General features: G+C 35.0%; 103 protein-coding genes, 2 tRNA genes and 1 pseudogene (2 of these 106 cut by a window edge). 68 read left to right on the top strand and 38 right to left on the bottom strand.

The window, feature by feature from the left end; genetic code table 11:
• On the bottom strand, positions 1 to 416 hold the 5' portion of the coding sequence (locus I130_RS05320; protein ID WP_034920207.1) for an SDR family NAD(P)-dependent oxidoreductase. Its footprint begins 340 nt before the window's first position; only the first 416 of its 756 coding nucleotides appear in the window; it begins with the start codon at positions 414 to 416; its stop codon lies beyond the left edge, outside the window.
• Between the two features lie 172 nt (positions 417 to 588).
• On the opposite strand from I130_RS05320, the gene I130_RS05315 reads away from it, so the two are divergent.
• From I130_RS05315 to can, 12 genes are all read left to right on the top strand, one after another.
• Positions 589 to 1,416, top strand: coding sequence for a DUF4382 domain-containing protein (locus I130_RS05315; protein WP_051119614.1), 828 nt, complete (start codon positions 589 to 591; stop codon positions 1,414 to 1,416).
• A gap of 154 nt (positions 1,417 to 1,570) precedes the next feature.
• The gene (locus I130_RS05310; protein ID WP_034920202.1) at positions 1,571 to 2,575 is read left to right on the top strand and encodes an AAA family ATPase; all 1,005 of its coding nucleotides are present in this window, start codon (positions 1,571 to 1,573) and stop codon (positions 2,573 to 2,575) included.
• 69 nt (positions 2,576 to 2,644) lie between these two features.
• Positions 2,645 to 3,511, top strand: coding sequence for a DUF58 domain-containing protein (locus I130_RS05305; protein ID WP_034920200.1), 867 nt, complete (start codon positions 2,645 to 2,647; stop codon positions 3,509 to 3,511).
• 9 nt (positions 3,512 to 3,520) lie between these two features.
• Positions 3,521 to 5,215, top strand: coding sequence for a hypothetical protein (locus tag I130_RS05300; protein WP_034920198.1), 1,695 nt, complete (start codon positions 3,521 to 3,523; stop codon positions 5,213 to 5,215).
• Positions 5,215 to 6,219 carry a vWA domain-containing protein gene (locus I130_RS05295; RefSeq protein ID WP_034920196.1) on the top strand — a complete coding sequence of 335 codons (1,005 nt, stop codon included), beginning with the start codon at positions 5,215 to 5,217 and terminating at the stop codon, positions 6,217 to 6,219. Before I130_RS05300 ends, I130_RS05295 begins: the two co-directional genes overlap by 1 nt.
• Before the next feature lie 44 nt (positions 6,220 to 6,263).
• Entirely contained in the window at positions 6,264 to 7,304 is a 1,041-nt protein-coding gene (locus I130_RS05290) for a vWA domain-containing protein (RefSeq protein WP_034920194.1), read from the top strand.
• Between the two features lies 1 nt (position 7,305).
• Positions 7,306 to 8,205 carry a tetratricopeptide repeat protein gene (locus tag I130_RS05285; RefSeq protein ID WP_034920503.1) on the top strand — a complete coding sequence of 300 codons (900 nt, stop codon included), beginning with the start codon at positions 7,306 to 7,308 and terminating at the stop codon, positions 8,203 to 8,205.
• Positions 8,206 to 8,242: 37 nt separating this feature from the next.
• Complete coding sequence (locus I130_RS05280) at positions 8,243 to 10,000, top strand: BatD family protein (RefSeq protein WP_034920192.1); 1,758 nt, start codon at positions 8,243 to 8,245, stop codon at positions 9,998 to 10,000.
• Positions 10,001 to 10,002: 2 nt separating this feature from the next.
• Positions 10,003 to 10,749 (top strand): tetratricopeptide repeat protein, encoded by a 747-nt coding sequence (locus I130_RS05275; protein WP_034920191.1) that lies wholly within the window; start codon positions 10,003 to 10,005, stop codon positions 10,747 to 10,749.
• A gap of 129 nt (positions 10,750 to 10,878) precedes the next feature.
• Positions 10,879 to 11,118, top strand: a complete 240-nt coding sequence (locus tag I130_RS05270; RefSeq protein WP_157480504.1) for a hypothetical protein — start codon at positions 10,879 to 10,881, stop codon at positions 11,116 to 11,118.
• A gap of 273 nt (positions 11,119 to 11,391) precedes the next feature.
• Positions 11,392 to 12,981 (top strand): SulP family inorganic anion transporter, encoded by a 1,590-nt coding sequence (locus I130_RS05265; protein WP_034920184.1) that lies wholly within the window; start codon positions 11,392 to 11,394, stop codon positions 12,979 to 12,981.
• Positions 12,982 to 12,992: 11 nt separating this feature from the next.
• The gene (gene can / locus I130_RS05260; protein WP_034920183.1) at positions 12,993 to 13,628 is read left to right on the top strand and encodes a carbonate dehydratase; all 636 of its coding nucleotides are present in this window, start codon (positions 12,993 to 12,995) and stop codon (positions 13,626 to 13,628) included.
• A 64-nt stretch (positions 13,629 to 13,692) separates the two neighbouring features.
• Here can and I130_RS05255 read toward each other — a convergent pair whose 3' ends face one another.
• Positions 13,693 to 14,220 carry a CvpA family protein gene (locus I130_RS05255; protein ID WP_034920179.1) on the bottom strand — a complete coding sequence of 176 codons (528 nt, stop codon included), beginning with the start codon at positions 14,218 to 14,220 and terminating at the stop codon, positions 13,693 to 13,695.
• 46 nt (positions 14,221 to 14,266) lie between these two features.
• On the opposite strand from I130_RS05255, the gene I130_RS05250 reads away from it, so the two are divergent.
• The 3 genes from I130_RS05250 (at position 14,267) to I130_RS05240 (ending at position 16,279) form a co-directional block, all read left to right on the top strand.
• Positions 14,267 to 14,623 (top strand): hypothetical protein, encoded by a 357-nt coding sequence (locus I130_RS05250; RefSeq protein WP_034920177.1) that lies wholly within the window; start codon positions 14,267 to 14,269, stop codon positions 14,621 to 14,623.
• Between the two features lie 67 nt (positions 14,624 to 14,690).
• Positions 14,691 to 15,713, top strand: coding sequence for a phenylalanine--tRNA ligase subunit alpha (gene pheS, locus I130_RS05245; protein ID WP_034920175.1), 1,023 nt, complete (start codon positions 14,691 to 14,693; stop codon positions 15,711 to 15,713).
• A gap of 170 nt (positions 15,714 to 15,883) precedes the next feature.
• Positions 15,884 to 16,279, top strand: a complete 396-nt coding sequence (locus I130_RS05240) for a hypothetical protein (protein WP_034920173.1) — start codon at positions 15,884 to 15,886, stop codon at positions 16,277 to 16,279.
• 12 nt (positions 16,280 to 16,291) lie between these two features.
• Here the strand turns inward: I130_RS05240 and I130_RS05235 are convergent, their stop codons facing one another.
• Together I130_RS05235 and I130_RS05230 are read right to left on the bottom strand one after the other, a co-directional pair.
• Entirely contained in the window at positions 16,292 to 17,191 is a 900-nt protein-coding gene (locus I130_RS05235) for an EamA family transporter (RefSeq protein WP_034920172.1), read from the bottom strand.
• 43 nt (positions 17,192 to 17,234) lie between these two features.
• On the bottom strand, positions 17,235 to 18,230 hold the full coding sequence (locus I130_RS05230; RefSeq protein ID WP_034920169.1) for an NAD(P)H-dependent glycerol-3-phosphate dehydrogenase: 996 nt from the start codon (positions 18,228 to 18,230) through the stop codon (positions 17,235 to 17,237).
• A gap of 300 nt (positions 18,231 to 18,530) precedes the next feature.
• Here I130_RS05230 and lysM point away from each other — a divergent pair, with 300 nt between their 5' ends.
• Positions 18,531 to 19,031 carry a peptidoglycan-binding protein LysM gene (gene lysM / locus I130_RS05225; protein ID WP_034920166.1) on the top strand — a complete coding sequence of 167 codons (501 nt, stop codon included), beginning with the start codon at positions 18,531 to 18,533 and terminating at the stop codon, positions 19,029 to 19,031.
• A gap of 148 nt (positions 19,032 to 19,179) precedes the next feature.
• Here lysM and nadD read toward each other — a convergent pair whose 3' ends face one another.
• The 4 genes from nadD to I130_RS05205 form a co-directional block, all read right to left on the bottom strand.
• The gene (nadD, locus tag I130_RS05220) at positions 19,180 to 19,764 is read right to left on the bottom strand and encodes a nicotinate (nicotinamide) nucleotide adenylyltransferase (RefSeq protein WP_034920163.1); all 585 of its coding nucleotides are present in this window, start codon (positions 19,762 to 19,764) and stop codon (positions 19,180 to 19,182) included.
• On the bottom strand, positions 19,761 to 20,348 hold the full coding sequence (gmk, locus tag I130_RS05215; protein ID WP_034920162.1) for a guanylate kinase: 588 nt from the start codon (positions 20,346 to 20,348) through the stop codon (positions 19,761 to 19,763). Before gmk ends, nadD begins: the two co-directional genes overlap by 4 nt.
• Positions 20,348 to 21,205 carry a YicC/YloC family endoribonuclease gene (locus tag I130_RS05210; RefSeq protein WP_034920160.1) on the bottom strand — a complete coding sequence of 286 codons (858 nt, stop codon included), beginning with the start codon at positions 21,203 to 21,205 and terminating at the stop codon, positions 20,348 to 20,350. Before I130_RS05210 ends, gmk begins: the two co-directional genes overlap by 1 nt.
• 73 nt (positions 21,206 to 21,278) lie before the next feature.
• On the bottom strand, positions 21,279 to 22,244 hold the full coding sequence (locus I130_RS05205; RefSeq protein WP_034920158.1) for a YheT family hydrolase: 966 nt from the start codon (positions 22,242 to 22,244) through the stop codon (positions 21,279 to 21,281).
• Positions 22,245 to 22,325: 81 nt separating this feature from the next.
• On the opposite strand from I130_RS05205, the pseudogene I130_RS05200 reads away from it, so the two are divergent.
• A pseudogene (locus I130_RS05200) lies at positions 22,326 to 22,829 on the top strand (acyl-CoA thioesterase); the annotation flags it as partial.
• On the opposite strand, the gene I130_RS05195 reads toward I130_RS05200, so the two are convergent.
• From I130_RS05195 to I130_RS05185, 3 genes are all read right to left on the bottom strand, one after another.
• Positions 22,801 to 23,712, bottom strand: a complete 912-nt coding sequence (locus tag I130_RS05195) for a DMT family transporter (RefSeq protein ID WP_034920152.1) — start codon at positions 23,710 to 23,712, stop codon at positions 22,801 to 22,803. The pseudogene I130_RS05200 and the gene I130_RS05195 overlap by 29 nt on opposite strands.
• Positions 23,705 to 24,058, bottom strand: coding sequence for an arsenate reductase family protein (locus tag I130_RS05190; protein WP_034920151.1), 354 nt, complete (start codon positions 24,056 to 24,058; stop codon positions 23,705 to 23,707). The genes I130_RS05195 and I130_RS05190 overlap by 8 nt, the downstream gene beginning before the upstream one ends.
• A 67-nt stretch (positions 24,059 to 24,125) precedes the next feature.
• Complete coding sequence (locus I130_RS05185) at positions 24,126 to 24,878, bottom strand: DUF3298 and DUF4163 domain-containing protein (protein WP_232224028.1); 753 nt, start codon at positions 24,876 to 24,878, stop codon at positions 24,126 to 24,128.
• Positions 24,879 to 24,969: 91 nt separating this feature from the next.
• Here I130_RS05185 and I130_RS05180 point away from each other — a divergent pair, with 91 nt between their 5' ends.
• A complete protein-coding gene (locus tag I130_RS05180) occupies positions 24,970 to 26,112 on the top strand; it encodes a cystathionine gamma-synthase (protein ID WP_034920149.1) in 1,143 nt (380 codons plus the stop codon).
• Positions 26,113 to 26,170: 58 nt separating this feature from the next.
• On the opposite strand, the gene I130_RS05175 is transcribed toward I130_RS05180, so the two are convergent.
• The gene (locus I130_RS05175; RefSeq protein ID WP_034920146.1) at positions 26,171 to 26,947 is read right to left on the bottom strand and encodes a THC0290_0291 family protein; all 777 of its coding nucleotides are present in this window, start codon (positions 26,945 to 26,947) and stop codon (positions 26,171 to 26,173) included.
• Positions 26,948 to 27,143: 196 nt separating this feature from the next.
• Here I130_RS05175 and gdhA point away from each other — a divergent pair, with 196 nt between their 5' ends.
• The 7 genes from gdhA to I130_RS05140 all read left to right on the top strand — a co-directional run bounded on the left by gdhA (position 27,144) and on the right by I130_RS05140 (position 36,973).
• Positions 27,144 to 28,487, top strand: a complete 1,344-nt coding sequence (gene gdhA, locus I130_RS05170) for an NADP-specific glutamate dehydrogenase (RefSeq protein ID WP_034920144.1) — start codon at positions 27,144 to 27,146, stop codon at positions 28,485 to 28,487.
• Between the two features lie 75 nt (positions 28,488 to 28,562).
• A complete protein-coding gene (gene recO / locus I130_RS05165; RefSeq protein WP_034920142.1) occupies positions 28,563 to 29,282 on the top strand; it encodes a DNA repair protein RecO in 720 nt (239 codons plus the stop codon).
• Positions 29,283 to 31,688 carry a TonB-dependent receptor plug domain-containing protein gene (locus tag I130_RS05160; protein ID WP_034920140.1) on the top strand — a complete coding sequence of 802 codons (2,406 nt, stop codon included), beginning with the start codon at positions 29,283 to 29,285 and terminating at the stop codon, positions 31,686 to 31,688.
• 148 nt (positions 31,689 to 31,836) lie between these two features.
• Positions 31,837 to 35,238 (top strand): isoleucine--tRNA ligase, encoded by a 3,402-nt coding sequence (ileS, locus tag I130_RS05155; protein WP_034920139.1) that lies wholly within the window; start codon positions 31,837 to 31,839, stop codon positions 35,236 to 35,238.
• 4 nt (positions 35,239 to 35,242) lie between these two features.
• Positions 35,243 to 35,626, top strand: coding sequence for a TraR/DksA family transcriptional regulator (locus I130_RS05150; RefSeq protein ID WP_034920137.1), 384 nt, complete (start codon positions 35,243 to 35,245; stop codon positions 35,624 to 35,626).
• A 73-nt stretch (positions 35,627 to 35,699) separates the two neighbouring features.
• The gene (locus I130_RS05145; protein WP_034920135.1) at positions 35,700 to 36,320 is read left to right on the top strand and encodes a hypothetical protein; all 621 of its coding nucleotides are present in this window, start codon (positions 35,700 to 35,702) and stop codon (positions 36,318 to 36,320) included.
• A gap of 41 nt (positions 36,321 to 36,361) precedes the next feature.
• Entirely contained in the window at positions 36,362 to 36,973 is a 612-nt protein-coding gene (locus I130_RS05140) for a lipoprotein signal peptidase (RefSeq protein WP_034920134.1), read from the top strand.
• 12 nt (positions 36,974 to 36,985) lie between these two features.
• Here I130_RS05140 and I130_RS05135 read toward each other — a convergent pair whose 3' ends face one another.
• The 6 genes from I130_RS05135 to I130_RS05110 form a co-directional block, all read right to left on the bottom strand.
• Positions 36,986 to 37,405 (bottom strand): response regulator, encoded by a 420-nt coding sequence (locus I130_RS05135; RefSeq protein ID WP_034920132.1) that lies wholly within the window; start codon positions 37,403 to 37,405, stop codon positions 36,986 to 36,988.
• 6 nt (positions 37,406 to 37,411) lie between these two features.
• A complete protein-coding gene (locus I130_RS05130) occupies positions 37,412 to 38,863 on the bottom strand; it encodes a sensor histidine kinase (RefSeq protein ID WP_034920131.1) in 1,452 nt (483 codons plus the stop codon).
• Between the two features lie 68 nt (positions 38,864 to 38,931).
• Positions 38,932 to 39,492, bottom strand: a complete 561-nt coding sequence (locus I130_RS05125; protein WP_034920127.1) for a 5-formyltetrahydrofolate cyclo-ligase — start codon at positions 39,490 to 39,492, stop codon at positions 38,932 to 38,934.
• On the bottom strand, positions 39,482 to 40,471 hold the full coding sequence (locus tag I130_RS05120) for a succinylglutamate desuccinylase/aspartoacylase family protein (protein WP_034920124.1): 990 nt from the start codon (positions 40,469 to 40,471) through the stop codon (positions 39,482 to 39,484). The genes I130_RS05125 and I130_RS05120 overlap by 11 nt, the downstream gene beginning before the upstream one ends.
• Before the next feature lie 2 nt (positions 40,472 to 40,473).
• Positions 40,474 to 41,346, bottom strand: coding sequence for a 30S ribosomal protein S6--L-glutamate ligase (rimK, locus tag I130_RS05115; protein WP_034920122.1), 873 nt, complete (start codon positions 41,344 to 41,346; stop codon positions 40,474 to 40,476).
• On the bottom strand, positions 41,343 to 41,768 hold the full coding sequence (locus I130_RS05110) for an ATP-dependent zinc protease (protein WP_034920119.1): 426 nt from the start codon (positions 41,766 to 41,768) through the stop codon (positions 41,343 to 41,345). Before I130_RS05110 ends, rimK begins: the two co-directional genes overlap by 4 nt.
• A gap of 181 nt (positions 41,769 to 41,949) precedes the next feature.
• Between I130_RS05110 and uvrC the strand changes: the two genes are divergently transcribed.
• The 15 genes from uvrC to I130_RS05035 all read left to right on the top strand — a co-directional run bounded on the left by uvrC (position 41,950) and on the right by I130_RS05035 (position 65,692).
• Positions 41,950 to 43,743, top strand: coding sequence for an excinuclease ABC subunit UvrC (uvrC, locus tag I130_RS05105; RefSeq protein ID WP_034920118.1), 1,794 nt, complete (start codon positions 41,950 to 41,952; stop codon positions 43,741 to 43,743).
• A complete protein-coding gene (locus I130_RS05100) occupies positions 43,744 to 45,969 on the top strand; it encodes a patatin-like phospholipase family protein (protein ID WP_034920116.1) in 2,226 nt (741 codons plus the stop codon). It abuts the gene before it with no gap.
• A gap of 42 nt (positions 45,970 to 46,011) precedes the next feature.
• Positions 46,012 to 46,407, top strand: coding sequence for a hypothetical protein (locus tag I130_RS05095; RefSeq protein WP_034920114.1), 396 nt, complete (start codon positions 46,012 to 46,014; stop codon positions 46,405 to 46,407).
• A 115-nt stretch (positions 46,408 to 46,522) separates the two neighbouring features.
• Positions 46,523 to 50,902 (top strand): CusA/CzcA family heavy metal efflux RND transporter, encoded by a 4,380-nt coding sequence (locus tag I130_RS05090; RefSeq protein WP_034920113.1) that lies wholly within the window; start codon positions 46,523 to 46,525, stop codon positions 50,900 to 50,902.
• Positions 50,903 to 50,912: 10 nt separating this feature from the next.
• Entirely contained in the window at positions 50,913 to 52,112 is a 1,200-nt protein-coding gene (locus I130_RS05085) for an efflux RND transporter periplasmic adaptor subunit (RefSeq protein ID WP_034920112.1), read from the top strand.
• 105 nt (positions 52,113 to 52,217) lie between these two features.
• Positions 52,218 to 52,637, top strand: a complete 420-nt coding sequence (locus I130_RS05080) for a transcriptional repressor (RefSeq protein ID WP_157480503.1) — start codon at positions 52,218 to 52,220, stop codon at positions 52,635 to 52,637.
• A 77-nt stretch (positions 52,638 to 52,714) separates the two neighbouring features.
• Positions 52,715 to 54,676 carry a heavy metal translocating P-type ATPase gene (locus tag I130_RS05075; RefSeq protein ID WP_034920110.1) on the top strand — a complete coding sequence of 654 codons (1,962 nt, stop codon included), beginning with the start codon at positions 52,715 to 52,717 and terminating at the stop codon, positions 54,674 to 54,676.
• Positions 54,677 to 54,873: 197 nt separating this feature from the next.
• Positions 54,874 to 56,034 carry a homogentisate 1,2-dioxygenase gene (locus I130_RS05070; protein WP_034920108.1) on the top strand — a complete coding sequence of 387 codons (1,161 nt, stop codon included), beginning with the start codon at positions 54,874 to 54,876 and terminating at the stop codon, positions 56,032 to 56,034.
• A gap of 105 nt (positions 56,035 to 56,139) precedes the next feature.
• Positions 56,140 to 57,300, top strand: a complete 1,161-nt coding sequence (gene hppD, locus I130_RS05065; RefSeq protein ID WP_034920500.1) for a 4-hydroxyphenylpyruvate dioxygenase — start codon at positions 56,140 to 56,142, stop codon at positions 57,298 to 57,300.
• 315 nt (positions 57,301 to 57,615) lie between these two features.
• Positions 57,616 to 58,392: a DUF3108 domain-containing protein gene (locus tag I130_RS05060; protein ID WP_034920106.1), complete on the top strand. Its 777-nt coding sequence runs from the start codon at positions 57,616 to 57,618 to the stop codon at positions 58,390 to 58,392.
• Positions 58,393 to 58,396: 4 nt separating this feature from the next.
• Entirely contained in the window at positions 58,397 to 59,359 is a 963-nt protein-coding gene (locus I130_RS05055) for a tryptophan 2,3-dioxygenase family protein (RefSeq protein ID WP_034920103.1), read from the top strand.
• A gap of 8 nt (positions 59,360 to 59,367) precedes the next feature.
• Complete coding sequence (locus I130_RS05050; RefSeq protein WP_051119625.1) at positions 59,368 to 60,606, top strand: peptidoglycan DD-metalloendopeptidase family protein; 1,239 nt, start codon at positions 59,368 to 59,370, stop codon at positions 60,604 to 60,606.
• Position 60,607: 1 nt separating this feature from the next.
• Positions 60,608 to 62,242, top strand: coding sequence for a glucose-6-phosphate isomerase (gene pgi / locus I130_RS05045; protein ID WP_034920098.1), 1,635 nt, complete (start codon positions 60,608 to 60,610; stop codon positions 62,240 to 62,242).
• A 186-nt stretch (positions 62,243 to 62,428) separates the two neighbouring features.
• On the top strand, positions 62,429 to 65,167 hold the full coding sequence (locus I130_RS05040) for a TonB-dependent receptor (RefSeq protein ID WP_034920096.1): 2,739 nt from the start codon (positions 62,429 to 62,431) through the stop codon (positions 65,165 to 65,167).
• 87 nt (positions 65,168 to 65,254) lie between these two features.
• Positions 65,255 to 65,692, top strand: a complete 438-nt coding sequence (locus I130_RS05035) for a hypothetical protein (RefSeq protein ID WP_034920094.1) — start codon at positions 65,255 to 65,257, stop codon at positions 65,690 to 65,692.
• Between the two features lie 53 nt (positions 65,693 to 65,745).
• On the opposite strand, the gene I130_RS05030 is transcribed toward I130_RS05035, so the two are convergent.
• The 4 genes from I130_RS05030 to I130_RS05015 form a co-directional block, all read right to left on the bottom strand.
• Positions 65,746 to 66,399 (bottom strand): HD domain-containing protein, encoded by a 654-nt coding sequence (locus I130_RS05030; RefSeq protein WP_034920091.1) that lies wholly within the window; start codon positions 66,397 to 66,399, stop codon positions 65,746 to 65,748.
• Positions 66,400 to 66,434: 35 nt separating this feature from the next.
• Positions 66,435 to 67,166 carry a lysophospholipid acyltransferase family protein gene (locus I130_RS05025; protein ID WP_034920089.1) on the bottom strand — a complete coding sequence of 244 codons (732 nt, stop codon included), beginning with the start codon at positions 67,164 to 67,166 and terminating at the stop codon, positions 66,435 to 66,437.
• A gap of 174 nt (positions 67,167 to 67,340) precedes the next feature.
• A complete protein-coding gene (locus I130_RS05020; RefSeq protein ID WP_034920086.1) occupies positions 67,341 to 67,718 on the bottom strand; it encodes a hypothetical protein in 378 nt (125 codons plus the stop codon).
• A gap of 114 nt (positions 67,719 to 67,832) precedes the next feature.
• Positions 67,833 to 68,243, bottom strand: coding sequence for a BrxA/BrxB family bacilliredoxin (locus I130_RS05015; RefSeq protein WP_034920083.1), 411 nt, complete (start codon positions 68,241 to 68,243; stop codon positions 67,833 to 67,835).
• Positions 68,244 to 68,424: 181 nt separating this feature from the next.
• On the opposite strand from I130_RS05015, the gene I130_RS05010 reads away from it, so the two are divergent.
• Genes I130_RS05010 through I130_RS04990 form a run of 5 tightly spaced genes read left to right on the top strand, consistent with a single transcriptional unit; the run spans position 68,425 to position 71,977 of the window.
• The gene (locus I130_RS05010; protein ID WP_034920079.1) at positions 68,425 to 69,156 is read left to right on the top strand and encodes a TerB family tellurite resistance protein; all 732 of its coding nucleotides are present in this window, start codon (positions 68,425 to 68,427) and stop codon (positions 69,154 to 69,156) included.
• A 53-nt stretch (positions 69,157 to 69,209) separates the two neighbouring features.
• On the top strand, positions 69,210 to 70,022 hold the full coding sequence (locus tag I130_RS05005; RefSeq protein ID WP_232224027.1) for a transporter: 813 nt from the start codon (positions 69,210 to 69,212) through the stop codon (positions 70,020 to 70,022).
• A gap of 9 nt (positions 70,023 to 70,031) precedes the next feature.
• Positions 70,032 to 70,688, top strand: a complete 657-nt coding sequence (locus tag I130_RS05000; protein ID WP_034920072.1) for a metal-dependent transcriptional regulator — start codon at positions 70,032 to 70,034, stop codon at positions 70,686 to 70,688.
• Positions 70,689 to 70,693: 5 nt separating this feature from the next.
• Complete coding sequence (locus I130_RS04995) at positions 70,694 to 71,515, top strand: ZIP family metal transporter (RefSeq protein ID WP_034920499.1); 822 nt, start codon at positions 70,694 to 70,696, stop codon at positions 71,513 to 71,515.
• Positions 71,516 to 71,563: 48 nt separating this feature from the next.
• Positions 71,564 to 71,977: a hypothetical protein gene (locus I130_RS04990; RefSeq protein WP_034920069.1), complete on the top strand. Its 414-nt coding sequence runs from the start codon at positions 71,564 to 71,566 to the stop codon at positions 71,975 to 71,977.
• 4 nt (positions 71,978 to 71,981) lie between these two features.
• Here I130_RS04990 and I130_RS16685 read toward each other — a convergent pair whose 3' ends face one another.
• The 4 genes from I130_RS16685 to I130_RS04975 form a co-directional block, all read right to left on the bottom strand.
• Positions 71,982 to 72,131, bottom strand: a complete 150-nt coding sequence (locus I130_RS16685) for a hypothetical protein (protein ID WP_198012032.1) — start codon at positions 72,129 to 72,131, stop codon at positions 71,982 to 71,984.
• Positions 72,132 to 72,169: 38 nt separating this feature from the next.
• On the bottom strand, positions 72,170 to 74,269 hold the full coding sequence (gene feoB, locus I130_RS04985; protein ID WP_034920067.1) for a ferrous iron transport protein B: 2,100 nt from the start codon (positions 74,267 to 74,269) through the stop codon (positions 72,170 to 72,172).
• Positions 74,270 to 74,273: 4 nt separating this feature from the next.
• Positions 74,274 to 74,501, bottom strand: a complete 228-nt coding sequence (locus I130_RS04980) for a ferrous iron transport protein A (protein ID WP_026837059.1) — start codon at positions 74,499 to 74,501, stop codon at positions 74,274 to 74,276.
• A gap of 82 nt (positions 74,502 to 74,583) precedes the next feature.
• Positions 74,584 to 75,252, bottom strand: a complete 669-nt coding sequence (locus I130_RS04975; RefSeq protein WP_034920066.1) for an SCO family protein — start codon at positions 75,250 to 75,252, stop codon at positions 74,584 to 74,586.
• Between the two features lie 155 nt (positions 75,253 to 75,407).
• On the opposite strand from I130_RS04975, the gene rseP reads away from it, so the two are divergent.
• The 15 genes from rseP (at position 75,408) to I130_RS16190 (ending at position 90,944) form a co-directional block, all read left to right on the top strand.
• Positions 75,408 to 76,724 (top strand): RIP metalloprotease RseP, encoded by a 1,317-nt coding sequence (gene rseP, locus I130_RS04970; protein WP_034920065.1) that lies wholly within the window; start codon positions 75,408 to 75,410, stop codon positions 76,722 to 76,724.
• 198 nt (positions 76,725 to 76,922) lie between these two features.
• Positions 76,923 to 76,996 (top strand) — tRNA-Asn (locus tag I130_RS04965).
• A gap of 133 nt (positions 76,997 to 77,129) precedes the next feature.
• Entirely contained in the window at positions 77,130 to 77,804 is a 675-nt protein-coding gene (locus tag I130_RS04960; RefSeq protein ID WP_034920062.1) for a hypothetical protein, read from the top strand.
• 123 nt (positions 77,805 to 77,927) lie between these two features.
• Complete coding sequence (locus I130_RS04955; RefSeq protein WP_051119612.1) at positions 77,928 to 78,218, top strand: helix-turn-helix transcriptional regulator; 291 nt, start codon at positions 77,928 to 77,930, stop codon at positions 78,216 to 78,218.
• A 32-nt stretch (positions 78,219 to 78,250) separates the two neighbouring features.
• Positions 78,251 to 79,462 (top strand): primase-helicase family protein, encoded by a 1,212-nt coding sequence (locus I130_RS04950; protein ID WP_034920061.1) that lies wholly within the window; start codon positions 78,251 to 78,253, stop codon positions 79,460 to 79,462.
• 254 nt (positions 79,463 to 79,716) lie between these two features.
• A complete protein-coding gene (locus I130_RS04945; protein ID WP_034920060.1) occupies positions 79,717 to 80,580 on the top strand; it encodes a toprim domain-containing protein in 864 nt (287 codons plus the stop codon).
• Positions 80,581 to 80,736: 156 nt separating this feature from the next.
• Positions 80,737 to 81,033, top strand: a complete 297-nt coding sequence (gene mbpA / locus I130_RS04940; protein ID WP_034920058.1) for a mobilization protein MbpA — start codon at positions 80,737 to 80,739, stop codon at positions 81,031 to 81,033.
• A complete protein-coding gene (locus I130_RS04935) occupies positions 81,030 to 81,896 on the top strand; it encodes a relaxase/mobilization nuclease domain-containing protein (protein ID WP_034920057.1) in 867 nt (288 codons plus the stop codon). Before mbpA ends, I130_RS04935 begins: the two co-directional genes overlap by 4 nt.
• 19 nt (positions 81,897 to 81,915) lie before the next feature.
• Positions 81,916 to 82,362 carry a DUF6730 family protein gene (locus tag I130_RS04930; RefSeq protein WP_034920055.1) on the top strand — a complete coding sequence of 149 codons (447 nt, stop codon included), beginning with the start codon at positions 81,916 to 81,918 and terminating at the stop codon, positions 82,360 to 82,362.
• Between the two features lie 701 nt (positions 82,363 to 83,063).
• Entirely contained in the window at positions 83,064 to 84,404 is a 1,341-nt protein-coding gene (locus I130_RS04925; RefSeq protein ID WP_034920053.1) for a TolC family protein, read from the top strand.
• 1 nt (position 84,405) lies between these two features.
• Positions 84,406 to 85,461 carry an efflux RND transporter periplasmic adaptor subunit gene (locus I130_RS04920; RefSeq protein ID WP_034920051.1) on the top strand — a complete coding sequence of 352 codons (1,056 nt, stop codon included), beginning with the start codon at positions 84,406 to 84,408 and terminating at the stop codon, positions 85,459 to 85,461.
• Positions 85,462 to 85,477: 16 nt separating this feature from the next.
• Positions 85,478 to 88,636 (top strand): efflux RND transporter permease subunit, encoded by a 3,159-nt coding sequence (locus I130_RS04915; protein WP_034920048.1) that lies wholly within the window; start codon positions 85,478 to 85,480, stop codon positions 88,634 to 88,636.
• Positions 88,637 to 88,746: 110 nt separating this feature from the next.
• A complete protein-coding gene (locus tag I130_RS04910) occupies positions 88,747 to 89,355 on the top strand; it encodes a TetR/AcrR family transcriptional regulator (protein ID WP_034920044.1) in 609 nt (202 codons plus the stop codon).
• Positions 89,356 to 89,484: 129 nt separating this feature from the next.
• Positions 89,485 to 89,763, top strand: a complete 279-nt coding sequence (locus I130_RS04905; RefSeq protein ID WP_034920041.1) for a hypothetical protein — start codon at positions 89,485 to 89,487, stop codon at positions 89,761 to 89,763.
• Between the two features lie 71 nt (positions 89,764 to 89,834).
• Entirely contained in the window at positions 89,835 to 90,944 is a 1,110-nt protein-coding gene (locus I130_RS16190) for an adenylate/guanylate cyclase domain-containing protein (RefSeq protein ID WP_051119611.1), read from the top strand.
• Between the two features lie 139 nt (positions 90,945 to 91,083).
• Here I130_RS16190 and I130_RS04895 read toward each other — a convergent pair whose 3' ends face one another.
• From I130_RS04895 to I130_RS04875, 5 genes are all read right to left on the bottom strand, one after another.
• A complete protein-coding gene (locus I130_RS04895; RefSeq protein WP_034920038.1) occupies positions 91,084 to 92,292 on the bottom strand; it encodes a site-specific integrase in 1,209 nt (402 codons plus the stop codon).
• Positions 92,293 to 92,671: 379 nt separating this feature from the next.
• The gene (locus tag I130_RS04890) at positions 92,672 to 93,253 is read right to left on the bottom strand and encodes a tRNA-(ms[2]io[6]A)-hydroxylase (protein WP_034920035.1); all 582 of its coding nucleotides are present in this window, start codon (positions 93,251 to 93,253) and stop codon (positions 92,672 to 92,674) included.
• A gap of 319 nt (positions 93,254 to 93,572) precedes the next feature.
• Entirely contained in the window at positions 93,573 to 94,280 is a 708-nt protein-coding gene (locus I130_RS04885) for a VIT family protein (protein ID WP_034920031.1), read from the bottom strand.
• Between the two features lie 82 nt (positions 94,281 to 94,362).
• Positions 94,363 to 95,076: a ZIP family metal transporter gene (locus tag I130_RS04880; protein WP_034920028.1), complete on the bottom strand. Its 714-nt coding sequence runs from the start codon at positions 95,074 to 95,076 to the stop codon at positions 94,363 to 94,365.
• A 190-nt stretch (positions 95,077 to 95,266) separates the two neighbouring features.
• A complete protein-coding gene (locus tag I130_RS04875) occupies positions 95,267 to 96,370 on the bottom strand; it encodes a zinc-dependent alcohol dehydrogenase family protein (RefSeq protein ID WP_232224026.1) in 1,104 nt (367 codons plus the stop codon).
• A gap of 307 nt (positions 96,371 to 96,677) precedes the next feature.
• Here I130_RS04875 and I130_RS04870 point away from each other — a divergent pair, with 307 nt between their 5' ends.
• The gene (locus I130_RS04870) at positions 96,678 to 98,081 is read left to right on the top strand and encodes a nicotinate phosphoribosyltransferase (protein WP_034920026.1); all 1,404 of its coding nucleotides are present in this window, start codon (positions 96,678 to 96,680) and stop codon (positions 98,079 to 98,081) included.
• 2 nt (positions 98,082 to 98,083) lie between these two features.
• On the top strand, positions 98,084 to 98,692 hold the full coding sequence (pncA, locus tag I130_RS04865; protein WP_034920025.1) for a bifunctional nicotinamidase/pyrazinamidase: 609 nt from the start codon (positions 98,084 to 98,086) through the stop codon (positions 98,690 to 98,692).
• Here pncA and I130_RS04860 read toward each other — a convergent pair.
• Positions 98,689 to 99,912, bottom strand: coding sequence for a cysteine desulfurase-like protein (locus I130_RS04860; RefSeq protein ID WP_034920024.1), 1,224 nt, complete (start codon positions 99,910 to 99,912; stop codon positions 98,689 to 98,691). The genes pncA and I130_RS04860 overlap by 4 nt on opposite strands.
• A 144-nt stretch (positions 99,913 to 100,056) precedes the next feature.
• On the opposite strand from I130_RS04860, the gene I130_RS04855 reads away from it, so the two are divergent.
• The gene (locus I130_RS04855; protein WP_034920021.1) at positions 100,057 to 101,604 is read left to right on the top strand and encodes a M20/M25/M40 family metallo-hydrolase; all 1,548 of its coding nucleotides are present in this window, start codon (positions 100,057 to 100,059) and stop codon (positions 101,602 to 101,604) included.
• Between the two features lie 43 nt (positions 101,605 to 101,647).
• Here I130_RS04855 and I130_RS04850 read toward each other — a convergent pair whose 3' ends face one another.
• The 3 genes from I130_RS04850 to I130_RS04840 form a co-directional block, all read right to left on the bottom strand.
• Complete coding sequence (locus I130_RS04850) at positions 101,648 to 102,802, bottom strand: DUF3095 family protein (RefSeq protein ID WP_034920019.1); 1,155 nt, start codon at positions 102,800 to 102,802, stop codon at positions 101,648 to 101,650.
• 98 nt (positions 102,803 to 102,900) lie between these two features.
• Complete coding sequence (locus I130_RS04845) at positions 102,901 to 103,263, bottom strand: hypothetical protein (RefSeq protein WP_034920014.1); 363 nt, start codon at positions 103,261 to 103,263, stop codon at positions 102,901 to 102,903.
• A gap of 42 nt (positions 103,264 to 103,305) precedes the next feature.
• Positions 103,306 to 104,220, bottom strand: coding sequence for a DUF1028 domain-containing protein (locus tag I130_RS04840; RefSeq protein WP_232224025.1), 915 nt, complete (start codon positions 104,218 to 104,220; stop codon positions 103,306 to 103,308).
• 220 nt (positions 104,221 to 104,440) lie between these two features.
• On the opposite strand from I130_RS04840, the gene I130_RS04835 reads away from it, so the two are divergent.
• The 4 genes from I130_RS04835 (at position 104,441) to I130_RS04820 (ending at position 107,248) form a co-directional block, all read left to right on the top strand.
• A tRNA-Arg gene (locus I130_RS04835) sits at positions 104,441 to 104,512 on the top strand.
• Between the two features lie 250 nt (positions 104,513 to 104,762).
• Positions 104,763 to 105,782 (top strand): LacI family DNA-binding transcriptional regulator, encoded by a 1,020-nt coding sequence (locus tag I130_RS04830; protein ID WP_034920009.1) that lies wholly within the window; start codon positions 104,763 to 104,765, stop codon positions 105,780 to 105,782.
• A gap of 154 nt (positions 105,783 to 105,936) precedes the next feature.
• Entirely contained in the window at positions 105,937 to 106,482 is a 546-nt protein-coding gene (locus I130_RS04825) for a YSC84-related protein (RefSeq protein ID WP_034920007.1), read from the top strand.
• Positions 106,483 to 106,573: 91 nt separating this feature from the next.
• The gene (locus tag I130_RS04820; protein WP_034920005.1) at positions 106,574 to 107,248 is read left to right on the top strand and encodes a haloacid dehalogenase type II; all 675 of its coding nucleotides are present in this window, start codon (positions 106,574 to 106,576) and stop codon (positions 107,246 to 107,248) included.
• A 1-nt stretch (position 107,249) separates the two neighbouring features.
• Here the strand turns inward: I130_RS04820 and I130_RS04815 are convergent, their stop codons facing one another.
• The 3 genes from I130_RS04815 to I130_RS04805 form a co-directional block, all read right to left on the bottom strand.
• Positions 107,250 to 108,626, bottom strand: a complete 1,377-nt coding sequence (locus tag I130_RS04815; protein WP_034920004.1) for an FAD-containing oxidoreductase — start codon at positions 108,624 to 108,626, stop codon at positions 107,250 to 107,252.
• 3 nt (positions 108,627 to 108,629) lie between these two features.
• A complete protein-coding gene (locus tag I130_RS04810; protein ID WP_034920003.1) occupies positions 108,630 to 109,190 on the bottom strand; it encodes a peroxidase-related enzyme in 561 nt (186 codons plus the stop codon).
• 160 nt (positions 109,191 to 109,350) lie between these two features.
• Positions 109,351 to 112,956 carry a metallophosphatase gene (locus I130_RS04805; protein WP_034920002.1) on the bottom strand — a complete coding sequence of 1,202 codons (3,606 nt, stop codon included), beginning with the start codon at positions 112,954 to 112,956 and terminating at the stop codon, positions 109,351 to 109,353.
• Between the two features lie 318 nt (positions 112,957 to 113,274).
• Here I130_RS04805 and I130_RS04800 point away from each other — a divergent pair, with 318 nt between their 5' ends.
• Positions 113,275 to 115,343 carry the 5' portion of a triple tyrosine motif-containing protein gene (locus I130_RS04800; RefSeq protein WP_034920001.1) on the top strand. Its footprint extends 709 nt past the window's final position, so the window shows 2,069 of its 2,778 coding nt (coding positions 1-2,069); the start codon lies at positions 113,275 to 113,277; its stop codon lies beyond the right edge, outside the window.

The raw sequence follows: 115,343 nt of genomic DNA, 5'->3' as shown, positions 1-115,343 counted from the left end.
GTAGAACCAATGTTTATAATATGTCCAGATTTTCGCTCGATCATTCCTGGTATTATAGCTTTACTTACATACAGTAATCCCTTTACATTAATATCCAACATGGCATCCCAATCTTCTAGACTTCCATTTTGTATTGGATCCAAACCATGAGCGTTTCCTGCATTATTGATTAAGATATCTATATTCTGAAATGTTTCTGGTAATCCCTTAATTTTTTTTAATACTTCAGTTTTATCCCTTACATCAAAATTTAAAGTAATTACATCAACTTGTTTAGATAGTTCTATATCCAATTCTTTTAATACTTTTGTATTTCTTCCGCATAAGATCAAATTGATGTTGTTTTTAGCTAATGCAAAGGCGGTTGCTTTTCCAATTCCGCTAGTGGCTCCTGTGATTAATGCAATTTTTGTCATATTCAATTTTGAGATTTAAAGATCTTTTTAAGCTATAAAATGTATCCAGAATTAATCTGGTTTTAGTTGTAAACGAATGTTAAGTCTTGTTAAAAATAGTTAATTGTTGGCTTAGCATAAAATCTATTCTAAAATGCGTCGTTATCCTCTCCAAAACCAATTCAATTAATATATGAAAAAGCGATTATCGAGTATGAGAATGAAGAAATTTACAGGATTTTTAATAGCAATTTTAGCTGTTACTGTATTGTTTAGCTGTAGCAATGACGATTCTAATGATGGAGACGGCTCTGCTAGAGTAAAGGTAAGAATGACAGATGCACCAGGGGACTACAAATCAGTTTTTGTGAATGTGATTGATGTAATGATTAAATCTGATGAGTCAGTTTCAGATGAAGAAGATTGGGTTAGTTTATCTGGAGTGCAAACAGGAAAGTATGATCTTTTAACTTTAACAGGTGGTGTAACCCAATTATTGGCAGATGCAGAGGTTGAAGCTGGATACCTTAGCCAAATTAGGTTAGTACTTGGAGGTGACAATTATTTAATTCTTAATGATGGATCAAGACAAGAATTAAGCACATCAAGCGCTCAACAATCTGGATTAAAGATTAAGGTAGACCAAGAATTAGAAGCTGGTGAGGAATATGAGTTCTTATTGGATTTTGATGTTGATAAATCTATCGTTAAAGCTGGTGAATCTGGCTCATATATATTGAAACCAGTTATACGTGCTACTGCAACTTCAGAAACCGGAATAATTATAGGAGCTGTACATCCAACTAATTTCCAGAGTGAGATCACTGCACAAAGTGCAACTAATACAATTTCTGCATATACAAATGCCAATGGAGAGTTTGCATTAAATGGTGTTCCTGCGGGAATTTATAAAGTGACTATCAAACCTTCTTTATTATCAGGTTTCGAGGTAAAAACAATGAATAACATTGAGGTAACCGCTAATGGAACTATAGATTTAGAAACGATCTTTTTGAATTAGAGGTTAGATTTCTTTTTCAGATGGGCTCCCTAAAATTGAAAAATTTTAGGGAGCCCTATTTTTTTATTTTAATTTTAACGTTTATGGTTCAATAATTGTTCTACTTGCACCTTTCGTAATTTGTAAATATCTTCACATATTAAAAGTTATATCCATGATAGAAAATAATGCTCCGGTAGACATTTCAAGTCTTAATGAGAAAATAGAAAGAGAAAGTGCATTTGTAGATATTCTTACAGCCGAGATCAACAAGGTGATTGTTGGGCAAAAAGAAATGGTAGAGCGTTTATTAATTGGTTTATTGGGGCAAGGGCATATCCTTTTAGAAGGAGTTCCTGGGCTTGCAAAAACCTTAGCAATTAATACCCTATCTCAAGCGGTACATGGAAGTTTTAGTAGAATTCAATTTACTCCAGATCTTTTACCTGCAGATGTTGTGGGAACAATGATATATAATATGAAGTTAAATGACTTCAGCATTAAAAAAGGGCCAATCTTCGCCAATTTCGTATTAGCAGATGAGATTAACCGTGCCCCAGCAAAAGTGCAATCGGCATTATTAGAAGCTATGCAAGAAAAGCAGGTTACTATTGGGGACCAAACTTTTATATTAGACCGACCATTTTTGGTTATGGCTACTCAGAATCCTGTAGAGCAAGAAGGAACTTATCCATTGCCAGAAGCTCAAGTAGATAGATTTATGTTGAAGACAGTGATCAAATATCCTGAAATGGCACATGAACAACTTATTATAAGAGCCAATTTAAAAGGAGGATTCGAAAAAGTGAATCAGGTAGTTACTTTAGAACAAATTGCCAGAGCGCAAGCTGCAGTTCGTGAAGTGTATATGGACGAGAAGATCGAAAAATACATATTGGATATTGTATTTGCTACCAGATTTCCTGAAAAATACAATTTAGAAGAATTAAAACCACTTATAAATTTTGGAGCTTCTCCTCGTGGAAGTATCAACTTGGCTATCGCGGCTAAATGTTATGCTTTTATAAAAAGAAGAGGTTATGTAATTCCTGAAGATGTTCGCGCTATTGTTTATGATGTGTTAAGACATAGAATTGGAATTACTTATGAAGCTGAAGCAGAAAATATAACTTCAGAAGATATTATCCAGAAAATCATCAACGAGGTAGAAGTACCTTAGATGGATCAAAAATCTAAATTCATTTCCAAATATTAATTCTATTCTACCTTCATCAGAGCTTTAAGAGCTATGGATACTAAAGAACTACTTAAAAAAGTCAGAAAAATTGAGATCAAGACCAGGCGTTTAAGCAATAACGTTTTTGGGGGCGAGTATCATTCTACCTTTAAAGGTCGAGGAATGACCTTTAGCGAGGTTAGAAGTTACCAATTTGGAGACGATGTACGAAGTATAGATTGGAATGTAACTGCAAGATATAATGAGCCTTTTGTAAAGGTGTTTGAGGAAGAGCGGGAATTAACCATGATGTTGGTGGTAGATATTTCTGGATCTGAATATTTTGGAACTAATCTTCAGTCTAAGAAGGAGATCATTACAGAAATTGCTGCTACCTTGGCATTTTCGGCAACACAGAACAACGATAAAATTGGGTTGTTACTTTTTTCAGATCAGATGGAATTATTTATTCCACCGAAAAAAGGAAGATCACACGTGCTTCGGATTATTCGGGAATTACTAGAATTTAAACCTACAGGTAAAAATACAGATCTAGTTGAAGCGCTAAAATATGCAAGTAGCGTAATGAAGAAGAAAGCGATCATTTTTGTGCTTTCAGATTTTATGACAGATGGCTATCAGCAAACTTTAAAGATTCTTAGTGGGAAACACGATGTTACCGGAATACGAATTTACGACGAGCGGGAAGAAGAAATTCCAAATCTAGGTTTGGTGCAAATGTTAGATGCCGAGACGGGTGAGATGATGATGGTGAATACAGGTGCTAAATCTGTTAGAACCGCTTATGCTAAATATTTTAGAGAGCGAGAAGCTTATTTTAAAGAGAGCTTTAATAAAAGCGGAGCAGGCACAATAAACACACGCGTAGATGAAGGTTATGTAAAGAAATTATTGGGTTATTTTAAAAGAAGAGGCTAAGTATTTATAATGACACAAAAATTTTCAACATTTAGAAATTACGCTTTACAAATAAGTCAACTAGCTTATTTCTTAAATTTTTCCAGCTATTTAAAAGGCTTCGGAAAAATGGCATTTTTCGGACTTATATTATTCTTTTCAATAAGTAGTTTTGCTCAAACTCCACAAATTTCTGCGGGAATAGATTCTACCTCCATAAAAATTGGAGAGCAAATAAAATATCAGATCTCTGTTGAGGCAGATTCCACAGCATTAGTCGTTTTTCCTGAAGGTGCAACATTTAATCCTTTGGAAGTAGTAGAATCTTTATCTACAGACACTTCCAGAATAGAAAATAGATTTAGATTACTTAAAGAATATTATTTAACTCAGTTTGATTCGGGTAGTTATACCATTCCGCAGCAGCGAGTTTTAATAAATGAGCGTGCTTTCTTAACCGATTCTTTTCAGGTTGAGGTTGCAGATGTAGTAGTAGATACTACCAAACAAAAAATGTTTCCTATTAAGCCAGCCATGGAAGTCCCTTCTGGATTTGCAATTGCTAATTGGATATGGTGGATTTTGGGAATCCTCATAATAGCTGGTTTGGCATTCTTTTTTATCAGAAGAAAAAAGAAAAGAGATGCTGCGATCAAGCAATTGCCACCTTATGAAAGAGCCTTATTTGAGCTGGAACAATTGGATAAATCTCATTTATTAGAGAACAGACAAACTAAGGAATACTATTCAAAATTAACTGAAGCGGTTAGGAGATATATAGAAGATGAGGTTCATTTGAGGGCGATGGAAAGCACCACATCAGAACTGATCCATTTTCTGGAACTGAAAAAGCAAACTGGAGAGCTTAAGCTTAGTGATCAAACTATTACAGATCTACAAGTGATCCTTCAAAGAGCAGATCTTGCTAAGTTCGCCAATTCCAGACCAGATATTATTACAGCTAAAGACGACAGGTCTAAAATTGAACATGTTATTATAGATACCAAAGCTGCAATTCCTGAACCTACAGAAGAGGAATTACTTAAGGATGAAGAATATAGACAGCTTCAATTAAAAAAGAAAAGAAAGAAGAAGATAATCACCTTCTCTCTTTCGGGATTAGTTCTACTCATTATTATAGGAACTATTTTAGTGAATACTAATGGTTATACTTATTTGGTAGATCTTTTTGGCGGAAACCCAACAAAGGAATTGTTAGATGGAGAATGGATACAAAGTGAATATGGAGATCCATCAGTTAGCATAGTTACTCCAAGAGTATTAAAAAGAGGAGAAATAGACATGCCTAATGAGGCGAAGGAAATGTTGGTGGGTAACGAAACCTTTATAGACGGGAAACTAGAGGAAGAGCTGTATGTCGTTTTAAGTACGGTAAGATTTCAAAAAGACGTGAAATTTGAATTAAATACAGCTGTAGATGGCGTTTATGCGAATCTGGAAAAGAAAGGCGCAAAAAACATCATCACAAAAGATGAAGAATATAGCACCTTAGAAGGGGTTGAGGGCATTAAAGTTTTTGGAACCCTAGAAATGGAAATCCCTGAAAAGGATAGAAGCATTAATAAGAAATATATCATCCTGAATTTTGCTGTGAGCGGTGGTTTTCAACAAATAACTGTGATCTATAATGAGGAAGATACTTATGCCGATGAGATTGCAAATAGAATAATCAATTCAGTTGAATTTGAAAAATCCACAAATTAATGTTTGACAATTTCACATTTGAGAATCCACAGTTTTTCTGGCTTTTAGTTTTACTACCGGTAGCTGCGGTTTGGTATTTTTGGAAACGAGACAGGCAACAAGCATCTTTAAAGATGTCCAGCATTCAAGGTTTTAAGAAAAACCGTAGCGTTCTTCCATATTTGAAACATGGATTGTTTGTCCTTCGTTTATTGGCTTTAGCCTTGCTTATTATTGCAATGGCAAGACCTAGAACTACAGATATTTCTACCAAAACAACCTCTACAGAAGGAATAGATATTGTACTCGCTATAGATGTTTCTGCAAGTATGTTGGCCCGCGATCTAAAACCAAATAGACTGGAGGCTTTAAAGAAAGTAGCGAGCGAATTTATTAAGGGTAGACCTACAGATAGAATTGGATTAGTGCAGTATGCGGGAGAGAGTTTTACAAAAACGCCCATCACTAGCGACAAAGCAGTTGTCTTGAGCTCTTTAAAAGATATAGATTACAGCCCTGTTTTAGTCAATGGGACGGCTATTGGAATGGGTTTGGCTACTTCTGTTAATAGAATTAAAGACAGCAAAGCCTTAAGTAAGGTGATCATCTTATTAACAGACGGTGTAAATAATGCTGGTTTTATAGACCCTAAAATAGCCAGTGAGTTGGCCGTAGAATACGGTATAAAAGTATATACTATTGGTGTTGGTAGTAACGGAATGGCACTTTCTCCAATGGGGATTTTGCCAAATGGAAACTTTCAATATGGCAATCAGAAAGTAGAAATTGATGAAGCGCTGCTTAAGGAAATTGCAAGTACTACAGGAGGAAAATATTTTAGAGCAACAAACAATGAAAAGTTAGAAGACATCTACAAGGAAATAGATAGTCTTGAAAAAACCGAAGTTGAAGAATTTAAATATTATAATTATCAAGAAAATTTTAGAATGCTGGTATTAATTGCCGGATTAATATTATTGTTAGAATTATTTTTAAGGTTCACGATTTTCAGAAGTTTTATTTAGAAAAGATTACGAGGGAAATCTCACATATATAAAGGAACACACAGATGTATATTTTAGAAGAAGAAAAATTTTTCTGGTTATTGCTCATCATCCCTGTCTTGGTAGTTCTTTTTATAGGCTTATTATTTTGGAGAAAATCCAAGCAAAAGCAGTTTGCATCTGCAGAAATGTTGGAACAACTTACTCCAGATAAATCTGTTTTTAAGCCTTGGTTGAAATTTAGTTTACTGCTGTTGGCATTTGCTTGTTTAATAATTGCTTTGGTAAATCCTAAAATAGGAACCAAAATGGAAACAGTAACCAGAGAAGGGGTAGATATTGTTTTTGCTATAGACGTTTCTAAAAGTATGGAGGCAGAAGATGTAGCTCCAAATAGGTTAGAAAAGTCTAAACAGTTGGTTACGCAGATCATCAACAATTTGGCGAGTGATAGGGTAGGAATCATCGCCTATGCAGGAAGTGCATTTCCACAATTGCCAATTACAACAGATTATGCTTCGGCTAAGATGTTCTTACAGGCTATGAATACAGATATGGTTTCTTCTCAAGGAACTGCCATTAAAGAAGCCATAGAGCTTTCTTCAACTTATTTTAATGAAGAAGACCAAACCAGCAAAGTTCTATTTATTATAAGTGACGGGGAAGATCATGAAGGCGATATTGGAAATGTAGCAAAAGAGGCAGCAGATAAAGGGATACGTATCTTTACTATTGGAGTGGGTTCTTTAAAAGGAGGGCCAATCCCAATTAAGCGAAATGGTATTATTCAGACTTATAAGAAGGATCAGAATGGCGAGACTGTAATCACCAAGCTGAACGAAACTACACTAAAAGATATTGCAAATGATGCGAATGGAGAATATATTCAAGGTAATGTTACTAATTCGGTTTTAGAGAAAGTGACAGAAAGCCTTCAGAATATGGATAAAACAGAGTTTGAAGCAAAACAATTTGCAGACTATCAGTCACAATTTCAGTGGTTTTTGGGATTGGCAATATTGTTGATACTTTTAGATGTCTTTTTACTGGAAAGAAAAACAAGATGGATCAAGAGATTAGATCTTTTTAATGAACATAAAAAATAGGATGAAGAACTTTTTGAAAATTCAATTAACCCCTTCGCGCATCAGTTTATTATTGATGGGTTTTTTCTTATTTGTTTCAGGAATACAAGCACAAACGCTCCAGGAGAACGATAAGAAATTGAATCGTGAAACCAACAAAATTTTAAAAAGTGCAGCAGACGAATTAGGTGAAAACGATTTTTCTTCCGCAGAAGCATCCTACAGAAAAGCGGTTTCTAAAAATGAAACTAGTACCCCAGCTAGATATAATATGGCTAATATGTACTACGGAAAAGAAAAACCAGCACAAGCTACTTCAAGATATAAGCAAGCTGCAAAAGTGGCTGAAACGAAGGAAGATAAGCACGATGTTTTTCATAATATGGGGAACTCCTATATGGATCAGAAAAAATATGCTGAAGCAATTGAGGCTTATAAAAATGCATTGAGAAATAATCCAGCAGATGAGCAAACCAGATATAATTTGGCTTTAGCTAAGAAAATGTTGGAAAAAGAGCAGCAAGAAAACGAAGATAAGGACGACAAAAAAGACGATCAAAAAGATAAGGAGAAGGAAAAAGAAGATCAGAATAAAGATAAGAAGGAAGACGATAAAGGAGAAAAGGATAAAAAAGATCAAGGCGATAATAAGGAAAACGAAGGTGGAGATAAGGAGAAAGAGCCTAAAAAAGAACCTGAAAAGCCAGACGATAAAGGAGAGCCAAAAGATCAGAAAGAGCAAAAAGACGAAAAAGGGGAGCAGGAAAAAGAACAACCACAGCAGCCTCAGCCAGGACAGCTTTCTCCTCAGCAAATAAAGAATTTATTGGAAGCCATGAACAACGAAGAGAAAAAAGTTCAGGATAAAATAAATGCTGAAAAGGCCAAAGGGGCAAAAACAAGAACAGCTAAAGACTGGTAGAAAGGATCAAAGATTCAATAAAAAGAGCATTTAAAGAATGAAATTAAGAATAATCATACTATCGTTTTTTCTAGCGATCTCTACAATTTCTGTTGCTCAGGTAAGGTTTGAAGCCAAGGCGAGCAAAAATAAGTTGGGAGTAAATGAACGCTTGAGGGTAGACTTTGAGATGAATAAGGATGGGGATAATTTTATTCCGCCCTCTTTTAAAGGATTTACCGTTGTTGGTGGGCCTAATCAGGCAGTTAGTAATAGTTGGATCAATGGGAAACGCACCTATTCTAAAACCTACAGTTATTTTCTGGCGCCAACATCACGTGGAAAAGTCACGATAGCACAGGCTGAGATCACAATAGACGGCGATATCTATAAAACTACACCAATACAAGTAGAGATCACTTCAGCAGTGGAAACCCCAACAGATGGGAATAACTCTGATTTTGTTGCTTCAGAAAACTTGCATTTAGTTGCAGAAATCTCTAATGCTAATCCGTTTTTAAACGAAGCTATTACAGTAGTTTATAAATTGTATGTGAGTCCATTGGTGAGTGTAAGCAATTGGAGAGAAATGGATAGTCCTGTTTACAGTGATTTTTGGAGTCAGAATATAGATATAAAGCAGTTAAAAATCGAATCTGGAACCTACGAAGGAGAGCCTTATAGATTTGTAGTCCTTAGAAAAACTATTTTGTATCCTCAAAAAACAGGGGAACTGGAAATACAACCTTTAGCCCTCACAGTATCTGTAGATGTCCCAAGTGAGCGACGGGATATTTTTGGAGGTAGATTGTACACTACAGTAGATAAAACGGTTACTGCAGGAAAAAGAAACATCAATGTAAAACCATTACCACTTGCTAATAAACCATCTAATTTTACGGGAGCTGTCGGTAATTTTGATTTTAAAGTGAACGCCAGTAAGACCAAATTAGCAGCTACAGAATCTTTGACTTTTAAGGTACAAGTTTCTGGAAAAGGGAATTTAAAACTTTTTGACCTTCCTAAGCTGGAAGTGCCAAATTCTATCGAATTATATGAGCCGGAAAGAATTGAGAACGTAAGAACAGATCTTAATGGTACACAAGGAAGCATTGCAGATACTTATACCGTTGTGCCTAACCAGAAGGGAAATTTCCCTATTCCTGCCTTATCATTTTCATACTTTGATCTTAGCAGTAAAAGCTACAAGACGATTAATGCAGAAGAAATTTTGTTGGATGTATCAGGTGCTCCAGCTAATTCCTCATTTTCAGCAGGGAATACTGCAAACAAACTTCCAATTGAAGCTACCGGAAAGCAATTTGAATACATTAAGTTGAGCACCAATTTAAAGCCTATTAATTCGGGTGCTTTTTTAGGCTCCGCTTTATTCTGGACCTTGTTATCACTTCCAATAGCAGTTGTATTTTTAGGAATAGTACTTGGTAAAAAGAGAAGAGAAATCACAAATGATGTTCAGGGTAAAAAGATTAAGAAAGCGAATCGCCTTGCTAAGAAATATCTTTCAGAAGCTAAGAATAATCTGGGAGATCAAAAAGCATTTTATATAGCTTTGGAGCGGGCATTGCACAATTATCTTAAAGCGAAACTGCATATTCAAACAAACGAAATGAGCAAAGAAAAAATAGATTTGCTATTGCAAGACAGGAGTGTAGATCCTGCAACCAATAAAGACTTTATTTCTCTTATAGAAACTTGTGAATTTGCGAGGTATGCACCATCATCTAGTGTTACAATGAATCAGGATTACGAAAAAGCTGCAGCAACTATTTCAGCATTAGATAAACAGTTATAAGCATGAAAAGAATACTTTTCCTTTTACTATTAATTTGCGTTCCTATGATGGGGCAGAATAATGCATTATTTGAAAAAGCTAATGAAGCTTATAATAATGGTAATTACCCTGAGGCTGTAAGTCGATATACGGAAGTTCTCAAAAACGGAGAAGAATCTGCAGAGTTGTATTTTAACCTAGGTAATGCACATTATAAACTCAATTATATAGCTGAAAGTGTTTATAATTTCGAAAAAGCCTTATTGTTGGATCCAACAGACAAAACGATCAAGAACAATTTGGAATTTGCTAGTAATATGGTAATAGATGATATTAAAGTGATTCCGAAATCTGGCTTATCAAATTTTATTACTAATGCTATAAGCATTTTTAGTTTTAATGGCTGGGCATGGATTGCAATATTAGGAGTTGTAATTTTCTCAGTTTTATTCTTACTCTATTATTTTAGTATTGCCAGTAAATGGAAACGCGTATTTTTTACAGTTGCAATTAGCGCAGTAATAATTTCGTTTGTCTCTTTGATATTTGCATTTTATCTAAGCAGTGTCACTCAAAACAAGGAATTCGCCATTGTTTTTGCTGAAGAAGTTTCGGTTAGGAACGAACCTAATTTAAGAGGCAATGAGTTGTTTCTACTTCATGAGGGCACAAAAGTGCAGATTTTAAATACGTTCCAGAATTGGGTGGAGCTAGAACTTGTGAATGGTTCTACGGGTTGGATGGATAAATCTTCTATTAAATTCTTGTAAATAGATTTTGCAAATGCTAAGTATAGGTTAATTTATAAGCATTCTTTTTTCAAATCAAACAATATTGTTATTTTTGCCGAAATGATGAAAACGGCTTACATATTAGTGTTTATTTTCGTGAGTTTTCTCATGGTACCAACTATTGTGGTGCTTATAGATAATAATACCGATATCTCTTTTATTTCAGCTTCTGCTGAAGAGGAACAAGCTAAGAATAATGTTTCATTAGAATATATCCACAACGAAACTAACTCACATCAATTAAGTATTGATTTATTACGCAAAAAATCGTTGATCATTGATAAAGAACGGCACGACGTCCAATCGCTTTATCCTGAAATTATATCACCTCCGCCAGACCTGGCATAATCTCTTTCGATTATTAAATTACAATTAATATAAGTTCGGTTTTCTAAATCCATCTTCAACTGAAGCGTTGGTAAAGAAAATAAATGCACTTATTTTTATGTAGTAATTACCTACTTAATTAATTATAAATAAAGGAATTGTAAAGGATATTGGACAAAATATTAGTTCCAATAGCCCATTTTTCTTATTGCAGGTCTCTTAGAGGTTAGCAGTATAGGATTTCTATTTCTTGGAAGTCTTAAGATTACAATTTCTATTACAAATAGTATTTAGATGTTTAAAAATTTAAAAAGTGATTTACCAGCTAGTTTGGTGGTATTTTTTGTTGCCCTTCCTTTATGTTTGGGAATTGCTCTTGCCAGCGGAGCACCATTATTTTCAGGAGTAATAGCTGGAATTATTGGAGGGATAGTTGTTGGGATTGGTTCTGGTTCTTCCCTTGGTGTTAGTGGCCCTGCAGCAGGTTTAGCAGTTGTAGTTCTTACAGCGATCTCAGATCTCGGAAGTTATGAGTTATTTCTGGTAGCTGTGGTTTTGGCTGGAATTATGCAAATTGTTCTAGGATTATTGAAAGCAGGGGTAATTGGATATTTCTTTCCATCTTCTGTGATTAAGGGAATGCTCTCTGCAATAGGAATTATTATTTTCTTAAAACAAATTCCTTTAGCTATGGGATTTGATGACCAGTCTGAAAGTGTATTTTCATTTTTTGAAACTACAGGACTAGAAACATTTTTGAGTCTTGCACATATGACGGATTATGTTTCTATAGGGGTTATAATTATAACTGCTATTTCCCTAATTATATTATTGGTTTGGGATAATGTTCTTGCCAAAAGGAATAAGTTTTTTAAATTGGTTCCAGGACCTTTAGTTGCTGTTATTGCAGGTATTAGCTATCAATTAATTTTTAGCGAAAGTTCTACACCTTTTGAAATTACAGGAAATAATCTCGTAAATGTGCCAGTGCCAGATAATATTACAGATTTTATTGGCCAATTTACGTTTCCAGATTTTTCTCAATTAGGCAACTCTAAAATATATATCGTAGCAATAACAATCGCTATCGTAGCAAGTTTAGAAACTCTTTTAAGTGTTGAAGCTACAGATAAACTAGATCCTGAAAAACGGGTGACTCCAACGAATAGAGAATTGATTGCACAAGGAATAGGGAACACTTTTTCTGGTTTAGTTGGTGGTTTACCTATTACTCAGGTAATTGTGAGAAGTTCTGCTAATGTAATGAGCGGTGGTAAGACAAAAATTTCAACTATTCTTCATGGTTTTCTATTGTTGTTTAGTGTTTTATTAATTCCGCGTTTTCTTAATTTAATTCCGCTTGGAGTACTAGCAGCAGTATTATTGATAATCGGATATAAATTGGCGAATCCCAAACAATTCTTTCATATGTACAAATGGGGTAAATCTCAGTTTATACCATTTGTTGTTACGGTAGTGGCAATAGTTGCAACAGACCTTTTAGTTGGAATTATGTTAGGGCTTGCAGTTGGAATTATTACCATTTTAATTAACAGCTATAAAAACTCTCATTTTCTGCATATGGAAGATGTTTCTAATGGAGCTACAAAAATCAAAATGGTCTTTGCTGAAGAGGTAACATTTTTGAATAAAGGGGCAATACAGCGAGAATTAAACACTTTACCTCCAAATACATCTCTGGAGATAGATGTTACCAAGACAAGATCTTTGGATTTGGATGTTTTAGAGATCTTGGAAGATTTTGCGGTAACAGCAAAAAGCAAGGATATAAATATTAAATTTATATCGGAAAGAGGGGTTTTTGAAAATCCGGTAAGTTATAGAGAGATTTTTGGAGTAGAGGTATTTAAAGCAGCACATTAAATAAAAAAAAGATGCAAGATTTATATAAAAATTTAATAGAGAACAATAAAAAGTGGGTGGAGAGTAAATTAGAACTTGATCCTCAATTTTTTGAGAAATTAGCTAATGGACAACAACCTCCAATTCTTTGGATTGGATGTGCAGATAGTAGAGTGCCAGCTAATGAAATAATAGGTGCGCAACCTGGTGAAGTATTTGTGCATAGAAATATCGCAAATATGGTAGTGCATACAGATATGAATATGTTGAGTGTGCTAGATTATGCTGTAAATATTTTAAAAGTAAAGCACGTAATTGTATGTGGCCACTATGGTTGTGGAGGTGTTAAAGCAGCAATGGGTCAGCAATCTGTTGGTTTAATAGATAATTGGATACGCCATATTAAGGATGTTTATAGAATGCATAGAGATGAATTAAATGCTATTTCAGATGAAAATGAGCGATTTGATTCATTTGTAGAACTCAATGTGAAGGAACAGGTTTTTGACCTTGCCAAGACCTCTATAATTCAGAATGCATGGAAGAATGAGCAAGAGTTAAGTGTTCACGGCTGGGTATATGGAGTAGGTTCTGGAATTATTAAAGATCTGGATGTAAACTTCAGTAATGATTCTCAACTGGAAAAAGTCTATCAGTTAAATTTCTAGGATAATAATTAAAGATATGATTCGCCAACTAATTCAATTTTATTGAAATAGGTTGGCGGATTTTTTATACTTCAGATTCTTCTTCATCTTTAATAAGATCGAGATCTCTCGCTTCACGCAGAATAGCTGGGATCAAAATTGGAGCTATCGTTCTTATTGGAGCATATAATATTGAATCTTCCAGAGTGTTTTGTTCTACAATTTTTATGTTTTCATTGGTTGACCCAAAGAACATAATAACAACACTCACCACAAACGCCACTTTTATAAAACCAAAACCAGCACCAATAAGTTTATTTAAAATTCCAAGAGCAGCAAACCCAGCTACTTTGGTTAAAAATTGCCCAGCAAGTGAAATTAGGAACACTACTATAATGAAAGTGATTGCAAAGGAGGCAAGATTAACAAACCTCATATTCCACGAGACTCTTTCAACCAAATAATCACTTATGTAATGGGAAAAATAAACAGCTATGTAAATCCCTAGAATAAAACCAACTAGAGAAGCCAATTCAGCAAAAAAACCACGAAAAAACCCTCGTACTAGTCCGTATAATAGGATTACCCCTAGTATGATATCTACAATATTCATCTTTTTTGGATAGTGTTACAAGCCCTAAGATACGTATCTTTGCCAAATGGCAAGAGATGAACAATTAAAAGAGCGTTGGAGTGCTTTACAGCTAAAGATCTCCAATCAATTTGCAGATGGAGACATGTTAGATCTAGATGCGATTATATATTTAGTAGGAGTACAGGAACTTGGACAACCTCATAAAAAATTCAAAAAAGATCATAAATTAGATCTTATGCATATTGCAATATGCAGGCTTTTGGAGCCTTATGGATACTATGAATTTGAATATTTTGATGAAGATAAATGGCCTCATTATAAAACTATAGAAACATTACCAAGCTTAAAAGCCGGGGAGCAATCGGTTTTAATGAAAGAAGCGATTGTGAACTATTTTATAGAAAATGGATATATAGAATAAGCTAATTAGGATAGTAGGCAAAATGCTCAATTTTAGTAAATTTGTCCCTCTTTAAAGAAATGTATTAATGATTGATAAGATAAAGGAGCATATTTCAAAGGTTGAAGGATTTCATTCAGAGAATTCTTCAGAAATAGAAGCTTTCAGAATTGAATATTTAGGAAAGAAAGGTTTTTTAAATCAGTTTTTTGCTGAATTTAAAAATGTGCCTAATGAGGAGAAAAAAGATTTTGGTCAAGCCATTAATACGCTTAAAAATGCTGCAACAATAAAAGTTACTGTCTTAAAGGAATTTTTAGATGGCAAGCAAGAAGAGAATGGTAAGTATGGAGATCTTACTAGACCTGCAGAACCTATACAAATAGGATCCAGACATCCAATTTCTATTGTTAAAAATCAGATTATAGAGATCTTTTCAAATATTGGTTTTAATGTTTCTGAAGGACCAGAAATAGAAGATGATTGGCATAATTTTACAGCCTTGAATCTTCCTGAATATCATCCTGCGAGAGATATGCAGGATACGTTTTTTATACAAACAGATCCCTCAGATATCTTATTGCGTACCCATACTTCATCTGTACAGGTGCGATATATGGAAGAAAATAAGCCGCCTATTAGAACTATTTCCCCAGGAAGAGTATTTAGAAATGAAGCTATTTCGGCAAGATCTCACTGTATCTTCCATCAAGTAGAAGGATTATATATAGATAAAGATGTTTCGTTTGCAGATCTTAAACAAACGCTCCTATACTTTACTAAGCAACTCTTCGGAAAATCGAAAATTCGCTTAAGACCATCTTATTTTCCATTTACAGAACCTAGTGCTGAGGTAGATATTTATTGGGGATTGGAAACAGAAACCGATTACCGTATTACCAAAGGAACTGGTTGGTTAGAAATTATGGGTTGTGGAATGGTAGATCCTAATGTTTTAAAGAACTGCGGAATTGACCCTACAGAATACTCTGGTTTTGCATTTGGAATGGGAATAGAGAGAATCGCTATGCTACTATACCAAATAGGGGACATTAGAATGTTTTACGAAAATGATGTACGCTTTTTGGAACAATTTAAATCTGCATTATAAATGAAAAAAATGGGCTTTTTTTTACTTGCAATAATAATATTTGCGGTAATTATTTACGTTACGTTTATACTCGCTGTTATTAAAATAGCCATTGGTGCAATTCTTTTTATTGCTGCAGTCATTTTACTTTGGATTGCATGGCATAAAATAAAACATACTTTCGACTAGATTTGAGAAAAGATATCAAAATACCAGAAGTTAAGGATGTTTATGTTGCGGCTGTTTATGAACAGCATCCGGAATATAAAACGATGGACTGGAATGCTTATATTATTAATGATAGGAAAGATCCTTTAGAAATGATCCTTATCGTTACTAGCGGCTCTAATGAAAAGCAAATCACTCCTGCTATGAGGCATTCTATTAAGCTGCTTCCGGCTAAATATTTTGCTAAAATCGAGTTCTTACAGGAGAAGCTATTGAAGCTAGATAACAAATTCTCTGTTACTTTTTTTGCTGATGATAAAATGTACGAACGCACTTTTACATTACCACAAAACTCAATTAGAGAAAGCGCTTTAACAGAAATCCCTATCATGAATTTGAAAGGGATCTTAGCAGATTAGGCTTCTATTTTTTTACTTCTTCCGTTTAAAAAGTTTAGACATATTCATGAGGATCACAGAGACTATAATAATTATAATCCCAGTCCATTGATAAATATTAATTACTTCACCTAGTAATAAATAGGCTAGAATTACTGCAACAGGAAGTTCTACTGAAGAAATAATTGCACCCAAGCCTACATTTATCTTGGGCATTCCACTCGTAAAAAGAATAGGTGGTAAAATGGTTCCAAATAAGGCAAGTAATAATCCCCATTTCTTAAAGATCTCCAGATTAAACTGTTCTAAAAGAAATGGAGCAGAGATAATGGCAATTATTATTGTTCCGCCCAACATCATCCACAAGCTTCTTCTAAAGGAATGTAAATGCAGCGCTACAGTATTAGAGGTGTAAATGGTTATAGTGTAAGACACTGCCGCTAAAAGTCCCCATCCTATCCCTCGCCAATCTAGTTCTACTGCATCTATTAAGATGTTAGTTGCCAGTACAGTCCCAATAAGTATCACTATTACCGCGAGTATCTTATTTAAGCCAGGTTTTTTCTTGGTAATAATAGACTCAAGTAATACACTAATCCAAACGCTTTGCATTAGAAGAACAATACCAATAGATACAGGAATATACTTTACAGCAAAATAGTAAAAGATACTGGTAAGTCCCAAAGAGGTGCCAGCAGCCATCAGTTTTAAAATACTTTTAGTCTTGGTTTGCTCTATATAGCTTTGTTTCTCTTTTACAAATATTAGATTAAGAATAATAAGGCCAATAAGACCCAATAGCATTTGAGAAAATGTAATCTCATATGAAGTATAACCTTCTGCATATGCCATTTTCACAAAAGTAGTAAGCATCCCATAACTGGATGCTCCTAGAGCAACTAATAAGCTGCCCTTTAGGACGGAGTTATTCATAAATTTAAATAAGTTGATTCTGTTTGAAACTAAACCAAGAGGATTAGTCTAGTTTTTCGGCAAGTTTTTTAAATACAGCTTTAGGATTCTTCCCTTCATACAAAATGCTGTAAACCGCGTTTATAATTGGAGTTTTAGCACCTTTTTCTAAGTTTATCTTATAGGCACTTTCTGTTGCATAATAACCTTCTGCCACCATGCTCATTTCCATTTGTGCACTCTTAACGGTATATCCTTTCCCTATCATATTCCCAAACATTCTATTCCTACTAAAAACAGAATACCCAGTTACAAGTAGATCTCCCAGATAGGCAGAATCATTTATGTTTCTTTTCATCTTATGCACTTTCTTAATGAACTTCTTCATCTCTCTAATGGCGTTGCTCATTAATACACTTTGGAAGTTATCTCCATACCCTAATCCGTGTGCGATTCCGGCTGCAATGGCGTAAATATTTTTTAGCATGGCAGCGTATTCTGTACCCGTTACATCATCACTTGTCTTACAGGTAATATAATCACTTTGTAAATGATTAGCCATAATAGTTGCTTTTTCTTCGTCTAAACAAGCAATTGTAAGGTAAGAAAGACGCTCCAGAGCTACTTCTTCAGCATGACATGGTCCTGTGATCACACCAATATTTTCCTCTGGAACAAAATACTCCTGATTAAAATGTTCTCCTACAATTAAACTAGTTTCTGGTACAATCCCTTTAATAGCCGAAAAGATCACCTTGCCTTCTAAAGATTCTGTAAGATGGTCTAGTTCTCTCTTTACAAATGCTGATGGAATTGCAAATATTAGATAATCTGAATTTTTAACCACCTCATTAATATCACTACTTAAGTGAAGCTTTTTCACATCAAATTCCACAGAACTTAAATAATTAGGATTGTGGTCTTGTGTTCTTATATGTTCAATGGCAGTTTCGCTTCGCATGTACCAATTAATATCGTCAAGATTTTCCGTAAGCATCTTAACGATTGCCGTGGCCCAACTTCCGCCGCCAAACACACCAAATTTAGGAGAGTTATTCATAATAAAATTTCTTCGCTTCAAAAATACATAATTTTAACAGAATGTAAATTTTTCGGGTTTTATTATTAGTAAACTACAATCTTTTTAATATTATATCGTTCTAAACTAGAAGAATGTTAATAGCAAATTTTATATTCTTTAAAATTAGTTTTTTGGTTGGTTATTTAATGAAACAGCGTAGAGTTTAAAAATCTCTACGCTGTTTTTTTGAAATACTAACAAAACTTTAATATAATTAATGTGGGTTGTATAAAGCCTAATTTGTAATTTGGAGTAAGAAATCTAACCAATAAAAATATAATGGGATTATTTAGTTTTATTAAGAATGCTGGAGCCAAAATTTTTGGATCTAAGAAAAATACTAGAGAAAAAGCTGCTGTAGATACTGCAGAAAAACAAAGAGAAGAGGAGCTAGAAAATACAAAGGCTGCTCAAAAATTGGAAACTACAATCCATGATCTTAGTCTTAAAATTGATAATCTTAAAATTCATATTAGTGATGATATGGCCACAATTAGTGGTAAAGCTTATGATCAAGCAACAAGAGAAAAAATTATTCTAGTTGTTGGAAATGTAGATGGAATTGCTAAGGTAGATGATAATATGACAGTGGAAAATAAAGAGCCAGAGGCTGTATTCCATACTGTAGAAAGAGGAGATACCTTAGGGAAAATCGCAAAAGAACATTACGGATCTGCAAATAAATATCCAGAGATATTTGAAGCTAATAAACCAATGCTTACAGATCCAGACAAAATATATCCTGGACAAGTTTTACGTATTCCAGCTTTGAAAAAGTAAAGGATTAATATTCAAATATAAGAGGACTGTTTAAAAAGTTTGAGGTTTTATATTGAGCGCAGTCGATGTGCTAGGTTATAGTTCCACAATGAAAAAAGTAGGATCAATTAACTCAACTGAAGATCAAAAGAATTTTTTAAACAGTTTTTTATTTATAGAAATTCATTTCATCTAAATATTTCCAGACCTTCTCTGGCAACATCGGTCTAATATTCTTACCATCTTTAACTGCATTTCTTATAAACGTAGAAGACAATTCTATAATGGGTGCAGAAACCCGAGTGATTTTATCATTATTTAAAAATTCATTTTCTACTAAGCCTTCAGAAATTCTTGGATAAATATATATGGGGTATCGTTCTAAGATCACTTCATAATTCTTCCATTTGTGCAAACTCTTCAAATTATCTTCCCCCATAATTAACGCAAATTCCAGATTTGGATATTTTTCCTCCAATTGAATTAAGGTATTTACAGTGTAATTAGGTTGCTGAAGACTAAACTCAATATCACTAGGTTTTAAATTAGGATAATCTTCACAAGCCTTATAAACCATCTCTAATCTATGATGATTTTCTAGCAGGCTACTTTTCTTTTTAAACGGATTATGTGGGGTAACAACCATCCAAACTTCTGAAAGCTCAGAGAATTCCACCATATAATTAGCAATTATTAGGTGTCCTGTATGGATTGGATTAAAAGTTCCAAAATAAAGACCTACCTTTTTTTTCATCCTACTTTGCTATTGGCTTCGACAAAAGTAGAAACAAGATCATATGCTTCATCCAAAGCAATTTGAAGATTGTTATTCTCTATAATAAAATCAAATTGAGGTGCTGTAGCAAGTTCTATAGAAGCTTTAGCAACGCGCATATTAATTTTATCCTCACTTTCGGTCTTGCGCTTTTTTAATCTAATTTTAAGCTCTTCAATACTTGGTGGCTTTACAAAAACAGCTAGGGTCTGCTTAGGATAAATATGTTTTATATCTAGGCCTCCAACCACATCTATATCAAAGATCACATTTTTGCCATGTGCCCAAATACGTTCTATTTCTGCTTTAAGCGTACCGTAAAAATTATCACGATAAACTTCTTCCCACTCTAAGAACTCTTCGTGTTTTATTTTTTGTTTGAATTCATGCAAATTCAAGAAATAATAATCTTTGCCTTCCACTTCATCTCCTCTTGGCTCGCGTGATGTTGCTGAAATAGAAAATTCCAGATTTAACTCTGGATGAGCTAATAAATGCTGAACTATGGTTGTTTTTCCTGATCCCGAGGGTGCAGAAAAAACAATTAATTTACCCGTTTTCATTACAATACGTTTAAAAGTTGTTCTTTGATTTTTTCCAGTTCATCTTTCATTTGCACTACTAACTGCTGCATAGGAGCATAATTGGATTTGCTACCAATAGTATTGATTTCCCTACCCATTTCTTGGGAGATAAACCCTAATTTTCTTCCGTTAGAATCAGATGAATTAATAGTTTCTAGAAAATAAGATAAGTGATTTTCCAAGCGAACCTTTTCTTCTGTGATATCAAATTTTTCTATGTAGTAAACCAGTTCTTGCTCGAATCTGTTTTCATCAACTTTCTCCTTAAGATCTGCAACCCCTTTTCTCAAACGTTCTCTTACTCCTTCAATTCTATCCGGATCCATTGCTATAATGTCCTGTAACAATTGTGCAATATTAGACACTCTAAATAAAAGATCTTTCTCCAAAGCATTTCCCTCATCACTTCTAAAAGAATTGATTTCCTTCAATGCTTCCTGCAAGGTTTTTTCGATCTCGATAAATTCTGTTTCCTCAATTTCTTCCCTTTCAGGTTTCATAGTATCTGGCATACGGATAGCCATTTTCAACAATTCATCGTCATCGGCATCAGCAATTTGCCTTAGTTGCTGCATGTATTTTTTAACGACCACAGGATTTACAGAAGAAGTTGTTTCCTCTCCGGTAACTTCAACATACAGAGAAAAATCTACTTTTCCTCTAACTAGTGATTTTGCGATTATATTTCTTAACAGTAATTCTTTTTCACGGTACTGACCCGGGATTCTGGCATTGAGATCCAGACTTTTGCTGTTAAGGGATTTAATTTCTATGGTAATTTTTTTGGATGGAAGTTGTAAAAGACTTTTTCCAAAACCGGTCATTGACTGAATCATGCTTGATTTTTAAAAGGTTGGGCAAAGATAACCAAATCTTAAGCAGGACAAAGAATCTTATGGAAAGTATGAATTATATATGGGAAGTTATAAATTCTAAAGCCCGCTCTTCTGTATACGTAGCATCTTTCTTCTGAAGAAATCCTACGTGACCACCATATTCTGGAGTCTCTAGATAAAGATTTAAACTGTTTTCTGCGATATGATATGGCGATGAATTTTCTGAAAGAAATCCATCATTCTTTGCATTAATAAGTAGAGTGGGAGTTTTAATGTTAGCTAGGAAACTCAGCGCACTACTTTTTTCATAATACTCTAAAGCGCTCGCATAGCCATGAGCCTGACTTGTATACAACTCGTCTATCTGAAACAAATTGGTGCAATTCGAAATTTGCAATTTAGTAATTTCCTCAGGAAAATGCTTCTCTCTTAAAAACAATTGCTTTTTGAGTTGCATTATAAAACGCGTGGAATAAATCCAATTCCTACTTTCCTCCAATTTCTTTAAAGAAGCATAAAGATCGCAAGGCGCAGAAATCGCAACTGCCGCCTTTAACTCCTGCGGAAGATCGTTTCCCTCTCCTAAATATTTCAACAATAAATTTGCACCGAGGCTAAAACCATTAATAGCCAAAGTTTCATATTGTTTTTTCGAAAGAATGCTAGTAATCACAAGATCCAAATCCTCACTGGCACCTGCATTATAAGATTTGTAAAGTTTATTTATTTCTCCACTACAGCCTCTAAAATTAATTGCAGCTACGTCCCAGCCATACTTGTTAAAGTGATGCGCAAGGCCTAAAACATAGGGTCGCTGTGCATTTCCATCCAAGCCATGTAATATAACGAGAACTTTGTTAGACCTGCAAGAATTGGCTGTGCTCCAATCTATGTCAATAAAGTCTCCATCCTTAAGTTTTAATCGCTCTCTGGTTTGGGCTACAGGTTGTACGCTTCTAAGTTTTGCAGCATAGATTGTAGAAATATGATAATTCCTGAAGATGTAAGGCGGATTATAAGTGCTTTCTATTATTGGCATAGTTCACAAATCTCGGAAAATTAAATGGCATATTCTTAACTTATTTAATTATGCATGCATAATATAAATTAGTAGTTTTATAAAAATTTTGAAAATATGTACACGAAGGATTTTGAAATAAGATGGAGTGATATAGATGCAAATAGGCATTTAGCAAATTCGGCATTTATTAATTTTATGAGTCATACCAGAATGGCTTATTTCATGGAAAATGGATTCGACCAGAATACTCTAGCTAAAAAGAATCTAGGACCTGTTGTTTTTTATGAGCATATTTATTATTTCCGAGAGGTATTTATGGGAATGCCTGTAAAAGTGAGCCTAGAATTAAAAGGCATTTCTGAAGATGGAATGTATTTTGAATTTGTCCATAACTTTTACGATCATAAAGGAAGAAATTTGGCAAGTTGCGAGGCTATGGGGGGATGGATAGATCTTAAAGAGCGTAAGTTGATTGGACTACCAGAGAATATGAGAAAAGACATCGATAAAATTCCTCACACAGAAGATTTTAAGATCTTAACCAAAGAGGATACTCGTAAATTTGGGAAAGCTCCTAAGGATTTGGAGTTGAAGCAAGTTTAGGTTTCGTCTTTCTGGTTACCATATAAACTCCAGTAAACACTAAAATTGCTGCGGTTATTTTTACTGCATCTAAAGAATCTGCTCCTGTAGCTACAGCAAATGTAATAGCTATTAGCGGTTGTAAATAAATAAACGCGCTAATAGTTGCTGCACTTAATTCTTTTAGGGCATAAATATTCAATAAATAGGTTAGAAATGTAGTGCCTACAATTACAAATCCCATTTTCCACATGGCGTGGGACGGTAATTCCAACCATTCTACTTGGGAGAATTCAGAGATCGTGATAGGAAAGTTTACAATAATTGCAATTAAAAACAGCCATTTCATTAGAGTGAAAGGATGATACTTGGTTGTTAGCGGTTTCACAAGAATCAGATAAACTCCATAGGAAAATGCATTCACAATAAATAACATATTTCCCACGGGAATATTTGGTGCATTTACCGTCTCAGGATTGCTAAAGAGCACCAAGGCTAGAGCTCCAGCAAGACCAATTATAATTCCTGCAGTTTTTAAAAGAGTTATTTTTTCCTTTATTAATACAGCTGCAAGTAATAGTACAAGAATGGGGGATACTGTAATTATAACAGAACTATTTATTGGAGTAGAAAGACTAAGGCCTTTAAAGAACATGAGCATATTAATAACCATCCCAAAAATTGCACAGGCTATAAATCTGGTCCAATCTCCGGTAGCTACTTTTTCTTTAGGTCCCCAAAAACTTATAATCCAAAATAAGATTGCGGCTCCTGTAACTCGTAAGAATATAAATCCAAAAGGTTCTATATAAACCGGCATTAATCCTTTAGCAATGGTATGATTTATACCATAAATAGTACTCGCTCCGGTTGCCGCAAGAATGGCAAGCGTGCGGCTATTCATTCATAGAAATTTTCGCAGCCTCCACTGTTTTTTTAGAATTCCCAATAAAGATCTCATCGTTATTAATTATAACAGGTCGCTTCAAGAATGTATAATGTTCTAGAATAAGATTCTGGTAATTTGTTTCATCTAAAGTCTCGTTTTTTAGATTTTTCTCTTTATAAAGCTGAGCTCTTTTGCTAAAAAGTGATTCGTAACTTCCCGCTAACTCATACATTTCATCTAATTGCTCCTCAGTTATGGGGTCTTGTTTTATATCTTGAAGAATATAAGCCGAAGAAGGCTCCAGTTCATTTAAAATCCTTTTACAGGTAGAACAACTAGAGAGGTGATAGATCTTTTTCATAATAAGTTTATAAATCTGAACAAAAATTCTTTTTAGTTAAAATGAAGATTTTGAGAACTATTCAAAATTAAAGAATTTTAAAATACTTTTTAACCTCATCCATTTTAAATACAAGTTGAATATTCCCATCAGAATAGGAAGCAACCTCGTAGGAATTATACCTTAAAACAACTTTATTTTGATGAAAACCAATGTTTTGTGGAAGTTGAAATTTATCATCTTCAAAAAACAATCCCGTGCTATTAATAGGTTCGTTCTCTGGAATATCATTTTTCTTTCTAAATCTTTTTTCAGCAAATTCTTTAAAATCCTCTGTGAAAAGATCATTATTAGAAATAAGTCTTCCAGATTCAGGATCGAAATTTAAATAACTAATACTAGTATAACCATGTGCCCCGCCAGTAAAGAGAGCAAGGTCAAATTGAATAGAAATTATTTTTTTAGATTCGTAAGTAATTTTTCCTTCTACGAATGCCTCCCAAGGAATGTTGTATTCTGGAAATTCTTTAGCGCTAGCTTCATAATCCTTAATAAAGGTTTGAGCTAAGTTTTCTAAAGAATTTAAGTCATTGTTATCCTGATAATCTATCAGTTTTATAACATGATCTTCTATGTGACTGTTCAACAAATTGCTGCGAGTATCTTTTTCCATTGCCCATGGAACTTTAATGCCTATAAACGTGCAGTTCTCCTCTTCTGGATTGCAGTTTAATTCAGAAACTTGCTCAATATTCAGTTCATCAAAACTTAATTCTGGAACATCTTTATTACAGCCAATAAACACTAAGCTTAATGTCAAGGCTAAAAACAATTTTTTCACAACGAGATTTCTATGTTAAATTAGGGATAAAGGTACATGCTATTTTGTAGTTGCCCAATACGAGAAGTACATTTACATTAAATATTTATATATGAAATTCAATACCAAAACGATTCACGGAGGGCAACATAATATAGATCCAGCATACGGTTCTGTAATGCCTCCAATTTATCAGACCACGACCTATTCCCAGACCACACCAGGAGGTCATAAGGGTTTTGAATATTCTCGTAGCGCAAACCCAACGAGATCTGCTCTAGAGAATGCACTCGCAAGTATTGAAAACGGAAAATATGGTCTTGCTTTTGGTTCTGGACTAGCCGCTATAGATGCAGTGATGAAATTATTTAAGCCTGGTGATGAGATAATTTCTACCAACGATCTTTATGGAGGATCTTATAGACTTTTCACCAAGATCTTTGAAGGCTTGGGTCTCAAATTTCATTTTGTGGGAATGCAAGATGCAAGTAATATTGAAGCATTTATAAATGAAAAAACAAAATTGATCTGGGTAGAAACACCAACTAACCCAATGATGAATATTATAGATATTGTTGCTTGTTCTAAACTTGCCAAAAAACACAAGCTGCTTTTAGCGGTAGATAATACATTTGCAACTCCTTATTTGCAGCAGCCATTAGACTTAGGGGCAGATATTGTAATGCATAGCGCCACCAAGTATTTAGGTGGACATAGCGATGTGGTACTGGGTTCTCTAGTGGTAAAGAATAAAGATCTAGCAGATAGATTGTATTTTGTGCAAAATGCTAGTGGTGCCATTTGTGGTCCTCAAGATAGTTTTTTGGTGCTAAGAGGAATTAAAACACTACATATTAGAATGCAGAGGCACTGTGAGAATACAGAGAAAGTTGCTAAGTTCTTGAGAACACATCCTAAGGTAGATAAGGTTTATTGGCCAGGTTTTGAGGATCATCCAAACCATGATATTGCAAAAGCACAAATGAAAGGTTTTGGCGGAATGATCTCTTTTACCACTTCAGAAAAAACATTAGACAGCGCAGTTAAGCTATTAGAAAAGTTAAAAGTATTTACATTAGCAGAATCTCTTGGTGGGGTGGAGTCTTTGGCGGGTCATCCAGCTAGCATGACGCATGCATCTATTCCTAAAGAGGATAGAGAGAAAACAGGAATCGTAGATTCTTTAATTCGTTTAAGTGTGGGAATTGAAGATGATGAAGATCTTATTGAAGATATAAAACAAGCTTTGGGATAGATTTGAATTATGGATATAAAGAAAGGTTTTAACTTAGTTGAAACCTTTTTTTATCGCTTTAATAATCTAAATAGTAGATAAACCCAAGATTTAGCCAGAAAACAACATCGTTAAATTTGTTTTGAGGCGCATCTATATTAAGGCCATCAATCCAGTCTACATCGTAATATTGAAATCTTCCTTCAATCGCAATATCTGTCACAGGACTTATTTTATATCTAGCTCCTGCAATTCCAACAATGGCCCATGTAGATCCACCATCCAAATCTATTCCACCTTGAAAGGTTGGAAAAATATTTTCGGGATCGCTTAAAGGTCCAAAATCTGAATAAGCATCAGGATTATAATTAACAAAGTGAACTCCTAAGCTTACAAAAGGCATGAATAGATAAGAAAAGGCACCATAATCACGGATACTAAGTGGATAATATTCTAAATGTGTCCCTATTTCGAAGGTTTGCGTTTTTCCATGCATTCCTCGTAAGAGTTTTCCACCAAGGGTGTTTTTGTCTGCCACAGGCCCAATATGTTCTAGATTTGTTCTAAAATAGTCTAACTCAGTTCTAATTTTAAAGTGATCATTAAAGTATCTATCTACAGTGTAGCAATTACACTCTGCTTTGTAGGCAAAGTTAATGTAGTGCACCAATCCTATCCCGAATCCAGAGTTACTAACATTATTTTGCAAATCGTAGCGTTCTCCATAATCTGTTAAAAACGAGGCAGGCCCTACCAGAACTCCGATTTCATGCGAAATCCCTAGTTGGGCAAACCCATTTTTCTTAGAGAAAAGAAAGAGGGTTAAGAGTATTATAAAAAGTCGGGATCTTCCCATATACAACAAGTGGATGTATAAGCAAATATATAAAATTGCCGCAAACGAAGATATAACTATTACCATACTTATATATTCTTGCCTAATAAAGAGTTAATATTATATCAAAATATAAAATTTGAAGGTTCTTCATCATATATAATTTATATTTGCACTTAATTACGAAAACGTTATAAATAACAATTTATCCTATATTATGGAGCAAAGTGTAAAAGATTTTTTGGATGTAGTTTCTAAGAGAAATCAGAACGAACCAGAATTTATGCAAGCTGTACATGAGGTTGCCGAAACGGTTATACCCTTTATAGAAAACAATAAAAAATATCAAAATTCCATGCTTTTAGAGCGAATGGTAGAACCAGAACGTGTAGTTATGTTCAGGATATCATGGTTGGATGATAAAGGAAATACACAAATAAATAGAGGTTTTAGAATTCAAATGAATTCTGCAATTGGACCATATAAAGGTGGTTTGCGTTTTCACCCAACTGTTAACTTAAGTGTTTTGAAATTCTTGGCTTTCGAGCAGGTTTTCAAAAACAGCTTAACTACATTGCCTATGGGTGGTGGAAAAGGAGGATCAGATTTTGATCCAAAAGGAAAGTCAGATAATGAAGTAATGAAGTTTTGTCAAAGTTTTATGACTGAATTACAACGCCATATTGGAGCAGATACAGATGTGCCTGCTGGAGATATAGGAGTTGGTGGTCGTGAAATTGGATTCTTATTTGGACAATATAAACGTATTAGAAACGAGTTTACCGGTATACTTACAGGTAAAGGGCGTTCTTACGGTGGTTCCTTAATTCGTCCAGAAGCAACAGGTTATGGGAATGTTTATTTCGCACAAAACATGTTAGCTTTAAAAGGAGATAAGTTAGAAGGAAAAACAGTTGTTGTTTCAGGTTCTGGAAACGTTGCCCAATATGCTACAGAGAAAGCAACACAGCTTGGAGCTAAGGTGATCACAATGTCAGATTCTGGTGGATATATACTTGATGAAGACGGAATTGATGCTGAAAAGTTAGCTTTTATAATGGAGCTTAAAAATGAAAAGCGTGGAAGAATTTCTGAATACGCCGATAAATATAAAGGAGCTAAATACTTCGAAGGAAAAACTCCTTGGGGAACAAAATGTGATATTGCTTTACCATGTGCCACTCAAAATGAGTTACATGAGGAAGACGCAAAATTATTAGTGAAAAATGGTTGTAAACTGGTAGGAGAAGGTGCTAATATGCCAACTACTCCAGAGGCAATTGAAGTTTTTCAAAAAGCTAAAATCTTATTTTCTCCAGGAAAAGCATCTAATGCAGGAGGTGTAGCAACATCTGGTCTTGAAATGTCTCAAAACTCAATGAGGTATAACTGGACAGCAGAAGAGGTTGACCAAAAACTTCACGGGATCATGAAAGATATTCATGATGCATGTGTAGAGTACGGAAGCGATGGTCAAGGAAATGTAGATTACGTGAAAGGAGCAAATATCGCTGGTTTCGTTAAGGTAGCAGATGCTATGCTTGCGCAGGGAGTAGTGTAATTTCACCTATATTATAGAATTAAGAAAGCCGCTATTAGCGGCTTTTTTAATTATCTTTCCGCAAAAAATTCAGTCATGGTAGTTAATACCAACGCAATTGTTATAAGTGCTTTAAAATATGGAGAGGCCGATTTGATCGTGAAATGTTACACGCAGAAATCGGGACTTAAAACTTATATGTTGCGTGGGATTTTGAAATCTCGAAAAGGAAAATTTAAAACCTCCTTATTTCAACCACTAACTCAATTAGAGTTAGTAGCAAAACATAAGGACAAGGGCAATCTGGAGTATTTACAGGATGCCAAGATCTTGGTTCATTATCAAACTTTACATACCGAAGTGGTTAAAACTACAATGGTAATGTTTATTTCTGAAATGTTGAAGAATACAATTCATGAAGAGGAGGAAAATGAAGAATTGTATGGTTATTTAGAAGGAGCGGTAAACTGGTTGGATTCTCATACAGACATCGCAAATTTCCATTTATTATTCCTTCTTAAATTAACCCAGTATCTAGGATTTTACCCAGAAGACTCAGAAATTGAGTTACCATACTTTAATTTGCTAGACGGGGTTTTTCAGCATACCAAAATAAATGGCTATTGTGTGAGTGGTGATGTTTTAGAAAATTTAAAGATGTTATTGGGCACAAATTTTGAGGCATTGAATGAAATAAAACTCACAAAATCAAAGCGCGCTGAACTTTTAGAATTATTGCTTAACTATTACAGGTTACATATAGAATCATTTAAAAAGCCAAAATCGCTAACTATCCTACACGAAATATTCAATTAAATGCGCTCAATTTATATTAGCTTTTTTACTCTTCTATTATTTACTATTACTTTTCAAGCTCAAGAGATTACCATTTTAGACCAAGTAACTAAGAATCCAATTGGAAATGTGGCCATCTATAATCTGGATAAATCTAAAAGTGTGCTATCTAATTTTGATGGGCAAGCAGATATTTCTAAGTTTTCTAAAGAGGAGCGATTGATCTTTCAGCATGTTTCACATTTAGAAAAAAGCATTTCAAAGCGGGAAATAGGGAAAGATTGGATTGTTTATTTAGATGAAGATGAAAACATATTACAGGAGGTGGTACTTTCAGTAGCTAAATTTCAGCAAGATAAAAAAGATATCCCACAGCGCATTGTGAGTTTATCTTCAGAAGATATTGCATTTTCTAACGTGCAAACTTCTGCAGACCTTATGGAAAGCTCGGGAAGTGTTTATGTTCAAAAAAGTCAGTTGGGTGGAGGAAGTCCAATGATCCGTGGGTTTTCTACTAATAGGCTCTTAATCGCAGTAGACGGAGTTAGAATGAATACTGCTATCTTCCGAAGTGGAAATGTCCAAAATATCATTGCAATAGATCCTCTTTCTGTAGATAATGCTGAAGTAATTCTAGGCCCTGGATCAGTAGTATATGGAAGCGATGCCATTGGTGGAGTTATGAATTTTTATACGCTAAAGCCAATTCACGCAGATCTTGAAAAAACAGTGTTTTCGGCAAATGCCTATGCTAGATTATCCTCTGCAAATGATGAGAAAACAACGCATGCCGATTTTAATTTTGGAATGAAAGAGTGGGCTTTTTTAAGCAGTATTTCTTATTCAGACTTTGGAGATCTTAAAATGGGAAGCCATGGTCCAGAAGAATTTTTAAGACCAGATTATGTAATTAGAACTAATGGAGAAGATCAGGTGGTTGCAAATAAAAATCCAAAAGTACAGGTCCCGACAGGATATAATCAGATAAACCTACTTCAAAAGATCTCTTTTAAGCCGAATGAAATCTGGGACTTAAGTCTTGGTCTTATTTATTCTGAAACCTCTAATTATCCTAGATATGACCGATTGGTGCAGAAAAAGGATGGTGATTTGAGATATGCAGATTGGTATTATGGCCCGCAGTCTTGGTTTATGGGAAATGTAAATATCAATAAAAATGGAAGCGGAAGTTTATATGACAAATTTCAGTTCACCGGTGCTTATCAAAATTTTGAGGAAAGTAGATTTGATAGAAAATTTGAGGATGAAATCTTATATAGTACTAAAGAGGAAGTTGATGCTTACTCTGCAAATTTAGATTTTGAGAAAGATTATAAAAAAAACAAACTTTTCTATGGATTGGAATATGTGGCTAATAAAGTATACTCTACAGGTTTATTTAATAACATCTCAACACAGGAAACAGGATCCAACGCTTCCAGATATCCAGATGATGCTGTTTGGCAGTCCTTAGCCGCATATCTTAGCTATAACTGGAAGATCAAAGAAAATTTGAACTTGCAATCTGGGTTGAGGTATAATTATATAATGATAGATGCTCAATTTCCTTCAGAAGAATATGATTTTCCATTTAGTGACGCCAATTTAAACACAGGTGCTTTTACTGGAAGTGCAGGATTAAGCTGGCAACAAAACAGCCAATTCAATTGGAAAATGAATTTCTCTACAGCTTTTAGAGCTCCTAACATAGATGATATAGGTAAGATCTTCGATTCTGAGCCAGGAGCAGTTGTGGTTCCAAATCCAGATCTCAAACCAGAATATGCCTATAATGGAGAGTTGAGCCTGGGATGGAAACCAGTTAAAAAGATAAGATTTGATCTGGCAACTTTTTATACATACTTGGAAGATGCATTAGTGAGGAGAGATTTCTCTATAAATGGAAATACTAGCATAGACTATCAAGGAGAGCCAAGTAGAATCCAAGCCATTCAGAATGCTGCAAATGCTTATGTTTATGGGTTTGAAGGTGGAGTAGAGGCCGAGATCTTGAAAACCTTAAGGTTGAAGTCTCAAATAACAATTACTAAAGGAGAGGAAGAGCAAGATAACGGAGCGCAGGCACCGTTAAGGCATGCAGCTCCTCTTTATGGAAATACTCATCTGGTATGGACTCAGGGCAAAATAAAATTAGATCTGTTTTCTGAATATAATGGAAAATTGGATTTTGATGAGCTGGCACCTTCAGAGCAGGACAAGGATTATATGTATGCGCTGGATAGTAATGGTAATCCATATTTTGCCAATTGGTATACTTTAAATATCACTGGGAATTATCAGCTTTCTGAACAGTGGAGTACTACAATATCTGTAGAAAATATCACAGATCAGCGGTACAGAACCTATTCTTCCGGGATTGCATCTGCAGGAATAAATTTTATAGCGGCCGTAAAATATAGCTTGTAGAAGAGTTTAGTTCTTTAAATTCATTTTTTTTGTAATTGAGGATTTTGCTGAATTATCTAATGGTTAAATGATTAGCTTTTTACTCAATAACAGTCTTCTCTTTTCTCAAAAATCGTTATTTTCGCAACTCAAAAGAAATTACGATAAAATGAGCGCAAAGTTCCCTGAGTATAAAGGACTTGACTTACCAAAAGTTGCTGAAGAAATTCTTAACTATTGGAAAGAGGATGAGATTTTTGAAAAAAGTATGAGTGCACGAGATGGTGCTCAACCATTTGTGTTTTTTGAAGGACCGCCTTCCGCTAACGGCCTTCCGGGAATTCATCACGTGATGGCGCGTTCTATTAAAGATATTTTTTGCCGTTATAAAACTCAAAAAGGATTTCAGGTTAAAAGAAAAGCAGGATGGGATACTCATGGATTGCCTATTGAGCTTGGTGTAGAGAAAGAACTTGGAATCACCAAAGAGGATATTGGGACAAAAATCAGTGTAGAAAAATATAACGAAGCTTGCAAAAGCGCAGTTATGCGCTATACAGGAATCTGGAATGATCTTACTGAAAAAATGGGATATTGGGTAGATATGGAAGATCCATATATCACCTACAAATCCAAATATATGGAAACCGTTTGGTGGTTACTTTCAGAAATATATAAGAAAGGCCTTATTTATAAAGGTTATACCATTCAGCCTTATTCTCCAAAAGCGGGAACAGGTTTGAGTTCACACGAGCTTAATCAGCCAGGAACTTACCAAGATGTTACAGATACTACGGTAACTGCAATGTTTAAAGCAAAACCAGAAACTTTACCCGATTTTCTTTCAGAAGTATCCAATGAGATCTATCTGACGGCATGGACGACTACTCCGTGGACCTTGCCCTCTAATACTGCACTTACAGTTGGCCCTAAAATAGATTATACTTTAGTTTCAACCTATAACCAATACACTTTTCTACCAATAAACATTATACTAGCTAGCAGTCTTGTTGACAAGCAATTCGATAAAAAATTCGTAAAGGTTGAAACCAAAGAAGCTTTAGCATCTTATAAGGAAGGAGATAAAATCCCATATTCAGTAGGTAAGACTTTTAAAGGTGCAGATCTTGTTGGAATTAGATATGAGCAATTATTGCCATACGCCCAGAAGTTTGAAAATGTTGAGAATGCATTTAGAGTGATTGCTGGTGATTTTGTTACTACGGAAGACGGGACTGGAATTGTTCATACAGCACCAACTTTTGGAGCAGATGATGCGATGGTTGCGAAACAAGCAGTGCCGGAAATACCGCCATTATTGGTGAAAGACAAGAATGATAACCTTGTTCCTTTGGTAGATCTTCAGGGAAAATTCCGTGAAGAATTAGGAGAACTTGGCGGAAAATATGTGAAGAATGAATATTATGATGAGGGTGAAGCACCAGAAAGATCTGTAGATGTAGAGATCGCTATTCAGCTAAAAGAAGACAACCGTGCTTTTAAAGTTGAAAAATATGTGCACAGTTATCCAAATTGCTGGAGAACAGATAAACCTATTTTATACTATCCATTAGATTCCTGGTTCATTAAAGTGACCGAATTTAAGGATAGAATGTTTGAATTGAACCAGACCATTAACTGGAAGCCTAAAGCTACTGGCGAAGGAAGATTTGGAAATTGGCTAGCCAATGCAAATGACTGGAATTTGTCCAGAAGTCGATATTGGGGTGTGCCATTGCCTATCTGGAGAACAGAAGACGGGAAAGAAGAAATAATGCTTGGTTCTATCAAGGAACTAAAGGAGGAAATAACGAAGGCGATTGAAGCCGGATTTATGACTAAAGATATTTTTGCTGAATTTGAAGTGGATAATTTCTCTGATGAGAATTATGATCTTGTAGATCTTCATAAGAATGTGGTAGATACTATAACTCTGGTTTCAGCTTCGGGAAAACCAATGAAGCGAGAATCAGATCTTATAGATGTTTGGTTCGACTCTGGATCTATGCCTTATGCGCAGTGGCACTACCCGTTTGAGAATAAGGAAATGGTAGAAAATGGCGAGAGAAAAGCCGATTTCATTGCAGAAGGAGTAGATCAAACCCGTGGTTGGTTTTATACTTTGCACGCTATAGCTACGATGATCTTTGATGATGTAGCCTACAAGAATGTTGTTTCTAATGGCTTGGTATTGGATAAGAATGGACAAAAAATGTCCAAGCGTCTTGGAAATGCAGTAGATCCTTTTGAAACCTTGGCTGCTTTTGGACCAGATGCTACTAGATGGTATATGATCTCTAATGCAAACCCATGGGATAACTTAAAATTTGATATTGAGGGCATTGCAGAGGTGAGCAGAAAATTCTTCGGCACCCTTTATAATACATATTCATTCTTTGTGCTGTATGCTAATTTAGATGGCTTCAGCTATAAAGAGGAAGATGTGCCAATGAAAGACCGTCCGGAAATTGACCGGTGGATACTTTCAGAATTGCATACACTTATTGAAAAAGTAGACAAATTCTATGAAGAATATGAACCAACTAGAGCTACTAGAGCAATTTCAGAATTTGTTCAGGAAAACTTAAGTAACTGGTATGTAAGATTGAGTAGAAGAAGATTTTGGAAAGGAGATTACGAGCAAGATAAAATTTCAGCATATCAAACATTATACACTTGTTTATTAACGGTTGCTAAATTAGGATCGCCAGTAGCGCCGTTTTTCATGGATAAACTATATAAAGATCTAAATGAAGTTTCTGGAAAAGAGAAATTCTCCTCTGTGCATTTAGCAGATTTTCCTGTCTTTGATAAACAAATGATCGATGAATCATTAGAGCATAAAATGCAAAAAGCCCAAACAATATCTTCTTTGGTGCTCTCGTTACGTAAAAAGGAAATGATCAAGGTTCGTCAGCCATTACAACGGATCATGATACCAATACTAGATCCAAAACAAAAAGAAGAGATCTTGGCCGTTGAAGATCTTATTAAATCTGAAGTGAATGTAAAGTCTATAGAATTAATAGATGATGCTTCTGGATTATTGATAAAACAAGCAAAACCTAATTTTAAAGTTCTTGGGCCTAGGTACGGGAAGGATATGAAGGCAGTAGTTGAGGTTATTAACAATTTTACTGTTAAAGATATAGAAACTGTTGATAGAGATGGTGAGATTACTGTTGAAGTTAATGGGAAAATGATTAAATTGGCATCCACAGATGTTATAATAACATCACAGGATATTGAAGGCTGGTTAGTAGCTAGTAGCGGAAATATTACGGTGGCTTTAGATGTGAGTATTTCTGAAGAATTGAAAAAAGAAGGAATAGCTCGGGAATTGGTTAATAGAATTCAGAATTTAAGAAAAGATTCTGGTTTAGAAGTTACTGATACCATAGATGTGACCCTACTGAGAGATAGCATTGTCGAGAATGCTGTTCAACAAAATATAAATTATATTAAGAACGAGACGCTCACTGCAAATCTCGAATTTGCAGACGTAATAGATGTTGGAACGGAAATTGAATTCGACGATATAGTTACTAAGCTGAGTATCAAAAAACATTAAGCCCATGTCAACAGAAATTAAAGAACGTTACAGCGATGCCGATCTTGCCGAATTTAAGACCTTGATCATAGAAAAGATCAGAAAGGCGCAGGAGCAATTGGATCTTTACAAAAGTGCTTATGTGAACGATGGTAACAACGGTACCGACGATACTTCACCCACTTTTAAGGCTTTCGAAGAAGGAAGTGAAACTCTAAGTAAAGAAGCTAATTCACAATTAGCCATTAGGCAAGAAAAATTTATTAGAGACCTTAGAAATGCTTTAGTACGTATTGAAAGCAAAACCTTCGGGATTTGTAGAGTTACAGGGAAATTAATTGCAAAAGAACGTCTTAAGTTGGTTCCACATGCAACATTAAGTATTGAAGCAAAAAACTTGCAACGGTAAATAGTGCGGTTTTAAAATAACTTAAACGCTCCAGTTAATTATAGCTTGGAGCGTTTTTTGCATCATATTCATCATGAAATTTCAGATCTCTTTTATAATTTTCCTGCTTAGTTTTTTTGCATCTGCCCAAAAGGATACATCAAGGCAAATAGATGCAAAAGAAATAGAAAGTATTTATATAGATACCGATGAGGTTTTTAAAATCATTATAAATACTTCCTCGAAAAGTGATCTAATTTCTATTTCTAGCCATTCTGAAGGTGAATATTTTAATGATATTGCTTTGAATACAGAAGTGAAAAAGAGTTCTGTTTACTTATCTACCAAATTTCAGGAGATCTTACAAAGCGGATTCGATAAGTTGAGCGCCCATAAAGTATTCTCACTAGAAATAACCTTAGAAATCCCTGAAGGAATGCAGGTTTTTGTAAAATCTAATATTGCATCTGTAGAGGCGGAAGGTGTCTTTGATTTTATACAAGTTCAATTGAAATCTGGCTACTGTAATCTTTCAAGTTTTGAAGGAAACGCACTGGTTAATACTTTTAACGGCGCAATTACAATAGAAACCACAGATGCAACCGTAACAGCTTCTTCCAGAAATGGAAAGGTTATTCTTCCATCTGTTTTTGCTGGTAAAAACTCAATAAAAGTGGCCTCGATCAATGGAGATATTAGAATAGTGGAAAACTAAATAATATTAGTATTTTTGACCCGATTTAATTCCACCCATAAATGTCTTTAAAAAAAGCTTCCCTAATTATAATTTTGATCCTCTTAATAGATCAAATTTCTAAAATTTATATTAAAACTAGCTTCGTATTAGGAGAAGAGGTTAAAGTGCTAGATTGGTTTAGTATTTTATTTGTTGAAAATGAAGGTATGGCTTGGGGAGCTAAGATCCCGGGAGAATATGGTAAATTATTGCTTACACTATTTAGATTAGGAGCAATTGTTGGAATTGGGTATTGGTTGTGGGATTCTGTTAGAAATAATGGTTCGCGAATTTTAATAACTGCTATCGCTTGTATTTTTGCAGGAGCTTTTGGAAATATTATAGATTCTGTCTTCTATGGTCTTATCTTCGACGATAGTTATGGTCACGTAGCTCAATTTTTACCTGAAGCTGGCGGTTATGGCACTTTATTTCACGGAAAGGTGGTAGACATGCTCTATTTCCCTCTATATGAAGGGATATTGCCTAACTGGCTTCCAATTTGGGGTGGAGAGTATTTTTCTTTCTTTGATCCTGTATTTAATATCGCAGATACTGCAATAAGTGTAGGAGTTGGATTATTACTGCTTTTTAATAAAAAGGCGTTCCCTAAAAAGGAAAATGAAGAATAGATTTATTACTTCTTAAGCAACATTAGCAACTCTATCAAATATCTTTTCGAACTTCTTTAATTCTATTGGTTTTATCAAATAATCTGTAACCAGATTAAAAGATTTTGCTCTCTCAAGATCTCTTGGATCTATAGATGAGGAGACCACATAAAGAGTGATTTTTTTGTCGAATTGATTTTTAATCTTGATAAATTCTCCTAAAAACTCCCATCCATCCATCACGGGCATGTTAAGGTCTAAGAAAATGATGTCTGGTAATTTCTCTTCTGTCATATTAGTTAAAATAATCTTGAAGTAATCCAAAGCTTCTAAGCCGTTTTTGAAGATCAGTAAATTTTCAGATAATTTTTTAATTTCGATGATTTTTCTAACTAAGTTCACGTATATTTTATCATCATCAATAATACACGCTAGCTCCATTTTTTGCCCCATTAAGATCTAGAATTTAATTTTAAACGTTGTTCCAATATTTACGGTACTGGTAACAGAAATAGACCCTCCCATCGTTTCCACCTGATTTTTGGTGATAAACAAGCCTATTCCTTTTGCATCTGGATTGCTATGAAATGTTTTGTACATACCAAACATTTTATCGCCATATTGATCCAGATCTATACCAATTCCGTTATCACTTATCTCCATAAAATTCTGGTCATTAACAGAGTAGGTCTGAATAAAAATAACAGGGACTCTTCCAGGTTGTTTATATCGAATAGCATTAGTGATTAAATTTAGTAAAATACTTTCCAAGTACTCAGGAATATACGAAATTTCTTTTAGAGCTTTAAATTCGGCAATTATTTTGGCGCTTTCTCTATTAATTAACGAAGAAGCTGAAGAAATAACAATATCTAAAGATTGCTTGAAAGAAACGAGAGTCCGCTCTTTCTTTAATAGAGTTTGATGTGATACCATATCATTTAATCTAGAAATAGCGGCATCTAGATTTACTGATATATCTTCAACGTTTTCTATAAGATCAATTTTATCTTGAGAATTTTTCGCTTCATTCAGCAACTGCACTACTAAACTTAAATTACTGCTATGCGATCTTAAATTGTGAGACACCACATGTGCAAAGTTGAACAATCTGGAGTTTTGTGCAGCAATGATATCTAAAGAGTTCTGCAAATTAAGCTCATTGCTTTTATTTTCATCTATATTTTGTAAGACTCCTCTAATTCCAATAATTTGTTGCTCTTCATTATAAACAGGTTTTCCGGTTGCCTGAACCCAAAATTCCCGTCCATACAGAGTTACCATTTTTAGCTCGGTCTTAAAGGGAATCCCGTATTTTTCACATTTTTCGAAAATAGAATTTGCCTGTTCTTGATGTTCAGATGCATAAAATTGTAATCTTTTATCATAGTCTGGATTAAAATCCTTTGGACAATCCAAGATCTTTTTAGTCACATCATCCCAATAAATAGATTTGGTAGTAATATCTATATACCATCCACCGGTAGTGGTCATTTCTGCCGTTTCCCTATAATAGAAGAAATTTTCCTCTATAGTGTATTGGTCTCTTTTAGATTGATGGATATTTACAAACAACAATACTGCAGTCTCTATATTGTTGCTGTCTTTCCTTTTTAAATTGCGACACTCAAACCATCTAAATTTATCATTTTTAAGCTTTAATCTAATTTCCTGATTTAAATTTTCAGAGCCTAAGGTGAGATTTTCAAAAGCAACCCGATAATCATACCGATAGTCCTTGTGAAGAACATTGGTCATAAAGTGTTCAAAAAGGGATTCTTCGGTAGGAGGAGTGCCAACTAATGCTTCGAAATGATCTGACCAAGAAATTTCTTTTGTAAGCAGATTGATCTTCCAATAGGCGATGTCAAAATCTTCTAAAATATTATTTAACTGAAGGTCGTTGAGCATCAATTGTTAGTTGGGGAAATTAAATGTAAGCTAATGTTAAAAATTTACCAAATATAGAAGCTTATTTTTTAAAAAATGTATGTTTTGTGGGGTGTAACACAGAAATCTAAGGCAATATCACTCGTTTCCAGTCCTGGAATGGAATTTTCAGCTTCAAAAAATGAAACACCAACCTTAATAACATTGGGCTTGCAAGAGGCAAGAAAGATATCATAAAAGCCTTTTCCGTAGCCCAGTCTGTGACCATTTAGGTCGAAAGCCAATAAGGGAACAAAAACTACATCGATCTTTTCTGAAGAAATTTCTATTCCATCAACAGGTTCAGGGATATTCCATTCATTTTTCCTTATAACGGTAGAGTCTGTAAGTAAGAAATTGTTCAGCTTTCTAGTTTTAAAATCACTTTTTGAAAGGATCACATTTTTATCTTTTCCCTGTAAAATATGCAAAATGAATTCGGTATCGATCTCTTTCTTTTCAGTAATACTTAAAAATAAATGATAATATTCCAGATCCCAAATAGGTAATTGAAGCAATTTATTGGCGATCTCAAGACTAAATTCTTCAATTTTATTTGAAGGTAATTCATCTCTCTTTAAAATATATTTTTTGCGTAGCTTATTCTTCATGCGGTAATTTAGAAGGGATGGATAAATGAAATATTGCATCTCCTTGATACACTATTGGAGATTCATTTACATTAATTACATATCCTGCATAAGATGCGGTTACTTTATGTCTAAATTTACCATAGGGATCTGTAATGGTTGCGATATATTCTCCTTTCTCTACATGCTTACCGCATGCAATCTTTACATGAATTAAACCGCTATATTTTGCTCGCATCCATGTGCTGTTTTCAATAATTATGCTGTCTAAAGGTGGGTCATCACAAACAAAGCGAGGTTTTAACATGCCCATATGTTTAAGAACTCTCATGGTTCCATCTACTCCGAACTTTGCAATATCTTTATTGCTATCCAAGGATTTTCCTCCTTCAAATAACAGAACGGTTTTTCCTAATCGCTTGCAAGTCTCTCTATAGGATTTCCCTATAGTTTTGGAATAATACGTGAAAGGCGCATTAAATATTTTAGCATATTTCTGGCCCTCCTCGTCGTCCTTTTGAATTCTAATTTGGGCAACATTAAATCTACTGGCTCCTCCGGTATGAAAATCTAAACAAAAATCGGCTACTGGAAGTATTTTTTGAACGAACTGATATGCAAATCTGCTTGCTAGTGAGCCATTTTTGGTCCCAGGAAACACCCGGTTAAGATCCCTACCATCTGGGAATTCACGTGAAAGATTTAGAAATCCAAATACATTTACAATAGGAATACAAATAACAGTACCAATAACTGGTTTATTTATTCCTTTAGAAATTAACTGGCGCACAATTTCCACTCCATTTATTTCATCACCATGGATCCCTGCAGTTATTAATAATACAGGTCCTGCTTTTTTTGAACGTTCTATTATTACGGGAACTTCTACGGAAGTGGTTGTATATAACTTAGCCATATTAAGGTTGATGACAGCACCTTGACCAGGCAAAATTTTCTTTCCCAAGATCTCTAAAACATTATTTTTATCTATATGAGCCATATTTACGAATGTCTTTCTATGTATCTAATAATGGATTTTGCGATGTCTTGACCTGTAGCAGCTTCTATCCCTTCCAATCCAGGAGACGAATTTACTTCTAATATAAGAGGTCCTCTAGCACTTTGCAACATATCTACGCCTGCAACTCCCAAGCCCATTGCTTTGGCAGCTTTTATGGCAGCAGCTTCCTCCTCATCTGTCAGTTCTATAACACTTGCAGTTCCCCCTCTGTGAAGGTTAGATCTAAATTCTCCTTCTTTTCCTTGGCGTTTCATTGCACCAACCACTTGACCGTCTACCACTAAAGCTCTAATATCTGCTCCACCTGCTTCTTTAATAAATTCCTGAACAATTACTCTTGCCTGTAATCCATTAAATGCTTCTATCACAGACTCTGCTGCATTTTGGGTTTCGGCTAAAACTACCCCCAAACCTTGGGTTCCTTCCAATAATTTAATTATCAAAGGTGCGCCTCCAACGTGTGCAATAACTTCTCCGACATCTTTAGAGTAGTTTGTAAAAATTGTTTTTGGTAATCCTAATCTGGCTCTGGAAAGAATTTGTAAACTTCTTAACTTATCTCTACTTCTCATTAAAGATTGACCTGAAGTAGTTGTAAAAACACCGTTCATTTCGAATTGGCGTACTACTGCTGTACCATAAAATGTAATGGAAGCACCTATTCTGGGAATCACAGCATCTGTTTCTCCTAAAATGTGTCCCTTATAAAAAATAGATGGTTTCTTTTTTTCAATAATTAAATCACATTTAAGAGGATCTATAACTTCTACGAGATGTCCTCGTTTTTTGGCAACTTCAACAAGTCTTCTGGTGGAATAAAGACTGCTATTTCTTGACAGTATTTTTATGTTCATTTAATTTTCAAATTATAGGAGACGTCTGTGAACTCTGGATCAACAACAAATTTTTTAGTAAGGAATTTTCTGCCAATTAGGACTGGATAACGCATCTCTTGGCGTGCAGACAAAGAAAGTGAAATTTTGTAAAGTTTATCAAATATCTTAATGGTGGATTGCACTTGGAACCGCTTCTGAATAATGCCGTTACTACTCTTTACAAAAACGATATCATAATCTTTAAAAACTATTTCTGTACCATTATAAAGAGGATGTTCTTCGTCCAAAAATGTGCAGTGTAGTGCGTCATCTTGTTCCACAATATTATTACAATGGATAGAGGAAGTGTAGGCTCCTGTATCTATTTTTATTGCGATATTTTCCATTTTCAACATTGGAAAATCGGCTTTGTCAAACTTTCCTATTACTCTTTTCTCCATGGCTGCAAGTTACTAAATTGATTAATGTAATTTTTTAAGTTGCTGAATAAGGATTTTTATAATAGATCCTTCGGAGGTGAGAGGTTCTAAAATTGAACATATTTCAGAAACCAAGAAAAGTTTAACATTTATGAGAACCTAAAATTTAATGCTCCCGGGAATATGTAATATATTTGAAAAAATGGAAACTACGCCCCTAAAAATTCAGCTTCAAACACTTCCCGACAGTCCGGGGGTTTATCAATATTACGATAAGAATGGAAAGATCCTATATGTCGGGAAAGCTAAGAACCTAAAGAAAAGAGTTTCCTCCTACTTCAATAAATCTCATGATAGTCATAGAATAGATGTGATGGTTAAGAAGATCCATGATATCAAACATATTGTGGTGAACTCTGAAACCGATGCACTTTTGTTGGAGAACAATCTTATTAAAAAATATCAGCCACGATTTAACGTGATGCTGAAGGACGATAAAACCTATCCCTGGATCTGTATTAAAAATGAGCGTTTCCCTAGGGTTTTTCCCACAAGAAGACTCATAAAAGATGGGAGCGAATATTACGGCCCGTTTACAAGTTTTAAAACCGTAAATACCTTATTAGATCTTATTAAAGGTCTTTATCAGTTAAGAACTTGTAATTATGATCTAACTGAAGAAAAAATTAGAAACGGAAAATATAAAGTTTGTTTAGAATACCATTTAGGAAATTGTAAAGGGCCATGTGAAGGATTACAAACAGAAAAGCAATACAATGAAAATATAGAGGCGATCCGGAATATTGTAAAAGGGAATTTTAAAGATTCTGTACAATTATTTCACCTTCAAATGAGAGAGCATGCTGAAAAAATGGAATTTGAAGATGCTCAAAGGATTAAAGAGAAAATCCATGTATTAGAGAATTATCAGTCTAAATCTACCGTTGTAAATCCTAGGATTAATAATGTGGATGTGTTCTCTATTGTTAGCGATGAAGGATTTGGATACGTGAATTTCTTGCAAATCTCTCATGGCTCCATCATTCGATCCCATACAATAGAGATGAAGAAAAAATTGGATGAAACAGATAAGGAATTACTGGAGCTGGGAATAATTGAAATAAGACAACGCTTTAGTTCTATGTCCAGAGAAATTTATGTTCCTTTTAAAGTAGATGTTGGAGAAGAGATTAAAATTACCGTACCAAAATTGGGAGATAAAAAGAGCATAGTAGAGCTCTCTCATAGAAATGCTCGGTATTTTAGGCAAGAACAATTTAAACAAATGAAAATTGTAGATCCAGATAGGCATGTAAATAGGATCATGGCACAGATGAAAGAGGATTTGCGACTAAGTGTAGAGCCAAGACATATAGAATGCTTCGATAATTCCAATATTCAGGGAACTAATCCAGTGGCCGCTTGTGTGGTTTTTAAGAATGGAAAAGCCAGTAAAAAAGATTATAGAAAATTCAATATTAAGACCGTAGAAGGTCCAGATGATTTTGCCTCTATGGAAGAAGTTGTTTTTAGAAGGTATAAACGCTTACTTAATGAAGAAGAACCATTGCCGCAGCTTATAATTGTAGATGGCGGAAAAGGGCAACTTTCTTCTGGAGTTAAAGCTCTCGAAGCTTTAGGGTTGCGAGGGAAAATTGCGATTATTGGGATAGCTAAGAGACTGGAGGAACTATATTATCCGGGAGATTCTATTCCCCTGTACTTAGATAAAAAGTCTGAAACCTTAAAGATCATTCAGCAACTGCGAAATGAAGCGCATAGATTCGGGATTACTTTTCATAGAAATAAACGAAGCAGTGAGGCGTTGAATACAGAATTAGAATCTATTGTAGGAATTGGAGATAAGACTGTTGTAGAATTATTGAAACATTTTAGGTCGCTTAAACGAGTAAAAGAGGCTACCTTAGAGGAATTAGCTCCTGTAATTGGACTATCCAAAGCGAATATTATCTATAACAACTATCATCCCGCATAAATGAAGAATTCCATATTACTTATCGTCCTCTTGTTATCTCTTTCTGGGTTTGGACAGGAAAAAGAGGAGGCGAAGGTAGGATTGGTGCTAAGTGGTGGTGGAGCTAAAGGCCTCGCCCATATTGGTGTTCTAAAGGTGATCGAGGAAGCTGGAATCAAGATAGATTATATTGGAGGAAGTAGTATGGGAGCTATCATTGGTGGCTTATATGCCGCGGGATATACTGCCAATCAATTAGATTCAATATTCCATGAGATCAATTTCAATATCCTTATCCAAGATAATGTTCCTAGAAGTTCAAAGACTTTTTATGAAAAAGAGGAAGATGAAAAATACGCGTTGACCTTACCCTTCGATAATTTTAATATCTCCTTTCCTTCAGGACTTTCCAAAGGTCAGAATATTTATAATCTGATGTCTAAACTTACGCTGCATCTTGGCGGAAATCAGGATTTTAGTAAGTTGCCAATTCCTTTTTTTTGTATTGCGGCAGATATTGAAACGGGAAAGCAAGTGATATTGGAAAAAGGATCTTTAGCAAAAGCTGTTTCGGCTAGTGGTGCAATACCCTCTGTATTTAGCCCCGTGGTTATAGATGGAAAAATACTCACAGATGGTGGCGTTGTAAATAATTACCCTGTTGCAGAACTTAGAAGAAGAGGGGCAGATATTGTGATTGGAGTAGATGTTCAGGATAGTTTGGCAGATAGAAAGCACCTAAAGGGTGTCTTTGAGATTCTTACCCAGATAAATAATTTTAGAACTATTGCTCATATGAAGGAGAATATAGAGCTTACAGATGTCTATATCAAGCCAAATATTAATGGATTTAGCGTGCTTTCGTTTGAAAAAGGTTCTGCAATAATAGATTCTGGAGAAGTTGCAGCAAGAAATAAGTTGAAAGATCTAAAGCTCCTAGCTTCAAATCAACGTGCTGAAAGAAAACCACCTGTAAAAATAAATAGAATAGATACTATAAATATAGATGCATTGGTAATAGAAGGTAATAGTAGTTACCCAAGGGCCTATGTTCTGGGAAAACTGAATTTAAAATATGATTATAACTATACTATAGACAATTTAAACGATGGTATTAACAGACTATCTGCCACCGGGAACTTTGATAAGATTAATTATACTTTAACCCCCAAGAAAGACGCTTATACGCTTGCCTTAAAATTAGAAGAAAGCCAAAGCAAGACTTTTTTAAGATTGGCACTGCATTATGATAACCTTTACAAGAGTGGTGCATTAATAAACATCACCAAAAAAAGTTCTTTGTTTACTAATGATGTAGCCTCTTTAGATGTAGTATTAGGAGATAATTTTAGATATAACTTTCAATATTATATAGACAAAGGTTATTACTGGAGTTTGGGAATAAAGTCCAGATACAATGCATTCAATAAAGGAATCCCATTTGATTTTGTAGACAGCAATGCAGATGTAGATGGTATTGGAATTAATAAGATAGAAGTAGATTATCAAGATTACACCAATCAATTTTATGTAGAAACCCAGTTTCAGCAAGTATTATCTTTTGGAGTGGGGGTCGAACATAAATACCTAAAGGTGAATACAGAAACTTTAGGAAATATCTCTATGAGCGGTAACTCAAATACCACTTTTGAAAAAAGCAATTATTATAGCACTTTCGGATATTTAAAATTGGACAGTTTTGATAATAAGTATTTTCCGACCAAAGGAGTTTATTTTGAAGGCGATTTTCATCTTTATTTACTTTCGTCAGATTATAATAATGACTTTAATGAATTCTCTATTGCTAAAGGGGCGGTGGGTTATGTCTTTAGTCCGTTTAACAAATTTACAACCAAAATATCTTCTGGAGCAGGATTCAGAATAGGTCAAGCAGGCCCAAATTCTTTAGATTTCTTTCTTGGTGGCTACGGAAATGATTTTATCAATAATTTCATTTCATTTTATGGCTACGATTTTATTAGTATTTCTGGAGATAGCTATATAAAAGGGATGCTGGAACTGGACTATGAGATTTTTAAAAAAAATCATATCAGCCTAAGCGCCAATTTCGCAAATGTAGAAAACGAGTTATATTCTTCAGGGAACTGGTTCTCAACGCCAGATTACACCGGCTATGCTATTGGTTACGGCTTAGAGACTTTTTTGGGCCCCGTGGAAGTGAAATATTCTTACTCTCCTGAGGTCAAACAAAATGAATGGTTTATCAGCTTTGGATTTTGGTTTTAAATGCAATAGCATTGCAAGCAAAAAAAAGTACTTTTGTAGATAATGAATTTCATCACTTCCATATCACTTACTTTTCTATTCCTGCTTCAGGGATTTGGACTTACGTTAGATCTGTGTTGTGAACTGCCAAAAATCTCTAATCTTTTAGAACATTATGAAGAGCATAATGAGGCTTTTGGAGACTCATTTCTGGACTTCTTAGGCGAAGATTATTTTACTTTTGATGATTCTCAAAGTCATCATGACGACTCAGATCACGATGATCTACCCTTTCAAGGGAGTCATCATTGTTGTGCTCATTCTCTAGTTTTCTATTCATTAGATACAGAGTATGTGATTTCTCCTGAAATCACAGAGTTAAAACCACAGTATTCTTTTTATAATTCTGAGTTCTATTCAGAATTTTTGGACTCTCCTTTTCAGCCCCCGCAAGCATAATTTAATTAAGGTTTCAGTTATATTGTTATAAAACGTCCAATTTTGGATGCTTTATTTACTAGTTCTCTCGAAACTATCTTTAAAATTATTTTTTCATTTAATAATCAGCTTATTTATGCTTAACAGTATTATAAAATTTTCCATTACCAATAAATTGGTAATAGGATTACTCACTTTTGGATTGATGCTTTGGGGTGTTTATTCCTTAAATCAGCTGCCGGTAGATGCAGTGCCAGATATTACCAATAATCAAGTTCAAGTAATTACCACCTCTCCAAATTTAGCTGCAGTGGAGGTAGAAAGACTTATTACATTCCCTGTCGAAATTACGATGGCGACAATTCCTGAAATTGAGGAAATACGATCTTTTTCAAGATTTGGATTGTCTGTAGTTACCATAGTTTTTAAAGAAAATACAGATATTTATTGGGCCAGACAACAGGTAAACGAACGCTTAACCGAAGCTCAGGCTCAGATCCCACCTTCGGCCGGAAAGCCCGGAATTGCTCCATTATCTACAGGACTTGGAGAAATATATCAATATGTGATCACTACCAAAAAAGGTTATGAGGATAAGTATGATGATAGAGAACTTAGAACAATTCAGGATTGGATCATTCGGCGCCAGATTTTGGGAACACCAGGAGTTGCAGATGTAAGTAGTTTTGGTGGTCATCTTAAACAATATGAAATTGCAATAGTTCCGGCTCGTTTAAATGCAATGGATATTTCTATAAGCGAAATCTTTAAGGCTTTAGAATCCAATAACGAAAATACGGGAGGTGCTTATATTGAAAAAGGCAATAATGCTTTATTCATTAGGAGTGAAGGCCTGGTTGGTTCATTGGAAGATATTGGAAATATAGTAGTTAAAAACAACGCTAGTGGCAGTCCAATTTTAATTAAAGATGTAGCTAAAGTTCAAATTGGAAGTGCTGTTAGATATGGTGCTACTACCAGAAATGGAGAAGGGGAAGTGGTAAGTGCTATTGTAATGATGCTTAAAGGAGCAAATTCTGCTGAGGTTATAAAAAGCATCAAACTTAAAATGGACGAGATTAGGAAAACACTCCCAGAAGGAGTTGTTATTGAGCCCTTTTTAGATAGGACAAAATTGGTAGATAAGGCAATCGGTACGGTAACCACAAACCTTGTAGAGGGAGCTCTTATTGTTATTTTCGTATTACTTCTCTTGTTGGGAAATCTAAGAGCGGGACTTATAACTGCTTCGGTTATTCCGTTAGCCTTGCTTTTTGCATTTGGAATGATGCATGTCTTTGGTGTTTCAGCAAATCTTATGAGTTTGGGAGCTATAGATTTTGGTTTGATCGTGGATGGAGCGGTTATTATTGTAGAAGCCACACTCTTTCATTTAGGAGCGCTGAAACTTACCAGAAAACTTACTCAGCAAGAAATGGATGAGGAAGTGTTTAAATCTGCAAGTAAGATTAGGAACTCTGCTGCTTTTGGAGAAATAATTATTCTTATTGTTTATCTACCTATTCTGGCCTTAGTTGGAACCGAAGGAAAAATGTTTGGTCCTATGGCGCAAACGGTGAGTTTTGCCATTTTGGGAGCTTTCATTTTATCGTTGACCTATGTGCCAATGATGTCTGCCTTGGTTTTAAGCAAGAATACCAATCATAAACCAAATATTTCAGATAAAATCATGGCTTTTTTCAATAGGATTTATTCTCCTATGATAAAACGAGCAATGAATTTTAGAATAGGTGTTTTATTGATCACTTTAGGACTGCTTGTAGTTTCGTTATTTGTTTTTCTGAATATGGGTGGGGAGTTTATACCAACTTTGGAAGAAGGAGATTTTGCAGTTGAAACTCGTGTTATTACAGGAAGTTCTTTAAATAATACTATTGCAGCAACCACTAAAGCTGAAAAGATCTTATTGGACAATTTCCCAGAAGTAGAACAAGTGGTATCCAAGATTGGATCTGGGGAAATACCTACAGATCCTATGCCTATTGAAGCTGCCGATCTTATGATCATTTTGAAAGACAAGGATGATTGGACATCGGCTTCTTCCAGAGAGGAACTTGCAGATAAAATGAGTGAAGCTTTAGAAGTAATTCCAGGCGTAACCTTTGGTTTTCAGCAACCAATACAGATGAGGTTTAATGAATTGATGACGGGAGTTCGTCAAGATGTTGCAATTAAGATCTATGGAGAAAATTTAGATGAATTATCAGATTATGCGAGCCAAGTTGGAAGTATCGCCGAAAATGTTGATGGAGCCACCGATATTTATATTGAAGAAGTAACTGGAGTAGCACAAATAGCTATTAAGTTTAAAAGAGCGCAAATCGCGAAATATGGATTGAATATTAGAGATATAAATAGAAGTATTCAAACAGCTTTCGCTGGAGCTTCCGCAGGTTTGGTTTATGAAGGGGATAGGAGATTTGATATGGTTGTGAGATTAGACGAGCAAAACAGGCACAATTTGGAAAGCGTTCAGAATTTATATTTATCTGCTCCCGATGGACGGGAAATCCCATTGAATCAAGTGGCAGAGGTAAAGATAGAAGATGGTCCTTACCAAATTCAAAGGGACGATACTCAAAGAAGGATCGTAGTCGCTTTCAATGTTCGTAACCGGGATGTAGAAAGTGTAGTAGAAGAAATTAGCGCTAAAATAGACGAGGAAATCAGTTTTGCTCCCGGCTATACCGTTGGTTACGGTGGTCAATTTGAAAATTTACAGGAAGCAACTAAAAGGCTTAGTTATGCAGTGCCATTAGCTTTGTTACTCATATTTATTTTGCTGTATTTCACTTTTGGATCTATAAAACAAGGAATTTTAATTTTTACGGCCATTCCGCTTTCGGCAATTGGTGGTGTATTTGCCCTTTATTTTAGAGATCTTCCATTTAGTATCTCTGCAGGAGTCGGCTTTATTGCACTATTTGGTGTTGCAGTGTTAAACGGAATTGTACTTATAGCAGAATTTAACCGACTTAAAAAAGATGGAGTAACAGATGTTTTTCAAAGAGTGTATCAAGGAACAGCTACTCGTTTACGACCTGTTATTATGACAGCTTCTGTAGCTTCTTTAGGGTTTTTGCCAATGGCACTGTCGGGGTCGGCAGGGGCAGAGGTGCAACGTCCTTTGGCAACGGTTGTAATTGGAGGTCTAATTTCGGCCACCTTGCTAACTTTAATTGTGCTTCCTGTGTTGTATTATTATTTTGAAAAAGGATGGAGAAAAACTCCTAAAGCAGCGATCTTAATTTTGCTTTTTGGAATTGGCTTCGGAAATTCTGGATTTGCTCAAGAAAAAGATCCTTTAAAAACATATTCTTCTCTAGACGAATTAATAACTACTGCAGTTCAAAATAATCCAGAAATAAAGGCTGCTAAATTCAAAACAAAACAAGTTGAAGCTTTAAATGGAAATTCATGGAATCTTCCTAAAACTGAATTCAATGGAGAGTATGGTCAAAATAATAGTATTTATGATGATGATCTTCGGCTAAGTGTAAGTCAGCGATTTGAGTTCCCTTCAGTTTATATAAATAGATCTAAACTTAATAATGCTGAAGTTAAAAGCAGTGAGATTATGGAGTCTCAATCCAAAAATGAATTAATTGCTCAGGTAAAGGCTGCATACTACAGCCTTTTAATTGAAAAAGGAAAACGGGAAATTTTTCTTAAACAAGATAGTATTTATTCTAATTTTAATAGAGCTGCAGAAATAAGGTATAAAACGGGAGAAAGTAATATTCTAGAGCGTGCCACTGCGAGTTCTAGAATTGCAGAAATAGAAGTACATCAGGAAGAAAATCGAGTAGCAATTAGGGAATTTCAAAGAGAACTTCAGCAATTGCTTAATTCAGATCAAATGATAGATGTTCCTTTCGTCGCGATTCAATTTTTAGGTGAACATGAAAAATCACTACCTCAAAAGGATTCTTTAAATAATCCTAGGCTTGCATTTTTCGCACAACAAATAGAAGTATCTCAATTAGAACAAAAAGTAGAACGAGCGAAACTTTTACCAGATCTAACGATTGGATATTTTAATCAATCTTCTAATGGGCCAGGATTAAACCGCGCTGGAGAAAGCATTTTGTATGATTCGTCAGATAGATTCTCTGGATTGTTATTTGGAATTTCCATTCCTATTTGGGCAAAACCGCAACTTTCTAAAATTAAGGCGGAACAATTTAAAACTAAAGAAAGAGAAGCAACCTATCAATCCATAACCAACAAGATGAACACTCATTACGTACTCTTGATGGAAAGATTTGCTCAACTTCAAATAAATATTGAATCTTACAATGAATATGCACTTCCGCAGGCCAAATTGATCTTTAAGCAAGCACAAAGAGGATTTAAAGAAGGAGAAATTGGATATGTAGAATATATTCAGAGCTTAGATAGAGCTGCAAAAATAGAGTTAGATTATTTAGAGATTATCAATCAATTCTATCAAACAAAAACAGATTTAGAATTCATTACCGGAAACCAAAATTAAAAGCATCAAAATGAAAAATATAATATCAAAAATAGTCTTAGCATTCCTTTTCATTTCTATGATAAGTTGTGGGAAATCTGTTTCAGAAGAAAAAACAGAGGCGAAAGCAGAGAAACATTCAGAAGATGAAAACCATATTGAGTTAACCAATGAACAACTTAAGAACACCAATATTGAAATAGGCAAAGCAGAGATGCGATCTCTAGGTAGTGAGATTAGTGTAAACGGAATTATAGATGTGCCGCCACAAGGCAATATCTCGATTAATATCCCTTACGGTGGATTTCTAAAATATACAGAAATGTTGCCTGGAACAAAGGTGAAAAAAGGGCAACTCTTAGCAGTTATAGAAAATCCTATGTTTATAGATATTCAGCAAAACTATTTAGAAACTTTAGCAAAAGGAGAATACTTGAAAACTGATTTTGAGCGACAAGAAATCTTGTATAATGAAAAGGTTTCTTCAGCAAAAGTATATCAGCAAGCTAAGAGTATGTATAATACAAATAGAGCTCAAATTAATGCAATGGAAGAGAAATTGCGATTGATTGGGGTGAATCTAAAAAGTTTAAAGGCAGGAAAGGTTAGTTCTGCCGTGAACATATATTCTCCTGTTACTGGGCAGGTACGAGAAGTTTTTAGCAATATAGGAAAGTTTGTAGGCCCTGAAGATATTATTATGGACGTTACAGATGCTAAGGATTTACATGTAGAACTTACAGTATATGAAAGTGATATAACAAAAGTGAGAACTGGTCAAAAAATAAGATTTAGCTTAGCTAATAAACCCGAAAGTTGGAAAGAAGCTGAGGTGTATCTGATAGGAAGTGGTGTTCGCGATGATAGAAGTATTACAGTGCACGGTCACTTATTAAAGGAATATGAAGATTTATGGCCTGGAATGTTTGTAAATGCAAGAATTGAAACGGGAACTTCAGATAGTTATACGCTCCCAGAAGATGCTGTGGTTAGATTTAATGCGAAAAACTATATTTTTATTAGCAAAGGAAGCAATGAAGAAAATGGAGTTGAAAAGCATAACTTTGAAATGATAGAAGTGAAAACAGGTTCATCAGAAGCGGGTATAATACAAATAAATCCAGTTGAACAGGAGCTTGATTTTAAAACCGCTACTATAGTTTTAAAAGACGCAAACACCTTGTTGGCTACTGCTAAGAATAGTGAAGACGGTGGTGGCCATGGACATTAATTCCTCAATACGGGTTTAATGAATTTATGATAATAGAACTCTCCATATTAAAAATGGGAATATACCTCTTAGGCTCGTTCCTAGTTTTTTGAATAACTAGCTAAAATGATAAAGGACATAGATAATTTTTTAGAGCAAAAGAAAATAAGGCCGACGGCTATGCGCATCCTTATTTTCAAATATTTAGAAGAGCAAAGTGTGGCTGCAAGTCTTACCGATATTGAAAATGCTTTTGATAAATCTGAACGTACCACTTTATACAGAACTTTAAAAACCTTTGAAGAACACGGAATCGTGCATACTATAGATGACGGATCGGGAATTAACAAATTTGCGCTTTGTGAAGAAAATTGCAATTGCGAGGTAGATACAGATCTACATCTGCATTTTCATTGCAATAAGTGCGGGGAAACGGTGTGCTTAACCAATCACAAGATCCCACACATAAGTCTACCCGACGGCTACTTGGCTGAAGATGTTAATTTGGTAGTAAAGGGTATCTGCGAGAAATGCAGCGGAAAATAATGCACTTCTATTGCACTTTAAACTTCATTATTTTTGAATGAGAATTAAAAAGCAGACTATTCTATATAATTAAATAGATGAAAAAGAAAAAATTAAATCTTCGAGACCTCAATACAAAAGAACATTTTGGTGAGCATAATCACGATGATGGTCATAGCCATGCAAATCCTGAAGAATTGTCCAATTTTAAAACCTATTTACCCGCTATTTTCAGCTTTGCAATGCTGATTATTGGAATTGGACTTGATTACTTTGATGTTTCAGTTTTTAAAGATTGGATTCGTATTGTTTGGTATTCTGTTGCCTATATTCCTGTAGGATTTCCTGTGATTAAGGAAGGGTGGAATAGCATTATTAAGGGTGAATTTTTTACGGAATTTCTTTTAATGTCCATCGCTACAATAGGTGCTTTTGCCATTGGTGAATATCCAGAAGGAGTTGCAGTAATGTTGTTTTATGCTGTGGGTGAATTGTTTCAGAATGCAGCTGTGAAAAAGGCAAAATCCAACATCAAAGCCTTACTAGATGTAAGGCCGAATGAAGCTTTAGTTTATCGCAACAATAATTATATTTCGGTAGATCCTGAAAGTGTTGCAATTGGAGAAAAAGTGCAAGTTAGAGTAGGTGAGAAAATTCCATTAGATGGGATTTTACTTTCTGAAAAAGGTTCGTTCAATACAGCCGCCTTAACAGGAGAGAGTAAACCTAATACTTTAGCAAAGGGCGAAAAAGTGTTTGCGGGAAGCATTAATCTTGATGGGGTAATAGAAATTGAAACTACCAAAGAGTTTAAAGATAGCTCCATAGCACGAATTTTAGATATGGTGCAAAACGCCACTGCAAGAAAATCTAAAACTGAATTGTTTATCAGGAAATTTGCTAGAGTTTATACACCCATTGTTGTTTTTCTTGCAATTGCCTTAACGATTTTACCATATTTCTTTGTTGAAAATTATGAGTTTGAAGACTGGTTGTATCGAGCCTTGATCTTCTTGGTTATTTCCTGTCCTTGTGCTTTAGTAATCTCAATCCCATTGGGATATTTTGGTGGATTGGGAGCGGCCTCAAAGAATGGGATTCTTTTTAAAGGCGCATCTTTTTTAGATGAAATGACCAAAGTGAATACGGTCGTGATGGATAAAACCGGAACAGTGACCAAAGGAGTGTTCAAAATAAGAGAAATAAAAGCCATTGGTAGGGAAGAGTCTGAATTCATGAAATACTTAATGGCGATGGAGGAAAAATCTACCCATCCCATTGCTAAGGCGATTATGGAATATAAAGCCGAAGAACAAGATTTTGAGGCAACCAATGTTTCTGAAATTGCAGGTAAGGGATTGAAAGGAACGGTGAATGCTAAAAGCGTTTTAGTTGGAAATAAGGCTTTGCTGACTTCTAACAAAATTGATGTTCCCTCTGACACAGACAAGATTGTGGAATCTATTGTTATGGTTTCTATTGATGGTAAATTTTCTGGCTATGTAGTTATTGCAGATGAATTAAAGGAGGATGCACACGAAGCCATTAAACAAATTCGGAAATCTGGTATTTCAAAAATAATAATGCTTTCTGGAGATAAAGATTCTATCACCCAACAAGTTGCAAAAGAACTTGGAATTGACAGTGCAAAAGGAGGGTTACTTCCTGAGGACAAACTAAAGGAAGTAGAAAATCTAAAGAAACAAATAGGCAGAAAAGTAGCTTTTATAGGAGATGGAATAAACGATGCTCCGGTTTTGGCTGTAAGTGATGTTGGAATTGCTATGGGAGGTTTAGGTAGTGATGTTGCTATTGAAACTGCAGATGTTATAATACAAACAGACCAACCTAGTAAGATCGCGAGGGCTATTCAAATAGGCCGTTCTACTCGAAAGATCGTGTGGCAGAATATAGCTTTAGCTTTTGGAGTAAAAATAATTGTGCTTATTTTAGGCGCCGGTGGATTGGCCACAATGTGGGAAGCGGTTTTTGCTGATGTTGGGGTAGCATTCTTAGCTATTTTAAATGCGATAAGACTTCAGAAAATGAAATGGGATTAAATGCTTTTTTTATACTAAAAAAAGTAGATTTTCAGGATTAAATAAGCAATAGAGTCCTGTTGTGACAATATTAGTTTTAAGGCTTCTTTAGTATATTTTTGATAAAAAATAGCGATATTTGTTAGACTTGATAGTAAACTTCACATATAAGTAGTAAACTTTATTAACTGAAGTTTTTAACCTAAAACTGAGATCTCATGCCATTTTATCATAAGCTGGGGAAAATTCCACATAAACGCCATACAGTTTTTAAAAAACCAGATGGCAGCTTGTATTCGGAACAACTTTTTGGAACTATAGGTTTCGATGGGATGTCGTCTAATTCTTATCACGAGCATAGACCTACACAGGTTAAAGAAATACGAGGGAGCTATAGTGTTAAGCCGAAAGTTGCCACGGCAAACAATATAAAGTCTTATAGATTTAGAGGGTTTCAGGTCATTCCGCATCCAGATTATTTGGAAAGTAGAAAAGTGATGCTTACAAATAGTGATGTTGATATAATACTGGCGTCGCCACAGGAGTCCACAAATGACTATTTTTATAAAAACACAGACGCAGATGAGCTGATTTTTATTCATAAAGGGAGCGGGAAATTAAGAACCCATTTAGGGAATCTAGATTTCAAATATGGAGATTACTTATTAATCCCGAGAGGAGTAATTTATAAGTTGGATTTTGACGATGAAAATAATCGTCTTTTTATAGTAGAATCCAGAAGACCTATTTATACTCCTAAAAGATATAGAAACTACTTTGGGCAGTTGCTAGAACATTCGCCATTTTGTGAGCGCGATCTAAGGCAGCCTTATGAATTGGAAACCAACGATGAAAAAGGAGACTTTTTAATTAAAGTAAAAAAGCAAGGAGAAATTTTTGATATGATCTATGCTACTCACCCTTTTGATGTGGTAGGTTATGATGGTTACAATTATCCATATGCTTTTTCTATACATGATTTTGAACCCATAACAGGTAGAATCCATCAGCCACCTCCAGTGCATCAAACTTTCGAGACCGATGCTTTTGTGGTTTGTAGTTTTTGTCCTAGAAAATATGATTATCATCCAGAAAGTATTCCTGCACCATATAACCACAGTAATATAGATAGCGATGAGGTATTGTATTATGTAGATGGCGATTTTATGAGCAGAAATGATATTGAAGCAGGGCATATTTCATTGCATCCCGCGGGAATTCCTCATGGACCGCACCCAGGAGCTGTAGAGAGAAGTATTGGACAGACTGAAACAGAAGAGCTTGCAGTAATGGTAGATACATTTAAACCATTAATGGTAACAGAAGAAGCTATGAAAATAGCAGACGATACGTATCATAAATCATGGTTAGATCATTAATTGATGGATAAAAAGGAAAACATTTCTGTTCAAGCTAGAGCGATGTGGTAAATTAGATGCCCCAAATTGCGAAAAAGAGGTTGAATGAATTCAAAAATTAAAACAATGAGCAGAAAGATAGAGTCAGTAAATTACGGATTAGAAAAAATATTTGAGGGAGCGCAAGATTTCTTGCCACTTTTAGGAACAGATTATGTAGAGTTGTATGTTGGTAATGCGAAACAAGCAGCACATTTTTACAAGACTGCATTTGGATTTCAATCGCTGGCTTATAAGGGTTTAGAGACTGGAAGTAGAGATACAGTTTCTTATGTGTTAAAACAAGATAAGATTAGGCTAGTTCTTACCTCTCCTTTAAATTCTGAACAAGAGATAAACAAGCATGTTGTAAAGCATGGAGACGGGGTTAAAGTGGTAGCTCTATGGGTAGAAGATGCTAGATCTGCTTACGAAGAAACTACTAAGCGTGGTGCTAAATCTTATTTGGAGCCAACGGTAGAAAAAGATGAAAATGGAGAGGTAGTAAAAGCTGGAATATACACATACGGGGAAACTGTACATATGTTTATAGAGCGTAAAAACTTTAATGGAGCCTTTTTGCCAGGATATGTGAAGTGGGAGTCAGATTACAATCCAGAGCCAGTTGGGTTAAAATATATTGACCACATGGTAGGAAATGTAGGTTGGAATGAAATGAACATCTGGGTAAAATGGTACGAAGATGTGATGGGCTTTGTTAACTTTCTTTCTTTTGATGACAAACAAATCCATACCGAATATTCTGCCTTAATGAGTAAGGTAATGAGTAATGGAAACGGAAGAATTAAGTTTCCTATTAATGAGCCTGCTGAAGGAAAGAAAAGATCCCAAATTGAAGAATATTTAGATTTCTATGAAGGGCCTGGAGTTCAGCATATTGCGATGGCTACAGATGATATCATCAAAGCGGTTACAGATTTAAGATCTAGAGGAATTGAGTTTTTATCTACTCCTCCAGATGAATATTATAATGCGATCCCTGGAAGGTTGGAAGAATTTAGTCATGAGCTACGTGAAGATCTTAAAAGATTAAAAGGTTTAGGAATTATGGTAGATGCAGATGAAGAAGGCTACCTTTTACAAATTTTTACCAAGCCATTACAAGACAGACCAACCATGTTTTTTGAGATCATTCAGCGAATGGGAGCAAAAGGTTTTGGCGCAGGGAACTTTAAAGCCTTGTTTGAGTCTATTGAGAGAGAGCAAGAATTGCGAGGAACATTGTAGAAATAATTAAATAATAACAGACTTAATTAGATAAGAACCAAATAATTGCAGACTTGACAAATTTTGAGTTAAAGTTTATTTTAGGCTTGCAAAATAGACTAAATCTCAGGACTTTTGCACCGCAATTTCGGAGTGGTTACCAAAATTGAATTAAATTTTTTTCATAATTTAAGTTTTAGTTGGTTAATAAGATAAAAACCTCATCATTAATTTGATGGGGTTTTTTTGTTTTATACATTTGGAATGGAAATTGTAATTCTTTGTTATCAATAAAACTTAAATAAGTTCATTAGGTGTTAATTAAAGCTCCAATACATGAAAAATAGATTTACAATTTTTTGTCTCCTCCTGCTAGTGTTACCATTAAGTTCATTTTCTCAAAAAGCTTTCCAAGATGGAGAATGGTTTAAATTTAGAATTCACTATGGTCCTTTTAATGCCAGCTATGCCACTATTGGCGTAAATGAAACAACGCTAAATAATAAAAAAGTTTATCATATAGTAGGAAAGGGAAAATCTACTGGTTTACTGCATTTGTTTTTTAAAGTAGATGATAATTATGAAACTTATATAGATAAAAGAACAGGCTTGCCATATAGATTTGTTAGAAAGATAAATGAAGGTGGGCATACTAAAGATCTCACGATTGAGTTTGATCATGATAATAATAAGGCTGAAGTATTTGATAAGAAACATAATGAGAACAAAACATATACTACAGAGAAGGATGTACATGATATGTTATCTGCATTTTATTTTGTTAGAAATGAAATCAACCCAAGTGCTTTAAACGTTGGTGATGAGCTGCATTTAAATATGTTCTTTGATCAAGAAAATCATGATTTTAAATTAAAGTTCCTTGGAAAGGAAGTTTTAAGCACAAAATTTGGTAAAATTGCCACTTTAAAATTCAGGCCATTTGTTATGGCTGGAAGAGTTTTTAAAGAGAAAGAAAGTCTCACTTTTTGGATAAGTGATGATAAAAATAAGATTCCAGTAAAAATTGAAGCAGATTTGGCTGTTGGTGCACTTGAGGCTGATCTGGAAGAATTTAAGGGCTTAAAACATCAGCTTAAAATAATAATGAATTAAAAGAATGAACGAAATTAAACCCGAGATTGCTGAAAGAATTTTATTGCTTGAAGAAAAATTCAAGAATTCTGGTCAGGATATGGGTTCTTATCTAGATGGGCTTTTGTATGATAAATACCTTACCTATTGGGATTATATTGGTTTAGATACCTTATTAAGCTTACAAAATCCAAAAACTCATTTTCCAGACGAGGAAATATTTGTCACTTACCACCAAATTACGGAGTTATATTTTAAGCTGATTTTACATGAGCAAAAGCAAATTATTGCTGAGGTAAATCTAACTGCAGCTTATTTTATTGAAAAAGTAACTCGCCTTAATAGGTATGTTCGAATTCTTATAAATTCTTTTGATGTAATGATCAAGGGGATGGAGCGAGAGCAATTCCTTCAGTTTAGAATGGCTTTATTGCCAGCGAGCGGATTTCAATCTGCACAATTTCGAATGATAGAGATCAATGCAACTCCGCTTCAGCACTTAATTCCTTTTAAAGAGCGTCATAATTTTTCTTCAGAAAATAATATTGAAGAACTTTACGAGAATATTTATTGGAAAAAAGGCGGAATAGATCTTTCTACAGGCGAAAAAACACTTACACTAAAACAGTTTGAACTCAGGTATACGCCAAGGTTTTTGAGAATTGCGAATGAGGTGAAGGGAAATACCTTATATCATAAATACCTGCAACTTCCAGAGGAAGAAAAAAACAATTCACTATTAATTGAAGGTTTGCGCAACTTTGATACAAACATTAATATTAATTGGTTGTTAATGCACATGGGTGCAGCACACAGATATCTCAATAAGGATAATAAGACCATTTCTGCCACGGGTGGAACAAACTGGAAAGAATTTTTACCGCCTAGCTTTCAGAAAAACAGCTTTTTTCCGAACTTATGGAGTGAGGAAGAATTTGAAAACTGGGGAAAAGAATGGGTAACACATATGTTTAATTCACAAAAATAGCATTGAATTTGAAGAATATAAAATACTTGCTTTTATTAGTGGTTTTATTTACCGCGTGCAAGAAGGAAGATGATAGTAATAAGGAAATAAGTGAGGTTAAGGTTAAAGAAGTGGTTCCAGTAATAGAGGAATATGGATTCGTTCTTAATGATTACGATGTTGTTAGGGATACCATTCGTTCTGGGGATAGTTTTGGTGAGCTTTTAGACAACCAAGGTGTAAGCAGAGCTAAAGTTTATGAAATCACAGAGCAGGTTAGCAACGAAACTTTTAATCCAACAAGGTTAGTGGTTGGGAAGCCCTATGTTATTTTGAAAGCTAAAGACTCGGTAGGTACTCCAGAATACTTTATTTATGAAAATGATAAGATTGATTATACCGTTGTAAATATTGGAAAAAACATTGCAGCATTCAAATCTCAAAAGCCGGTTACAATAAAACGAAAAACCGTTTCTGGTGTTATTGTTAGTAGTCTTTCAGAAGCGATTTCAAATCAAGGATTAAGCGTTCTCTTGTCCCATGAATTAAGTAGCATCTACCAATGGAGTATAGATTTTTGGAAGCTGCAGAAAGGTGATCAATTTAAAATGGTCTATAATGAGCGTTTTATCAATGATAGTATATATGCAGGAATAGAAAGTATAGAAGGTGCGGTCTTCGTTCATCAAGGAAAACCTTATTATGCATTTGATTATATGGCAGATCCAGAAAAAGGAGAGTCAGATTTTTATGATGAGGAAGCAAGACCATTGCAGAGTTTCTTCTTAAAAGCGCCATTAAATTTTAGTAGAATTTCTTCAAGATTTTCAGGAAATAGATATCATCCTGTTCAGAAAAGATGGAAAGCACATAAAGGAACAGATTATGCTGCGCCACATGGAACTCCAATCTGGTCTACAGCCAACGGAACTGTGATCGCTTCTAGTTACACAGGGGGTAATGGTAACTACGTTAAGGTGAAACATAATGATACCTATACCACACAATATCTTCATATGTCCAAACGAAATGTTAGGGTTGGACAACGAGTAAAACAAGGCGATGTTATAGGATATGTGGGAAGTACTGGACTTGCAACAGGTCCTCATGTTTGTTATAGATTTTGGGTTCGCGGAAAGCAAGTAGATCCTTTTCGTCAAAATTTACCTGCTGCAGAGCCTATCGCAGATAATTTAAAAGAAGATTATTTTGCTTCAATAAAATTGACCAAAACAAAATTAGATAAAATTCCATTCAAAGAAATTTAGTATGCTGAACATAGATCCTACCACCACACTTGCATGGAAAAAATTGCAAGAACATTTTGAAGAGATAAAAGAGGTAGAAATGAAGCAGCTTTTTGCTGAGGAGCCTCAAAGATTCAATGATTTTAGTATTCATTGGGAGGATTTTTTAGTCGATTTCAGTAAGAATAGAATTACTAAAGAGACTCAGGAAATTTTATTAGAACTTGCTGAGGAATGCGGTTTAGATAAAGCTATTGAATCTTATTTTGGTGGTGAGAGCATAAATAGAACCGAAAATAGACCAGTATTGCATACTGCTTTGAGAGCAAAAGAGTCTGATAGGGTGCTTGTTGAGGGAGAGAATGTTATTCCTGAAATTTTTGAGGTTAAAGCTAAAATGCAAGCATTTTCTGATGCTATTATTTCTGGGAGTAAAAAAGGATATTCTGGTTTAGTATTTACAGATGTGGTGAATATTGGAATTGGAGGTTCAGATCTTGGACCTGCAATGCTTACCGAGGCTTTAAAATTCTATAAGAATCATCTTAATGTACATTATATTTCTAATGTAGATGGAGACCATGTGCATGAAACTTTAAAGCCCTTAAATCCAGAAACTACTTTATTTGTAATTGCATCTAAGACTTTTACTACTCAAGAAACCTTAAGCAACGCGATCACTTCCAGAAAATGGTTTTTAAAGTCTGCATCGCAAGAAGCTGTTCAAAAACATTTTGTTGCAGTTTCATCCAATGTTTCCAAAGTGAAGGGCTTCGGAATTGCAGAAGAAAATATTTTCCCTATGTGGGAATGGGTTGGAGGTAGATTCTCTTTATGGAGTGCTGTAGGATTATCTGTAAGCTTAGCAGTAGGTTTTCAAAATTTTAATGAGTTGTTAGAAGGAGCAAATAAAATGGATCTTCATTTTAAAAATGAACCTTTTACAAAGAATATTCCCGTACAACTCGCATTATTAAGTGTATGGTATAATAATTTTTTCAAAGCCGAGAGCGAAGCTGTAATCCCTTACACGCAATATCTTCAAAAATTGCCGAGTTATCTTCAGCAGGCAATCATGGAAAGCAATGGAAAAAGTGTAGACAGAAATGGGAATCCTGTAACTTATGAAACCGGGAATATTATTTGGGGAGAACCGGGCACTAATTCCCAGCATGCCTTTTTTCAATTGATACATCAAGGTACTAAATTGATTCCTGCAGATTTTATTGGTTATAAACAATCTTTATTTGGTGATAAGGAGCATCATGATAAATTGATGGCCAATTATTTTGCTCAAACAGAAGCACTTCTAAAGGGTAAAACTGAAGATGAGGTTAAAACAGAATTAACTAATCAAGGAATTAGTTCAGAAGAAATTAAAAAACTGGTTCCGTTTAAAGTATTCGAAGGTAATAAACCTACTACCTCGCTTTTAATAGATAAATTAACTCCAATGAGTTTAGGGGAATTAATTGCGATGTATGAACATAAGATCTTTATTCAGGGTGTTATCTGGAATATATTTAGTTATGATCAATGGGGAGTGGAGTTAGGAAAGCAATTAGCATCCAAAATCCTTACCGAAATTGAGACGTCTAAGGTCTCAAATCATGATAATTCTACAAATAAACTGTTAAAATTTTATTTAAAATCATAGCTTTCTTGTTGTTAATAAATCGTTAATAGGTTTAAGCGCTTCACTGGTAATCATTTGTGTAAAAATGTTATGTTTGTTGCGGGTAAATGTTAAATTCTGAAATCTTAACATTAAGTTAAAGTAGGTTTTCTAGAAAATGACGTTTTTTGCCGCGAATTATAAACTAATACACAAACAATTTAAAGCATGAGGAGATTATTAGCATTAGCCTTGTTTTTAACAACAGCTACAATTTTTGCTCAAGGAACCCTTACCGGTACGGTAATGGATTCTGAAATGAATGCCCCACTACCAGGCGCAACTGTCATGGTAGTAGGAACTAACAGTGGAACTACTACAGATTTTGATGGTAAGTTTTCTTTAAATGTTCAAGCTACTTCAGGAACTATTCAAATTAGCTTTATTGGTTTTGAAAAGAAGACTATGAAGTTTACACTAGCAAGCGGTGAAACAAAAAGCTTAGGTAGTATTGCATTAGGTACAGATGCTAATGCTCTTTCAGAAGTTATTGTAACTGGAATTGCAGATTTAGCAAAGGACCGTCAAACTCCAGTTGCTGTTTCTACTATTAGAGCGGAAGTGATTCAAGAAAAATTAGGAAACCAAGAATTTCCTGAAATTTTGAGTACTACTCCTTCTATCTACGCTACTAAACAAGGTGGTGGTTACGGAGATTCGCGTATTACAATTCGTGGGTTCGATACTCAAAACTCTGCAGTTATGATTAACGGTATACCTGTTAACGACATGGAAAATGGAGCTGTATATTGGAGTAACTGGGCTGGTTTAAGCGATGTTACTACTGCAATACAAGTTCAACGTGGATTAGGTTCTTCTAAATTAGCTGTTTCTTCTGTAGGTGGTACTATTAACGTAGTAACCAGATCTGCAGATAAAGCAGAAGGTGGAATGGTAAAAGCATCTATTGGAAACGATGGATATTTAAAAACTCTAGCTTCTTATAATACAGGCTTGGGAGATAATGGATTATCTGCATCTTTTTTATTAAGCCGTACTTCTGGGGATGGTTATGTTAATGGGACAGAATTTGAAGGTTACAACTATTATATTGGTGTTGGTTATAAAGCTAACGAAAACCATGAGTTCAACTTCATGCTAACAGGTGCACCGCAACAGCACAATCAAAGAGGGTTTTTTACAAGTCTTGGAAGCTATCTTAAATATGGTAAAGATGGAGAGCCAAATGAAAAGTACAATCCAGATTTTGGATATAGAAATGGTGAAGAATTTACTTTTGCTGGAAACTTCTATCACAAACCAGTAACTTCGTTAAACTGGGAATGGAATGTTTCAGATAAATCAAAATTATCTACTTCAGCTTACGCCTCTTTTGGTCGTGGTGGTTCTATAGGTTCTATTGGTAGAATTAATGGGAATCAATCTTTTAGATTGCCATTAACAGAGGATGGTTTACTTCCAATTGACGATATCGTTGCGTGGAATTCTGGTCAAGATGTTCCTTCTTTAGGAGATCCAAGAGAAACTTATTCTGGGGAAGGTGTTTACCAAGGACAATATGTAAATAGTGGTAATGACGATCGAAGTGCAGAAAATGGAATGTCACAGCGTTCTTCTGTAAACTCTCATAACTGGTTTGGAATTATCTCAAATTATTCTACTGAGTTAAATGAAAATCTAACTTTAGATTTTGGAGCAGATTTACGTTCTTATAAAGGATTTCATTACAGAAGGTTAGTAGATCTAATGGGTGGAGATGTTTACGTTTCTAATGCAGACGATAACAACGCGAATCGCTTTTTAACTGAAACTTATGAGCCAACAGTTGGGAATACTTTAAATGTATTTAAAAGTATAGATGACGAGGAAAAAATTGACTACTATAATGAAGGTCTTGTAAGATGGGCTGGAGTTTTTGGTCAGTTAGAATATACTAAAGACAAAGTTTCTGCTTTCGTTCAAGGATCTATATCTAATCAAGGATTTAAGAGAATTGATTATTTTGGAGAAGCTCCTGCAAATCAGGAAACAGATTGGGAAAACATCATTGGTGGTAACATTAAAGGGGGTCTTAACTATAATATAGATGAGAATCATAATGTTTTTGGAAATATTGGATACTATTCTAAACAACCTTTATTTGATGCAGTTTATCCTGATAACAGAAATAATTTGAATCCAAATCTTAAGAATGAACAAGTATTTGGAGTAGAGTTAGGATACGGTTTCCGTTCTCAATTCTTCAATGCAAATGTGAATCTTTATAGAACTTCATGGGCAGATAGATTTGAATCAACTTCTGCAACATTCTTTAGAGGAACACCAGAAGAGATTAGAGGTAGTGCAAACATCCAAGGTATTACGCAAGTACACCAAGGTATAGAATTTGACTTTTACGGAAGAGTAGGAAACAAATTTAAATGGAATGCAATGCTTTCTGTAGGAGATTGGGAGTATAAAGATGATGTACAGGCTAATTTCGTTGATGACAGTCAAGATCCAATTCCAGGTGTAGAGGCAGGTATTCTTAGCTTAGACGGAGTAAAAGTTGGAAACGCTGCACAATTTACAGCAAGTGCAGGTGCCGATTATGAAATTATCAACAACCTTAAGGTAGATGCTACTTATAGATTTGCAGATAATTTATATGCAGATTACGATGCGCCAGCTGCATTAGATAATCCAGATTTTGATGTTTTTGAATTACCTTCTTTTGGATTATTAGATCTAGGTGTTTCTTATGGTTTAGACTTAGGAGAAAATAGATTAGGTTTCAGAGTGAATGTAAATAACGTTACAGATAACATCTACATTTCTGAATCTAATACTAATATTTTAGTAGGAGAAAGAGCAGATGATGTAAGTTATGATGGTGTAAATACTAGAAATAACGTATTCTTCGGATGGGGAAGAACTTGGAATGCTTCAGTAAGTTATAATTTCTAAATTTTTTAGAATACAATATTTAAAATCGCCTTGGGAAACCAAGGCGATTTTTTTATTTAATACTATATTTACCTAAAATCATTATTTATGTACGAAACTATTCAATTTATACACTCTTACTGGGCATATTTAGTGCTTATTGTTCTTGTAGTGGCATCTATCAATTCAATTGTTGGTTATGCTTCAAACAAAGAATATGGAGCAACTAATTTTAGAATTGCCTTGTTCACCCTTATAGTGTCGCATTTACAACTGCTTATTGGATTTGTGCTTTATTTTACAACTCCGTACTTTAAAATGTGGAGTGAAGTTGGAATGGGTGGTGTAATGAAGGATTCAGTCCTAAGATTGTATAATGTAGAGCATCCTTTGGTAATGATTATTGCTATTGTTCTTATTACAATGGGTTACTCAAAACACAAAAAGAAACTTACCTCGCAACCAAAATTTAAGATCCTAGCTATATTTTATACGCTGGCATTAATCTTAGTTCTTTCAAGAATTCCTTGGAGTGCTTGGTTGTAGCAGAGAATATTTATATAAAAAAAAGCCTTACTATCTAGTGAGGCTTTTTTATGCTAAGCTTTTCCGTTCCATTCTGCATAGAACTGCTCTAAAAAACCTTGCATATAGTTATGTCGCTTTTCTGCAATTGCCTTCCCGGTCTCTGTATTCATTCGATCTTTCAGCAATAATAGCTTTTCATAAAAATGATTGATGGTTGGAGCGGTAGAGGCTTTATATTCCTCTTTACTCATTTTAAGGTTTGGCTGGATCTCAGGATCATACAAACCTCGTCCTTTAAATCCGCCATAATTAAAGGCCCTTGCTATTCCTATGGCGCCAAGCGCATCCAGTCTATCTGCATCCTGAACAACTGCGAGCTCTTTAGACTGGAACTTTTGGTTGCTGTTTCCGCCTTTAAAGGATATATTCTCAATGATATTAACAACGTGAAGAATCACCTCTTCTGTGACATTCTGAGTGCTTAGAAAGGCTCTAGCTACTTTTGGCCCAACAGTTTCATCTCCATTATGAAATTTAGAGTCGGCAATATCATGAAGTAAGGCGCCCAGCTGTACAATTAAAAGGTTCACCTCCTCTGTATCGGCAATTAACTTGGAATTATTTAAAACTCTAAGAATATGAAACCAATCATGGCCTCCTTCAGCATCTTTTAATGTTTCCTGAACAAAACTAATCGTGTTCTCTATAATTTTTTCTGAAGTCATTCTGCGGAAAATTAAATTTTTTGTAATATATCTAACTATACGATATCTGCGATAATTGTACGCTCTACTTTTGCAATCATGCTATCTACATCCTCCGAATTTGCTGGAATAGGTCTATGAATTTTCATCGTGATTTTATGGCCAATTCCCAAAGGGAAGCTACCGTATTCAAACAACTTCCAGGAATTATTGATGGTTATTGGCACAACCAGAGCATTCGGCATTTTTTTAAGCATAATTTGTAATCCAGTCACCGCAAATTTCTTAGGCTTTCCATCTCTGCTTCGAGTTCCTTCTGGAAATATGACAGCCGAGTGGTTGGTTTTGTTTAAATATTGTGCAAATTTAGCTATGGTTACCACAGCCTGTTTTGGGTTCTTTCTATCTATTAATGCAGATCCACCATGTCTAAGATTATAAGAGATTCCAGGAATTCCTTTTCCCAATTCTTTTTTACTAATGAATTTTGGATAATGCTTTCTTAAATACCATATAATGGGCGGAATGTCATAGAGGCCTTGATGATTAGAAACGAAGATGCAAGGCACATCTGTTGGGATTTTATGTGGATTATCTACTTTGAAAGTTGTTCCTAAAATATTTAGGCAGCGCATTAAAGTAAAATTAAAAACATCTACCGATTTTTTATGAGCCTCCTTACCAATAAAAGTGAAACAGAACCATTGGATCCCGTGAAATACCACCAAGGTTAGAAAGAAAAAAAAGTAAGATATAATGGAAAGAGGATAAGCAAGTATTTTCTTCATCTTTGAATAGAATTGGAACAAAAATACATTTTTATTGAACTATTAAAAACCTTAAATCCTTGTTTTGAAGGTTTAATTATCCGTTGCTATGCTTTAAAGGAGGACTTGAATTAAAAAAGTAATTTTTCTCCCAATCCAATAAATCCATATTTAGCTTTAGATGAAACTCTAGATTTAATTCATTTTTATGCATTTGCCATCTACGCAGTCCATATTTTGGGGTGGAGAAACTATACTGCAGTCACTTATTATTTGGTTTTGTTTGTTGTATAAGGCTTCAGAAGCAGTATAAGTATCAACTAGTTCTTTTAATTTATCTATATCAACTTCAGAAGAAAATATTAGATAGCCTTGGGGACCACCACAGGCTTTGCTTCCATAGGCCAGGTAATTACATTGGGAAGTTTCAGTACAATCTTGATTGTCTATTAATTTGTTGATCTCTTCTAATTGTAACTGAAGGTCTTTTAAGGTTATCTCTTGAACTTCATCGGAATTTTCACAACTTCCTGCCGTGCTAACAACGACTAAAAATAAGATTAGAGCTTTCATCACAATTGATATTTATGAGATTATTGAAGAAAGATACTAAAAAACACCAACAATAAAGAGCATAAAAAAAGCCGATCTTATTAAGATCGGCATGAAATATTTAGAAATTTTGATTTAACAAAATTCGTTGAAAGCACTTGTTAAGTTATCTGCAATCATCTCTGCAGGACGTCCTTCTATATGGTGACGTTCTAACATATGCACTAATTCTCCGTCTTTAAACAATGCCATACATGGTGAAGAAGGAGGAAAAGGGATCATGTAACCACGAGCCTTATCTGTAGCTTCAGAATCTACACCTGCAAATACAGTTACTAAATTGTCTGGAGTTTTGCTATTTTGTAAAGAGATACGAGCTCCTGGGCGTGCGTTAGCAGCAGCACATCCACAAACGGAATTCACAACTACCAAAGTAGTCCCCTTTTTTTCCATAGCCGCGTCAACGTCTGCAACGCTATGTAATTCTTGAAAACCTATATTAGTTAGGTCTTCTCTCATTGGTTTAACTAAATCTGCTGGATACATATATAGAGTTTTTATTATAATTTATAAAGGACAAAGATACAAATTAAGTTTAGCTCTACATATCTCAATTTCCTATATGCTAATAGGTTCTAGTTATAGATATCTAAGATAAGTTTATGAGATATGGTCTCATTTATACCTATTCAAAATAGTATATTTGCCGCTTATCAAGTTGGAATTTATGTTTAAATGGATATTAGCCTTTGTAGGCTATATGTTTTTCAGATACCCAGGAGCAGTACTTGGGTTTATATTAGGAACTGTTATAGATAATTGGAATCGTTCTTCAGGAGGATTTACTTCGGTTTTTAAAACTGAAAATAACTCGGTTTCTCCAGGCGATTTTGAACTGAATCTTCTTTCTTTAGCCTCTCTGGTTATTAAGGCAGATGGGCAAGTGTCACAATCTGAAATGGATTATGTGCGCACCTATTTTGTGCGTGCTTATGGTAAAGAGCGTGCTAATGCTACTTTTCGAACTTTTAATGAAGTAATTAAAAATAGAGAGATCTCTGCACAGCGAATCGGTGTATATCTTCAGCAACGTACCAAATATGAAGTGAGATTACAGATCTTACATTTCTTATTTAGTATTGCGCAGGCAGACGGAAATGTTTCTGATTCTGAATTGTCGCAACTACAATCTATAGCAGGATTTTTAGCATTAAACAATAGGGATTTTGAAAGTATCAAAGCCATGTTCTTTAAAAGTGCAGATAATGCTTATAAAATTTTAGAGATAGAAAAATCTGCCACAGATGCTGAAGTCAAAAAAGCATTTAGAACTATGGCTAAGAAGTATCACCCAGACAAACTTCAGCATATGGATGAAGCTTATCAAAAAGGAGCGCAGGACAAATTCTTGAAAGTTCAGGAAGCTTACGAAAATATTCAAAAGGAAAGAGGGATATAAAACGATAGCCAATACTATAGGTTATTTCGTGGTGATGTATAAAATTTTTAGTCTTGTCTAAAAATAAATTTGCAATCACTGAAATAAATATGCATCTTTGCTGTATGAATATTAAGGCGATCACTATTTTACCGATTTTTATATTTCTTTCTCATCTAGGTTTTGCTCAGCAAGATTCTATTCCGCAGCTTATTACAGATAGGCCGGATGCAACGGAGTCTCCTATTTTGGTGCCCAAAGGTTATCTTCAAATAGAAATGGGTTCGCAGTTTTCTCATGGAGACGCTCAGGAAGATCTAATTTATGGAACAGGATTATTGCGTATTGGAGTACTAGATAATCTGGAAATAAGGCTGGGTTTGGATTATTCCAAATCAACATTCAAACAAACAATTACAGAAGAGGAATTTAACTCTTTTAGTCCATTACTGGTTGGTTTTAAAATTGGAGTTGCTAAAGAGCAGGGAATTCTACCAGAGATAGCGTTGTTAGGACATCTTTCTCTTCCATACACGTCCAAAGCATTAGACAATACAGGTGTAGATATGAGATTTGCATTTAGTCACACACTATCAGAACGATCAGGGATTTCTTATAATCTAGGAGCAGGCTGGGATGGAGATAGTAATGGTCTACAATATATTTATACCGTTTCTTATGGATACAGTATCAATCAAAAATTAGGTTGGTATGGAGAGGTCTATGGGGATTTTCCAGAACACTTAGAAGCAACTCATTATGTAGATAGTGGTTTTACATATTTGCTAGCAAATAATTTTCAATTAGATGCTTATATAGGAACTGCAATAAATAATGATCCTAACCTAATTTTAGGTGCAGGGTTTAGTTATAGAATACCTCATTAATTATAAGATATGTTTAGTCTCTCTGAAGAAAATTATTTAAAAGCGATCTTTCATCTGGAAAGGGCATATCCAACAGGGGTTAGTACCAATGCTTTGGCAGACGAGATGAGCACGAAAGCTTCTTCTGTAACAGATATGATTAAGCGACTCTCTGAGAAGAAATTAGTGGCTTATAAAAAATATCAAGGTGTTAAGCTTAGTAAATCTGGAAGGGAAACCGCAGTAGAAGTTATTAGAAAACACCGTCTTTGGGAAGTGTTTTTGGTAGATAAACTCGGTTTTGCCTGGGATGAAGTTCACGAAGTAGCAGAGCAATTAGAACATATAAAATCTGATAAATTAATTAAAGAACTTGATAGATTTCTAGATTTTCCGAAACGGGATCCTCACGGGGATCCTATTCCGGATTCAGAAGGAAATTTCGCAATCTCAAATAAGGTATTGTTGGCCGAATTGAACAAAGGTGAGTCTGGAATTTGCATAGGGGTAAAAGATTCCTCTCCAGAATTCCTTCAGTATTTAGACAAGAATAACATTGCATTAGGACAGTTAATAGTGATCCTAGAAAAGGAATCTTTTGACCAGTCTATGCTCATAAATTTAAACGGGAGCGAACTTAAAATCTCTAACGTGATTTCAAGTAATTTATACATAAAAACTTCTTAACTATGATGGAGAACATTATTGCTTATTTGGAAGGAATAGATCCAATTTTAGCAGCACTTTACGCAACACTTTTTACATGGGGAGTTACGGCACTAGGGGCCTCATTAGTCTTTTTCTTTAAAAAGATGAATCGGGCTGTTTTTGACGGAATGCTTGGATTTACAGGAGGAGTAATGGTAGCCGCAAGTTTTTGGAGTTTACTGGCTCCAGGAATAGAAATGAGCCCTGGGGAAGGTTTTGAAAAAGTGATTCCCGCAGCAGTCGGATTTTTCTTTGGTGCCTTGTTTATTTTTGGCTTAGATAAAGTGTTGCCACACCTTCATGTAAATTTTAAGATGGACGAAAAGGAAGGTATAAAAACCCCTTGGCACAAATCTGTACTACTAACCTTGGCAATTACCTTACATAATATCCCTGAAGGTCTAGCGATTGGAGTTTTATTTGGTGGAGTAGCAGCAGGCTTTGATGGTGCGACTATTGGTGGGGCTGTAGCTTTAGCAATTGGTATTGGACTACAGAATTTCCCTGAAGGTTTTGCTGTAGCTATGCCTTTAAGAGGTCAAGGTTTAAGCAGGTGGAAAAGTTTTAATTATGGTCAACTTTCTGCGGCTGTAGAGCCAATAGCAGCAGTTTTAGGAGCCTGGGCGGTGATGACCTTTCAGCCAATACTTCCTTATGCTTTGGCATTTGCTGCAGGTGCTATGATCTTTGTAGTGGTAGAAGAAGTAGTTCCAGAATCCCAACGAGATAAATTTACAGATATATCTACAATGGGTTTTATAGGTGGTTTTATACTTATGATGACCTTAGATGTTGGTTTGGGCTAAAATTTGCAACAGCTGGTTTTAAGTACAGTCTTTATTATAAAATTGGTTATGAAATACTTTTTAGTTCTTATGTTTTCTTTAATAATGGGTTCTTTATTTGCTCAAGAAAATGATTCTATAATTAATTATAATGCAGAGATGGATCTTGGAGAAGTATTTTCTTTTGAAAACAAATCTATTCAATTCAAAAAGGTGATCACAGATTCACGATGCCCTAAAGATGTTACCTGTATTTGGGCTGGGGAAGCGAAAGTGTTAATAGCAGTAATGGTGAATGGAAGAGAAGTAGAAGAAAAGATTATAACCTTAGCAGTTAAAAAGGATTTCCAGCTAAGTTTTTTAAATTCAGAAGTAATTTATTCTCTAAATGCTTTGAATCTCTATCCTTATCCTACATCTACTCATAAAATTAAAGAATCCGAATACTGTCTAATAATTCAATTAAATAAAAAACTAGAATAATTAATTAGCTGCAACCACAACCTGAAACGCCACAGGCTTTCTCAGCTTCCTTTTTGCTTTTTAGAAAAGCAGGCTTCCAAACAAATTTTGTGATCACATATCCAACCGCGATCAAAAAGGTGATAAATACTAATATGTTTTGTAATATGTCCATGATACTTATTTAAGTCGGTTTACAATTATAATCTTACATTATTTTAATACTTGAAAAGCGATTAAGGCAACTAGATAAGCAAAGGCGCTCATAATTACTAGTTGTAGTATAGGCCATTTCCAAGTATTTGTTTCTTTTTTCACAATTGCCAAAGTACTCATGCACTGCATGGCAAAAGCATAGAATAGTAATAAGCTTATTCCACTTGCAAAGGTGAACAATGGGCCACCCAATATAGGGTTCACTTCTGCAGCCATTCTATTTTTAATGGTTTCTTCTTCGTCGCTTCCCACACTATAAATTGTTGCTAAGGTTCCAACAAAAACCTCACGTGCTGCAAAGGAACTTACAATTGCAATCCCAATTTTCCAGTCGTAACCTAGTGGTGTAACCGCAGGTTCAATCGCTTTTCCAAGAATTCCTATATAAGAATGCTCCAATTTATAAGAAGCTATTTTTTCTTCTAAATTAGTTTCTGGCTCTTGTTCTGGATTATATTTAGAAGTTACAATTTCTTCAGCATTATTAAAACCATCCCCAGGACCATAACTTGCTAAAACCCATAGTATAATTGAGATTGCAAGTATAATTTTTCCTGCGCCTAATACAAAAGATTTAGTTTTTTCTACCACATTAATCGCCACATTCTTAACCATAGGGAGTTTGTAATTGGGCATTTCAATTACAAAATAACTCTTTGACTTTATATTCAGAATTTTATTGAGAATCCATGCAGAAACAAGTGCTGTTCCAAAACCAATTAGATACAAGATCATTAATGTTAAGCCTTGTAAATTAAAGCCTAGAAAGCTTTCATCTGGGATCACTAACGCAATTATTATTAAATAGACTGGTAAACGCGCAGAGCAGGTTGTAAAGGGAACCACCAAAATAGTAATTAGTCGTTCTTTCCAATTTTCGATGTTCCTAGCGGCCATTACTGCTGGAATTGCACAGGCGGTTCCAGAAACTAAAGGCACTACACTTTTCCCACTAAGTCCAAACCTTCGCATAATCCTATCCATTAGAAAGACAACTCGACTCATATAGCCGCTTTCTTCTAATAAGGATATAAAAAAGAATAAAAATGCGATCTGCGGAATGAAAATTACAATTCCGCCAAGTCCCGGGATAATTCCTTCAGAAATAAGATTTGTAAAAGGCCCTGCAGGCATTATGTTTCTGGTCCATTCGCTTAATGAGGCAAATGTGGTATCTATAAAATCCATTGGGTAGCTGGACCAATTATAGATAGCCTGAAAAATGATCAATAAGACCATAAAAAAGATCACATATCCCCAAACTCGATGGGTTAAGATCCTATCCAATCTAATTCTAAGATCTGTTGCAGATTTAAGATCTACTTTTAGGCCTTCTTTTAATAATCCATTTATAAACTGATACCTTAATATGGTTTCTTTCTGCTGAAGTCTTTTTAGGTCGCTATTGCTTTTAGTGTGAAAACTATTACCGTTATCTAAAGAGTGCCTGTTTACATTACCGAAATTTACATCTTGTGTAATAACCAACCAGAGTTTATATAGGGACTGATTAGGAAATGCCTTTCTTAATCTTTCAAAATATTCTGGATCCATAATGGATGCATGTAGGCAAGGTTCAGTAGAAATCTGACGGTAATTTAGGATCATTTCTTTCAGCTCCTCTATTCCGGTATTTTTTCTGGCACTTACTAATGCGATCTTAGTATTTAACTTGGCTTCTAAAATGCCAATATCCAAGGTAATTCCCTTGCGCACCATCCTATCTGCCATATTAATAACAAGTATGGTAGGGATTTCAAGGTCTTTAATTTGTGTGAAAAGAAGAAGGTTTCTTTTAAGGTTCTCTACATCGCTAACAACTACTGCAACATCTGGGAAATCCCGATCGTTCTTATTCAGTAAAAGTTCTATAACCACATTTTCATCTAAGGAAGATGCATTTAAACTGTAGGTTCCCGGTAGATCTAAAATGTGCGCTTTTAAGCCTCGGGGAAGTTTGCAAACTCCCTCTTTTTTCTCTACCGTTATTCCCGGGTAATTCCCAACTTGTTGGTTTAAGCCAGTAAGTTGATTGAAAACAGAAGTTTTACCGGTATTTGGGTTTCCAATTAACGAAACATTAATCTGTTTCCCCATAGTATTATATTAATTCTATTTCTATAAGCAATGCCGTCTCTTTGCGTATTGCCAAATGGCTCCCGTTAATGTTCAAGTACATAGGATCTCTAAATGGTGCAGTTTGTACCAGCTCGACTAAATTCCCTGGTAAGCAGCCCATTTCCAAGAGCTTCAAAGGAATTTTATCTACGATAAATTCTTTGATTATCCCTCGTTGACCACGCTGTAAATGAGCAACAGTTAGCTTCATTTTTATTTAGATTGATTTTAAACAAGGCAAAAATAGTTTAAAAAATAGTCTTAAAAAAGTTTAGGAAGAAAAAGTATAATCCCTAATATTCAGCTTTCAAAGTTTCAATGTCATTCAAGAGATCATCTATAGCTTTGGCGTTAGTACCATCATAAAAACCTCGAATTCTTTTCTCTTTATCTACTAAGATAAAGTTCTCCGTATGTATCATGTCGTAAGGTCCGCCATCACCATCGGTTTTAGTAGCGAGATAAGACTTTCTTGCTAACTCATAAATTTGTTTTTTATCCCCCGTCACCAGATTCCATTTAGCATCATTCACTCCTTTTTCCAAGGCGTATTTTTTTAGCTGCGGCACGCTATCTGCTACGGGAATTACAGTGTGAGATAGTAATAGTACTTCGGGATCATCTTTTAAACGCTCTTGGATCTCTAACATGTGCCCGGTCATAATAGGGCAAATAGTTAGGCAAGTAGTAAAGAAGAAATCTGCTACGTAAATTTTATCTTTGTAGGTGTCTTGAGTAATAGTTTCGCCATTCTGATTAAGAAGATTGAAGTCGGCAATCTTGTGATATTTTCTTACATATTGAACTGTAGTATCAACTAATTCTGAATTAACCATATCTGGTTGAAATACAGGTAGCTTTTTTTCTGGTTTTAGCAGAGTATATATGCTTGCAATAATTATTATAGACAAAATTGCCATCACTATGGCAAGGGGTTTGTATTTAGAAAAAAACTGAAGCATTATTTATGATTTGATACAAAATTAAAGCCTTCTAACTAAATACATGCAAGGGAAGTACTAAAATTTCTTAAGGGAAGATTTCGCTGGTTATTTATACTTTTTTAGGAGATATTAAAAGGTTACTTTTGTGCGATTTAAAATTTGAAGCAGAGAGAATGGATCCATTTTTAATAAAAGCAATACAATTACTTCTTAGTTTGTCCTTACTAATCGTTTTACACGAGTTCGGACACTTTATACCAGCCAAATTATTTAAAACCCGAGTAGAGAAATTCTATTTATTTTTTGACGTGAAGTTTGCACTTTTCAAGAAAAAAATAGGCGGAACTGAGTATGGTTTAGGTTGGTTACCACTTGGTGGATATGTAAAAATATCTGGAATGATAGACGAGAGTATGGATAAGGAGCAAATGGCTCTTCCTCCAAAGCCTTGGGAGTTTAGAAGTAAGCCGGCTTGGCAACGTCTAATCATAATGTTAGGTGGAGTAACTGTGAATTTGGTTCTAGGATTCCTTATTTATATGATGGTGTTATTTGTTTGGGGAAGCTCTTTTGTAGGCCCAGATGATATGCCTCAAGGTTTCGCTGTCGCAGATGAGTTTAAGGAATTTGGATTTGAGGATGGAGATAGAATACTTTCTGTTAATGGAGAGGAATTCCAAAACAGTGTAGATGTAAATAGATTTTTATTTATGCGTGATGTAAAGAACATCACTGTAATTCACCAATCTGGAGATGAAGAAACAATTTCTATTCCTGAAGATATAGGATCTAAAATGTTTCAAGAAGGGGTAATGCAACCTTTTGTGCCTATTCAAAATGCAGTAATAGATACGGTTGTTGCAGATCTTGCAGCTTCGAAAGCAGGATTAAGAAAAGGAGATAGTTTGATTTCTATAAACAAGCAAGAAATTGGATATTGGCATGAATTAGCTCCAATCACGGCTGATAACAAAGAGAAAGAAATAGAAATAGTTTTTAAAAGGGATGGAGATATTATGAGCCGCATGGTAACTCCAGATGATGAGGGGATGCTTGGAGTTTCTTCAAAACGTGATTTTAATGTACAAACAAAAGAATATGGTCTTGGGGAAAGTATTGAAGAAGGTTTTAGCTATGGCTATTGGACACTTCATGACTACGTAGCGCAATTTAAATATGTATTTACTGCTAAAGGAGCAACTCAGGTAGGTGGTTTTGGAGCAATTGGAGGACTATTTCCAGATGCTTGGGACTGGCAAGGCTTCTGGTTAGCTACGGCTTTAATTTCAATCATATTAGCGTTTATGAATATTTTACCAATTCCTGCATTAGATGGTGGACATGTGGTATTCTTGCTTTATGAAATCATTACAGGGAAGACTCCAAACGAGAAATTCATGGAATATGCTCAAATGCTTGGGTTCTTTATCTTGATTGCACTAGTGTTATTTGCTAATGGAAATGACTTATATCGCTGGTTGTTCGAATAATAGCAACTGGCTAAAATGCAGTCAAAAAAAATTATCAAAAATTCGCAAAAAAAAGTGGATTTTTGTTTTGTAAGCATTTAAAAATTGATTTATATTTGCAACCGCAAAAGAGAAATATTTAAGTCTCTAATGCTGGTCCAGATTAAGAGTTGGGATCTTTGAAAAGAGAACGTTCTTACAGAATTATAAAATACAGTTTCCTCCTTAGCTCAGTTGGTTAGAGCATCTGACTGTTAATCAGAGGGTCCTTGGTTCGAGCCCAAGAGGAGGAGCTTAGTAAAGACAAGCCATTCAAGAAATTGAGTGGCTTTCTTTTTTTTGTGGGTACAACATAGGTACAACAAATTAAATCTCTTTCTTTATTTTTCTTTTGGCTATATTTAATAGGTTGAAGCAGTTGTTGCCATGGAAAAATTTATTCTTAACGCCGGTAAAGCACTCGCGAGGTGGAGATCAGGAATAGATTATTTCCTGGAGGAGAAAGTACAAGGGAAACCTTTAAACCTAATTCTTTTTATCCTATCTACTTACGCTGTCTTTGTTTTAAGCTTCAGCCTTTTCTTTGGTATTCGTTCTATTATTGAGAACTCCCTCATTTTTCTGATCCTTTTTGGTATCATGCTTTTGATTCTGATCTGGCTGGCCATTTTTCACGAATCAAATAAACATCTTGAAACAGATCGGCATGATTTCCGGGTAGAACCCCTTAAAACGTCCAGGATACGTTTCGAATTGATCAATCTCGACCGGGAGTCTCAGAAACAATTTGTTAGGTTGATTAATGGAAGGCGGGTTAAAGAAAAAATCAATTTTACCATGGGGAATAAAAGCGGCGACTCTGCCAATCACCGTGTCCTCTTTGTTTTGTTTGATGAATTATTTGTAGGAGGGATCCAGGATCTCACCGGAGAACGAAAAAGTAGCTTTTTCAATTTGCTGATGAATTCATTTTTAATGAATCATGAACCGCTCAAAGAAAACACCTTAAAGACTAGTTTTTCCGCCTGGAAAAACGAACAGGAAAAAATCAATTCCCGGAATCAGCGAAAATTGATCAGGCAGGTCCTGGCAAAAGAGTAATTAAAGCGTGATTTCTTTCCTATCTGTGTTATCCTATTGATTTATAGGTATTTACTTTCCTAAGTTTGTCCTGTACAAAATGTAAAAGGCCTTTTACTCATTTTTAATTTTAATGCTATCGTTATGAATGAGCAAAGAGAAGTAGTGGGTTTATTGGAAGATATTAAAGTCTTACTTTCCCACACCAAAAAAGTAATGAATGTGGAGGATCTGGCTCAATATACCGGACTTTCCAAAAGCAAGATCTATAAGCTTACCCATTTAAAGCTTATACCAACCGGCAATAATCCTAACATCCGTCAGAAGTTTTTTGATAAGGATAAGATAGATGCCTGGTTATTGGGTGAGCCGGATGTGTCCGATGAATTCCTGGAGCAGCAGTTTAATCAAAAATTGCTAAAGAACCGGAAGTAGGTTATTAAGTATTAATCCTAAATTTTTTGAAGATGAAAAAGATATCCTATATCAGGGTGGGTACCTGTTACTATAAAATAGTACAAATACCCACCACTACCGGAAATTTTAATGAGACTTTGGTTCCCTGGAATATAGAAACCCTTCGCAATGATCACGGAAAGGCATTTATTGGAACCATAAAAAAGTATGATGGCTTTACCTGCCTTCCCGGACATAAGGAATTTAAACAGGATTGTTACGGATTTTACAACACCTATTCTCCTTTACCGCATATCCCGCAGGAAGGTAAGACCGAAATGTCACTGCGATTCATTGAACATATTTTCGGAAGCCAGATGGAGCTTGGGCTTGACTATTTGCAGCTACTATATTCGAAACCGCTGCAGATGTTACCTATTCTATGTTTAGTATCCAAAGAGAGGGTTACCGGTAAGACCACCTTTCTAAAATGGCTTAAAGCCATTTTTGATAACAACCTGACCTATCTAACCAATGACAATTTCAGCAGCCAGTTTAATGCCGATTGGGCCAACAAACTTCTTATCTGTATTGATGAAGTGTTGTTCAACAAAGAAGAGCTTACCGAACGGATCAAATATTTAAGCACCACCGATTTTAATAAACTGGAAGCTAAAGGCAAGGATAAGCGCGAGGTGGAGTTCTTTAGCAAGTTTATTCTTTGCAGTAACAATGAAGATAACTTCATTAAAATCGATAGTGAGGAAACACGCTTTTGGGTGCTGAAAGTCCCTAGCCTAAAAAAAGAAGAAACACATTTTTTAGAAGATCTTAAAGCAGAAATTCCGGCATTTCTATATTTTTTGGATCAGCGTCAGTTGATCACTAAACACAGCACCAGGATGTGGTTTAGCCCTAAAGAGATAAGTACGGATGCTTTGACAAATTTGATGCAGAATAACCGAAATCGTGTGGAAAAGGAACTGGCTAGCATGCTCTTCAGTCTAATGGAAACTTGTGAAGTGGACGAAATAAATGTTTGCCCCACGGATGCCTTACAGGTTTTAAACAGAACCCGTATTAAAACGGATTTAACGCAATTGCGGCAGATCTTAAAAAAAGACTGGAAACTGAGTAACCAGGATAACTCCCTAAACTATCAGAAGATGATCATGTGGCAGGAAGGAGGTCTGGGATTAACTCCTGCTAAGGGACGTTATTATACTATTACCAAATCTTTTCTGCTGCGGTATTTTAGTGAGGAACAGAAAAGTGATGCATAATTGATGAACCTGCTGAATGACCGGTTTAAAGATCTTTCCGCCAGGAAAATCATCATTCCGGGTAATTCGGAGGATATCACCAAAGAAAGCAGCCTTAGGTATTTCTTTTTTTTGATGAATGATGAGGAAATATAAATAAGACCAGTGATAACAACGCTTTTGGAGGGTCATCACTTTCGCATCGTTTTGTCATCAAAAAAAATGATGCGCAGAAGTATAATGATTTATAGTCATTTAATATTAAAAACAGGCTAATGAAAAAAGAAAAAGAGATTGGTGTGACCTGCGAAAGAGCCCGTAGTATTTGCATCGTGAAAATACTCGCAAAACTAGGGCACTTTCCAAGCAGGATAGCGGAGAAAGAAGCCTGGTTTCTGAGTCCCCTACGGTCAGAAACACAGGCCTCTTTCAAGGTTTCTTTAAAATTGAACCGTTGGTATGACCATGGGCTTGGAAAGGGCGGAAATGGGCTAGATTTAATCGTAGCGATAAAGAACTTTTCTGTTAAACAGGCTCTGGAGTTTCTAGAAGACAATTGTGACTCTTTTTCTTTTCAGCAGCCCATTTTAAAAAAGAGAACTGCTTCTAAAATTGAAGTTTTAAGGACTAGAGAAATCGAACATGAGGCCTTGACCCAGTATCTGGCAAAAAGAGAGATCCCTGTAAAAATAGCCCAGCCTTATTGCAAAGAGGTCTGGTTTAGCTATAGCGGCAAGGAATACTTCGCTATAGGATTAGAGAACCCCCTAGGCGGCTGGGAACTGCGAAACAGCTACTTCAAGGGGTCCAGCTCTCCAAAATCCTATACCTATATCAAAAGGAAATCTAAAACTTTATTAATTACTGAAGGCATGTTTGATTTTTTATCTCTGGCAATATTGGAGGAAGACCTGGTAAAGGCATCAGATATTATCATCCTGAATTCTCTGGCCTTTACCAATAAAATTACGGGACATCTTACTAATTATGAGAACATTCGTCTATATCTCGATAATGATCCCGCGGGAGATCAAGCTACAGCGAAGATTTTAAAACTATTTAGGAGTGCTACCGATGAACGGAATTCCTTCAAAAACTATAAAGACCTCAATGAAAAATTAATGCAATGCAAAAAGTGAAAACAGTATTGGCTACTGAATCTTATACTGAATTTGATGATTTAGCTTGGGTAGGTTCAGGAGGACCAATCGCAGTTGCGGAAGGGAAAGCAAGATGTGTCATTGTCATGACAATCTTGCTTTACTCCCGCAGGTCGCAAAGATTTTAAAAGAAAAATGAAAAGGGAATATATCCAGATACGCTGCTCGATCTACGAGAAAAAGCTGCTCAAAAAAAGAGCGGCCAGGGCTGGAATTTCCCTTTCCGAATACTTGCGATCCACCGCCTTTGAGAGAAATATTGTAGAACGTATAACCCCGGAACAACTGGAAAGCTATCAGATGCTGATACAATACAAAAACAACTTTGCCCGTATTGCCAATATGTTTAAAAAAGGGAACCCTAAGCTAGCCAAAGATGTGGCGGAGCTCGCAGAAGAGATCAGGATGCACTTAAGAAATTTCAGAAAATGATAGGGAAAGGACATGCCATAGCAAGTACCGGGGCCTCCATAGCATATGGCTGGAACCAGGAGAAGAATGCCGAGGTAGTGCTTAAGGAATACCTGGCGGGGGAAAATCCCAAAGAAATTACTGAAGAGTTTAAGATCATTCAATCTCAAAACGAACGCTGCATTAACAACACCCTGAGTTTTGTGGTCAGCCCCACCATCGAAGATGGAAAGGAGCTGACCAAAAGAGAGCTTGAAGATATCGCTAAAAGATTTATAAAGGAGATGAACCTGCAAAATAACCAGGCCATTGGCTTTGTACATCGGGATAAAGCTCATACCCATGTTCATATTTACGCCAACCGGATAAGTCTAAAAGGAGAAGTCTATAAAGATAGCTTTATAGGTAAAAGAAGCCAGATCGCAGCAGATAATGTGGCCAAAGAATTAGGGCTAAAACGAGTATGTGAAGTACAGCAGGAGAGATTGCAGGAATTGAAAGTGCAGCGACTGGCCATCAAATATATTAACGACCGGGTACTGGAATCCAGGCCTAAATCTTTGGATGAATATATCGGTAAAATGAAGGACTGCCAGGTAAAGGTAATCCCCTGCATCAATAAGTCTAACCAGTTGCAGGGCTTTCGGTTTGAATATAAAGGAGCCAATCTAAAAGGCAGTGAGGTGCACCGTTCGATGACCGGTGGCCGACTAATTGGAGAAATCAGTCAAAACAGAAGTTATTCCAGACTGAAGGAAATCCCTCAAAGCTTAAAGCTGTTAGATAAGACTGTACAAATCAGCTCTAATATGGCCACTAAAATAGCCAAAGACCTGGTGAAACAGGTGATAAAAAAGGCGCTGGATACCGGAATTGGAATATGATATTAAAACTTTATAAATTATGAAAAAACTAGATGAGATCATGGAATTGATGACCGATGAAATGGCCGATTTCAAGCTGGCTATTCTAAAGCTGCAGGAGCTTTCCGGAGAAATTGAGCAAATGAGTATTCCCATAAGTACTGAGGCATTGGATAAAAACCTGAACGCTTTCCTGGAAAAGCAGGAAGAGAATGATCGGTTGAAGGATGACATACTTAAAAGCATTGACCAGAAACTGAAGAATGCCCGGCTCATGCCTAATTATATGCTCTTCCTATTCTGTATTTTCGGAATACTGATGTTAAGCTTATTAGGATATTTTAAATCTTCCGCCACGAAAGCTGGGGATGAAAAGTTTGAAATGTACCAGATGATTAAATCTGAAAGTGAACTCTTTAAAAATTATCTTTCAGAAAATCCTGAAATCAAGAACGAATATTACCAGTGGCTGGAAGCAAATAAGTAGCATTTGTCATGACAATTTACTTGTCGCAAATTATCCTAATTTTTACAGTAAATACTTTGGGAAGCCTTATAAACAGGTAATTATTTACAGTAAATATTGTCGCATAAGTGGTATGCGCCCTATGCTGTTTTTACTCACGCTTAACTTCCCGTACACTATAAAAACAGCACAGGAACCACGCGCAAGATTATGGCAGATATTGGGGCGGGAGATTTAGTAAAAAGTAGGAAAACGAATTCTTTGGAATCTAAGCTCTGGGGTTATGCCACGGCTGATGCTATTAAGGTATTTTCCTTACTACAAAAGTTTTATTAAATATTTCAATTTGACTTCCGAAGTTATTTAATAGCCTCCCAAAGGTCAATATTCTATTTCGATAAAATGCGAATGCAAGTTAATTGTAGTTCTATCAATAGATTCAATAAAATATTAAAAGGCTCAAGAAAACTAATAAGAAATTAAGTTTAACATGTTTCGATTTACTCTCAATTTAATAGAATTATCGTCTTAAATCCTCATTTCTCATCTTACTAAGGAGCCTCCACAATTTTGAAAATAAATTCTGATTCAAGATAAAAATAAGGAAGCTAAATATACCTCCTACCCAGATATCAAAAACTAAAAAACAAAAAAACTTTTATTGTTTTATAGTTTTTTAGTTTTATATTTGCATTCTAAATCACAAAAAAATTGTACCTAATATGAAAAAAATGATAATTGGTTTTCTCTTTGTATATGGGATTACCTTTGGTCAGGAACCCTTGGAGCTCAAACTTTCAGATGCTGTTTCGTATGCCTTAGAGCATAAGGCAGATGCAGCTAAGGCCAGGCTAGATATTACTAACGCCGATGCACAAATCTCTGAGGTCAGGGCCAAAGCTTTACCGAACTTATCGGCTAATGCGGGAACTACCTATAATGCCCTTTTGCAGGAAAATATATTACCCGGAGAAATTTTTGGGGCTCCCGGAGAAAGTATTGCGGTAGCTTTTGGAAGGAAATGGAATTCCACAGCCAATGCACAGCTTTCCCAAACCATATTCAATCAGGCCGTCTTTGTGGGTTTGAAAGCTGCAAAATCTACAAAAGAATTTTATAAGCTTAATGCACAGCTTACCAACGAAGAAATAATTGAAAAAGTAGCAGTTGCTTACTATCAGGTGTTCCAATCAAAGCAGATTCTGGAAAACCTTCAGAATAATTTAGAACTCACAGAAAGAACGGTAGGTATCGTTAAGGGGTTATACGAGAACGGACTTGCAAAAAAGATTGATTATGACCGGAGCATGGTAGCACTAAATAATTTGAAAAGTAATAAACAGCAAGCCATTAATGCAGTAGAATTAAGTGAGAATGCATTAAAATTTATGATAGGAATGTCCATTTCTCAAGAAATAAGATTGCCACAACAAAATTTCCAACCGGAATTTTTACCAGGAATAGAGCTTGAATTTTCCAGTCGTACGGAACTAGAATTACTTAATAAGCAAATTGAACTTTTAAATTTTCAGAAAAAATCAACCCTGGCCGAATATTATCCCTCAGCTTCATTGGTGGCTAACTATGGCTGGCTGGGACAGGGAGATGTTGTTCCTCTATGGAATGGAAAAAACGAAGGTGCTTTTTGGTCAGATTTCAGCGCTATAGGATTAAATATTAGTATTCCTATTTTTAATGGAGGTGCTACCCGGGCAAAGGTGAAGCAGAACCAGGTAGAGATAGAGAAAGCTGAAGAGGATCTTCAAGAAACTGAATTAGCTCTACAGCTTGCCTACGAAAATGCCATCTCACAATTAGAAAACAGCTTTATATCAATTCATACACAAGAACAAAATGTGGAGCTTGCGCAAAAAGTATTGGAAGACACCCAGAATAATTATGAGTTGGGTTTAGCTACTCTTAACGAAATGCTGGATGTTGAAAGAGAACTTGCTGATGCTAAAAACAATTTAACCAATGCCAGGTTAGATTATAAACTAGCGGAAGTAGAGCTTTTAAAATCCCAGGGAAAATTAGACACATTAAACGAAAATAACTTTTAAAATGAAAAAAAAGACAATCATCGCAATAGTAGTGCTATTAGGCGTAGCCGTAGCGTTTTACCTTATCCTACAAAACAATAAGAAAGAGAACGAAAGAGAATTAAGTCTCGTTACACAGGAAAATACAGAAGTAGCAGTGAACACTGCAATTGCAAAAAAAGAAAGAATTGGATCCATGTTTACGGTTAACGGCACCTTTTTACCCACAGCCACTGCAAATATTTCTGCCGAGATCTCAGGACAAATAGGAGCTGTGAATGTTGAAGAAGGTGATGATGTAAAGAAAGGTCAGGTAATAGCGAAACTAATTGGAGATAAAGCAAATGTCAATATGGAGAATGCAAAAGCCAATCTTGATAACGCTGTGTCTAACCTAAACAGATACGAGGCTGCTTACAAAACGGGGGGAGTAACTGCCTCACAGCTTGACCAGGCAAAACTACAGGTAGAAAATGCACGGGCGCAGTATCAATCTGCCCAACTAAATTCCGGCGACACCAATGTACGCTCAAAGATGAGTGGAGTGGTAAATAAAAAAATGGTTGAAGTTGGAATGGTCGTAGCTCCGGGAACATCAATAATAGAAGTAGTAGACATTTCTTTGTTAGACTTAAAAGTAGAAGTAGACGAATCTCTCGTAAGTCAACTTAAGCTTGGAGATTCAGTTAAAGTAACTCCAAGTGCTACCAAAAAAACCATTGACGGTAGGATAACTTTTATCGCTCCGGCCTCTAATGGAGCCTTAAAATTTCCTGTAGAAATTTCTGTAGATAATTCCCAAACAAACTTAAGAGCAGGAATGTATGCTACGGCAATGTTTAATCAAAAAGGAGAGAATAATGTACTTGTAATACCCCGGGAAGCTTTCGTGGGAAGCGTGAGCGACAACCGGGTTTTCGTTATAAAAGAAGGTATTGCATACCTCACAGAAATTAGTACCGGTATTAATTACGGAAACAAGGTGCAAGTAAACAATGGGCTTAATGAAGGAGATGTAGTGGTAACCAGCGGGCAGATTAACCTGACAGATAATACTGCAGTAAAAGTGATTAAATAATAGAGAAGAAAAGAAAATGAAATTAGCAGAAGTATCTATAAAAAGGCCCAGTCTTGTAATCGTGATGCTTGCATTACTTATTATTGGAGGTCTTTTCAGCTATAGTCAATTAAACTATGAGTTGATTCCAAAATTCGAAGTAAAGGTAGTAACCGTTATGACGGTTTATCCCGGGGCTTCACCTGCCGAGGTGGAAAATACGGTATCCCGCAAGATCGAAGATGCTGTTTCTTCTCTTGAGAATATTAAAAAAATACAGACAAGTTCCTTTGAAAGTCTGTCGGTAGTAACCATTCAATTTAATAATGAAGCTGATGTAGATTTTGCATTGAATGAAGCACAAAGAAGCATAAACGCTATTCGTTCAGATCTTCCGGATGATATTGACGAACCTTCCCTCTCGCAGGTTTCGGTTTCTGATATGCCTATAATGAGTCTGGGAGTTACTGCAGATCTTTCAGAAAATGAATTATATGATTTAATTGATCAAAAAATTCAACCTGCTTTTTCACGTCTTACAGGGGTTGCTCAGGTAAACCTTGTAGGTGGCCAGGAAAGAGAAATTAGGGTGAATTTAGATCCTAACAGGCTTCAGGGTTATGGGCTTACTGTACCAATGGTACAGCAAATAATCACTGCGTCAAACCTGGATTTTCCGACTGGAAATTTAAAAACTAGAGAGAATACTACACTTATTCGTCTTGCGGGAAAAATACAGTCTGTAGATAAGCTTAGAAACCTTACCATAGCTTCACAAAACGGGCAGAACATTAAACTTTCTGATATTGCTGAAATTCAGGATACTCAAAAAGAAGTTGAAAAGATTGCACGTATAAATCGTGATAATACGATCCTGCTCCAGGTTCAAAAGCAAACTGATGCAAATGCAGTGGCCGTAAGTGAACTTGTACAGGAAAATATCAGTGAAATTGAACAGCAGTATGCTGATCAGGGTGTGGATATAAATATTGCCAATGACAATTCTGTCTTTACGTTGGAAGCAGCAAACTCAGTAATAAAAGACCTTTTCATCGCAATAGGTCTTGTGGCTTTCGTAATGTTATTTTTCCTGCATAGTTACAGGAATGCTCTTATTGTAATGGTAGCAATTCCAACATCGTTAATTGCAACCTTTATAGGGATGTGGTTATTGGGATACAGTCTTAACCTAATGAGTTTGCTTGCACTTTCATTGGTTGTAGGTATCCTTGTAGATGATGCCATTGTGGTTATTGAAAACATTCACCGTCATATGGAGATGGGTAAGAACAAAGTACGTGCCGCCTACGATGGTGCTTCAGAAATTGGATTTACAGTAACGGCGATCACTCTGGTGATTGTAGTAGTATTTTTACCAATTGCATTAAGTGACGGTCTAGTGGCCGACATTATTAGACAATTCTGTGTAACTGTAGTTATAGCAACTTTACTGTCTTTATTGGTTTCCTTTACCGTAGTGCCTTGGTTATTTTCAAGATTTGGAAAATTGGAGCTTATAAGCAATAAATCATTCTTTGGAAAAATCATCCATAAGTTTGAAAAAGGTTTGACCTGGTTTACAGAGGAAGTAACAAAAATCCTGAAATGGTCTTTAGATAATAAAGTAAAAACCTTTGTAGTTGTAGCTGGGCTCTTCATAAGTTCAATCGCCCTAGTGGCAATGGGTTATATTGGTTCCAACTTTTTTCCTTCAACCGATAGGGGCGAATTTTTAGTTCAATTGGAAATAGATAAAGACGCCTCCATTGAAGAGACAAATTTTATCACTCAAAAAGCAGAGAATTACCTTTCACAAATTCCTGAAGTAGAAAGACTAATTACCACTGTGGGGCAATCCAGTAGTGGAGGTATGGGAGGTGCACAGGCAACCAATAACAAATCAGAAGTATCGGTTACCCTGGTGGATCAATCTGAAAGAGAGGAAAAAACTAGCGTTATAGCTGCGAGGATAAAACGAGATCTGGAACAAAAATTAGTTGCAGCCGATGTTACTACTGTTTCTGTTGGATTGGTTGGAGTTGAAGCTGCACCTCTTCAAATGACCATAACAGGGAACTCTTTTGAGGAAGCTTTAGCTTATGCAAAAGCTGCTGAACAAGCATTAACAACTGTAGAAGGAGCAACCGAAATTGAAAGTAGTGTTGAGGAAGGAAATCCTGAGATTTCTGTAAATGTAAACAGAGATAAAATGACTTCCCTGGGATTAAATGTTGCTACAGTTGGTCAAACAATGCGTACAGCTTTTAGTGGAAATACCGACAATAAATTTCGAACTGGAAATAATGAATATGATATCAATATTATTTTTGATGAAGCCTCAAGAAACAATATAGAAGACGTGCAAAACATCCAGTTCACCAATAACAATGGAGAATTAATAAACCTGGCACAGTTCGCTGATATTAGTTATGAATCAGGTCCTTCCTTATTAGAGCGTTATGATAGGTCTCCTTCTGTAACTATTTCTGCCCAAACCGTAGGGAAAACCTTGGGAGCAGTAGCGCAGGAATGGGAAGAAAAACTAGCAAATATTGAGCGGCCAAAAGGTGTGGAATGGACCTGGGGTGGAAACATGGAAAATCAAAGTGAAGGTTTTGGAACCTTAGGAATTGCGCTATTGGCTGCTATTATGTTGGTATATATGATTATGGTGGTGCTGTATGATGATTTTATTAAACCATTTATTGTATTGTTTTCCATTCCGCTTTCATTTATAGGTGCATTGTGGGCACTGGCTTTAACTGATCAGAGTTTGAATATTTTTACCATTCTTGGTATCATTATGTTAATAGGCCTGGTGGCGAAAAATGCCATTTTGCTGGTTGATTTTGCTAATCATAGGTTAGCCCATGGAGAAAAGATAAGAACAGCTTTAATCCAGGCAAACCACGCCAGGCTTCGTCCTATTTTGATGACCACAATTGCAATGGTTTTTGGAATGCTACCAATTGCTCTGGCATCTGGCGCAGCAGCGGAAATGAACAATGGTTTAGCCATCGTTATTATTGGAGGCCTATTATCCTCGTTATTCCTTACCCTAATCATTGTACCGGTGGTTTACCTGATCTTTGTTCGGCTTGAAGAGAAATTCTCTTCTAAAGAAAAACAAGATTATGATAAATTAATGCATGCAGAATACGAGCACCTCAATCCAAAGAGTGAGCTTGAATTCTAGTAGATCAATAGAATCTGGTTACTGATTAAGTAACCAGATTTATTAATCTAATATTTCGATACTTCTATTAAATGTAGATCTTTGAAGAAGTAGCAAAAAATTTAAGAGATATGGAAAAAGATACAGAATTATTAAGTAAGGTTTCCCAGATTTTTCTAAAGAATGGTGCCAAGACTGTGACCATGGACGAGATTGCAAGGGAACTTCGGGTTTCTAAAAAGACACTTTATGAAAAGTATCAAAATAAAGATATACTTCTTGAGGAGGTGTTAAGTTACAGTTTAGAGAAAGTCCTGGAAAAATTGAATGACCTGGATGAAACAATCGAGAATGCCATAGAAAGAATGTTTGCCAGAGATACAGAAATTGAAAAGGCATCAAGAACCAATGATTCCATCTTTCTTCGTCAACTCCTGAAGTATTATCCCCAGATCTTCAATAAACATATGCTATATTTTTCCGGAAAACTTTCGGAAATACTTATGCATAATGTTGAAAGAGGAAGAAGTCAAGGCTTATACCGAAAAGATTTTGATGCCTATTTTTATTCGAAATTATTTTTCCAAATGACTATGAGCTATGATAACACCCCTTATCTGGATAACCAAGAGATAAGCAGGTCCAGGTATCAGGAGGAAGCTCTCTTATTCTATATGAATGCAATTACCACCGAAAAGGGCAAAGAAGTAATGAGAGGTCTTGAAATAAAAAAATTATAACCCCTATCTGGAATTAAATGTTTTAGAAAAAATACTGCTCTGGAAAAATTTCAGCAATACTTCTTCACTGAAAATTATCATTCTTGTTTTTGATTACTAATACACAGCTCATTACTAAATACCATACTTATGAAGCGCTACGAAAAAAATTTAATTTATGAAAAAAAGCTAAGCCTCTGGTCAGGATATCCGGTTAAGATTGAAGATTATTTAGATAGTATCTGTCAATGTGATGTTGATTTTATAGAAATACTTATGCTTTTAGAGAACGCATTTTTAATAAATTTAGTAGAATCTGATAAAACCCGCCAGGATTTTACCACCATAAAGGAATTTATAGATTGGATAGAATCCAGGCCTAAAATGACACCTTCTTTTAAAAGATTTAAGTTAACACCTTGGCCTTAACCCTCCGCTACTAAAATTTCTGTCAGATTCCTTCTCCGTCTATTAATTAGAAAGCTTAAAGAACATTTTTAATGAAACAAAATTACTTATATGAGATTATTCGTTTAAGTTATAGATTTCCATTACTAACTATTATTATCAAACAGGTAATTTTTTGGATCATAGCTTACGGAGTGCTGGGCTTTATATTATATTTTTCAAGTCTTTCAATTTTTGAAGGCACGAATTCCCCATTTACCCTAAGTGTAGCAATGTTAATACTAACAGTATTAATATTTGGTTTTATGAATGGAATCATCCTAGGTATTTTTGAATACTTCTTAAATAAAAAATCCAATTTAAATAACAGCTTAGGTCTCACAATACTTATAGGAAGCTTTGCTTATTTCATAACAATTATGGGTTTGATAAGTTTAACAAGACTTATCATCTTTTGGGTATTGGAATTATTACATATGGATATAGGTTTTGTAGAGGTGATTTTAAGAGATAACTGGATATATCATTATGCTATCCTACTCGTCTACACCTTGTTTATGACCTTAATAATCAGTTTTATCAGCCAAATTGAAAAAATACTTGGTCCTGGCTACCTACTTCCTATTTTATTGGGCTGGTTTAGATATCCGAGAGAAGAAGAACGCATTTTTATGTTCCTGGATCTTTCTAACTCTACAAGAATGGCTGAACAATTGGGTCACATTGCCTACAGTAATCTTATACAGGAATGCTTTCTTGATATTAATAAGATGGTAAAAAAATATAATGCTGAAATATATCAATACGTGGGAGACGAAATTGTTGTAAGTTGGCCCTTGGAGGGCATGAAAGAATATGTGTATATAGAATTCTTCTTTGGGGTTATGGCACTTTTACAGGAGCGTTCAAAATATTACACGGATAAATTTGGTGTTACTCCGTCCTTTAAAGCCGGGGCTCACGTCGGTGTAGTTACCAGAGTTGAGGTAGGAAATATAAAAAGAAATCTTGCCTACCATGGAGACACTTTAAATGTGACTGCAAGATTAGAAGGATTGTGTAAAGAATTAGATAGATCTGTACTTTTTTCAGGCGCACTAATAAAAAAAACAATGGTAGATAAAAAATACAAGGTATCCTCCCTAGGATTTAGAACTCTTAAAGGTAGGGAGGCTAAATTGGAAGTATTTAGTATTAATTAATAAAATACCAATTAGGTAATTAATGTAATCAAAGTTTTACATCAGGACTTTGAGAAAATTCGAATTAAAAAGAGTTTATGACTTTGAAATTGAAGATCGTTTAAGGAAATAATCAGACTTCAACCCTAAAGTAGAATAATTACAACAATACTTCCAGCGCTTTATCCACAACCTGAGTATCTAATTCTTTTAAATATGCCTGGGTTACAGTTAGGTTTTGATGTCCTAAAGATTCGCTAATCACATCAGTTGCAACCCCTTTTTGTTTAAGGCAATTAGCAAAACTATGCCTGGCCACATAACTGCTAACGTTTTTTGTGATCTCACATATTGTAGCCAGTTCCTTTAGATTTTTGTTATAGATCCCTAGCATTTTATGTTTTCGATCTGCAAGTTGGGTAGGAGTATAGTTTTCACGATACAGTAATGGAAATACATATTTATTTCCATACCCATTAATTCGGTAATGGTCAAGAATTTCTCTTACAGGGGGCATTATGGCAATTGAGAAATTTCCTTTGGTTTTAGCCCGGGTGTAATAAATAGCATTTTTTTCCACATCTTTCCATTCGAGACCCATCATGTCGGCAAAGTTCATTCCCCTAGTATAGAAACTAAAAACAAAGTAGTTTCTGGTATCAACTAAATGCGAATGATTACTCAAATCTACATTAACAATGCGCATTATTTCTTCAAAATCCAGGGCACGTTTAAAACCTTTGCCTCTTAAGCCTGAAATTTTATATTTCTTAAAGGGGTATAAACTTTCTTTCACAATTCCGCGTTCTATGGCTTTGTTGAACAATGCCCTTATGGCTCTCATCTTTACTCCAACCCCTCCGTCGGTTCCACCTCTGGACCTTAAGAAAGCATCATATTTACTTAAAAAAGTAGAGTTAACTTCCCGAAAACTAAGTTTTTTGCTCTTATGAAAAATTTGCACCGATGTTTTAGTGTCTTTATAGGACTTTGCGTTTCCTACACGACCGGCGTAAGTCATTTCCTCTACTATTTCATCAAAAAAGGCAAAGACATCATTTTTAACTGGATTGAAGGTAACTCTATAAAGCTTATCAAAATCTTCCAGTGTATAATCGGGGTTTTGAATTTCAATTTCCGCTGCTACCTGGTAAGCCCGATCCTTAATTTTTACCAGTAACCGATTATACTGAAAATGATTTTTCAGCTTTTTGTTAAAGGTTCCTGTTGAAGCTGACCATTCGGAAATCTCCGAACTAAATGGGGTTTTGTAATATTTAGTTTGTCGATCTTTGGTCACACGCAAGAAAATTGGGTACAACCCATCGGTTAATTTCTTTGTTCTCTGTACAATTTTTATAGTAATCATGCGGCTTAAATTGGGTACAACATAGGTACAACAAATGGGCAAATAAAGGTAAATATTGTAAAACTAAATGACAAGGAAAAAGTTGTAAAATATTGATTATCAATACATAAGAAGCTAAATGAAATTATCTGAAACACCATTTTCGCGGCTGTTAATCAGAGGGTCCTTGGTTCGAGCCCAAGAGGAGGAGCAATCAAAGCCTGACATTAATGTCGGGCTTTTTTGTTTTATAGAATTACTCAAATTCTTAATATTGTGGCTATCTTAATTTTAAAAATTTTAGCAGAAAGAAATTTTTCTAAACGAATTTCTAGTTTTCCTCGAGATTAGATCTGTATATTTTAGGGATTGTATTTTAAGATAATAGGTAGTTTTGGAATTACCCATGGATAGTTTCATGCTTGCCATAGCTTTTTATTAACTCGCCTTCAAATTCCACCAGTTCTTTCCAACGCGTATCCACATCAATATCTTTTCCGTATTTTCGTGCAAAGCTTATAAAAGTGGTATAATGTCCTGCTTCACTTATCATTAAATCGTGATAAAATTTAGATAGCTCTGGATCGTTAATTTCTTTGGAAAGTAATTTGAAACGTTCACAACTTCTTGCTTCGATCATTGCAGAAAATAGGAGTCTGTCTACCATAGAATTCAATCTACTACCTCCTTTATTCATGAATTTATAAAGCTCATTAACATAGCTATCCTTTCGTTCTCGCCCCAATTTAAAGCCTCTTTTTTTTATGATCTCATGAACCATTTCAAAATGTTCTAATTCTTCTTTTGCAAGCTCTAATAATTCCGTTACCAAGTCTGGATATTCAGAATTTAATGTGATAATAGTAATAGCATTTGTTGCCGCTTTCTGTTCACACCAAGCATGATCGGTAAGGATTTCTTCTATATTGGATTCAACTATATTTACCCAACGAGGATCTGTTTCTAACTTAAGGTGAAGCATTATCTGTTTTTTATTCAAAGATACTTAAAGATTGAATTGTATTTATAGGAAAAGAATTTAGTGAGTGAAGTAGCACTTAAAGAAAGCAATCAAGACCATATAAGTGCTCAATCTATAATGTGCTATGTTTTTACTATATAGTAGTGTAGAGGATTTTATATTCTTTAAAGTACCACAATAAGTGTTTAAATATGTAAGCCACTTGTAAAAAATTTATAATTACAATTATATTTTACATACATCCTTATTTACAAAATCTGCTAGACTTTGCCTTTTATCGAATTTTAAAAACATTCGATTTTTTGACCATATAAATATTTTATCCAACGTTAGTACTAAATAAATATCCTACAAATGCAGTAAGACCCATCGCTGCTGTTCCCCAAAATGTGATTCTAAGAATGGCAATTCCAATATTGGAACCTCCTGTTTTAGCTGCCAAAGCACCTAATATTATTAAAAATAAGGTTGCAAATCCGTATAAATAATACTCCATAAATAAAAGTGGTAAAAACAAGACCACCAAAAGCGGAAGGATCCCTCCAACAGTGAAAGACGCTCCCGAAGCCAATGCAGCTTGAATAGGATTGGCCTGACTTATTTCATTGATTCCTAGCTCATCTCTAACATGAGCGGCCAGAACATCGTGCTCCGTCAACTCTTTAGCCACAATTAAAGCAGTTTCTTTCTTTAAACCTCTGTTCTCATAGATTTCAGCTAGGCGTTGAAGTTCTATTTCCGGAGTCTCTTCCAATTCTATTTTTTCTCTTTCAATATCAGCTCTTTCAATATCTGTTTGAGAACTCACAGAAACATATTCTCCCGCGGCCATAGATAAGGCGCCGGCAACTAAACCAGCTAGTGTAGCCAAGATTATTGGCTCTCTCATATCCGTTGCTGCTGCAACACCAATGGCAAGACTTGCAGTTGATAAAATTCCATCGTTGGCACCAAGAACTGCTGCTCGCAACCAATTACTTTTATGGATATAATGATTATCTAAATATTCATCTGGTTGATCGTTCATTGGTTTGCCTTTAATAATAATATCTAAATTAGATTTCTAATATTTTTACTGAATAAAAATGAGGAAGTTGAAGATAGGCAAATTATCCTAAAATTTTAACCCCTATCATGCCTACAAGAAAACCGAGGCTAGCCCCAAGGGCAGGGATCCAGCTTTTATCTAATTTAGACATTGGCGCTATATCCTGAAAGATTAGATAGGTTACTCCTCCTGCAGAAAACAGCATTAGGGCACCTATCACCATAGGCATTTCAGATAGGAAATAGTATCCCAAAAGAGCAGCCAGAATTCCTGAAAAACTTAATAGAAATAGTATCCACAAACTTTTCCTTGACGAATAGTTCGATTTAAGGTCTAAGTAGGCATTAAAAGCTTCCGGAAAATTTTGAAGTGCAATAATTACCATTAGTAAAATTCCTAGTTCCGGATCCTGACTAAAGACAGCGCCCATCGCAATAGATTCTGGGATAAAATCTGAAAGCATTCCCAATAGCTGTGCCTCTGTACCTCCTTTTTTCTCTATAAACTGGTCTAAATAAAAAAATGCGATAGCACCTATAGCAAAAAACAGTACCATAGGTGCTAAAGAGAGCATTTGCATTCCTTTTGGAACTAAGACCAATCCAACTGCGGCAATCAATATTCCTCCTCCAAAAGCAGTGGTACTATGAATAATTTCAGATTTTACCAATCCATTTTTAACATGCTCCCCGAAATAATGAGATAAAAGTCCTCCTAGAAAGACCGTTGAACCCGATAGAAGGGAATAAAGGATTATAAGTTGTATTTCGTTCATTTAAAATATAATAGACTATCAATTTAAACCTTTCTGTAAAATGAAATTAATCAGTTTAATAATTTCAACCGACAATTCATTATAATTTTAACGGCATACTGAAACTCCCGAAGGTATTAGACAAAATGAAGGTCTATTTTAATTTATAATACTAAATGAAAATTTAATAATCATTTTGAGTATTTAAGATTTAGTTGGTCAAAATTATTTTTAAAGCTTTTTCTTCAGCAGCATTTCCAAATACTTCATAAGCACGAATGATCTCATCCAGCTTAAAGTGGTGTGTGATCAATTGTTCTGCTTGAATTTTTCCTGAAGTCACGGTTTTCAGAAGCATTGGTGTGGTGTTGGTATTTACTAGTCCCATTGTAATTGTGATATTCTGAATCCATAGATCCTGAATTTGAAGATCAACACTTTTTCCATGAACACCAATATTAGCAATATGGCCGCCAGGACGAACTATTTGCTGACAAATATTGAAAGTCGCAGGAGCACCCACCGCTTCTATAGCTACATCTACACCATCTGCCGTTTCAGAAAGGATCATTTTGGCGGCATCCTCCAAACCTGAATTAATAGTATCTGTTGCACCCCATTTTTTTGCCAGTTCTAAACGGTTATCATCTAAATCTATCATATAGATTTTCGCAGGAGAGTAAAATTGAGCCGTGAGTAGAGCAGACATTCCAATTGGCCCTGCACCTACAATTGCAATGGTGTCACCTGGTTTTACGCAGCCATTAATAACCCCCATTTCGTGGCCTGTTGGTAAAATATCACTTAACATAACCAAAGCTTCATCATCCACATCTTCCGGCGCGATATACAGACTATTATCTGCATGAGGGATACGAACATATTCTGCTTGTGTGCCGTTTATAAGATTTCCTAATATCCAACCTCCATCTTTACAGTGCCCATACATTTGCTTCTTGCAATACTCACAAGAACCACATGCTGTAATACAGGAAATTATCACTCGATCACCTTTTTTAAAGTTCCTTACCCCAGTACCTACTTCTTCTATTATTCCAACACCTTCATGACCTAAAGTAGTTCCAGGTTTTACACTAGGTGTTTTACCATGTAAAATTCCCAGATCTGTTCCGCAGATCGTCGTTTTAATTATTTTCACAATTGCATCTGTAGGCTTTTTTACCTCAGGTCTCGGGATTTCCTTATACTCTATTTTACCTGGTCCATTATACACAAGCCCTTTCATACTTGTTTTATTTTCAGAAGAAGAACCCTTTGAAAGGTTTTTTTTAGCAGGAACAATTGTATTTGACATCTTTTGTAGTATTTAAGTATAATTGATTATTAGGATTATACCTATAACAATATTAGGTTAAGAATAAGATATATAATATGACCCTTATCACTTTTGCAATCTATTCTGAAAAAGCTTTATGGCACTCGGGATTTTAATATTTTAAACTTTTGCATGTAATAAATATTTACAGCAGTGATAAAAAGTGTAATCCACTTTCTTAGTTTTGCAAACCTCAAACCTCAAACCTCAAACCTCAAACCTCAAACCTCAAACCTGTTCTACCTTATTTTTGTAATTTCACCCTATCATTCCAATTAGAGCATTTATGATGAATTTTACCGCTACCTATACAGATCAGTACCAACTTTCCATGGCTCAAGTTTATTTTGAAAATGGACAAAAAGAACATTCTGCAGTTTTCGATTATTATTTTAGAAAACTTCCTTTTGAAGGAGGATATGCTATTTTTTCAGGTTTAGAAGATCTTTTGGAGATTCTCGAAGAACTAAAATTTAGTGATGATGATCTTGCGTATTTAAAAGGTCAGAATTATTCTGAAGAATTTCTAGAATACTTAAAAAACTTTAAATTTTCTGGTAATATAATGGCTGCTAGAGAGGGAGATGTTTTATTTCCTAATAGGCCAATTCTTCAAGTAGAAGCAAATATTATAGAAGCTCAGCTTATAGAAACGATTCTATTAAATCTTTTAAATTTTCAAACCCTGATCGCCACGAAAGCTAGCCGAATAAGATTGGTGGCAAAAGATAGTATTTTACTAGAATTTGGTTTGCGAAGAGCTCATGGGTCTGGTGGATATTATGCAAGTAGAGCAGCAATAGTTGGTGGTTTTGATGGCACTAGTAATGTGGTAGCAGGCAAAGATTTTGATATCCCTGTTTATGGAACTATGGCACATTCCTTTATTCAAAGTTATGATGATGAATTAACGGCTTTTAGAGCCTTTTCCCAAAGCCGACCAAAAGACTGTGTACTTCTTGTAGATACTTATGATACGCTTAAGAGCGGTCTTCCAAATGCCATTAAGGTTGGAAAGGAGATGGAAGAACGTGGAGAAAAATTATCAGGAATTAGACTGGACAGTGGGGATTTGGCTTATTTGGCTCAAGAAAGCAGAAAAATGCTAGACGAGGCGGGGTTAAATTATGTGAAAATAGCAGCATCCAATCAGTTAGATGAATACGTGATCAAGAGTTTGTTAGAACAAAAAGCACCTATAGATATATTTGGAGTTGGAACTAATTTAGTGACTGGTGAGCCAGATAGTGCTTTAGATGGGGTTTATAAACTTTCTGTTTCTAATGGCGTTCCAAGATTGAAAATTTCTGAGAGTCTTTCCAAAGTTACCATTCCCCATAAAAAGCAGGTTTACAGATTGATGAATGTAAAAGGAGAACTTATAGGTGCCGATGCTATTACAATGAGAGATGAGGAAGAGGTTTCAAGGATCTATGATCCTCAAGAAATACTGAAATCTTTACCAGTAAAAAATTGTAAGTCGGAAGCTTTACTTCATTTAGTGATGGAAAATGGTAAAAGAACCCAAGAAACTAGGAGCTTAAAAGAGATCGCGGCATATTCTCTAGATAGATTAGCAGATCTTCCTATGGAGTATAAGCGATTTGACAATCCTCATAAATACAAGGTGGGAATATCTAAAATGTTGAAGAAAGAACGCGAGAAATTGTTGAAGAAATATAAAAAATAAGGATGAAAGCATTGGTAATAATAGATTTGCAAAATGATTTTATTCCAGGTGGATCGCTTGCAGTTCATGGTGGAGATGAAATTGTTCCTATCATTAATGAACTTCAGCATAAATTTGATTTGGTAATAGCTACTCAAGACTGGCATCCTTTAGATCATTCCAGTTTTGCTGAAAATCATTCTGGAAATAAGGAGTTTGAAGTTATCAAACTGAATGGAATTGATCAAACTCTATGGCCAGTCCATTGTGTTCAAAATTCAAAAGGAGCAGCGTTTTCTCCTGAATTAAATTCAGAAAAAATAGAAGCTATTTTCAGAAAAGGGACCAATAAAGAAATAGATAGTTACAGCGGATTTTATGATAATGCACATTTAAAATCTACAGGACTTTCGGGATATTTAAAAGATAAAGGTGTTACTAAACTTTACTTCTGTGGTCTTGCCGCAGATTATTGTGTTTATTATTCTATAATGGACGCTTTAAATGAAGGGTTTGAAGCCATTCTTATAGAAGACGCCACAAAAGCAATTTCTGAAGAAAAATTTATCGAAGCTAAAAAGGATATTCTTCGAGCTGGTGGAGGTATAATCATTTCAAAAGAGCTCGATTAAAAGATCTTTTTGAAGGATTCGATTAATTTTGCTACTTCCTCCAAAGTATTATAATGTACCAAACTTACTCTTACAACCCCATTACAATGTTCTAGGTCGAGATCTTTAATTAATTGCTTTGCATAAAAATCTCCGAACCTTATTCCAATCTTGTCTTTATCCACCTTTTCTACGATCTCTGAGCTCTTCAAATTTTTATGTATAAAGGAGATCGTGGGAACTCTTTTATTGGAAGCAGCAGAGGTATTACCAATAATTCTTATTTCGTGAACGCTGTTTAAATAGGAAAGTAATTCTTGTGCAAGTTGCGCTTCATATTCTGCAATAAGCTCAAAACTAGCATCGTGTTTTTCGACTTCACTAAATTTATTGCCTTCAAAATGATGATCATAAAGTTCTTCCAAATATTCAGGAATAGCTTTCAAACTATAAGTAAGTTCAAAATTATAGTTCCCCGGTTGGAATTTATAGGGCACATCTTCAGCTTTAAAAAAATTGTGATTAATGCCGGGCATCCCAATCAATAATGGCAATTTTCCATACATCACAGCCAAATGTGGGCCATACACTTTATACCAACTAAACACATAAAAATCTACATCCAATTCTTGTACATCTACTTTTCTATGAGGTGCAAAAGCAACGCCATCTACACAAATAAGCGCGCCTGCCTCATGAACGATTTGTGCGATTTGTTTTATGGGATTAATACTTCCTAGAACATTCGAGCAATGAGTTACCGCTACTAATTTTGTCTGGTTGGAAAGTAAATTAGAAAGTTCATTTAATTCCAATTCAAAAGAATTTGGATCCACTTTCCAGATCTTGATTTTAACACCTTTATTTTCTAAATCTCTCCAGCATGAAACATTGGCTTCATGATCTGTATTAGTTATAATAATCTCGTCCCCGGCTTTCCAGCTATGGCTAATACAAATACTTAAGATTCTCAAAAGCATTGTTGAAGAAGCACCCATGATCACTTCTTTTGGATCTGAAGCATTTATAAACTGAGCAACTTTTTCGGTTGACTTTAATAGCGCTTTTCCGGCATTTGCTGAAACATCGTAACTAGCTCCCAACTGTACATTATAATTTAGATAATAGTCTTGAATATTTTTAACGGCAGTTCCCAAAATTTGAGATCCTCCTGCATTATCCATAAAAGTGTATCCGTTTTTAAGGGATGGGAATTGTTTACGTATAAATTCTAGATCCATAATAGTATTTTCTTATCAATCAAAAATAGGTGGTTTATAAATGTGATTTGTGGTTTCTAACTAATAAAGTCGAAATCTCATTAAGAATTATTAAACCAAAAAAAGATATATTTGAAGAACTTAGAATTAACTAAACACTATTTTATGAAAAACAAGTATTTATTCATTATTTCTTTATGTTTCTCTACAGTTCTGTTTGCTCAGGATCAAGATGTAATTGTAAAAAACATTATTAAAGAAGCATCAGAAAATTCTCAGCTGGAAAAGCTAGGTCACGAACTTTTAGATGTTGTTGGACCGCGATTAGTAGGAACTCCAGAGATGAAACAAGCTAATGATTGGGCGGTGAATAAATATAAAGAATGGAATATTTCCGCAGAAAATCAGCAATGGGGAGAATGGCGCGGTTGGAAACGTGGAATTACACATATAGACCTAATAGAACCTAGAATAAGATCTCTTTCTGGAATGCAATTAGCTTGGAGCCCGAGCTCTGGGAAAAAGCCAATTGTTGCTGAAGTAGTTATTTTACCAGAAGCAAAAGATTCTTCTAATTTCGCAAAATTATTATCTGGAGTTAAAGGGAAATTAGTAATGATTTCTATGCCTCAAATGACTGGTAGACCCGATGAGAACTGGGAAGAATTCGCTACAGATTCTTCTTTTGTTAAAATGAAAGAGGAAAGAAAAGCACAATCTGAAGCATGGTCAGACAGAATGACCAAAACAGGTTATACTAACAGAAACATTTCTGAAGCTTTAGAAAATGCAGGAGCTGCCGGAATAATCACTTTAAACTGGTCGAGAGGATTTGGAGCAAATAAGATTTTTTCTGCCTCAACTAAAAAAATTCCTACAGTTGAACTTTCATTAGAAGATTATGGGATGGTTTATAGATTGGCAGAATATGGGGATAAACCTAAATTAAGATTAGTTGCAGAATCTGAAGAATTGGGAGATGTTCCAACTTTTAATACCATAGCAACCATTAAAGGAACTGAAAAACCTGAGGAGTATGTAATTCTTTCAGCGCATTTCGATTCTTGGGATGGAGCAACAGGAGCTACAGATAACGGAACTGGTACTATGGTGATGATGGAAGCAATGAGAATTCTTAAAAAAATGTATCCTAATCCAAAACGTACTATTATTGCAGGACATTGGGGAAGTGAGGAGCAAGGTTTAAATGGATCTAGAGCCTTTGTAAAGGATCACCCGGAAATCGTAGACAATGTTCAGGCATTATTTAATCAAGATAATGGAACGGGGAGAGTGGTAAATCTTTCTGGAGGAGGATTTTTAAATTCTTACGATTATTTAGGTAGATGGCTGGAAGCAGTGCCAGAAGAAATTTCTAGTCAAATTGAAACAACATTTCCTGGAATTCCAGGTGGTGGCGGTTCTGATTATGCTTCTTTCTTAGCAGCAGGAGTTCCAGCTTTCAGTTTAAGTTCTATAAGCTGGTCTTACTGGAATTATACTTGGCATACCAATTTGGATACTTATGATAAGATTGTGTTTGATGATGTTCGTAGCAACGTGATACTTACAGCAATTATGGCATATATGGCAAGTGAAGATCCAGAGAAGACTTCAAGAGAAAAAAGAGTTTTACCAATTAGCAAGAGATCTGGGGAGCAAATGACTTGGCCTGAGGCTAGAGATGCAACTAGAAAAGGTGGATTGGATTAAGGAAGTTAAAAATTAATAGAATTACAGCAAACCAACTAAAAGACTATTTGTTTTTTAGTTGGTTTGCTGCTTTTGTATAACCACCACCAGCACCATCTACAAAGTGAATATGGTCATCTTTCTTCATATCTCTAACATAACAGGACATTACACTTTGCTCACTTACGTGAAGCCCATATTTTATCTTTCCTTTTTCTTCTAAATGATTTAAATAGGAGGTCAGTGATTTACGCTGTTGTGGTGTACCTGTAATAACTGTATTTATTCTTCCGTCTATAGTAAGTGTATCTGTTAGCTCCACTAATTTCTGAAGATAAGTTTTTCCTGCGCCAGTATTTTTCAAATAATACTTTCCAAATATGGTAGTTATCCAGTTTTTTAGAAGGTAGAGGCCGTTATATTTTCCAAGTTTAGTGCGCATCTCATCATTCAGTTTTTTAAGACTAGCTTTTAATTTTAATCTTTTTACTGAAATAGGTTTTCTATTGTTTAAAGTTCCGTAGATAGTATCTATATTTTGCAGGACCTTCGAGAATACTTCTGAAGGATCTACATCTTTACAAGCAATAACAATCAGGCTTACAACTTCTTGATTAGTTTCTGGCGGACTTATTTTATCCCATTTACATTCCATTCCCTCTAAATTTAAGAGGTATGGAGTTTTAGTACTCGCATTATTGGAGTTAGTGAAATTGGCTTTTATATGGTTTTCTGCGTACTGAAGACCTTCACCTAAAACGATAGGAATTGTAAGAATATCACTCACTTTAACCTTTGAAATTTCCAGCGAGACCCCTTTTTCATAAATTTCTTTTATGGAAAGTGAACCGACTTTAAGTTCTAGGCCAAAATTTTCTAATGTATTAATTCTATGCTGACTTAAGGCTGCCATCGTACTATCAAGTAATTCTGAAGGAATGAGCATTGTAGCACCATCACCTCCAAAGAAAAATGGGATAGTCATGTTTTTCGAATAGGCTAAATTTAAAATGGCAATTACACTTCCCGTCGCTACTAAATTAACTTGGTCATGATTTCCATTTCTAACTGCTTCCGTAGAGTTTTTGATATCTGCGGCAACTGCATACCAATCTTCAGGAACTTTAGAGAAAAGAGATTTATTTGCAACCAGATCACTAATAGAACTCGTTTGTAAATCGAGGCTGGAATAAAAATTCAAACTGGTTGAGGTAGCCATAGTTAATTTTAGAAATTAGTCGATTTAGAAACTAAAAAATTTCCCCTTCCATATTTTATTGAAAAAACATAGAAGGGTGTATTGAAATTTTTTTCTACCTAATTAAGATCTGCTCCAACAGGTTTCGAGCAATCATGACCTGGTTGTCCATGAGCCGGATTTATAGAAGGTGTATCCCCTCCATTAACTCTTACAGGAGATATATTTGGATTAATTGTAGTACTACTTTGTTGAAGGTTTGTACTTGCAGCTTGGTTTAAAGGAGTTCCCACGGGAATGTCACAACGATGGCCTGGCTCGCCATGAAAAGGATTCAATGCAGCAGTATCTTTAGAGTTGTCTGTTGCTTGTGCTTCTGAATTTGCCGGAGCTACTTCAGTTTCTTTTTTGTCTTCCTTGCATGAAATCATTGCAGTTAAACTTAAAGCAATGATAGCAATATTTAAGAGTCTCTTTTTCATAATAGAAATTTTTTAAAATTCAGTAAAAATCAATTTTGCTATTTAATTCACAATCTTATCTAATTCGGCTTCCGTTACGTTTAAAAGCCCAGAAGCTGGTAATCTCATGGTCATCGTTCTCCAATTATCTTCTACTTCAAATATACCTTTAAATATAGGAATTGCTTCTCCAAATCTCTTACTATTTGCTAGTGCAACCGCTTTCCAATATTTCATCTCTAAATTATCGGGGAATAATTTTTCTGCACTCCCATATTGCTTCAAAGCTTCATCTACATCTCCAGCTTCCATTGCAAGGTCGCCTTTATTCATAAATTCATAGGCTCTGGCTACAGTTAAAAGTCTTTCTAGCTCTACTAAAGGATCTGCATTATCGTCTACCCTAAGGTCTATCTTTTTATCTTCCCAAGAGTTCTCTACCTTGTTGGCGCCTACCACTATCAATGCAGCAGATTGCTTACCGCGAATATCTCCGCCAGCATTTTGTGCAGCTTGTAAAACTTTTACAACTCTTTCTGCCAAGGGAAGTTCAGAATGCTCTAAAAAAGCAGATTTCATTGCCGGCACAACTCTATCATTAAGCATCATATTGGCTTGTACGGAGTAATTCTTCCCTGTGTAATGAAAAGCAGATTCTACGCAGCTACTACCAGTATGTGCAGCTGTTCTTCCAGAAGAATCTAAAAATGCTACCTGTCTATATTCCTCACCATCATCTTCAGCAATTAATTTTTCTAAAGCCTGAGAGGCAGATTTTCCATCCTCCATTAGTTTCAATCCATTAGGGCCATAAGCCGGGTTTACAAAGGACTGAGTTGCAACCACGCCAACTCCAGATTTCCCCCAAGCCACCAGTGGTCCTACAGAAAACCAATGACTTTGAACACCCACAGCCATTTCTCCAGTAATTGAATCTCGGGCAACAATAGAAAAAGTATGAGCGAAGGGGTCTTTCATAATAGGATGAGTTTGGGCAGTTATAGTCCCGGAAAACATCAAGCCTATGAGGAATATAAGTGTGTGTTTATAATTTAAAATCATATTTTGAATTTTATTTAAAAATAGGAAAAATATAGCTATTTGATACTGCTGATTCTTTTTACATAATTTTCAAAATGAATAGGACTAAGTAATAGCTAAACCTCTAAGAAGTGATAAATTTATATTTCATATAAAAGGCCTCGTAGTTCAACGGATAGAATAGAAGTTTCCTAAACTTTAGATCCAAGTTCGATTCTTGGCGAGGTCACTTTTAGTAATTTTTAATGGACTAAGAGTTTTGAGCTATTTATGAATCAAATCATACAATTGAAAAATGCTTGCATAGGTGAGGTTTCAATTCATTTTCGGCATCTCTTATTTATAACAAAAATCTAAATTTTGTAAATAATTTAGATTTTTGCTATTTGAAAGTGAAAAAACGGAAGAAATTAAAGCTTTAACAGAGATAAATTAACATAACTTATCTAAATTTAGATTTTAAGTAATTATTTACACTTATGAGATCCAAGATCACCCTAAAAGAACTGGCTAAATTATTGAACGTTTCTGTTTCTACAGTTTCAAAATCATTGAATGGAAGCCCGGAGATAAGCGATAATACGGTTAAGAGAGTGAAGGAATTGGCAGAATTGCATAATTACAGTCCTAACCTAACCGCAATTAATCTCAAGCGTAAGAGTACAGGGAATATTGCTGTTATCGTTCCCAATATATCCAATACATTTTTTGCAAAAGTCCTTGGTGGTATAGAGAATGAAGCCAGAAAAAGTGGATATCAATTAATAACTTACATCTCCAATGAATCTTTAGCTGTGGAAAAACAGATAATGGATTTAATTTCTAATGGATTGGCAGATGGGATATTAATGTCTGTTTCTGCCGAAACTCAAACAACCCAGAATTACGATCATATTTATAGGTTTACTGAGTATGAAATTCCTGTGGTTCTGTTTGATAGGATCAATATAGATATCACATTGGATAAAGTTGGGGTAGATGATATGCAAAGTATTTATAATGCAGTTCAATATCTAAAGTCTAAAGGTCTTAGCAAAATAGGTTTAGTTTGCAGTATTGGTGAACTTGGGCTAGCACAAGCTAGGATAGATGGATATAAAGCAGCAATTAAAGACCCAAATACTCCATTTAATAATGAATTTCTTATAGTCTCTAATGATAACGAAGTGCTCAGTAAGAAACTTGGGGCTGTTCTAGATAAGCATAATATGGAAGCCTTTGTTACTTTAGATTATTTAAGCACTCTTTTAACTTCTAGAATTATCCAGGAGAAACAACTTAATATCCCAAATGACATCAAAATAATTGGATATGTTAACGAAGATTTTGCGCCATTTCTCTGGCCTTCAATTTCATATATAGATCAGCATCCTATAAATATAGGAGAAACTGCTACAAAGTTATTAGTTAAAAGAATTAAGGAACCACAACCTAAAGAGGTAGAGGATAAAGTCTTGAAAACGGAGATTATACATTTGGATTCAACAATTTTTAACTGAAAAATTAGTTGATAATTTCTTTTTGCTTTCAACTTAATAAATTTAACATTTGGTGGATTATTATGCCAATTTTAAGTGAAATAACAAGCACTTAACATCATTGATTTTAAGCTTGTTATAAATTTGCTTTATTAACCAAAAAAAAGAATTTAGAATGAAAGCAATTAACAAAAAAGTTTTAGTACCATTGCTAATGTCGGTGATGGTTTTATTGTTGGTAAGTTGTGGGTCTAGTCAGAACACTTCTGGAGATATTATGGTCGACTCAAGAAATGCAAAAGCAACTGTTTCTGAAAATCATCAAAATATTTCAGAGCTTTTTCAAAATTCAGTTGGATATGCAATTTTTCCAAATGTTGGTAAAGGTGCATATATAATTGGAGCTGCTTCTGGAAATGGAACAGTTTATGAAAATGGGACTTTAATTGGATATGCAAGTATGAAGCAAGTAGATATTGGATTACAAGCAGGAGGAAAAGCTTTTATTGAAGTTATTTTCTTTCAAACCAAAGAGGCTTTAAATAGATTTAAGAGTGGTAGTTACGAATTGTCTGGAAATGCATCTGCAGTTCTTTTAGAAGAAGGAGTGTCTAGAGATGTAGAGTTTAGAGATGGAGTTGGAGTAGTAACTAAAGCGAAAGCTGGAGCAATGGCAGGAATTTCTGTTGGAGGTCAAAAATTTGAATTTAACGCTAAATAATAGCTTTTCAAATAGTATTAAACCGATCATTGTTCAATCCATGGTCGGTTTTTTTATTTATAAAATTTGAAAATTTAAAAATTAATATATCATGACCACTAGACCTAAATTATTGATATTTGATGTTAATGAAACATTGCTAAATATGGAACCTTTACAGAATTCTATAAATGATGCTTTAAAAGATGATAGAGCTTTTGATATCTGGTTTCCTACTTTATTGCAATACTCATTAGTGGAAACTATCACTAAAAATTATAGGGATTTTTCTGAGATTGCTGAAGCTACTTTAAAAATGACAGCTCACCAACTGGATGTTTCTTTAACAGAAGCACAGATAAAAAGTGTCTTAAGTCCTATTACAAAATTATCGGCATATCCTGAGGTTTCAAATACTCTTGAAGGTTTAAAAGAAAAAGGATTTAAACTCGTTGCGCTTTCCAATGGAAAACCGCAGGTTGTAGATGAACAATTAAAATATGCAGAGATCCATCACTTATTTGATAAAGTATTGAGCATAGAGGAAGTTAAAAATTATAAGCCGCATGTTTCTACATATCATTGCGCCTATTCATTAATGAATGTCTTACCAGAGGATACTATGTTGATAGCAGCCCATGGTTGGGACATTGCAGGTGCAAAAAGAGCGGGTATTCAAGCAGCTTTTATAGCCAGACCAGGAAAATCATTATATCCATTAGCTATAGAACCAGAAATTATTGGTTCTAATTTAAAAGAAATCGCAGAAACATTAATAAGTTTTTAAATTATTCCAATGGTTTCGGATTTTCCAGCATTGTAGGTATTAATTCACTTACTGTGGGATGTATGTGTACAGCATCTCTTATAACGGTGTAAGGAGCATCGGCATACATTAGATCTATAATTGTATGAATATATTCATCTGCACCTGTTCCTAGAAAAGTGGCACCTAAAACTTTGTCTGTTTTATCGTCGATTAAGATTTTGAGCATTCCTTGAGTTTCGCCCATTTCTTTAGCTCTTGCAATTTTGGACATTGGGCGGGTAGCTACTTTTGCTTTTATTCCTTTATCTCTGATATCTTTTTCATTCATACCTACTCGTGAAATTGGTGGATCTATAAATGCTGCATAGCACATAAATCTATCTGAGAGTTTTCTCTTTTTATCTTGAAATAATTGAGAGTTCACTATTTGAAAATCATTATAAGCAGTATGAGTAAATGCACCTTCGCCATTACAATCTCCTAATGCCCAAATATGGTCGAGGCTTGTTTGAAGCTCATCGTTTACTTTAATGTAACCTCTTTTGTCTAATTTCATCCCTATTTTTCTCAGTCCAAGATCGTCTGTGTTTGGGACTCTTCCTGTGGCAATTAAAATATGGGAGCCTTTTAAAGTGGGAGCTCCTTCCGTACATTCCACAGTTACTTCAATTTGATCTCCCAGTTTTTTAGCGCTGATGCATTCAGAATTTAATCTAATGTCTATTCCCTCATTTTTAAAGATTTTAGCTATTTCTTCAGCAAATTCATCGTCCTCACGTTTCAGCAATTTATCTCCGCTTTCAAGAATCGTGACTTTACTTCCAAATCTGCGGAACATCTGTCCAAATTCAAGACCTATATAACCTCCTCCAACAATGATGAGATGCTCAGGAATTTCTTCAAGTTCCAGAATGTTTGTATTTGTCAAAAATGGCACTGTGGAAAATCCTTCAGGAATTCGAGCTCTTCCTCCAACATTAATGTAGATTTTATCTGCAGAATACTTTTTACCATTCACACTAAGTGTATGTTCATCTACAAATTCTGCAGTTCCTTCTATAAGGCTAATGTTCTCTGTTTCAGTCAGCATTTTATGGAGCCCATCTCTGGAATCCTGAATAATTTTATCTTTTCGGTCTTTAATTGTTTTAAGATTTACAACTATTTCACCTTTAACCTCTATGCCCAGAGATTCGCTGTTTTTTGCAATATAGGCGCGTCTGGCGCTTGCAACATAGGCCTTAGTTGGAGTACAACCCACATTCACACAGGTTCCACCTAAATGTCCTTTTTCTATTATTGCAGTTTTTAATCCGTTTTTAGCAAGGCTTGCTGCGAGTGGAGGTCCAGCTTGTCCAGTACCAATTATTATTGCATCAAATTTGGTTATACTCATCTTTTAATATTTATAGTTTTTTCCTTGGTCACTTTCCAGCTCTACACCTAATGTTAGAACCATTCGATTTACAAAATTGAAATATGATACCACAAGTGTTGCATCTAAAATTGCAGCATCGCTCCAGCCAGTATTTCTTAAGTTTTCGGTAAGATCAGATTTATTATTAGCTTCTGGGTGTAGAGTGAGGAGGTGGGCAAAATCGCATAATGCCATCTCCTTTTCAGAAATATCAAGTATAGGATAATCCGTTTTTAGAGTTTTTAATTTTTCCTCATCTTTCCAGTAATGCAGTAGTGCGCTCCCATGATGGGTTGCGCAATAAGCACACTTATTGGCTACAGAAACAATAACAGCCATCATTTCCCTTTGAGCTCTTGAAAGTTCCGATTTTGTAAACATGATTTCCATATAAAGATCTACATGCTTTGTTATGCTTTCTGGACGTAAACTCTGGATCTTAAGAACTTCAGCTAATTGACCACGACTTTCAACAATACCTTCATAGATTTCTTTCAATCTACCTTCAGCAGCTTCATGCTGAATAACTCTAATTCTGCTCATGTTCTGTTCTACTTTTGAATAATAGTGAAGATAAGATAATATCTAAAACTATTTCAATACCTAAAATAATAGTCGAAGAAATTGATAAGACCTACCCGAAAAAATGAAAGCCAGATCTATAAGATCTGGCTTTCTATTAAAAATTTAAACTCTGAATATTTTAGAACTTGAATCCGAAGGTGAACACTACTCTATTTCCTTCCTCACTCGTATAGTACCCTACATTTCCTGTAAAAGCACTAAACCCGTTTATAAAAACAGAGCCACCATAACTGGTGTGCCAATCTTTAGAGTTATCATTATTTACCCAGATTCTACCATAATCAAAACCTCCAGTTACTCCAAAACGTAAAGGCATAAAAGAAGTTTTAACTTTTCCTAAACCAATTCTAATATCACTGCTTTGATAAAAGCTGCTCTTTCCATTAAAACGTTGATTTCTAAAAGCTCTTAAATTATCATTTCCACCTAACATGGCACCATGATAAAATTCATACTTATCACTAATAATCACTTCTCCACCAATTTTTGTAGCGAATACAATTATTCCACTACTATGTAATGGATAATCTATGGATAGAGAGGGTTTTAGATACCCTAGTTCATTATCACTATCATCAATGCTTTTCTTATATCCAGCTGTAAGATCCAACTGCACTCCTAAATTTGGATAAGCAGGATTCTTTCTTTTGTTTAAATATTGATATTCAACTTCTGCTCCTGCATAAAGTTGATCTTCAAATATGTCATTATTAGCTTGAAATCTATCTCCTATAAATCTTTCTACATCCCTTTCTACTTCCAATGACTCAATCATAGCACTGAATTGAAATCTACTTCCCCTTCTATTGGTCCATATTAAGGATGGTGCAAAGCGCCATTGCTCAATATTAACTCTATTATAATCTAGATCTACTTCGCTATCATCGTACATGGTTTCATTTCCATTTCCGAAGTAATTTAAGGTGAAATTTGGGCTTGTATAATAAACATCTATCCCAAGATTCCAATTATAAAAAATATGAGCAAATTCTCCGAAATAGCTTAATTCAAGGCCTTGAGTATCAAAAAAGTAATTTACTCCTAAAGTATGCTGAGTTGTAAAAGGGTTTTTAGCCAGCCCATATGTAGTATAGGTGTCTGAAACTCCAACATTAACTCCGGCATCCGAACTAAAACCTACAGTTGGGAAAATACTGTTATTGGAAGTTTTCCTTTTGGTATAATCGAAATTGTTGATCTCATACGAATCTACCAACCATTTTTTACCTGCATTTATAATAGTATTGTCTTTGCTTTTATAATCGTATAACTTCGCGTTTCTTGAATTTTCGAAATTATAAATATCATTTTCCTCACCACCTAAGACTTTTAGTTTTATAAGGTTATTCCCTTTTCCTTCAATTTTAAACTCATCATCACCATCTAAACCATAGATCCAGATCTCCTTAGTATCCTTAGAATTATAGCTATTTTCATATACAACCTTATCCTCGCTGGAAATTTGAATTTCTGTAATTCCATCATTCTTTCTAGTAATAAGGAATTTATCATCCTCATCTGTTCCTGTAACTACATGAAATTTATTTAAATATTTATAATAATCTTGAGCCACTGTCATCAAATTATCTCGGCGAATTTTCAAATTCTTCTTAATATTCACCATGCTTTGGTCTTTTACTTCTTCAGGTAAATTTGCAAATGCATCTTCAATTTTAGCATCGGTGATATTAGCTTGAATAAATTTTACTTGCTTTTCCCAATCTTCCCAATTAGAAGTCTGAATGATCATTTTATCCATGGCATAACCTGCGGTATTAAACCACTTTACGCTCTTGATGGAGGAATTGAAAGATTGCATAGCTCTAAAAGGTGGAAAACCTAATTTTAGTAAAGAGATAATTGGTCCATCATATTTAGAAAACGCTTGATCTCTATCTCGTGGGATCGTCTTATATACTTTCTTACCATCATCCCCCTCAATTTCTGCCCATCTCCATTGGTCATCATGTCTATCCCAGTCTCCAACAAGCATATCGAACATTCTGGCTTTAATATATTCATCTTCATCTACCCTAGCATCTTTAGATTCCAACAATGCCATTCTAAGATCAGATGAGCTTAAAATATCATCTGGGCTTCCAAAGATCTCCAAGTCTTTATTTTCATCACCCACATGTTCTTCTAACATATATAATTCATCTCCATATTCATCATTAAAAACACCTAAGGCCTCTTGTTTAGGAACAAAATATATTTTTGGGCTCACATGAGGGATATCAACATCGTCCATTAGATCATTTAATGCATATGGAGCATAAGGATGCGCCGTTGTATAATAATCCATCACAATTCTTTCTGCAACTGTATTATCTACAATATCTGCCAAATAATGCTCTTTCATGTTATTTTGAATAAAACGAATAGCACTTTTTCTTAAAGCTCTTAATGTGTATTCATTTTCATTGTCATTAATCAGTCTAAGTGATCTAGACTGATTTCCACCACCTTCAGATATTGGTTTCACATTGCCAGATAGATCATCTAAAAATAACACGGGAGCATTAATTTGTTTACTGTATATATCACGGTAATGTTCCCCCCACGCCCATTTATGTAACCCACTTTTATCTGTTTCTTCTGAAGAATATACTGAAGAAAGTTGGGTTTTTCCATAAGTATCTTTAGGCTTATATGAAACTTCATCTAAAGAAGTCCGTTTTCTCTGAATTTCTTTTTCGAATAGAAATTTAGAATCGGTTGCAGTGGTTTCATAAAATCGAACCAAAGAACTTCCATCTTTAAATAAGATTAGTTTTGCATAACCATTTTTATCTGAAGCAAAATGTCCTTTCTTTTCTGCTCTTGCTTTTTGAGTCTTAGCTGCCGCTCCACTTATAATTTGTGGCACTTCATGATGGTCTAAATACTGTAAATTTTGATCGTTTCCAGAAACAAATATTACGTCGTCAAATTCACGCGCCGTCGCTTCTAAAATATTATGAAGTCTGCTTTGCTCTGCATTTTGATAAGTTTGGTCTGAAAATCCAGCCACCTTTTTTATAAAACCATATTTCGTACTACTTAAAATTGGATGATGAACCGCTACAATAATGGTTTTGCCATAATTATCTTTTAATTCATCTTTAAATTCGGCAAAGAATTGATCTCTTGTTTTGATCTCACATTTATTATTGATATAAGGATAGTCATCCCAATTTTCTAAATACCATTGAGAATCTATCATAATAAGTACGACATCCTCATTAATTTCTTCACTTTCAATTGGGCAACCATCATTTGGCCAAAATTTTGCTTTGCTATTATCCTGTAAAAATGACTCCAGATCGTCTAATCCTTTATGCCCTTTTTTATTCCACTCATTTTTTCCAGGAGTGAAGATCACATTACCATTAAATTTATCAATTGGATTTAATAAATAATTCTTTAAATAGGACTCTGTATTACTTTTTGCCTCTTTTTGAGAAGGATAGCCCTTCTCTTTTGTGATATTTCCAACAATTAATAATGTAGCATCCTTATCTTCTTGAGAAGATCTTATAATTCCATTTAATACTTCTTGGGAAGTTATATTGGTTTTATCTAATCCGGTATTAGCGGTGATATAGAAGGTGTGAGTTATCTCTTTTCCTTGAGTGGCACTGTTGTCTTGTGCAAAACTGGAAGAAAAAATACTAAGAACCATTAAAAGACTAAGGTTCGAGAAGTTTAAAAATTGATGAGTACTTTTTGGAGTAGTAGACATGTGCATATTATACTAGTTGTTAAGATCTTGTTTAGATAGTTTTTATATAGGGCGACAACCGCTAAAAACAAGCAAGTTTCAAAAAAAAAAAGATATGTAGATGAATTTTAACTTACTATAACATTTTCTAAATCACATATAATCGGTTAAATTTATTTCAATTCTAAAAAAAGCCTAAGGATCAGTTTAAAAAGAATCCCCTTATATAAAGTAAATTTTCCATCTTAAAACCAATTAATTCAAGGTTTCTAGGTAGCTTTTGTCTTTTCTCCTACATTATTGTCGAATAAAATTTAAATTAGCTTTAAAACTATAATCTTGAGATTATTCTTCCTTATTTTTATTTTATATAGTATTTCTGGATTCTCACAGGAACTACCACCTGTTATTAATTTTGATCCCAACGATTATGGTGGAGGTAATCAGAACTGGATGATTTCTCAGGGAGAAAATGACAATTTTTACTTTGCCAATGGTGCTGGTTTACTGGAATATGATGGTGAGCGTTTTCAGCTATATCCTGTTCCTAATAATTCTATAGTGCGTTCAGTTATAAATTTTGATGGCAGAGTTTATACCGGTGCATATATGGAAGCTGGGTATTGGGTCAAGGATGATTTTGGAGTGTTATGTTATAAAAGTATTATAGAAAAATTTCCCAACGGCGTGCTTGATGGTGAATTGTTCTGGGATATTAAAACTCTTGAAGGACTTATTATATTTAGAAGCTTCTCTGGAATTTATTTTTACGATCCTGAAAAGGACAAGGTACTTGAATTAAATATTCCTGAAAATAAACCGGTATCTGGTTTATTCAAGCTTAAAGATGAGTTGTATTTTCAACTTGTTGGCGGAGGCTTATATGAAATTAAGAAAGGACGGCCGCAACTTATTATTCCTTATAAGTCACTTGGAGATTTAACCATAAAACATATTTATGGTGCTTCTTCCAATCTTAAATTTGTAACTGAAAATTCTGGATTTTTTAGTTGGAAAGAGGGTGTTCTTTTAGAGATAAACAGGGAATTGAGCCAAAAGATAGATTACACAAATATTTTCGCAGCAATTGCTATACCAGGCGAGGGAATGATTTTAGGAACGGTTGGAAAGGGAATTCTTCAAATTGATGAAACTGGTAAAATAGTTCACAATTTTAATCAAGAGAATGTTCTTCTCAATAACACCGTTCTTTCTTTGTATAATGACAAAATGGGAAACATTTGGGCAGGTCTAGACTATGGTATTAGTATGATCAACTCAAGATCAGACATCACCTCATTTAATGATGTAAAAGGGAAAATAGGATCTGTATATGCCTCACATGTTCAAAACGGAAATCTTTATTTGGGTACTAATCAAGGGCTTTATTTTAAGGAAAAGGAAAGTGATGACTTATTACTAATTCCGGGAACAAATGGTCAAGTGTGGAATATAAATTATATTGATGGATTATTGTTTTGTAGCCATGATACTGGGACTTTTTTGATTAATGGAAATAAAGCAGAAAAAATAAGTGATCGCTTAGGAACTTGGTTCGTGAAAAAATTAAGTGAAGACACCTATGTACAAGGCCATTATTATGGATTTAGTTTCATTAAAAATGTCAATGGTAAATTAATTGCTTCCCCTTTAGTAAAAGGTTTTCCGCATTCTTCAAGATATATAGAAAAGGAGTCGGATAGTGTACTATGGGTTAATAATGAGCATAAAGGGGTATTTAGGGTAAAATATAATGTGAATGCGAATAAGATAGAGAAGCTCGAGAATTTTAAGTTCTCAGATAGTATATGGGCAACATCTGGGATGTTTCAGTTTGTAGATACATTATATTATAGTACTCAAACTAAAATATACCAGTTCAATAAGACAAAAAATAAGTTTTCAGATGATAATCGGTTGAACGAATTAGTTTCGGGGCTAGATAAAATATCTGGAAAGATGATCAATGAGAATAATGAAAAACTATGGGGTTTCGCCAACAACCAAATTTTTCAACTGAAACCTTCAAATATTACAGGAGATTATGAACTAGAATTTTTTAATATAGAGCAGTCCTTTAGGAATATTGCTGAAGGATACGAAAATATTACTCCTATTAATGAGGATGAATATCTTATTGGTATAGCTAACGGTTACCTTAGAATGAAGGATACACCGAAAAAAGAGAAGAATTTTGAAATCAGAATTACTGAGATTCAATTTAGCGCTTTAGACGAAAAGCCGAAGAGAGCCGTTTTAGGAATAGATAAAAAATTAAAAACAAAGGAAAATAATATCTCTTTGTATTTTTCAACTCCCGTATACGATAAATACTCAAAGGCATTATATAGTTACAGACTAAAGGGGCTATCTTCCAAATGGAGTAGTTGGGATCATTCTTCTCAAGT

The sequence above is a fragment of the Gillisia sp. CAL575 genome (assembly GCF_000403785.1).
Lineage (GTDB): Bacteria > Bacteroidota > Bacteroidia > Flavobacteriales > Flavobacteriaceae > Gillisia.
Note: the sequence above shows the minus strand (reverse complement) of the source record. Positions and strands in the feature narration are given on the sequence as shown.

Coding starts and splice junctions, on each gene's coding strand:
- I130_RS04825 (WP_034920007.1), top strand. CDS start 105,937: ATGAAAGCAATTAACAAAAAAGTTTTAGTACCATTGCTAATGTCGGTG.
- I130_RS16190 (WP_051119611.1), top strand. CDS start 89,835: ATGAAACAAAATTACTTATATGAGATTATTCGTTTAAGTTATAGATTT.
- I130_RS04855 (WP_034920021.1), top strand. CDS start 100,057: ATGAAAAACAAGTATTTATTCATTATTTCTTTATGTTTCTCTACAGTT.
- I130_RS16685 (WP_198012032.1), bottom strand. CDS start 72,131: ATGGACATATTACAAAACATATTAGTATTTATCACCTTTTTGATCGCG.
- I130_RS05180 (WP_034920149.1), top strand. CDS start 24,970: ATGAAATTCAATACCAAAACGATTCACGGAGGGCAACATAATATAGAT.
- I130_RS04980 (WP_026837059.1), bottom strand. CDS start 74,501: ATGAAGCTAACTGTTGCTCATTTACAGCGTGGTCAACGAGGGATAATC.
- I130_RS04995 (WP_034920499.1), top strand. CDS start 70,694: ATGGAGAACATTATTGCTTATTTGGAAGGAATAGATCCAATTTTAGCA.
- I130_RS05150 (WP_034920137.1), top strand. CDS start 35,243: ATGTCAACAGAAATTAAAGAACGTTACAGCGATGCCGATCTTGCCGAA.
- I130_RS04885 (WP_034920031.1), bottom strand. CDS start 94,280: ATGAACGATCAACCAGATGAATATTTAGATAATCATTATATCCATAAA.
- I130_RS04880 (WP_034920028.1), bottom strand. CDS start 95,076: ATGAACGAAATACAACTTATAATCCTTTATTCCCTTCTATCGGGTTCA.
- I130_RS05040 (WP_034920096.1), top strand. CDS start 62,429: ATGAGGAGATTATTAGCATTAGCCTTGTTTTTAACAACAGCTACAATT.
- pgi (WP_034920098.1), top strand. CDS start 60,608: ATGCTGAACATAGATCCTACCACCACACTTGCATGGAAAAAATTGCAA.
- I130_RS04820 (WP_034920005.1), top strand. CDS start 106,574: ATGACCACTAGACCTAAATTATTGATATTTGATGTTAATGAAACATTG.
- I130_RS05255 (WP_034920179.1), bottom strand. CDS start 14,220: ATGAATATTGTAGATATCATACTAGGGGTAATCCTATTATACGGACTA.
- I130_RS05075 (WP_034920110.1), top strand. CDS start 52,715: ATGAAAAAGAAAAAATTAAATCTTCGAGACCTCAATACAAAAGAACAT.
- I130_RS05160 (WP_034920140.1), top strand. CDS start 29,283: ATGCGCTCAATTTATATTAGCTTTTTTACTCTTCTATTATTTACTATT.
- I130_RS05250 (WP_034920177.1), top strand. CDS start 14,267: ATGGCAAGAGATGAACAATTAAAAGAGCGTTGGAGTGCTTTACAGCTA.
- I130_RS05035 (WP_034920094.1), top strand. CDS start 65,255: ATGTACGAAACTATTCAATTTATACACTCTTACTGGGCATATTTAGTG.
- gmk (WP_034920162.1), bottom strand. CDS start 20,348: ATGAAAACGGGTAAATTAATTGTTTTTTCTGCACCCTCGGGATCAGGA.
- I130_RS05010 (WP_034920079.1), top strand. CDS start 68,425: ATGTTTAAATGGATATTAGCCTTTGTAGGCTATATGTTTTTCAGATAC.
- I130_RS04905 (WP_034920041.1), top strand. CDS start 89,485: ATGAAGCGCTACGAAAAAAATTTAATTTATGAAAAAAAGCTAAGCCTC.
- I130_RS05205 (WP_034920158.1), bottom strand. CDS start 22,244: ATGCCAATAATAGAAAGCACTTATAATCCGCCTTACATCTTCAGGAAT.
- pncA (WP_034920025.1), top strand. CDS start 98,084: ATGAAAGCATTGGTAATAATAGATTTGCAAAATGATTTTATTCCAGGT.
- I130_RS04945 (WP_034920060.1), top strand. CDS start 79,717: ATGAAAAAAGAAAAAGAGATTGGTGTGACCTGCGAAAGAGCCCGTAGT.
- feoB (WP_034920067.1), bottom strand. CDS start 74,269: ATGGGGAAACAGATTAATGTTTCGTTAATTGGAAACCCAAATACCGGT.
- I130_RS05195 (WP_034920152.1), bottom strand. CDS start 23,712: ATGAATAGCCGCACGCTTGCCATTCTTGCGGCAACCGGAGCGAGTACT.
- I130_RS05300 (WP_034920198.1), top strand. CDS start 3,521: ATGACACAAAAATTTTCAACATTTAGAAATTACGCTTTACAAATAAGT.
- I130_RS04950 (WP_034920061.1), top strand. CDS start 78,251: ATGAAAAAGATATCCTATATCAGGGTGGGTACCTGTTACTATAAAATA.
- mbpA (WP_034920058.1), top strand. CDS start 80,737: ATGAAAAGGGAATATATCCAGATACGCTGCTCGATCTACGAGAAAAAG.
- I130_RS05095 (WP_034920114.1), top strand. CDS start 46,012: ATGAATTTCATCACTTCCATATCACTTACTTTTCTATTCCTGCTTCAG.
- I130_RS04850 (WP_034920019.1), bottom strand. CDS start 102,802: ATGGCTACCTCAACCAGTTTGAATTTTTATTCCAGCCTCGATTTACAA.
- I130_RS05070 (WP_034920108.1), top strand. CDS start 54,874: ATGCCATTTTATCATAAGCTGGGGAAAATTCCACATAAACGCCATACA.
- I130_RS04810 (WP_034920003.1), bottom strand. CDS start 109,190: ATGAGCAGAATTAGAGTTATTCAGCATGAAGCTGCTGAAGGTAGATTG.
- I130_RS05280 (WP_034920192.1), top strand. CDS start 8,243: ATGAAATTAAGAATAATCATACTATCGTTTTTTCTAGCGATCTCTACA.
- I130_RS04860 (WP_034920024.1), bottom strand. CDS start 99,912: ATGGATCTAGAATTTATACGTAAACAATTCCCATCCCTTAAAAACGGA.
- hppD (WP_034920500.1), top strand. CDS start 56,140: ATGAGCAGAAAGATAGAGTCAGTAAATTACGGATTAGAAAAAATATTT.
- rimK (WP_034920122.1), bottom strand. CDS start 41,346: ATGAACATAAAAATACTGTCAAGAAATAGCAGTCTTTATTCCACCAGA.
- I130_RS05285 (WP_034920503.1), top strand. CDS start 7,306: ATGAAGAACTTTTTGAAAATTCAATTAACCCCTTCGCGCATCAGTTTA.
- I130_RS05130 (WP_034920131.1), bottom strand. CDS start 38,863: ATGCTCAACGACCTTCAGTTAAATAATATTTTAGAAGATTTTGACATC.
- I130_RS05235 (WP_034920172.1), bottom strand. CDS start 17,191: ATGAATAACTCCGTCCTAAAGGGCAGCTTATTAGTTGCTCTAGGAGCA.
- gdhA (WP_034920144.1), top strand. CDS start 27,144: ATGGAGCAAAGTGTAAAAGATTTTTTGGATGTAGTTTCTAAGAGAAAT.
- rseP (WP_034920065.1), top strand. CDS start 75,408: ATGGATCCATTTTTAATAAAAGCAATACAATTACTTCTTAGTTTGTCC.
- I130_RS04915 (WP_034920048.1), top strand. CDS start 85,478: ATGAAATTAGCAGAAGTATCTATAAAAAGGCCCAGTCTTGTAATCGTG.
- I130_RS04845 (WP_034920014.1), bottom strand. CDS start 103,263: ATGAAAAAGAGACTCTTAAATATTGCTATCATTGCTTTAAGTTTAACT.
- I130_RS05315 (WP_051119614.1), top strand. CDS start 589: ATGAAAAAGCGATTATCGAGTATGAGAATGAAGAAATTTACAGGATTT.
- I130_RS05275 (WP_034920191.1), top strand. CDS start 10,003: ATGAAAAGAATACTTTTCCTTTTACTATTAATTTGCGTTCCTATGATG.
- I130_RS04875 (WP_232224026.1), bottom strand. CDS start 96,370: ATGTCAAATACAATTGTTCCTGCTAAAAAAAACCTTTCAAAGGGTTCT.
- I130_RS05020 (WP_034920086.1), bottom strand. CDS start 67,718: ATGAAAGCTCTAATCTTATTTTTAGTCGTTGTTAGCACGGCAGGAAGT.
- uvrC (WP_034920118.1), top strand. CDS start 41,950: ATGGAAACTACGCCCCTAAAAATTCAGCTTCAAACACTTCCCGACAGT.
- I130_RS05145 (WP_034920135.1), top strand. CDS start 35,700: ATGAAATTTCAGATCTCTTTTATAATTTTCCTGCTTAGTTTTTTTGCA.
- I130_RS04975 (WP_034920066.1), bottom strand. CDS start 75,252: ATGCTTCAGTTTTTTTCTAAATACAAACCCCTTGCCATAGTGATGGCA.
- I130_RS04815 (WP_034920004.1), bottom strand. CDS start 108,626: ATGAGTATAACCAAATTTGATGCAATAATAATTGGTACTGGACAAGCT.
- I130_RS05190 (WP_034920151.1), bottom strand. CDS start 24,058: ATGAAAAAGATCTATCACCTCTCTAGTTGTTCTACCTGTAAAAGGATT.
- lysM (WP_034920166.1), top strand. CDS start 18,531: ATGGGATTATTTAGTTTTATTAAGAATGCTGGAGCCAAAATTTTTGGA.
- I130_RS05110 (WP_034920119.1), bottom strand. CDS start 41,768: ATGGAGAAAAGAGTAATAGGAAAGTTTGACAAAGCCGATTTTCCAATG.
- I130_RS04990 (WP_034920069.1), top strand. CDS start 71,564: ATGAAATACTTTTTAGTTCTTATGTTTTCTTTAATAATGGGTTCTTTA.
- pheS (WP_034920175.1), top strand. CDS start 14,691: ATGATTGATAAGATAAAGGAGCATATTTCAAAGGTTGAAGGATTTCAT.
- I130_RS05125 (WP_034920127.1), bottom strand. CDS start 39,492: ATGAAGAATAAGCTACGCAAAAAATATATTTTAAAGAGAGATGAATTA.
- I130_RS05055 (WP_034920103.1), top strand. CDS start 58,397: ATGAACGAAATTAAACCCGAGATTGCTGAAAGAATTTTATTGCTTGAA.
- I130_RS04960 (WP_034920062.1), top strand. CDS start 77,130: ATGGAAAAATTTATTCTTAACGCCGGTAAAGCACTCGCGAGGTGGAGA.
- I130_RS05030 (WP_034920091.1), bottom strand. CDS start 66,399: ATGACTTCAGAAAAAATTATAGAGAACACGATTAGTTTTGTTCAGGAA.
- I130_RS05025 (WP_034920089.1), bottom strand. CDS start 67,166: ATGAAGAAAATACTTGCTTATCCTCTTTCCATTATATCTTACTTTTTT.
- I130_RS05135 (WP_034920132.1), bottom strand. CDS start 37,405: ATGGGGCAAAAAATGGAGCTAGCGTGTATTATTGATGATGATAAAATA.
- I130_RS05295 (WP_034920196.1), top strand. CDS start 5,215: ATGTTTGACAATTTCACATTTGAGAATCCACAGTTTTTCTGGCTTTTA.
- I130_RS05015 (WP_034920083.1), bottom strand. CDS start 68,243: ATGTATCCAGCAGATTTAGTTAAACCAATGAGAGAAGACCTAACTAAT.
- I130_RS04895 (WP_034920038.1), bottom strand. CDS start 92,292: ATGATTACTATAAAAATTGTACAGAGAACAAAGAAATTAACCGATGGG.
- I130_RS05175 (WP_034920146.1), bottom strand. CDS start 26,947: ATGGGAAGATCCCGACTTTTTATAATACTCTTAACCCTCTTTCTTTTC.
- I130_RS05000 (WP_034920072.1), top strand. CDS start 70,032: ATGTTTAGTCTCTCTGAAGAAAATTATTTAAAAGCGATCTTTCATCTG.
- I130_RS04930 (WP_034920055.1), top strand. CDS start 81,916: ATGAAAAAACTAGATGAGATCATGGAATTGATGACCGATGAAATGGCC.
- I130_RS04840 (WP_232224025.1), bottom strand. CDS start 104,220: ATGAAAGACCCCTTCGCTCATACTTTTTCTATTGTTGCCCGAGATTCA.
- I130_RS04925 (WP_034920053.1), top strand. CDS start 83,064: ATGAAAAAAATGATAATTGGTTTTCTCTTTGTATATGGGATTACCTTT.
- I130_RS04935 (WP_034920057.1), top strand. CDS start 81,030: ATGATAGGGAAAGGACATGCCATAGCAAGTACCGGGGCCTCCATAGCA.
- I130_RS05230 (WP_034920169.1), bottom strand. CDS start 18,230: ATGAATAACTCTCCTAAATTTGGTGTGTTTGGCGGCGGAAGTTGGGCC.
- can (WP_034920183.1), top strand. CDS start 12,993: ATGCAAGATTTATATAAAAATTTAATAGAGAACAATAAAAAGTGGGTG.
- ileS (WP_034920139.1), top strand. CDS start 31,837: ATGAGCGCAAAGTTCCCTGAGTATAAAGGACTTGACTTACCAAAAGTT.
- I130_RS05080 (WP_157480503.1), top strand. CDS start 52,218: ATGATAAAGGACATAGATAATTTTTTAGAGCAAAAGAAAATAAGGCCG.
- I130_RS05265 (WP_034920184.1), top strand. CDS start 11,392: ATGTTTAAAAATTTAAAAAGTGATTTACCAGCTAGTTTGGTGGTATTT.
- I130_RS04910 (WP_034920044.1), top strand. CDS start 88,747: ATGGAAAAAGATACAGAATTATTAAGTAAGGTTTCCCAGATTTTTCTA.
- I130_RS05305 (WP_034920200.1), top strand. CDS start 2,645: ATGGATACTAAAGAACTACTTAAAAAAGTCAGAAAAATTGAGATCAAG.
- I130_RS05090 (WP_034920113.1), top strand. CDS start 46,523: ATGCTTAACAGTATTATAAAATTTTCCATTACCAATAAATTGGTAATA.
- I130_RS04920 (WP_034920051.1), top strand. CDS start 84,406: ATGAAAAAAAAGACAATCATCGCAATAGTAGTGCTATTAGGCGTAGCC.
- I130_RS05270 (WP_157480504.1), top strand. CDS start 10,879: ATGGTACCAACTATTGTGGTGCTTATAGATAATAATACCGATATCTCT.
- I130_RS04805 (WP_034920002.1), bottom strand. CDS start 112,956: ATGTCTACTACTCCAAAAAGTACTCATCAATTTTTAAACTTCTCGAAC.
- I130_RS05210 (WP_034920160.1), bottom strand. CDS start 21,205: ATGATTCAGTCAATGACCGGTTTTGGAAAAAGTCTTTTACAACTTCCA.
- I130_RS05060 (WP_034920106.1), top strand. CDS start 57,616: ATGAAAAATAGATTTACAATTTTTTGTCTCCTCCTGCTAGTGTTACCA.
- I130_RS04890 (WP_034920035.1), bottom strand. CDS start 93,253: ATGCTTCACCTTAAGTTAGAAACAGATCCTCGTTGGGTAAATATAGTT.
- I130_RS05085 (WP_034920112.1), top strand. CDS start 50,913: ATGAAAAATATAATATCAAAAATAGTCTTAGCATTCCTTTTCATTTCT.
- I130_RS04870 (WP_034920026.1), top strand. CDS start 96,678: ATGATGAATTTTACCGCTACCTATACAGATCAGTACCAACTTTCCATG.
- I130_RS05100 (WP_034920116.1), top strand. CDS start 43,744: ATGAAGAATTCCATATTACTTATCGTCCTCTTGTTATCTCTTTCTGGG.
- I130_RS05120 (WP_034920124.1), bottom strand. CDS start 40,471: ATGGCTCATATAGATAAAAATAATGTTTTAGAGATCTTGGGAAAGAAA.
- I130_RS04955 (WP_051119612.1), top strand. CDS start 77,928: ATGAATGAGCAAAGAGAAGTAGTGGGTTTATTGGAAGATATTAAAGTC.
- I130_RS05140 (WP_034920134.1), top strand. CDS start 36,362: ATGTCTTTAAAAAAAGCTTCCCTAATTATAATTTTGATCCTCTTAATA.
- recO (WP_034920142.1), top strand. CDS start 28,563: ATGGTAGTTAATACCAACGCAATTGTTATAAGTGCTTTAAAATATGGA.
- I130_RS05310 (WP_034920202.1), top strand. CDS start 1,571: ATGATAGAAAATAATGCTCCGGTAGACATTTCAAGTCTTAATGAGAAA.
- I130_RS04830 (WP_034920009.1), top strand. CDS start 104,763: ATGAGATCCAAGATCACCCTAAAAGAACTGGCTAAATTATTGAACGTT.
- nadD (WP_034920163.1), bottom strand. CDS start 19,764: ATGAAAAAAAAGGTAGGTCTTTATTTTGGAACTTTTAATCCAATCCAT.
- I130_RS05290 (WP_034920194.1), top strand. CDS start 6,264: ATGTATATTTTAGAAGAAGAAAAATTTTTCTGGTTATTGCTCATCATC.